Raw genomic sequence first — 104,144 nt, 5'->3', positions numbered from 1 at the left:
ACCTTCCTGCATAGCAGCAATGCGGGGGGATCCGACACTCAACCACGTCGCATGGGGCTGCGTGCGGCCATTAAGGGTTGTTCCCACGTGAACCCAGCCCTCGTGGACTTCCAGGACTTTAAGGTCGCGTTCGGAAAAAAACGCTCGACTGTTCATTTTAATCGTATCCCCCCCAGCGGCGGCGTCCGAAACGATACCGTCTGACAGAGTGACTCGCAGTTCACCGTGAGGGAAAAAGCGATTCAACCGTTCCTGTAACGTTGAGACTGCCTTTTCTGCGCCGAATATTTTCGGTTGTCGAAAATCCAGATGCTCAACAGCGGGTTGAGAAAAAATCTTGCACAGTTTTTCTCCTACCAGAAGTAAGTCATCCTCGGTTCCATACATGTGGTCCGTTGCAGACCCATAGAGTTCCTGGCTTAAGTCACCAAACGCGGCTTTACCCCGCTGTTCTAACATATTTACAACGGTTAAATATTGACGACAGGTTTTAACAAGAATTTTGCCAAGAGGGTCTTCTTTGCCCAGCTGATTGCAAATCGTTTTCTTCAACGCCTTTAACCCCTGACGAGTATCTTCGGTATCGAAGCTGAGGGGGATCGAACGGTAGTAGGACTTATTGGCTGGAGGAAGACGTCTCGCATCGCTGGCAAAAAACTGCTGCCGCCATTCTGCGGGCCACTTGATACTGTCGAGAATGCGGATGGGAGATTGCAGTTTGATCAGTTGGTCTGACAGAGAGCGCAGTTTTTCTAAATACTGGGGGCGGGCAGTCATGATGTACTCTTTGGCAGCTAAGGTGTGCAGGCAAAGTGTAATCTGCCACAGCCATTGAGCAAGGATTGGATGAAACTTTCACTCCAATAAGGTTACGTAAATGCGCTTGCTATTACCGTAAGACAAACGTTTATGATGTTGGTAAGTTCTAGAGGGTTTCTTATGACCGGTTTATTTCATACTAAGGAATACACAATTCATGCAATTTAAAACAGTGTTATCCACGATAGGCGTGATCGCCACCTTGTCAGGGTGCTCGACGCCCCCAGAGATTCAAGATGTCGATGCGTCAAAGAAACAGCCAATTTATGGCGACTGGGGTGTCAGTGTTGAAAACGTATCTACTCAACTGGCTGCAGGCGATGACTTTTACCGATTCGTCAATGACGGTTGGCTGAAGACGGCAGAAATTCCAGAAGGTTTCTCCCGCTACGGTGCGTTTACCGAAATTCAGCTTCGTACAGAGCAGCAGTTGGAAAGCATCATGTCGGACATTGCTGGCGGGGAGTGGCGCAAATCATCACCTGAGCAGCAGCTTGGCGATCTCTACAAGAGCTTTTTGGATGTTAATCAGCGAAACGCCGAAGGTCTAGGGGCTCTAAATACTGAATTAGACAGTATTATGGCGACTCAGTCCCACACGGATCTTGCTCGGTTGATGGGTAAATCTGGTCAGCCATCATTGTTTGGAATGTATGTCGGACGCGACTTAGCCGACCCGTCCAAATATCTGCTCGTGATGGGGCAAGATGGTCTTGGAATGCCCGGGCGAGAATATTACTTAAATGCTGAAGCGCCCTATTCAGAGCATCGCACGGCCTACCTAACCTACGTTCAGCAGGTGTTGCAGCGTGCAGGAATCGCGGACTCTGAGGCACTATCTCAATCCATCGTAGACTTCGAAACCCGTTTGGCAAAGATACACTGGGCCCCTGAAGAGGCTCGTGATGTCCTCAAAAACTACCATATGATGGGCACAAGTCAGTTGAACATGTTCGCGCCGGATTTTGATTGGCAGGTGTTTTTTGAGAGCTCGGGCTACGATAAAGTGGATGAGCTGCTGGTCACTACGGATACCGCAATTCGTGATAGTGCAGCCCTCTTTGCTGACACGCCGATGCCGGTATTACGCGCCTATACTGCGTTTCATCTATTGAACAATTATGCGCCGTATTTATCCGAAGATTGGGCGGAATTGTCGTTTGATTTCTACCAGCGGCGCCTTCAGGGAATCGATGCGCCTCGCCCCATGGACAAGCGAGCTCTGGAATTTGTGAATGACCAGTTGGGCGAGCAGTTGGGTAAATTGTATGTACAACGCAATTTTCCCGCGTCCTCAAAGCAGAAGATGGAGGAGTTAGTTTCCTACTTAAAACGTTCGTTTCGTGAACGTCTGACCGCTAACACATGGATGGATGATGCAACGCGAGCCCGAGCGCTGGAGAAACTGGCCGCATTTACCGCGAAAATTGGTTACCCGGACCATTGGCAGGATTTCAGCAGTATCGCAATTTCAGAAACTGACATTATTGAAAACATCCGACAGATTGAAGAATGGCATCATCAAGATAACCTAAAAATGCTTGATGAGCCGGCGCGGGAGTGGGAGTGGGGTATGAGTCCGCAAACTGTAAACGCCTACTATTCACCAACTCGCAATGAAATTGTTTTCCCTGCTGCCATTCTTCAAGCGCCGTTTTTTGACCCTGACGCGGATATGGCGGTCAACTTTGGCGGTATCGGCATGGTGATCGGGCACGAACTGGGCCACGGATTCGATGATCAAGGCAGTCGCTATACGGGAGAGGGGAAGCTACAAAATTGGTGGGACGAGACTTCTCGGAAAAATTTCGAGGTGCGGACATCCGCTTTGGTCGAGCAATTTAATCGCTTTGAACCTCTGGATGGACTGCATGTTAATGGTCAGCTTACCCTGGGTGAAAATATTGGGGATCTGGGTGGAATCAGTGTCGCTTATAACGCCATGCAGTTATATAAAAAGGATCATGATCAGGAGGTTGCCGATAACTTGTCGGGATACAGTCCTGAACAGCGGTTCTTCCTAGCCTATGGGCAGATCTGGCGTAATCTCATTACCGATAACCGGTTACGCCAGCAAGTTCTGACTGACCCCCATAGCCCTGCGGAATATCGCGTTAACGGCATCGTTCGTAATTTCGATCCTTGGTATCAAGCCTTTGGGGTGAAGGACGGCGATACACTCTATTTGTCTCCGGATCAGAGAATTAACATCTGGTAGGGAATACGACAGACGGTATCGGCGCTGTTGCTAAAACACGCGCCGTTTATCCGGGATGCTGGCGGATGAAACCCCTTTGGATGCCCGTGAATTGCCGTTTTAATGCCAAATTGGCCAGTTTTTGATGAATTTTCTTTGACAGCCTGACTCCACATCCATAGAATTGCGCGCCTATGTCTGCACCGACCCCTTCGAAGCCCCTGCCGCGGATGATTGATCTGCGAAAATTTGCTCAGCAAGGGTTGAGTGCGCACGGCCGAATTGATGTTTCGAGTCTAACTCGATTGACGGAAGCGGCTATAGATAACTCTGGCAGTGTTCTTGTCGACTTGCAGTTTGATGTTGACGAAGAAAGACGTCGCGTCATCACTGGTACAGCGGTGGGCCGTGTGCGTATGGAGTGCCAACGCTGTTTGGAAGCCGTTGAGGTAACGCTTTCAGCGGATGTCGCCCTCGCGGTCGTCTATGATGATGATCAGGCGAAGCATCTGCCAAAGTATCTCGATCCACTGATTGTGGATGAAGGTGCGTCCGACTTGTACGAACTGGTGGAAGATGAGCTCTTGCTGATACTTCCCTTTGCGCCTGCACATGAGTTCGCCTGTGCGCCAAAGACAGCTTTCGGCGAGATCGATGACGGAGACGAAGAAGAGAAGAAGGAGAGCCCGTTCGCTGTCCTTAAGCAATTGAAAAATACGCCGGATTCCTGAGTAGTTTCTCTACCCGGGGATCTGAACATTTCCTACATTAAGTGCATGTAGCAAGATACAGGAGCATGCAATGGCTGTTCAACAAAATCGTAAAACTCGTTCCAAGCGTGGTATGCGCCGCTCACACGATGCGCTTTCGTCCGCAACTCTGTCGGTTGATCCTACCAGCGGCGAAAAGCACCTGCGTCATCATGTGTCCGCTGATGGCTTCTACAAAGGCCGCAAGGTCGTTGAAACCGCTAAAGACGAAGATTAATCCTGATCGGATTACCTTTCTCTCCTGAAGTCTGCCTTCAGAACAGTAATGCATAACGGGGACGGTGAGTCCCCGTTATGCATTACTGTGATTGAAGACTTGAGCGGACTACTGTCTTAGAATCTATATTTTGTGGCTTACTTTGCTGATAAATTTTGTCAGTGCTCGTCTCGGATTAATCAGGCATAAAACGACCATCCGTCACGAAGAGAAATCTTAACGATGACTAATAAAAATCTGGCATTTGTATTTCCCGGTCAGGGATCGCAAACCGTGGGTATGTTGGCAGACGTAGATGCTGCCTTTGGTGGGATCCAAGATACGTTTAATGAAGCGTCGGAGGTTCTGGGCTATGACCTTTGGAAGCTTGCCCAGGATGGCCCTCAAGAAGCATTAAACCTTACAGAGCAGACACAGCCCCTGCTGCTGACCGCTGGAGTTGCGCTTTGGCGACTTTGGTTGCGTGAAGGCGGGGAACAACCGGCCTTGATGGCCGGTCATAGCCTCGGCGAGTGGACTGCATTGGTGTGTGCTGGCGTCGTCCCTTTCGCGGATGCGGTGGATTTAGTGCGCTTGCGCGGTCGCTATATGCAAGAGGCAGTGGCCGAGGGCGTTGGAGCCATGGCTGCGGTTGTCGGGCTTGACGATGATAAAGTCAAGGCGGCGTGTCTTAGCGTGACAGGCGAGGAAATCGTTGCCGCCGTGAATTTTAATTCTCCCGGCCAAGTCGTTATTGCGGGGCACGCTGGCGCCGTAGATCGAGCGATTGAGGCCTGTAAAGAGGCTGGCGCGCGCAGGGCGATGAAGCTCGCGGTCAGTGCGCCTTTCCATACCGCACTTATGCAGCCCGCGGCGGATCGGTTGGCAGACAAGATTTTGTCTACCCATTTTGCCTCTGAGGGGATCCCGGTCGTCCATAATGTTCATGCCAGGACAGAAGCTGATTCTGAGAAGGTAAAACGGCTGATGATCGAGCAAATATATACGCCCGTACTATGGGTGAGCTGCGTTGAAGCTCTGCGTGAAAAGGGTGTAACCGATGCCGTAGAATGCGGTCCGGGGAAAGTCCTTAGTGGGTTGGCGAAGCGTATTGATCGTGAGCTGACCTCTCATGCGCTGGAAACTTCAGCGGCATTTAACGAATGCTTGCAGCATTTCAAGTCTTAGCTGCGGCGAGTCAAGACAGGAATAGATTATGACCACTGATCTCAAGGATCGAATCACGCTTGTCACAGGAGCGAGTCGCGGCATTGGCGCTGCGATCGCCGATGATCTTGCTAGCAAGGGAGCTATGGTAGTCGGCACCGCGACCAGTGAAGCTGGGGCTGCAGCGATCACCGAACGCCTGGGAGGGTTAGGCAAGGGGGTTGGTAAGGTTCTAAACGTTAACGACCCTGCGTCGGTCGATGCGCTGATAAAAGAGGTTCAGTCAGAATTCGGTGCGATCGCCATTTTGGTAAACAACGCAGGAATTACCCGTGACAATTTGCTTATGCGGATGAGCGACGAGGAATGGGATGCGGTCATTGACACTAATCTCAGTGCCGTCTTTCGGATTAGCAAGGCTTGTCTGCGAGGCATGATGAAGGCTCGTTGGGGGCGAATCATCAATATTTCATCCGTTGTGGGTGCCATGGGGAACGCCGGCCAGTCTAACTATGCCGCTACGAAGGCGGGGGTCGCTGGATTTGCGCGGGCATTGGCGCGAGAAGTTGGTTCTCGTGGAATCACCGTCAATACTGTTGCGCCAGGGTTTATCGATACGGATATGACCCGTGAATTAAGTGAGCAGCAAAAAGAGTTAATGCTGGGGCAGATCTCGCTGGGTCGCTTGGGTCAGCCTGAGGAAATCGCCAGTGTCGTCAGTTTCTTGGCTGGTTCGTCGGGAGCTTATATCACCGGTGAAACCATCCATGTCAATGGCGGTATGTACATGGCCTAACTGGCCTTGATATCGCGCAACTGTAATTGCCTTAAAAGTTATATGGAAACGTTACAACTCGAGCATTTATCTGTAGAATGCGCCTTCGAGTTGGCCGTAACCAATAAGAGTTCTCACTGGGGTTTGTCTCAGTGGGTAGAATCAAGAGCTAACATCCGATATTTGATAGGAGTTGAAGACTACTATGAGCAGCATTGAAGAACGCGTCAAAAAGATCGTTGCAGAGCAGCTTGGCGTTAAGGAAGAAGAAGTAAAGAACGAAGCTTCTTTTGTTGAAGATCTGGGCGCTGACTCTTTGGATACTGTAGAGCTGGTTATGGCCCTTGAAGAGGAATTTGAAACCGAAATTCCTGATGAAGAAGCTGAAAAGATTACTACTGTTCAGCTGGCCATTGACTACGTAAACTCCAACCTGGATTAATCCAGGGGCAGTTGTATCGCGGGTTTTCATCATCCTGCGGCAATTGCGCTGTCAAGGTTTCCTAGAAAGCCGTTTTATTGAAAAATAGAACGGCTTTTCTTTGTCCAGTCCAAGAATTTTCAGGAATTGCCTGCACGCCATACTCTATTGCCGGGCAGCGTGGACTGTCGCCTGCTGCTTCCGATAGCAGAGGTATCTTGTGAATCGTGTAATCTGAAGGAGACGCTGTGTCCCGTCGAAGAGTCGTAATCACTGGTTTAGGCATGGTTTCCCCGCTGGGAAATGATGTTGCCACAAGCTGGGAGGGTATTCTGGCCGGTAAAAGTGGAGCCGCGCCCATAACTACCTTCGATGCTTCCGCTTTTACCACCCGTTTTAGCGCTGCCGTCAAAAATTTTGATCCTGAACCGCTATTGCCGGCGCGAGATGCGCGCAAAATGGATCCGTTTATTCAATATGGCATGGTTGCAGGTATTCAGGCGGTCGAGGATTCAGGTCTTGATATTACCGACGCTAATGCAGAGCGCATTGGCGCAGCAATTGGTGCCGGAATTGGCGGCATAGGCTCTATTGAGTCGGGATCTGAAACCATCGCGAGCAAAGGTCCGCGTCGTATTTCTCCGTTTTTCGTACCGGGCGCCATCATTAATATGATCTCGGGCAATCTTTCCATCAAGTATGGTTTCAAAGGGCCCAATCTCTCTCTGGTTACGGCTTGTACCACCGGAACTCATAACATCGGCCTTGCGGCGCGTCTCATTCAATACGGAGAGGCTGACGCGATGGTGGCAGGCGGAGCTGAAATGGCGTGTACGCCTGTAGGCCTGGGAGGGTTTGCTGCGGCGAGAGCCTTATCCAATCGTAACGATGATCCTGAGGCGGCAAGTCGTCCGTGGGATAAAGGCAGAGATGGTTTTGTCCTGGGGGATGGCGCAGGTGTCGTGGTTCTTGAAGAGTATGAGTTCGCCAAAGCTCGTGGTGCACGTATCTATGCTGAGTTGATCGGCTTTGGAATGAGCGGTGATGCATATCATATGACGTCGCCGCCAGAGCAGGGAGAAGGTGCGGCTTTGTCGATGCGTAATGCGATTCGTGATGCCGCTATAGATCCTTCAGCCATTCAGTATATTAACGCCCACGGTACTTCCACCCCCGCAGGTGATATCGCTGAAATTCGAGCGGTCAAATCCGTTTTGGGACAGGCAGCGAGCAGTGTTGCCGTCAGCTCGACGAAATCCATGATCGGCCATCTACTAGGTGCTGCAGGCAGTGTCGAGGCGATATTCTCGATACTTGTCATTCGTGACCAAGTTGCTCCGCCCACCATTAATCTTGTCGATCCAGAAGAAGAGGCAGACATCAACTTAGTGCCGAATACTGCGCAGGAGCTGCCTGTCAATGTATCTCTGTCTAACTCCTTCGGTTTTGGTGGGACAAACGGTTCCTTAATCTTCCGGCGGGTCTAGAAAGGTAACCAACAGTCGACCATGGGAATTTCCAGTGTTGACGGCGAATTTGTCGATCATATTTCTGTCGATGATCGCGGTTTGGCATACGGCGATGGTATTTTCGAAACCGTTCGTTTGATTCGCGGTTCCAGCCCTCTGTGGAATTACCACATGCAGCGCCTTGGCCAAGGCGCGCAGCGACTGTTTCTTCATTTTGATGAAGCCCAACTGGAGTCCTATGTAACCTGTTTGTTGGACAGGTATAAATCGGAAACTTCGTCGATTTCAGCGGTACTGAAAATTATCCTGACCAGGGGTAGTGGTCTACGGGGTTATGGCATTGACCCAAGCTCCGAAGCGAGAATCATCTTGCAGGTCCACGACCTAGATACTAGCCTCCAATTGCCAAAAGTGGCTAAGGTTTGTGATCTGCGGCTGGGAATAAACCCTGCACTTGCCGGACTTAAGCATCTCAATCGTATAGAGAGTGTTCTCGCGGTGGAGGAGTGTCGGCAAGGTGGTTTCGAAGAGGGTATTCTGCTCGATACAGAAGGGTATGTGGTAGAAGCCTGCAGCAGTAATTTGTTTGTGGAAAAGGGCGGACTTTTGTTGACACCACCTGTTGATCGCGCTGGTGTCAACGGCGTGATGCGGCGGTATATTCTGGAGGTTCTAGCCTCGGAATTGCGCTTTAAGGTGAGGGAGGAACGTTTCTCTCCAGAACTCTTTAGCGTTTGCGATGGCGCCTTTTGCTCTAACTCTGTGAGAGGGATTATGCCTCTGGCGTCGATCGATAATGTGCAATTCTCGCAAACTTCCACTATAAGTGACCTGAATGCTGCTGTAGAGACTTTGTTCCGGAATGAGTAAGAAGCGCCAAAAAAGCCGTTTTTGGCTTTTGATTATGTTGTTTTTGGTGCCCGTTGTTATGGTGGCCGGAGTGCTCGGTTACAGCTGGCACTGGTTGCAAACACCCTTCGCGACAGGTAGTGGCCAGCCGTCAGTTTTTGAATTGGGCAAGGGCGAAACTTTGTCGCACGCAGTTCGCCGCCTGGCGGCTGATCATAATCTCCAGCACCCTCAACTGCTAAAGTTATACGCGCGGTTGGTTGATCAAAGCGGTGTGATTCGTGGTGAATATGAAATTCCTGCTGAAGTATCGCCCCTGCAGTTATTGCAGCGTCTTCACGACGGCGAAGTCATTCTCCGCAGTATCACATTTGTTGAAGGCATCAACTTCCGACAGTTACGACGATTGTTAGCCGAACATCCCGCGGTATCTCAAACGCTCACAGATGTTTCTGCAAAAGATATCGCCGAGCAGTTAAGCATACCCTACGAAAATCCGGAAGGGTGGTTTTATCCGGATACTTACCATTTTGTAAAAGGGACGTCCGATTTGCAGTTGCTGGATACGGCCTTTCAGCGTATGCGTAACGTCCTTGATCGGGAGTGGCAACAAAAGGACTCGGGGTTGCCATATAGCAATGCTTATGAAGCTCTAATCATGGCATCCATTGTAGAAAAAGAGACCGGGGCAGCGCATGAGCGACAGCAGATTGCCGGTGTTTTTGTTCGGCGCCTACAGAAAAAAATGCGTTTGCAGACAGATCCTACGGTCATCTATGGATTGGGTGAAGACTATGCTGGTGATATCAAGCGCAGTCATCTAAAGCAGGCCACTCCTTACAACACTTATGTCATTCGTGGTTTGCCACCGACACCTATTGCACTGCCTGGGCGGGAGGCAATTCATGCCGCCATGCATCCAGCAGCAGGCGAGACGCTGTACTTTGTTGCAAAGGGCGATGGCACCCATGTTTTTTCGAAAACGCTGGAAGAACACTCGCGTGCGGTACGGCAATACCAATTGAGCCGTAGAGACGATTATCGGTCGTCTTTTCGTTGATGGCAGGCTGGGGCGTGCGCTTTAATTTCTGTGGTAGAGACAGACAGAGAAGATGAAAAGCAGAGGCTATTTTATTTCCCTTGAGGGCACAGAGGGCGTAGGCAAAAGCAGCAATCTAGCGTTTATTGAGCGCTGGTTAAAAGATGCTGGTGTCGATGTCGTGACGACAAGAGAGCCCGGTGGTACTCCCTTGGCGGAAGAGCTGCGAGAATTGTTATTAGCTCAACGCCAAGAGCCTGTCGATTCAAATGCGGAACTCTTAATGGTTTTTGCAGCCCGTGCACAGCACCTAGCTCAGGTAATCCAGCCGAATATTGAGGCTGGACGTTGGGTGTTGAGTGATCGGTTTACGGACGCAACTTACGCCTATCAGGGGAGTGGGCGAGGTTTACCCTGGTCGACCATTGAGGCCCTTGAAAAAATCGTTCAGAACGGGCTGCAGCCTGACTTGACGCTGTTGCTGGATGTGCCTGTCGAGATCGGCTTATCCCGAATACAAAGCCGTGATCAGAGTGACCGGTTTGAAGAAGAAAAAGTAGAGTTTTTCGAAAAGGTTCGAGAAGGTTATCGGAGAAGGCTAACGCAAATGCCGAAGAGGTTTGGGCTGATTGATGCATCCCTACCTCTGGCAGATGTTCAAGCGCAAATTGAAGCGCGATTGCAGACATTCCTTTCAGAAAAAATGTGAGCATATCTCGCAGGAATTAGAATGGCGGATCAGATCGAAAGCTGAGCTGCCGACCATTTGGGTGTAAAAACTCTATAGAATTTGCGTGAAGCAGCAATCGCTCTTCACTGTTCGATCGATGTGGGTGAGAGTAGAACCTGTCTCCGAGAATCGGATGGCCAAACCATTGAGCATGTACCCTAAGTTGGTGAGAGCGGCCGGTGACTGGCATCAGTTGAAGTCGAGTCGTACCATTGTGCTCTTCTCGATGCAGTGTACGAAAGCAGGTAAGTGCAGGCTTGCCGCTTTGAAAACACACTTTTTGTTTGGGGCGCCTTTCCCAGTCGCAAATCAGTGGTACGCAGATTGCGCCGTAATCCGCTTCAACAATACCGTCCACTCGAGCTTGGTAGGATTTGTGAACGAGGCGCTTCTGAAAATGTTGGCCCAGGTGTTTTTGGCTACCATGGTTCAGAGCAAACAGCATAAGCCCCGAGGTTGCCATATCCAATCGGTGAATTACCCGAGTGTTGGGAAGGTGTTCAAGCAATGCATTGCTTAAACAGATTTGACCTTCAGGCCCTTTGCCAGGCACGCTGAGCAGTTCCGCTGGCTTCTCAACCACAAGAATGTCCTTATCAACGTGGTGAATGGGGATGATGTACTGAAGGTAATTAAGTCGGTCCATAGCAACAGTGTTAGCATAGAGGTCACTGGACGGGAGTATACGTCTTTCTGGGTGATTTTACGTTTCGGAGAAGTAGGCATTTGAATCTGCGTCCCCTTAACTGGCAACTTCGCCAGTGGGAAAAAATATCACAGGCGATAGCGGGTCAACACCTGGCTCACGGGCTCCTATTTTTTGGCCCCAATGGCATCGGGAAAAAGTGGTTCGCTGAGGCGCTTTCTGCGCGCCTGCTGTGCCAGAGTTCGGAAGGCGATGGCGCTTGTGGCAAGTGTACCGGGTGTCGCTTATTGAAGTCTGGTACCCATCCAGATTTTTTGCTGATTGAGCCTGAAGGTAGCCGGGTTATCAAAATTGACCAGATTCGTGCCCTGGGAGATTTTGCCGTTCAGACTGCGCAACAAGCTGGCTATAAGGTCATCATCATCGATCAATGTGAATCGCTGAATATGAACGCTGCCAATGCGTTGCTAAAGAATCTGGAAGAACCTGGCGGTAACACGCTGCTAATTCTTATCACTCACGCTCAGGATAGAGTGTTGCCCACCATTCGCAGTCGTTGTCAGTTACTGGATTTTCAATGTCCCACGTTCGATGATGCTCGGGAATGGCTCCAGCAGCAAAGCGCTGAATTGCCTTCCATTGATGCATTAATCTATGCCGGTGGTGCACCTCTCAAGGCCGCAATGTATGTTGAGAGCAACTCATTGGCTGATCTCGATGGCTTTATGAGCGGTCTCGTTGAGTTGGTTGAAAATCGCGGTACGGCTTTGACGCTGGCTGATCGTATTAAAAACATGGACCCTTTGATGATTGTCGATCAGTTAATGCGCCAGCTACATTTGGCGATGGTGCAAAGTGTTGCCTCGGTGGAGCTGCCCGCAAGTATGCGCGAAAAGCCCATCATAGAGGCGTTGAAACGTGTTTCTGCGGAAAGGAAATTTCTAATGCAGGATCGGCTTGCGCAGGTCAAACAGGACTGGCTGAGTGGCGCTAATCCGAATCGACAGCTGATGTTGGAAACCTTACTACTGGACTGGCGCTCTGCGATTCATCGTCGATAGGGCCGTCGCAAAATTTGCCTAACTGTGCGACCTATCACACCTATTGGCTCCTTATTGGACAGGTTGCTTGGTGTGACTTATCTTTATTTGAGGCGTTTCCGCGCAATGATTAGAGAATTTATACAGGTTAATACGTTATGCAGGGCATGGCAGGCGCTCGTAATGGCATTTTGTCGCTCACCATTCGGGATAAAGCGGTCCTCTATGCGGCTTATATGCCCTTCGTAAAAAATGGCGGTTTGTTTATTCCAACCAGTAAAGTATACAGTCTCGGTGACGAGGTCTTTATGCTTCTCAATCTGATGGACGAGCCGGAGAAAATTCCTGTGGCGGGCAAAGTTGTCTGGATTACACCGAAAGGTGCCCAGGGAAATCGTGCTGCGGGGGTTGGCGTTCAGTTCAATGATCAGGATGAGGTCGCTGCCAAAAAAATCGAAACCTATTTAGCCGGTTCTCTGGAATCTGATCGTCCCACCCATACCATGTAGCGAGAATTTGGTACACTGGCGCTTTGCCGGGGCGTTATTGCCCCGGTGCGAATGATCTTCCCGGAGCCTGTGTGTTAATCGATTCCCATTGCCATCTTGATCGCCTTAAGCTTGATAACTATTCCAACGGATTGCCCGATATCCTCGCTGAGGCTGCCAACGCGGATGTCAAAAAAATGCTTTGCATCGGCATTAGTCTGGAAAATCGTGCTCAAGTTGTCGAGCTTGCCGAACAATACCCCCAGGTTTATGCATCGGTTGGTGTTCATCCTCTGGATGTTGATTCCGGTCAGGCTTCAGAGGCAGACCTAATTGAATGGTCAAAACATCCAAAGGTTGTCGCCTTAGGTGAAACGGGTTTGGATTACTACTACAGTGAAGACAGCAAAGCGCAACAGCAGGAGAGCTTTGCGACCCATTTGCGTGCTGCCTCGTCTGCCGAGTTACCGGTTGTTGTACATACTCGGCAGGCTCGCCAAGATACTCTTGAGTTGATAAAAGCCCATGGCAATTTAGAGACGGCTGGTGTTTTGCATTGTTTTACCGAAAATTGGGAAATGGCAAAAGCCGCGATAGATCTTAATTATTACATTTCTATTTCCGGTATAGTTACGTTTAAAAACGCGGCTGATTTGCGAGAGGTTGCCAAGAAAATTCCATCGGATCGTTTACTGGTCGAGACGGATTCTCCTTATCTGGCGCCGGTTCCCTACCGGGGCAAGCCCAATGTTCCAGCTTATGTTCGCGAGGTGGCAGAATTTGTCGCTGATTTGCGAGGCGTAGACTTTCAGGAACTCTGCGAGCAGACCGGCGCAAATTTCCATCGCCTGTTTAATAAGACGTCCTGACTTAGCGGTCACTTATCTTGCGCGGCAAGTGATCAGCAGGAGCTGAGTCTCATCGATGCAGATCTTGAGTGGTTAGACTGTGTTGGTGCCTTGCCGCTAAACACGGTACGGCTCCATAAGTCGTCCGCCAGCTGTTGAATGGGTGGGCGCTGTTCTTCAAGAATCCAGTCCACTATCGCTTCTGCAACGTCGGGAAATTGGCAATTTGGCGCTTTGGGATCAGTCAGCCATTGTCCGATAGCGTCGGGTGATAAATCGTTCATCCGACCACCAAGACCTAATTGCTCAAGGGCCAGTGCGTTAGAAAGTTGTTCCATCTGACCAGACAAAGGTTTAACCAGAATCGGCTTGCCTAATTGTAACGCCTCGCTCGCAAGTTCGAATCCGGCGTTACAGATCACGCCCCGACAACGTTGCAGATCCTGTTTGAACCCGTCTACGCTAAGCGGACAGAGTGAGACGTTATCTCGAACTTCCCGTGTAGAGAACTTTCCATAGTAGTGGAATGCTTGGTGGGGAAATCCTTGCAAGAGTGGAATGACGTCATCCGGTGATTCGAAACCTAAATACACAAGCACGAAGTCGTCTCGGGACGTGTTTGAGGCGTGATCCAAATCCACGATCGGCGGTAAAATTGGTTGATTAAAATGGTGCCAGTGAAGTCCCAGTCGATAGTCTCCGGGAGCAAAATAGCGCATCAGTAAACGAGTTATCTGATTACTGCCTTCAACCGGGATTGGAAAATCAAACGCACATTGATGGCCGAGTGAAACACACTGACGTCCTTGGCGGCGTGCAGACCAGGATGTGATCGGTTCGAAATCTGACAGCACCAAGTCGTAGTTACTGAGATCCAAATGCCGTATATCCTTCGCGAGCTGTCGCAAATTGTTTTGGGACAAGGATTCTCGGAGCTTAATCTTGCCGCGCTCTGTGACGAATGTCAGGCCTTGTCGAACCCAGTAGTCACCGAAAACCTGCATGTCAAAGTAGGCGCTTGGCTCGCGACCACTGAACAAAAACTGTGTCTCAATACCACGATGCGCAAGATGTTTCGCAAGGGCTCTGGCTCGGCTGATATGGCCGTTACCTGTGCCCTGGACACCGTAAAATACTCTCATAGAATTCCTGATGCGGTGAGAACAACAAACGCAATGCTATGGCCAAGCAGTGCCCCCGCTAGAATATCCGTAGGGAAGTGCACGCCAAGAATGACTCGAGACATCCCCACCGTCACGGCCCAAGGGTAAAGAAACCATGCCGCAATAGGAAAGAACGTGCTCAAAAACGTGCTGAAGAAAAAGGCCGCCGAAGTATGTCCAGAGGGAAAACTAAATTGGTCGCTGGGCTGTACGACACTCTGAAAACCGGGAATAGCCTGAGGTGGGCGATTGCGACGGCAGCGATTTTTTAGAATAAAATAGGCGACTCGCTCGATGGTCAATCCAATGAGCAATAGCTTGAGCAGAAGGTAATCTTGTGAGATGAGCAGGGCGAGCGCCAAGAGGCCATAAAGGTGTCCGTCCGCGGTACGAGATACCCAGCGCGCAGCGACGGTCATTTGGGTAAAATGACGGCGACGCAAACACCAGTCAAATGTCAAAAGATCGTAATTGTGCAGACTTTCCAGTATTTTCATCTGCGCCTAGCCTCATGGTTTCTGTCGTAGGTTTACTTTCTTATTGGAAAAGCTTAGAAAAGCCATGTGACAGAAAGATGATTTATCTATGACAGCTATGTGATGAATTCATGGCATTACAATGACAGCTGTTTTCAGTGATGACGTGGGGCGTTGGAGATCAACGGCTTGCGAGAAAGCGACTAAGAATGTGGCACCTTAAGTAATTATTGATAGGTTGGCTGATACTTGGCCATCGATGTGGCGGTAACAAAGCATCACAAGACTTTTAGTACTCGGGAGAAAATGGTTAATGAGCATAACGAACCAATTATGCACCATGTTGGAACTTCAGAATCAAATGAACAGCCGAATTAACGCGGACTGGCGTTCGTTGGAGCATGAATGGTATCGCGCCATCTGGGTTGAATGTGGAGAAATGCTGGATCACTACGGTTGGAAGTGGTGGAAGAAGCAAACTCCAGATCTTCCTCAAGTACAGCTAGAGCTGATCGATATCTGGCATTTTGGGCTCAGTGATTTACTCCAAGGAGGCGATTCTCTTACTGATGTCGCCAACGAGATTGCCGAAGGATTAAACGTGGCCGCAGAAAATCGTGAATTTCCTCTGGCATTGGAAGCCTTTACGTTAGAGACCCTGACAAACAAGCGCTTTCCGCTGTCTAAATTTGGTGAGTTGATGGCGTTGGTAGATTTGAGCTTTGATGCGCTCTATAGCGGATATGTCGGTAAAAACGTACTGAATTTCTTCCGTCAGGATAACGGCTATCAGGATGGCAGCTATCGTAAGATTTGGTCGGGAAAGGAGGACAACGAACACTTGGTCGAGGTGATCGCCGAATTGGATCCGGGCGCTGAGAATTTTCGGGATGCACTCTATCACTCTTTGCAGCAACGTTATCAGGCGGCGGCTTCTTAAATCGACGATCACGGTCGCTTCTTCAGGGTGGGGAAGCGCGCTGCCGTAAATCTGACCGATTGTTATAATTTTTCCGATGTCTCTAGGCTTTTAGTCTAACCCTGATACCTAGACGGGATCGGGAAGATGCAATTTGTTGCGATTTCCCTATAATAAGCGGCCCTCGAAAGGGCTTTAGCAGGGCTTTAGTCCCGTCGCTCGAACACCCTCATATAAGCTAAGCGTAAACGGAGAAATATAGTGAAAGCACCCGTAAGAGTTACCGTTACTGGCGCCGCCGGCCAAATCAGCTACTCACTGCTGTTCAGAATTGCGGCGGGAGAAATGCTGGGTAAAGACCAGCCGGTTATCCTGCAGATGTTAGAAATCACACCTGCTCTCAACGCTCTCAAAGGGGTAGCGATGGAGCTGGACGACTGTGCATTTCCTTTAGTCGCGGGCATGGTCTGCACCGACGATCCTAATGTGGCGTTTAAAGATACTGACTACGCACTGTTGGTTGGTGCTCGTCCACGTGGACCAGGTATGGAGCGTAAAGACCTGCTGCAAGCCAACGCGGCAATCTTTTCCGTACAAGGTAAGGCCATTAACGATCATGCATCTAAAGACATTAAAGTGCTGGTTGTTGGCAACCCAGCTAACACCAATGCGTTGATTGCTCAGCGCAACGCCCCAGATATTGATCCTCGTCAATTTACAGCGATGACTCGCTTGGATCACAATCGTGCCATGACCCAGTTGGCGCAGAAAACTGGCAAGACCATTAATGACGTTACCAAACTGACCATTTGGGGTAACCACTCGTCTACTCAATACCCAGATTTGCATCAAACTCTGGTTGATGGTGCTGACGCTATGGGCTTGATTGATCAAGATTGGTACGAAGCCGATTTCATCCCGACAGTACAGCAGCGCGGTGCTGCTATCATTGAAGCGCGTGGTGCTTCTTCTGCCGCTTCTGCAGCAAACGCAGCAATTTTCCACATGCGTGATTGGGCTCTTGGCACTGCGGAAGGTGACTGGGCGTCTATGGGTGTCTACTCCGATGGCAGTTACGGCATAGAAAAGGGATTGATCTATTCGTTCCCATGTACCTGCAAAGATGGCGATTGGACCATCGTTCAGGGCGTGGATATTAACGAGTTTTCCCGCGCTAAAATGACTGCGACTGAAAAAGAGTTGCAGGAAGAGCGTGATGCTGTCGCAGAGCTTCTGCCAAACTGATAGCAACAGCAGTTATGAAAAAACGCGGCTACGGCCGCGTTTTTTTTTGCGTTCATTTCGAAAGTAATGGAACGAGCTTCAGACATCGCAATAATGTTCCATTGCTCAATGATTTTCGTTGTTTAGTGAATTATGAGTGATGACAGGAAATCTAGCGTATACAGGTATTACCGTTACAACGACAAGATAAGGGTGTGTTTATGGCCTATCCAAAAATTGGCAATCTAGCTCCGGCATTTAAATTAAAAGATCAGAATGGTAATGCCGTTGCATTAAAGGACTTTCGCGATAAAAATCACGTGGTGGTGTACTTCTATCCCAAGGCGATGACCCCGGGGTGCACGGTTCAAGCGGGTGGCTTGAGAGATATCGCGGACGAGTTAGCGAAAAGGGATGTCGTCGTCCTGGGAATCAGTCCCGATCCCGAGGCTAAACTCCTGCGTTTCGTGGAGAAGCAGTCCCTAAACTTTACGTTGCTGTCCGATGAAGATCACGCGGTCGCCGAAAAATATGGCGTCTGGGGTTTGAAAAAGTTCATGGGCAGAGAGTTTATGGGCATCTTGAGAACCACCTTTATTGTTGGTAAAGACGGTCGTTTGAAGGCTGTTATGGACAAATTTAAAACCAAGAGTCACCACGAGGACGTTCTTACGATACTGGATGAGCTCGAACTGTAACGCGATACAGATTAACGCCAAAGCGATTGAGAAAAGGCTAAATTTCTACAGCGAAGGGCAGTTAAGGCTCAATTAACAGCTTTTTTCGATACGAAAAAGTCTTTTTTAAGCATGCGTATTGCGAGGAACAGGCGTTGATTGAGGGCTGAGTAATGGGGGGTGTGCACGTGCTCGACCTCGGATCTTTCGATTCGCCTGGTTTCTGGTTGTTACCCACCTTTGTCTCTGGTGCTGAAATGCGCCACTTTGTCATGACCAGACGTTGCGTGTTTCGTATCCGGGAGGAAACACGCAACGAGAGGGGCGCACAAAGACCATGTTCATGGGCTATAAAAAATAAAATGAACAAAATTAGCCCTCCCCTTAATCAATAGAATGGTGACCAGGGCATCAGGTGCTATATTTTTGCTGAGGGAAACGATTATTTGAGTACAAATGTCCTTTCACGTCGGCTAAAGTGACAGTATATTAACTATTGGCGCGCAAAATTACTTGATGGCGCCCATAACACTAGTATATTTCGCTTATAACGAATAGTTTTGTAAGCATTAGATAGCCATTGAGTTTTGTTCGATGGATCAGGAGAAAGTGAAGCCGGAAAATGCAAAATAACGATCAAATAACCGGCAATCTGTATCACAGTTCAACCTTATTAGTATCGGGTAGTTTAATGTCTGACCGGGCACTCGCTGATCGTTTCAGCCGACTGCATGACCTCCTTACCGACCATTTTGACTCTTATCAGCATCATCGCGAATCCTACTTAAAAGCTGGGTTGCAGATGTTTAATGCCGATGAAGCCATGTTACTTCGCTTGCGTTTCCTTCAGGGAGATGCGGTCTTCGACGCCTATCATGGCGAACTTTTCGAAGGTGTCGACGCCATAAGTCAGGCGGAAGGCTGGATAAATTTCGCTCTTGTGGAAAAAAGTGCCGGTTTTCTGTCGAATGAGGCTGGGAATTCCAGCCTCATGACATATAATGGAAAACCAGTTCGAGGTTCTTTGTGCGCACCCATATTCATTTCCGACCAGATGTATGGTCTTCTCTGTTTCCTGCAGACCCGGGAAGTTGGAAGTACATACTCGGCGTCTGACAAGGAAACGATCGAGCTGATGGCAAAAGGAGTAGCCAAGATGATTGAGCTTCAGAAAAACAACCCTGAGAGCAAGAGTGGTTTTCGCCGGGGATTCGCCACGGAGGGTGTAAAGACCTTTGAGGAGTATGTGCAGCAAGCCCGTCTCCCAGAAGTCTATGGGGTTCCTGGAAGAGTGGTCGAGGTTCTGGAACGTCGTATCGGTAGTTCACCCCTGTCTATTGATTACATCGCTGAAGAGATGAACCTCTCTAAGAGGACGTTGCAGCGTCGTCTCCAACAGCAGGAAATCAGTTTCGCTCAACTGCGTGATCAGGTGAGGTTTCATCATTCGATCAATTATTTGATCGAAAACACCATGAGCATCGACAGTATATCGGCGGCGTTGGATTTTTCAGATCGCACGAGTTTCACCAACGCTTTTAAACGCTGGACCGGGTTGTCTCCGAGTATCTTTCGGAAGCTGTTCCGCGATTACGCCTGATAGACGCATCCGAGGCCAGGTCGGCGGGGTTTTTCGTAACCTCGCTGATTGCTACCGCCCTTCAAAAACGGTACATTCTCTCGCCCTGACAATCAGTAAATAAAGAGGGCTTTAAATGTCGTTTTTTATCCCCGCAGCCATGGCTCAGACTGAAGCGCAAGCGCCACAGGGTAATCCTATGATTACACTGGTTATGTTTGCGGGCCTGTTTGTATTCATGTATTTCTTCATGATCCGTCCGCAGCGCAAACGCCAGAAAGAGCATCAGGAGCTAGTCTCCGGCTTAGGTAAAGGTGATGAGGTTGTAATGAATAGCGGCATGCTGGGCAAGGTTGTCAAAGTTGACGAGAACTATATCGTTCTTGAGACTGGCACCAACGTCGAGCTGAAATTCCAAAAAATTGCTGTTCACGCGGTATTGCCTAAGGGCACGATTAAGTCCATATAAATGTGAGGCTGCGCACGAAGGGCAGGAGCTCATGTACGGATCGCGAACGTAAGCGTGATCCTGTCCTTTTATTTTTTTAGGTCTTTCTCTATTTCTGGCTCAAAACGTTCGCTTTTAATGCCCATCATCACTGCTGCATGTCTGCCGACCGACAAAGACGGATGCGGACCAAGCAGTTTATAGTTACTGCCGAATTCCTAAATTTGCTGATCTGACACGGCTTTCGTTGTCAGAAAGTGACGATACTTGGAGATCACAATGGCTGACGACAAGAGTGCGAAACTGGTCATTGCCATCTCGTCCAGAGCTCTGTTTGATTTGAATGAAAGTCACAGTGTCTATGAACAACAGGGGTTGGAGGCTTATTCCGATTATCAAATTGAGCATGAAAATGATGTTCTACAGCCAGGTGATGCATTTGCGATTGTGCAAAAACTGCTACGCGTCAACGCTCTCTCTGAGTCGGGGAATCTGGTCGAAGTCATACTTCTATCCCGTAACAGTGCAGATACCGGACTGAGAATTTTCAATTCTATAGAGCATTATGATCTGAACATCAGTCGCGCTGCTTTTTGTGGAGGCGAAAGCCCCTATCGCTATGTGTCAGCGTTTGGTAGCCATCTTTTTCTTTCTACGGATGCTGACGACGTGCGCAACGCGCTTGAGAGTGGTGTTGCAGCTGCCAGGCTACTGCCGTTTTCATCGCGAACAGACTACGGTGAACAATTGCGTTTTGCTTTTGATGGTGACGCTGTACTGTTTTCCGATGAAGCTGAGCGCATTTATAAAAAACAAGGATTGCAAGCCTTCAGTGAATCGGAAAAACTGGCGGCCGAGACACCTCTTTCCGGTGGGCCATTCAAGCACTTTCTGGCAGCGTTACAAATGATTCAACGAGAGTTCAGTGGTGATGTTCGCCCGATTCGAACTGCACTTGTCACCGCTCGTTCAGCTCCGGCTCACGAACGAGTGATCCGAACGTTGCGAGCCTGGAACATTCGAATCGACGAATCTCTATTTTTAGGCGGTCTGCCGAAGTCAGAATTTTTACAGTCTTTCGGTGCCGATGTTTTTTTTGATGATCAGATGCTTCACTGTGATCCCGCCAGCAGCAAAGTCGCGACGGGCCATGTTCCCCATGGGGTCGCCAATGAATGATGTCGACATTTTCCTGTGTATGGAACCCGTTTTATGTATTCACTTATTCGAAAAATCCTTTTTTCTCTTGATGAAGAGCGCTCCCATGAGCTCGCACTAAAATCTCTCGATGCGGCTTACGCACTTAAATGTCTGCCACTTCTCGGTAGAGTGCCGGACGCGCAGCCGGTGGAGTGTATGGGACTAACCTTTCCCAATCGCGTAGGGCTTGCAGCGGGACTGGATAAAAATGGCGATCACTTCAATGCTCTTGGTGCCTTGGGGTTTGGATTTGTAGAGATTGGAACCGTCACGCCAAAAGCACAACCAGGCAATGACAAGCCTCGTTTGTTCCGCTTACCGGAAGCGGAAGCCATCATCAATCGGATGGGGTTTAACAATCAGGGGCTGGATTACTTGTTGTCGAATGTTGCACGGCGACGGTATTCCGGAGTGCTCGGTATCAATGTGGGGAAAAATTTAACGACACCGGTTGCGGATGCGCTGTCTGACTATCGTTGTGGCATTGAATCGGTTTACACCGTTGCTGATTATATCAGTGTGAATATTTCCTCCCCGAATACTCCAGGGCTTCGGGATCTTCAATTTGGGGATAACCTTAAACGTCTGCTCGCTGCGGTCAAAGAATGTCAGTTAACGCAGCAGAAGCAACACAGTCGATATGTGCCCATTGCGGTGAAAATCGCACCGGATATGACTGATGACGAGTTGTCGGAGACGGCCATAATTATCCGCGACAGTGGTCTTGATGCGGTTATCGCAACCAATACAACGGTTGACAGGGGGGGGGTTGAAGCGTTGAAAAACGGCGCTGAGGCTGGCGGATTAAGCGGCAGGCCTCTAATGTTATCATCCACCCGCGCGATAGAGGTGTTAGCTCAATCCCTCGCAGGTACTCTGCCGATTATTGGTGTTGGTGGCATCATGTCGGGGCAGGATGCCAAAGCAAAATTGCAGGCAGGCGCAACATTGGTTCAGATATACAGTGGCTTTATATACAGAGGTCCGCCACTGGTCAAAGAGTGTATTGAATCGACCCGCTGATTCTAAGATTCCCCTGCCAGAGATTGTAAAATTTGTTCGAGTTGTTGCGCGCTATTGGCAGTTTGCGTGCGGGTAATGCTGAGATTATCCAGTTGAAAAATAGAAATGGTATTGTCTTCTTTTGGCCAGCTGGTAATCGAGGACTCATCTCTAACCAAGGCGATCGGGAAATCGTAGTCTCGCATTTTGGGAAGCGCAAACATCTTGGTTACTAACTTTGGCATGCCTGAAATGTCTGCGACATAAAGCCAATTTAAGCTGCCTAGATCTTTCAGGGCGAGCTTTTCCAAGGTTTTTCTTACCCACTCGCCGCCATCTTTATGGTGCGAGAAGATAACAATGCGTGTTTTTTCGCTCAGAACTTGGGCATGATCCCACTGATCCGTGAAGCTCATGGGGGGCAGCGAGCTGCTGAATAAGTTTGGTGATATCGATAGTAGAGTAACAAGGAGTAGGGTACGCAGCATAGTTGTCATCCGTAATTCACGAGTGACAGTGTAATGCCTATGTTTTACGATTTCGATATTTAACGGATCAGAAGGATTATTCTCAGAGAGGAAAACTACGATCGGGGATTATATTGGCTGCCGGTCTCGCCGGCAGCGTCGTTAGGAGTGTTAAGTGAAACTAGAAACTGCTCATTTTCTGAGCGAGAGCTGCTCTACTATAGCCATCCCAGTGATCTGTACGCCCTTCGCGCCAGCCGTTTAACCAAGTCTGTCTCGCTGAACCAGCTTCGTGAGGGCACAGGCTCCTCGATCTGCCATCAATACCTGCTTTATAGCCTTTTACAAATGCGCGTGCAGTTTGACTTCTCTTCTGGGTTTTCATCAGTAAGCGTACCTCTTTGTTTGTTGTTAAACACATATTTTGCTAAAAGGTTGCGCCATAAAAAGTCAGATTATTGACACGCTGAACTCAAATTTTTGAGTGTAGAGTTCCAGGTCGTCAAAGGATCTTACTTTCTGGGCACTTTTCACTTCTACTTCAGATAACTGTCTTTCAGAATTATCAGAACAATGGGTTTGTGGTTTTTTAACCTCCTATTTTTTTCGAGTCCTTGTTTTGACCCGAGTTCCTAGTACACCAAAAAAACGGCCCAATTGTGAACAAATTATTTCGAATACAAAAAACACTATTTATCGCTCGAAGGTATATCAAGGCGACGAAATTGGCGTCAATTTAGTATAAAAAATGGTCAAATGGAGTGATTGTCACCCTTTGGCTCTGTTCTTGGGTATCGCTTCCGCGCCAATATGGCATGGGCTTAGTCTTAAGGGGCACACAAATTAAGCCGCTCTGACACAGCCATATTGAGGTAAACTACTGTTCTTTCATCCAGAAGAAATGACGGTATCTCGTATCTGTCGTGATGGCTTCTGTGATCATTACGAACTTTGAAAAATGATTTCTCTATGACCCATATCCCTCTGTTTGCGACCTGTCCCCGTGGCGTCGAAAGCCTACTGGCAAAAGAACTAACCGACCTAGGGGCGTTTGATGTAAAACGGGAGTTTTCAGGCGTTCGATGCTCGGTGTCGTCACAGCAGGATGTCTACCGAATCTGTCTATGGTCACGCCTGGCAAACCGAGTGTTACGTCGCCTCGCCCTGGTGGACCTAAAAGAGCCTGATGATATTTATAACGCGGTGCGCAGCATCGACTGGGGGGTGTTTCTGCGATCTTCCGGGCGTTTTCGGGTTGATTTTGTCGGCACGAATCGATTCATCCGCAATACGCAATTTGGTGGCTTGAAGATCAAGGATGCGATTGTCGATCAGTTTCGCGATGGCTGTGGTGAAAGGCCGGATGTCGACAAAGAGACGCCGCAGCTTATTGTACATGGCCACCTCAATTCGACACGCCTGACGCTTTCTATCGATGTCAGTGGCGACAGTTTACATCGACGAGGATATCGCTTAGCGAAAGGTGCCGCACCGCTTAAAGAAAATTTGGCGGCGGCAATTTTATTGCGCAGCGGCTGGCCAATAATCGCTAAGGAACACGGTGAGCTGTTTGATCCTATGTGTGGATCAGGAACCTTTCTGATTGAAGCGGCGATGATGGCCCTTGATATCGCGCCGGGATTACTGCGAACTCGGTTCGCGTTTATGGAGCTTGCCGATTTTGATGCAGACGCCTGGTCATCGGAGCAGAGAGATGCGCTGTTGAGGCAGGAAGAAGCCAAAAGCGCTCATAAGTGCACTCTGGTGGGGTTTGATTGTGACGGTGCTGTTTTAGATCGGGCCCGCGAGAACATTGAGCGAATCCACCTGCAAGAGTTTATCGAATTGCAGCAGGTTGATGTGCGATCTCTGCAAAGACCATCCACCTTGGACGCCGATCGCGGCTTGGTCATTACCAATCCTCCCTATGGCGAGCGTCTGGGAGAGGTAGATCAGCTTGCTCCTCTCTATCGAGAGCTCAAGCAGCGCATCGGCAATGAATTTCCAGGCTGGAGTTTAGGGGTGTTTACCGGAAATCAGCAGCTGGAAAAAGAACTTGGCCGGCGCTTTCGAGAGACATGGACATTTTATAACGGGGCGATAGAAAGTCATCTTTTATTGCAAGACTTACCTGCATCCTCGTCCGCAGTGGTCGGCTCTGGGAAACGGCTTTCGATACCGGAAAATGCTGATGATTTTTCCGATAACGCCAAAATGCTGTTGAATCGGCTGAAGAAGAATCGCAAGAATTTACGTCGTTGGATCGAACGAGAATCGATTTCTTCGTATCGTTTGTACGATGCCGATTTGCCCGAATATTCAGCAGCTATTGATGTCTATGGCGAGTTTGCACATATCCAAGAATACGCAGCACCAAAATCCATTGACCAGGAAAAAGTCCGGCAGAGACTCGAAGAAATTATTTTGGTCTCTGGTTTTTTTCTGGAATTTCCACTATCCCGTATTAGCTGCAAGCAGCGGCGAAAAACCGCCGGTAAAAGTCAGTATGAAAAGCTACAGAGCGGTAATAAGGATGCTCTATGGGTAACGGAAGGCGCCGCTAATTTACGGGTAAATCTATGGGAGTATCTGGATACGGGATTGTTTCTGGATCATCGTCCGGTGCGAAGATTTATTTATGAGCATGCCAGGGGCAAGCGCTTTCTCAATCTCTTTTGTTACACAGCTACCGCGTCAGTTCACGCAGCTTTAGGCGGCGCTTCAGGCAGTGTGAGCGTAGATCTTTCGCCAACTTATTTACGTTGGGCTGAGGATAATTTCTCCGAAAATCGCTTGTCTTTACAGCGTCATCAGTTGATTCAGGCGGATTGTCAGGCTTGGTTGAACCAGTGTCGAGAGGGGTTTGACCTGATTCTGTTGGATCCTCCAAGCTTTTCAAATTCAAAGCGGACTGACAATGTGTTGGATATCCAGCGAGATCATGTGGGATTGATTCGTCGTTGCATGGAAATTCTCAATCCAGGCGGCAAGTTGATTTTCTCAAATAACTTGCGGAGTTTTAAATTGGATAGAGACGCTCTGGATCGGTACCTCGTTACCGATATTTTGGATAAGACGCTCGATCCCGATTTTCAGCGCAACCGTAAAATTCACCACTGTTGGTTGATTGAAGCGACTAAACGATGATCAGAGAGATGTTACCAAGATCCCAAATATTGAGTAGGAGGTGCAGGTAAACCATGTCGAAACCTTTTGTTGTTTCTAGCCAATTCAAACCATCCGGCGATCAGCCCAATGCGATTCGAGAGCTCGTGGATGGCTTGGAATCCGGCTTGGCTCACCAGACTCTATTGGGGGTAACCGGATCGGGAAAGACCTTCACTATCGCTAATGTGATTGAAGCGGTACAACGGCCAACAATGATTATGGCGCCGAACAAAACCCTTGCGGCGCAGCTTTACGGTGAGTTTAAAGAATTTTTTCCGGGCAACTCTGTTGAGTATTTTGTCTCTTACTACGACTACTACCAACCTGAAGCCTATGTTCCATCTTCCGATACGTTCATTGAAAAAGACGCATCGGTCAACGAACACATCGAGCAGATGCGACTCTCGGCCACCAAGGCCCTCATGGAGCGCAGAGACGCGATTGTAGTTGCAACGGTATCGGCGATTTATGGTTTGGGTGATCCCGATGCCTATTTAAAGATGGTCTTGCATCTTGTGCGTGGCGATCAAATTGATCAGCGCCAGTTGCTGCGCCGGTTAGCCGAACTTCAATACACGCGCAACGACATGGACTTTCATCGTGCAACCTATCGGGTTCGCGGTGAAGTCATCGATGTGTTTCCCGCGGATAGTGAAAAAGATGCTGTGCGCATTGAGCTCTTCGATGATGAAGTAGAAAACATTTCTCTGTTTGATCCATTGACCGGGGAGGTGCTTCAGAAGCTTGCACGCTTTACCATCTATCCCAAATCCCACTATGTCACACCCAGAAATACCGTTGTTGAGGCGATTGCGGCGATCAAAGACGAAATGCGTGAACGCCTGGAACAATTGCGCCAGGACAGCAGATTGGTGGAAGCCCAGCGTCTGGAGCAACGCGTTAAATACGACATTGAGATGATGCAGGAGTTGGGCTACTGCACGGGTATTGAAAATTACTCGCGCTACTTATCGGGGCGTAACCCAGGCGAACCGCCACCGACGTTGTTTGATTATCTGCCGGCGGATGCATTGTTGGTGATTGATGAGTCTCACGTTGGCGTTCCCCAAATTGGTGGCATGTATCGAGGCGACCGTTCCCGTAAAGAAACCTTGGTGGAATACGGTTTCAGGCTGCCCTCAGCGCTGGATAATCGCCCTTTGCGATTCGATGAATGGGAGCGTCTTGCACCGCAGATGGTTTTTGTTTCAGCGACGCCAGGTCCCTATGAGCGAGAGCATGCGGGGCAGGTTGTGGAGCAAGTCGTCCGTCCCACCGGTTTGGTCGACCCCATTGTGGAGGTGAGGCCTGCGGGCAATCAGGTTGATGATGCTCTGTCTGAAATCCAGTCTCGTGTCTCCCAGGACGAGCGCGTTCTCATTACCGTACTCACCAAGCGAATGGCGGAAGACCTTACCGATTATTTGCAAGAGCATGGGGTTAGGGTGCGCTATTTGCACTCGGATATCGACACGGTTGAAAGGATGGAAATTATCCGCGATCTGCGGGCTGGGGAGTTCGATGTGTTGGTCGGTATCAACCTGCTACGAGAGGGGTTGGATATGCCGGAAGTATCATTGGTGACGATTTTTGATGCCGACAAAGAAGGCTTTTTACGCTCTGATCGCTCGTTGATTCAAACTATAGGGCGAGCCGCACGCAATGTGAACGGCAAAGCCATTCTCTACGCCGATGCGATCACCGGGTCCATGCAGCGAGCACTGGATGAAACCGAGCGTCGGCGGGCGAAGCAGATTGCGCATAATGAAGAGCATGGCATTACACCTCAAGGCATACGCAAACAGGTCAAGGACATTCTCGAGGCCGGTTATATTCCGGGCGCCAAAGGCAAGCGTCAGAAAGTCGCGGATAAAAAAGGAACTTACGATGTCGATCTCGGCGCCGGGGATCCATTCAAGCAGATTGCGGCTCTTGAAGAGAAGATGTTTCAGGCGGCTAGAGATCTGGAGTTTGAAAAAGCGGCGGCGATTCGAGATCAAATCACTACGTTAAAGAATGCCACAGGTCGTTGAGTACATCGGTTGTCGCGTCGCAAAGTTTGCATCTGTAGCGGGTTTATTATCAAAAAGAATTACCGATAGACGAAAGAGATATTAAAGATTTCGCGAATACGCGCGATAACAGGGGTATCTGCCACCATCAATGCAGGAGTGTCCCCAGTGAACGCGGTCAGCCTTTCTCTTTATTCTCCAGTTGCTCAACCGGCTTCCAGAGCGACTGATGTCAAGGAAGTCGCGACAGCTGCGCCTCAGGAGGCGAACCCGGCGTCGGTGTATATCCCTTCTGATTCGTCCTCTGTCGTTAGTTTAACCTATGCCTTTGGGCCAAGCTCGGCCGGCGGTGCTGGTCAAGCAGACGTGGTTTCTGAGCCGTCTGAGCTGGCTCTGGAGTCTTCGGGCAATATCTTGAACTTTATCGAGGCACAACTGCAGCGGGACGTGGCTGCCGGCGCGACTCCTGAAGAGCTACAGTCGCGGCTGGAAGCAGGCTTGGAGGGGTTTCAGAAAGGCTATCAGGATGCGTTGGAGCTGCTTGGAGGGCTTGAATCTCTTCCATTTAGCGTTTCCCAGGATTTAGGTCATACACAATCACTGGTAGAGCAGGGCATTGAAGATCTCAAAGCGGCGTTTATTCCATCTGCGAATCCGACTGGGGAAGCGCAAGACAGCGTCGCTCAAGCGACGGATACCGCTGCCGCGTCAGCGGAGAAAGTCTCGCCTGCCAGCCCTGCGGTGTCGTCTGAGACTGCCGTTGAATCAACGTCTCTGGCATCCTTGCAAAGCGATGCGAGCCAGTACAGCAAGCGTTTTAGTTTTGAGCTGACCACGCAAGATGGCGACACCGTACACATTCTGGCCGCGGGTAATTCTTCTGACTCTGTGAGCAATTACTTGTCGATGCTTGAAGAAGGCAACTTTGAGAACAGTCTGGGTTCCGAGGCCGGTGGTGCCTATGCGCTACAGGTCAATGGTGATCTGGATGACGAAGAAATGGCGGCCATCGCGGACCTGCTCTCTCAGGTCGATGAACTGTCCTCAAGCTTTTATGACGGCGACATTACTGCCGCCTTCCAGAAAGCCCTTGAGATGGGGTACGACAGCCGTGAAATTTCCGGTTACTCACTGCGTCTTAGTCAGGATTGGGAGCAGCCTGAACCTCAAACCGTAATTGACCAGCCTGATGTTGCACTGGAGGCCGCAGATAGTCAGCAGTCGCTGGCATCCTGGGAAGGGCAGCAGTACAAAGCCCTGGCTGATTTTATTGACCAAGTCCTCAGTGCTTATGATCAAGCTGCTGAGTTCCAAAAGCCCAAATCACTGCTGCTAAATCTGGTGGCACAGCGTACAGAGGGGGGGGATCAAATGTTGATGAGTGCTGTCTCCTGGTCCCTGGGCGAGCCGGTTGATGCAAAGCTCTAAGTTTTAGCCACTACTGAGTGGCAGGCGGTTTATTCCCCGGCTGGGCTACAATGTCCAGCCTGTGTATTTTTAGGATTGAACGTCATGCCCCAGACTCTGGTTCTGTATTCCACCCTTGGATGTCATTTGTGTGAGGAAGCACAAGCCCTTATCGCGCCACTGTTGGCTCGATATCCCATCACCTTGCGCGTTGTTGACATTGCCGAGGACGATTCATTGGTGGCTGCCTATGGTATCCGCATTCCTGTCCTCTCTCTCGAGCATCACGATGGGGACATCGGCTGGCCTTTTGAGTGCTCTAACGTTGAAGAATTTTTGCGTGCCAGAGATTGTCATCCTGCGTGACGCATAACCGCTGAAAAATAGTTTGAGACTTATGCAGGCGGTTTTTCACGGGACTTTTGAGCAGTTATCTCAGTCAGGCAGGGTATCTTGAACTAGAATTAATTGAGTTAGTCGTATTACACGGAATCCTGGTTATCTATGTCTAATTTGCTCGATAAAGTCGATCTGCGCACGCAACTGGTTGGAGAGAATCGGCTGGAGCTGCTGATGTTTCAATTGGGCGGACGTCAAAAATTTGCGCTGAATGTGTTCAAGATCCAGGAAGTTATGAAGGTGCCGCCGCTCACGGCCCTGCCACACAGTAATCCGGTGATTTGCGGTGTGACTCACCTTCGCGAGCAAACGATCTCTGTAATCGACCTCAATGCCGCGATTGGCGGACGCCCACTGTGGAATCAGGAAGATGCCAACACGAATCTCATCGTGACAGAATATAATCGGTCTGTGCAGGCGTTTCTCGTAGGGGCCGTGGATCGCATTGTGAACCTTAATTGGGAATCCATTCTGCCTCCTCCACAGGGGGCAGGGCGCAGTCATTTTCTGACGGCCATCACCAAGCTGGATGATCAAATTGTTGAGGTCATTGATGTCGAGCGCGTACTGGCTGAAATTATTCCATTTGAAACGGACGTTTCCGCCGATATCCTCGATCAGGACCTTGCGGAATATGCCCGCCGTAATCAGCTGAAGATTCTCATGGCGGATGACTCGCCAACCGCATATCGACAAGTGCGCTCGACATTGTCCAACATCGGTATAGAGACGATTCATTGTCCCGATGGGTTACAGGCATTGGAACTATTAAAGCACCAGTCTTCCGAAGGTATCGATGTTCAGAAAGAGTATTTAATGGTCATCACTGACGCTGAAATGCCAGAAATGGATGGCTATCGGCTGACCCATGAAATTCGTTCTGATCCCAAATTAGAAGGTTTGTACGTCATTTTGCATACGTCACTGTCTGGCAGTTTTAATCAGGCCATGGTGCGCAAAGTTGGCTGTAACGACTTCTTGTCTAAGTTTCAGCCCGATGACCTGGCGACCAAAGTTCAGGATTTCTTGCGAGAAAAGCTGCAAGCAAATTCCTAGGGGTCGTTCAATCCTCTTTAGACTTATCTGTTCCGGCATAAGACCGGCAAAGTGATACGTCTTTATGACGCATCAGGTGTGGTTTTGTGGGGGTGACGTTAGTGGGTAGGTCGAGGAGGCGGGCAACCTTTTGATGCCGCCCGCGATACGGTCGATTAGAAGAGTTCAATTTCGTCTGTGGTCGTGTCGGCTTCGTCTTTTTCACTAGAAAAGTGATGGTTATAGATTTCCAGCGCTTCTTTGACGCTGGCTCCGCGCATAATGTGTTCGAACATAATGCGCTCTGACTCCATGGTATAACTGCTTTTCACTTTGTCTTGAATGGAGCCCCAGATCTCAGGGTCATTGAGTTGTTTGGGGTTGCCGATTACGCTGCTCACCCGTTCGAGATTGCGAGCCACGTGGTCGAGCCGCTGGCTGATACGGTCGTAAAATTGAAACGCAGTGATTGCCATGTTGATCTTTTCGCGCATGGCCTCGGAGGACTCTAGAACTTCCGGTGTGAGTTCAGAAACCCCATTGGTGCTCATTGCTTGAATGCTGGTATCGACGTCGTAGTGGTGTTGAGCCAGTTCGGTAAATGATTGGGTAAGGTCGGAAACGGAACCGTTACTCTCATTGAGCGAGGCTTCAATCTGACAGACCGCCAAGCAGAGCATATTGATGGTCTCGCGAATGTGCAGCAATTCGTCGTGGTGACTGAGCTGCTCATCGGATGTTTTAGTTACGGCCATGAAATCCTCTCCATTTAACCCTCAGTTCAAGCATAGACAAGTTCCGTGAGATCTACTGGGATTCTTGTCACAGGCTCGGTGTTTGTGTGCCAAAAACCATTGATGTAGACCGACTTTATCCTCGCCAATCCGGCGAGTTAGAAAATATGTACTCTGAAAGTGATCCAAAACATCGAAGCCGTTTCCTCTCTGGACGAATAAAATTATTTTTGCTTTTTTTAACAGCGATGTAGAAAAATTTGTGCAATCAAGGATGTCTGCTTTCAGTTATTGCCGGATGCTGAAAATGACCGATTGTTTATAACGTTTGCTTAATTTCCAATTGCGTCAACAAAGCGGTGGTATTGCCCGTCCGGTAACCATAGATGACGGAATACGCCAGAACATTCTGAACGTACTTACGGGTTTCTCGAAAGGGGATGGTCTCGATCCAAACGTCGTTTGGAAGCCTTTGGGCTGAACGTTCGAGCCAGCGGTCGACATGATGTGGACCGGCATTGTATGCCGCCGCTGCGAGAATTCGGTTCCCTGCGTATTTTTCCAGGAGTTCAGTGATGTAATGACTGCCGAGTACGATATTGGTATCTGGTGTGTAGAGATCACGGGTTTGACGTAAGTCGACACCTGCGCGACTGGCTGTCTGTCGAGCCGTATTTGGCATTAACTGCATCAGTCCCATTGCGCCTGCAGGAGAGTGTGCGGTTTCTGCGAAGGCACTTTCCTGGCGAGCAATAGCGTAGAGGAGTAGCGGTGAGACTTGATTTCTCTGTGCCGCGTCCATCACCTGCTCATTATAGGCAAGGGGGAAACGCATGCGCAGATCATCCCAGGCCCGGGCTTGGGCAAGTGACGAGATCGTTTTTGCGTGCCAGCCCCAGTCATAGGCCAGCTTGGCCGCAGCGATGTGATCCTCCGGGACTGCCAGCCGCTGACTGAAGTAATACCATTCGCGATTCGCATTTAGCGTATCGCCAATTGCGCGCAACTCGCGCGCGCGCATGACGTTTGGATTCAACGCCATACGGCGCAAACGTTCGGGTTGTATAGATACAGGGGTATCGTCAAACTGGTAATTGCGCTGCAGGTGGTCTGCCGCCATAAAACCATAGTAGCTGCGAACATCGGCAATGCTTCGATAGCCTGCTAAGGCGTCCTGGGATTCCGTGTTCAGCTGCTGATCAGCACGAGCCCGCCAATATTGCCAGCGTTCTGAGTTTTGTTGTTCCGTTGACAGTAGCGTGATGTAGTGGGAGACATTGCTCCAGTCGAGCTGCAGCAAGGCCTCGCGAATCAGCGTTTCTATGAGCGTGTCATCACTGATTTCCGTGTTGCCTTCCAGAAGGTTATTTACGGTCGCATATTCATCTTTGCGCAACAGTTGTAAGGCCAGGTATTCCTCAGTGTCTTTGCGATCTTCTTCATCAAACAGCTGTTGAGCATCGTATTTGTGCCAGACATTGAGCGCAGCGACAGGGTCGAGGCGAGAAAAGCGCCGAATGCCGAAGTGAATCAATTCTTGGTTTGCGGGACTTTGCTCTCGAAAAGCATCGAGATCGACAATTTTTTGGGGAGAACGACTGATTGCACGAAAACGATTGGCGAGTTCCAGGTCGTCACCTGTCATGAAGCGAACCAGGTAGCGCGCTAGAGAATAATTGGCGGCTTGCAGCGCCAGGCGAAAGCGTTTCAGTGCAAGCGCGCTGGTGAGCCCGCCCTGGTCGATCCACCGCTCAAAGAGAGGGTCACATTCCTTTGGTTGTGAGCGCGGCACAGTCCAGAGTGCAGAAACGTCTTTCAGCGCGTTGGCGTCGCCAGTTTCCAGCCGTGCCTGAACCGCTAGGCATTGCAGAGAGGTACTGGAAATGTCGTTGTGATAATAGGTGAGATAGATTGGCCACTGGTGTTGCTTGGCCAGTGTATCCAGCCAACGGCGCTCTAATTTGCTGCCGAGATACGTGTTTTGATTCGCTTTTAGAAACTGGTCAACATCTGCCTGGGGGAGGGTGTAGAGGCGACGATTGAGTTCGTAGTAGTCGAGATAGGGCCGCAGTGGGTAATCGCGAAGTTCTTTGTAGAGCTCTCGATAACTCTGGACCTGCCGATGTTTGAGGGCCGACTGAGCTTCTCGGTAGATCTGGCGTTGTGTTTCCAGGCGGGCGGAGAGCTGGTCAGCCGACGTTGCGTTGCCGCTATCTCCGGCGGCCAGGCAGTGCAGCGTCAGGCAGGAAGCGAGGAAAGACCAGGCTAGAAATCGTCTCGAGCTGCGTTTTTCGTTTCCAATCGGCATAGTGAGTGGTGGCACGCAAAGAATTCGACAAAGGAAGTCACGATTTATTTATAATGAATTGTAATCCAAAAATTTTTGTTTGCTGTGCAATGCAGCACAAAGATCCTACTAATACCCAATACTACGATGGTGGTCAAAGCCTTGAGGGCAAATGACGCTTTTTTCGTAGTTCTGACGTTGATGATTCATGCCGTTACTTGAACTGAAAAATGCACATCTTCAATTTGGCACCCAGGTGGTGCTCGATAGCGAAGACTTAGTGGTTGAAAAAGGCCAGAAAATTGCTCTGATCGGGCGTAATGGAGAGGGCAAGTCCACTCTTATGAAGGTCATAACGGGGGATCAAACCCTGGATGACGGAAGCTTGTGGTTGGCTCCTGAACTGAGGGTTGCTCGGCTCGAGCAGGAATTGCCCGAGCAAGCTGACACCAGCGTTTACGATATGGTCGCTGGCGGTCTGGATCCGGTCGGCAGCCTTCTCGCCGAGTATCACCATCTCTCAATGGATCTCGCTGCTGACGGGGCTATGGACCGATTTGAAAAGATCCAAACGGAACTTGAGGCTCGCGATGGTTGGATGCTGCAGCAGCGAGTGGAGACCTTGATTACCCGCCTGGAGCTTCCTGCAGAGAAAAAGATGAATGAACTGTCCGGTGGCTGGAGGCGTCGGGTAGCTTTGGCGCGAGCACTGGTCACAGATCCAGAACTTCTGCTTCTCGATGAGCCGACCAACCATCTCGATGTGCAAGCTATTGAGTGGCTTCAGGAGCAGGTGGTGGATTTCAACGGCGCGGTGATTTTTGTGACCCACGACAGGGTGTTTTTACAGGCGCTGGCGACAGACATTATTGAGCTGGATCGTGGCCACATGCGAGCGTGGCACGGGGATTATCACAGCTTTTTGGAGTTTCGAGAGCAACAATTGCAAGAAGAAGCTCGCCACAATGCGCTGTTTGATAAAAAGCTTGCCCAGGAAGAGGTATGGATTCGTCAAGGCATCAAGGCTCGTAGGACGCGTAACGAAGGGCGTGTTCGCGCCCTAAAAGCCATGCGTGAGGAGCGTTCACAGCGACGGGTTCAACAAGGTAGAGCGGCGTTTGAGCTAAATAATGCCGAGGTGTCCGGCAAACTGGTTTCTCGTCTTGAAGGTATTCGTCAGGCTTACGACGGCCAAGTATTGATCGATGGTTTCACGACTTTGGTGAGACGCGGTGACAAAATTGGACTGATTGGCCCCAACGGTATTGGTAAGTCGACGCTGCTCAAAATTATTCTCGGTGAGCTGCAACCTGATGATGGGCTGGTGCAATTGGGAACCAACACACAAGTCGCCTATTTCGATCAATTGCGGGACCAGTTAGACCTGGATAAAAATGCGATCGATAACATTGGTGGCGGTCGAGACTCTATTACCGTTAATGGGAAAGACCGTCATCTGATCAGCTATCTCGGTGATTTTCTTTTTACCGGTGAGCGTGCACGCACGCCGCTGCGAGTGCTGTCGGGTGGTGAGAGAAACCGGGTGTTACTCGCCAAATTATTCAGTTTGCCCAGCAATTTGCTGGTGCTGGATGAACCGACGAACGATCTCGATGTTGAAACCTTGGAGCTTTTGGAAGAACTGTTGCAAAACTATTCTGGGACGCTTCTATTGGTCAGCCACGATCGAGCGTTTCTCGATAACGTTGTGACCAGCACCATCGCCTTTGAAGGTCAGGGGCGTGTTAGGGAATACATCGGAGGCTACGAAGATTGGCAGCGTCAGGGAGGCAAATGGCCAGAGTCCAATAAGCCGGCAAAGCCATTGGAAACAGCCGTAGACGTCGCTGTTACCAAGACGTCTGGGTCTGCGCCAACCAACGCTAAGCCGGCGCCCAAATTAAGCTATAAACTACAGCGCGAATTGGAAGCTTTGCCAGGGAAAATTGAAGCCCTGGAAGCGGATTTGGAAGCCCTACAGACCGAAAGTTCAGCGGCTGATTTTTATCAGCGAGATCACGACAAGGTGACTCAAACCTTGGACAAAATGGCACAAGTGCAAGCCGAACTTGATGCAAGCTACGCCCGCTGGGAAGAGCTGGACAGCGGCGCTTAAGCGAGCAGAAACCGGGGGGCGAAACCCGTCCCCCGGGCAAGTTCGTTCGTTAACAAACGACTGTTTAATCGGCTACACGCACCGCCAAAACATCGCATTTGGCGCCGTGTAGTACGCCGTTTGCAGTAGACCCTAAAATGAGCGCCAGTCCTTTGCGGCCGTGACTTCCCAGAACGATGAGATCTGCGCCGATATCGTTCGCGGTTTCATGAATCTCGGCGACCGGTTGACCGATAACCACTTTGCGATCTTCGACCGGCAGATTGGCTGGCGCAGCTAAGGCAGTCAGCTGTTCATTCGCTTTGTGCTGCAGCTGAGTTTGCACTTCGGTAAGATCGACGGGTATATCGCCGCCATAGGCGAAGGTTAAGGGTTCAACCACATGCAGTACGGTGAGTTTTGCGCCGTTCGCTTCCGCCAGAGTGGCGGCCCTTGTCATGACTTGTTGAGATTCGTCAGATAGATCAACTGCGACGAGAATGTGTTTGTAGTTGCTCATGGTTCAGCTCCTTTGCAGAACTCTCTTCACATTTGATACTAAACCCTTGCCAGTACCTTGCCTAGACATAGATCAAGTACACTGCACGATTTTTCGGGGGAGAACTATGTGGGTTCCGATATTGATTTGCGCAGCTGCAGTAGCGTTGCTGTTGGGGCCGATCCTATTGATGCAGCCTTCGGCCCTACAACGCCGACAGGCAGAGCTGCGGCAGGCTGCAATTCAAAAAGGCCTGCGTATTCACATGGCGCCTGATCCCAGGAATCCTGGACAGGATAGGCCGGAGTTGTTTTCCGTGTACTGCCTTCCTTGGCAGGCAAAGGAAAAGAGCGACCATCGATGGATGCTGATACGCAAGAATTTTACCCATGATATCCATGCCCATGGGGTATGGGATTGGCAGGAAAAGCCATCTACATCGACAGAGGCATTTTTACTGCCCAGGTTAGCTCACCTCTTGGATTCCCTTCCTGATGGTGTTGTATCCGTTGCTTCAGGCAGTCAGGGGGTCAGTTGCTTTTGGAATGAGAAAGGCGGATTAGATCGCTTGGAGCAGGTTTACGCGTCGCTATCAGACATTAAAACCGCGCTCATGAGGTAGCTGTATCAGTTGCCTGTTGCCGAGGTGTTAGCCTCGGGATTATCTGCGTCATTGCCGCCATTTTCCGGCTCCTCAGGCGGAATCGGCTGGGGAATGGCCTTCGTTGGGTTGTATTGGGTTTCCGGCATCAAGTCTTCAGACAGAAACGCCCGTTTTCCGTTCAAAATTTCTGCCAGTTCCTTAATCATGCGATGACGACGTTTGTCCGGGTGGGAAGATTGCATCAAGAGCTGCTGCGAGCGCTTGTAAAACGCCTGAGCGGACAAAACGTCTTTGCGATTGGATGCTTTGTGACCCTGGCCAATATGGGAAATGACGTCCACCATTAAATGGGCCCAGCTGAGTTGGCTGTGGCAGGCGCTCATTTCCTCAACTGATAATTTGTTGCGACTCTGCAGTTGTTTTATTAAGTTCGCGGCCTCATTGAGGTGTTTTTGGGCTCTGGCGATCTTGGCATCGCTTTCTTTGAGACGATCAAAGTAGTCTGGCAGCGCCTCGTCGGTGAGTGAGTCATTGCGTGCAAGCGCGGATTGATAGGTGGCGTCCAGGTATGTCGCTTCTGGTGCTTCGGCCTTCATTTCCGTGGCAATTTCAAGAATTTCATCGTTGATGAGCTTGGCAACCTGGTGACCCTCTACCAGTTGGTCGACCTCGCCAACCAGCTCCTCCAAGTTATGTGCACGGAGCTTTAAGTGAGAGACTCGAGATTGTAAATCGCGACGGCGGCGGTCTTTCTCATTGATGATACTGACCCCTACCAAGGAGGCGATGGCGATGGCTGTTGATAAAATTAACCAGTCCAGAGGAGTCATTTGATCGTAAATGGGCCGCAACTAGGTTGAAAAGTCGATGAATGGATAGAATCATCGCGTTTTTTACTGTAGCGGCATTCCGTCAGCGAACTTTAGACTTTGGTAGTGCAGAGATTCGCCAAAACCGCAGATTGAAGGCAATACTTCCCAATTGCGGTGGTTATATGCTATCTGTAAAAAAAAGAGCGGGGCGTAGGTCTCCGTGAAAACCACAGTCTGCCGTTGGCGATAACGCCGCTGTCAGCGGGTTAAATGGTAGACAGTCTTGATGGCATTCAGGTCTGGATGCGAACTTTCACTCTTGGAATGTGTAGGATTTTATGGGCAAATCTCTCGTAATTGTCGAGTCACCGGCAAAGGCGAAGACTATCAACAAATATCTTGGGGATGACTACATCGTTAAATCGAGTGTGGGTCATATCCGGGATTTGCCGACCAGTGGTGGTGCCAAAAAGCCGGTCGATGCGAAAGAGCGGGCCCGCCAAGCGGCCATCACTCGCAAAATGTCGCCGGAAGAAAAAGCGGAGCACAAGGCTCGTAAGGCCAAAGAGCAGTTGGTTAACCGCATGGGTATCGATCCGGAAAACGGCTGGTCAGCGCATTACGAAATACTTCCCGGCAAAGAGAAAGTTGTCGATGAGCTTAAGCGACTTGCCCAGAAGGCCGATACCGTGTATCTCGCAACGGATTTGGACCGCGAGGGGGAGGCCATTGCCTGGCACCTGCGGGAATCCATCGGTGGTGACGAAAGTCGGTTTCGCCGGGTGGTCTTCAATGAGATTACCAAAAACGCCATTCAAGATGCCTTTCGCAATCCCGGGCCCATCAATCAGCACCGTGTCGATGCCCAACAGGCGCGTCGCTTTCTAGATCGCGTTGTTGGCTACATGGTATCGCCGTTGTTGTGGGAAAAGGTCGCGCGGGGTTTATCAGCCGGGCGCGTACAATCTGTTGCTGTGCGCCTCGTTGTTGAACGCGAGCGGGAAATTCGCGCATTCATCCCGGAAGAATATTGGGAATTGTTTGCGGAGCTGAAAGGCAAAGACAAAGATCAGGTGAGATTCGAGGTCAAAAAGCATCTCGACAAAACGTTCAAGCCGCTGAACGAAGCCCAGGCGATGGCGGCGGTTAACGACTTAACCGACGCCAGCTACCAGGTGGTTGATCGGGAAGACAAGCCTACCAAATCGAACCCCAGCGCACCTTTCATCACGTCGACATTACAGCAGGCTGCCAGTACGCGATTGGGCTTTGGGGTGAAAAAGACCATGATGTTAGCGCAGCGGTTGTACGAAGCTGGCTATATCACCTACATGAGAACGGATTCAACGAATTTGAGCCAAGAGGCTTTGAACAGTTGCCGCGATTATATTCTGGAGAATTTTGGCGAGCGCTACTTGCCTGAGAAGCCACGTATTTACAGCAGTAAAAAAGGCGCTCAAGAGGCGCACGAGGCGATTCGTCCATCATCGGTCAAGGTTCAACAAACTCAGCTCAAGGGAATGGAGAGAGACGCTGAGCGGCTCTATGCGCTGATATGGCAGCAGTTTGTCGCCTGTCAGATGACTGCCGCGGAATATACGAGTACCACCGTCACCGCCAAGGCGGGTGATTATGAATTGCGTGCCAAGGGGCGGGTAATTCGATTCGATGGTTACACTCGAGTGCAGTCACAAATCGCCAAAAAAGAAGACGAATTGATATTGCCTGAGTTTAAAGTCGGCGATCCTCTCGACCTGCAAAAACTCGATCCTAGTCAGCATTTCACCAAACCGCCAGCCAGATATACGGAAGCCAGTTTGGTCAAAGAGTTGGAGAAAAGAGGCATTGGTCGGCCTTCCACCTATGCGTCGATCATCTCGACAATACAGGAACGCGGTTATGTTCACGTCGATAAGCGTCGATTCTATGCAGACAAAATGGGCGATATCGTCACAGAGCGTTTGACCGAAAGTTTTACCGAGTTGATGGATTACAGTTTCACCGCCAACATGGAAGTCTCATTGGATGATGTTGCCGATGGCAAGGTTGGTTGGTTGCAATTGCTGGATCAGTTCTACGCCAATTTTTCAGATACCCTGTTGAAGGCGCAAAACGATGAAGGGGGTATGCGGCCTAATCAGCCAACGGAAACCGACATTGTTTGCCCTACTTGCGGTCGCCCCATGCAGGTTCGAACGGGGGCTACCGGGGTATTTTTGGGCTGTTCTGGTTACGCGTTACCTCCGAAAGAACGCTGCAAAGCGACCATGAATTTGACGCCCGGAGACGAGGCCGTCAACGCGGATGATGACGAAGAAGCAGAATCCCGTCAGTTGCGCCAAAAACGGCGTTGCCAGTTGTGTAATACCGCGATGACCAGTTATCTGCTGGACGAGCAGCGCAAGCTCCACATTTGTGGCAACAATCCCGATTGTTCTGGCTATGAGGTAGAGCAGGGGCAGTTTAAGATTAAAGGCTATGATGGCCCCACCATCGAGTGCGACAAATGCGGCAGCGAAATGCAGTTAAAAAATGGCCGCTTTGGTAAATACTTCGGCTGTATGGCAGAGGATTGTAAGAACACTCGCAAACTGCTGAAAAACGGAGAGGCGGCGCCACCTAAGATGGACCCAGTCGCCATGCCTGAATTGGCTTGCCAGAAAGTTGAGGATCACTACGTGTTGCGAGACGGCGCGTCCGGGCTCTTTCTTGCGGCGAGTCAATTTCCCAAAAATCGGGAAACCAGAGCACCGCTGGTTGCGGAATTGATTCCCCACAAAGATGAAATCGACAAAAAATACGCGCATTTGTTTTCGGCGCCCCAGCAAGACGATGATGGCAATCCGACGGTGATTCGTTTCAGCCGTAAGACGAAAGAGCAGTACGTGCAGTCTGAGATAGACGGTAAAGCAACGGGCTGGAAAGCGTTCTTTCGTAACGGTGCCTGGAAAGTCGGCGCTGCTGATACCGGTGCGGCAAAACCCAAAGCGAAAGCCGCGGCGAAGAAGGCAGCCAGCAAGCCAAGGCGCAAAGCCGCCGCTGCGGCGAAGTAAATGACGAACCCATACCGGCGCCTGGTTGAGAGTAAGTTGTCCCAATGTGGGCAACTGCTCGAGCTCGTCGATCAAGTTAAAGGGCAAGGGCGTCTGGAGCAAACATTACTTGAGTCAGCACTGTTACATCTCGGTGTTGCATTGCGTTTCTTTAGTGCAGAGCTTGTGTATGAGGTGTCGCCTGAAGACGTTGATGGGCAGCTCAATCGTTTTTACCAGAAGGCTTCAGTGACTCCCCAATTGGCGTGTTTAATGCGCTTGGAGCAACAACTTTGGGCCATAACGCTGCGTTCCTATTTGGCCCAGTTACAAACGTTAAGCGACACGGTAACGCCTGTATCATCGAGAGATTCTTCTGATGACCTCATTGCCTCTGATATTTCTCGAAGCCCAGGGGCGGCGGAAATTCACTCAAAAGAGCGAATATTAAGTTTGATTCGTGCTTTTCGTCAGTATTCTGACGTCGAGCGAGGTGGCTTGCTGGAATATTGACGAGTTTCAGTGGTAGACTGCTAGCAGATGTTTTGAAAAATTCAAGAAGAGCAGCGGTCAACTACATGTCTTCACTATATGAACTTGTCGAATTACCTGATGGTGGTGTCGGTTTACGCAGAGCCGGAGAGGACGGTGAGCCTCTGATCTGCATTAAGTTCTCCAGTGAAGCAAAAACCTTCCTGCAGGACAGCCGTTTCGAAGTCGTGAAAGCAATGATCGAAGCCGGAATGGAAGTTGTCGGAGACATCATTGATACCGATGAAGTATCCGAAGAAGATATTGATTCTTCTGAAATCACCTATCACTGATCCATTACTTCTTCTCTGGCCGAGTTAATGGTGCTGGATGATAGAGGTCCTGTTGCGATTTCTAAAAGCAAATCCCAGCATTCATTGTCCCAACCTGCACCTCAGAATTGAGTGATTTTTTTGAGGTCAGATTTTTAGGCCTGAAAAGTCCCTTTGATAGCCACTTGCGGTCCTAAATTAATTCTGAGAACAAACTCTTATCAGTAATAATTGACCAGCAGCCCTTGCGCATTGTTAGCCGCGGCAGTGCGATGTAAACGCTTCATCTGTGCCGCACTGATATTGTTTTCAGGGGAGGCAATTACTGTGTCGCTGGTACCTGCGCAGAGCGCTGAGTTGAATAGTGGAAGTACCTCTGACGTATCACGAGTATAGATCAGACGGATCGCACGGCAATCGAAGTGACGTTTTTGTAGCGCAACGCGTTCTTCCGGGGACGAAAGTATCCAAGTTGTCCAGCGCGTACTTTCATTACTCAAGTGGGAGACAATCGGGTAGAGAAAACTGATGGCGTTTTCTCTCGCGAGTGTTAACTGAGTAATTGAGTTTGGCAGATTATCCGGTAGGAAACTGTCGTCTGAGTGAGCAAAAAGTGATGCTTGGATCGAAGGTGATACGCGTTTAGTTGATGTGCTGCAATTAAATCTGTGTGTCATTAGAGCGAGCTCCTGGAGAGATCTTCCCCAAAAGTGGAGAAGAACCGGTTTTCTTCATACGATAATCAACAGTGTGTTCCGTGTGTAAAAACATCTCTCTGGGCAGGTCTGCAATGGCGCTATTGTCGAAGGCGCCTCTAACGTAAACGAATTCCGTTTTGGCTGCGGGCAACTGAAAACTTTGCTTATTCCGTCATAAATTTCAATCTATGCCCGGTTTCTGTGAGAAGAGCTTTCTTGCCAGTAGCAAACCTCATTTATTCAGAGGTGCCTTTTATCCTGCCTCTAATACAGCAATGTGAGCGCCTAGTTGGGTTTATTTGGCCTACTGGCGGCGAATAACCCCAACGCTGAGTCCTTCAACCGCGAATTCGGTGTCTCGCAAATCAACTTTAATAACCTCGAACTCTGCGTTTTCAGGGTGCAGTTCGACATTAAACTGGGACCTGCCACGAAAGAACCGTTTGACGGTTACTTCATCGCCGATTCTTGCGACAACGACTTCACCGTTGTGAGCCGATTCGGTTTTATGAACGGCTAACAAGTCGCCGTCCAGAATGCCGATGTCCTTCATGCTTTCACCGCTGACTTTCAGAAAATAGTCCGCCGACGGAGAAAAAAAAGTGCTTGGGAGATTGCAGTATTCTTCGATGTGCTCAGCCGCGAGTATGGGATTACCGGCGGCGACTCGGCCGACAACCGGAATGCCCTGATTGTGGTCCGGGAGGCGAATACCTCTCGATGCCCCTGGAACCATTTCAATTGCGCCTTTTTTTGCGAGCGCTTTCAAATGCTCTTCTGCAGCATTGGCTGAGCGGAATCCAAGTTCTCGGGCAATATCTGCTCGGGTGGGGGGATATCCGGTTTCATCGATATGACGCTTAATAAGGTTTAATACTTCTTCCTGGCGTCTGGTGAGCTTTATCATAGCGAGCCTGATGTTTCATACAGTATCTGTGATTATATACAGTGGCTGTTCAGGTGCAAGGATTTCTTTGACCGTGTTTTTCTTTTTCTAGTAATGACCTGTGCGGCTGACGAATGATTGGAAGTCGATGGCAACGCTTGAGCTTCTCGGCACTTCAGGTTTTTAAGAAAATAAGAAGGAGTCCAAGAAGGGAGTGACGGGACGCAGGACATGAAACGTCCTGATCATGTTGGAGCGATGTTTTGTTGTGCCTTATCTCGCTGGAGAATCCAATGATCTCCAGGAGGGGCGTTCATCGTTTGTCGGTGGGAAAATCGCTAGAAGTCTTCCGTTCCGGGAAACAGGTCAGGCTCAATCATCGTTAGCGGGTCTGATAGTGCCGCAAAAGACGGGGAGTCATCGGTAGACCAAAAGCCAGCAGTATCTTCAAAAATGCTCGTAGGGCTTTCTGGAGGCACCGTCGTGATAAGGGGCAACTGTGTCCAGCAATCGTCGTCCAGCTCCGATATGTCGCCATTGGCGTATTGAATTTCAATGGTTTCTGTCGTTGGATCGAGGGCGACCACTTCAAACTTCAGGTGAGAGTCAAGATCTTCATACCAATCGCCGATGATTGGGCCTGCTGGCGTCGGGGTTTGTCGTAGTGCTGACATCTTTGGTACCTCGTTATTGTTGTTTCGTATCTCTTGCGAACAAACATACTCTGTGAAGACAGGCAGGAAAAGATCCGATGAATTAGATGCCAGTCAGCTGGTGTGAGATAGCTGTCAAATTGTTGGCTCGAGGAAAAACTAAGTGCTTGATATTCAAGGGTTCGCTTAATTTATTTTCCTGTCGTAAAGTTCCAATCAGTTCTGATGTGGCAGGTGATCATGCAAAATCTGTCTAACGGTGAGTCGTTGAAATAACATGATTTTCAGTGAGCAGCCGATTTTTCTTTGCTCGATAGAACACGAATTCTTTTTATAAGGAGCACAAAAATGGCTTTAGGGCCGCTTATTCTAGATGTTGACGGTACCCGGTTGGATGATGTTGAGAGAGAGCTTTTGCTGAGTCCTGCTGTGGGGGGCGTCATACTGTTTGGGCGCAACGTCGTCGATTACAACCAGGTCGCCGATCTTCTGGCTGAGATTCGTGAGTTGCGGCCAGAACTATTACTTTGTGTGGATCAAGAAGGGGGGCGCGTTCAGCGCTGTCGCCAAGGTTTTACGCGGTTTCCTCCGATGCAGGTCTTCGATGCGGAGTTTACCAAAGATCCCGCTCGTGCAATTTCACAGGCAGAGCAGTGTGGATGGTTGCTTGCTGCAGAAGTCTTGTCGGTGGGTTTCGATTTGAGTTTTACCCCGGTGCTGGATGTCGATGACAATTTTTCGAGTGTTATTGGTGATCGAGCATTTTCGTCAGATCCGCAGCGAGTGACAGAGCTCGCGGGTGCATTTATCAAGGGTGCACACCGTGCCGGCATGGCCGTGACCGGGAAACATTTCCCCGGTCACGGCAGTGTTAGGGAAGACAGTCATTTGGATTTGCCCATCGATACCCGGCCGATGGCCGCGATTGAGTCTCATGATCTGCTGCCGTTCAAAGCGCTCCTCGGTCAGCTTGAAGCGGTAATGCCTGCGCACATTGTTTTTGATGCGTTGGATTCCAGTCATACGGTGGGGTTTTCGAAGCCTTGGTTAAACGATGTATTACGTAAGGACTTAGGCTTTGCTGGGGTCATTGTCAGCGATGATTTAACCATGGAGGGTGCTGCCCGCTATGGAGATTTCGTGCAGCGTGCGGAGTTGGCTCTTAATGCCGGTTGCGATTTGATTCTGGTTTGCAATCATCGCGAAGGTGCGCTGAAGGTTGTTGACGCTTTGGAAATAAATCCTCGAGATGCTTCTGCCAGCATCGAAATGCTAAGGGCCCGTCAGCACTACAGCAAGAAAGAGCTAATTGCTTGCGCAGAATATACCAAGGCTCGCGAAACTGTGGCGGCCCTGTTAGATGCTGATCATGGAAAATAGTTATATACCAAAACATAAATACCTACATTGAGGAGATTGAGAGTTGACCACGGGAATTATTGGTGGGACTGGGTTGCAAAAGTTGTCGGTCGGCTGCGAAGTTGAGCAAATACAAAGTGAAACACCTTTCGGTGAAGTTTCGGCTCCACTTATAACTATGGCGATTCACAATCAGAAAGCCTTTCTGTTATTTCGCCACGGCGTTAATCATCACCTCGCTCCTCACCTTATTAATTATCGCGCTAACATTTCGGCACTCGCTCAGGTCGGAGTCAAAAATATTGTCGCTGTACACGCGGTTGGAAGTCTAAATAAAAGAATGCCACCGAGGGCACTCGTAATTCCCGATCAAATTATTGATTACACGTGGGGAAGAGAGCACAGTTTTTCAGATGGTGTCGAAGGGACGTTGCAGCATATAGATTTCACGGAACCGTTTTCGAAGAGTTTGCGACAAGCTCTTATGCATGCAGCAAAACGGTCTGACGTTGTTGTGATTGAAGGCGGCACTTATGGTTGTGTGCAAGGACCCAGACTGGAAACAGCGGCTGAAATACGGCGTATGGGACAAGATGGTTGCGACTTGGTTGGAATGACGGCGATGCCCGAAGCTTCACTCGCTCGCGAGTTGGGTTTGTCGTATGTCAGTTTGTCGTTGGTCGTCAATTGGGCTGCTGGAATCTCAGAAGCACTGATCGATATGGCGGAAATCAAGCGTGTCGTCGAGCAAGGCAACCTTGATATAAACGCCATTTTTGACGCCTTTTTCCACGATTATTCGAGCATTTCGTAAAATTTTGGCGGTTTGGTGTTTTTTGCTGGACAGCACTGCTTGTTTGACTTAAAAATGACTCTGCGCGGTTGAATTCAAGTTTATTTAAACAAAGTCAAGTTAAATAAATTGACCAGTTAATCTAATTTATTTGAGCAGCCGCGTGTGGATGTGGTGTTGTCCGAATGCCTTTCGGTGTTCAGGAAAATAAAATAATGACGTATTTGTTGTCCTGGTTTGAACGAAGATTTTAAACGTCGTCGTTGAATCGTTGGTCATAAGGTCAGCATCTTAAAATCATATAAAAATAAATTTTGAGGTAAATAGAAATGGCAGCTCGTGAAATCGGAACAGTTAAATGGTTCAACAATGCTCGTGGGTATGGCTTTATCACCCGCGGTGAAACCAGTGAAGATGTCTTCGTCCATTATCGGAACATAACGGGGGATGGGTATCGATCTCTCAGTGAAGGACAATCTGTCGAATTTGATATTCTCGAAGGGGATAAGGGGCTTCAGGCCGAAAACGTCAGCTGTATCACAAACTAGTTCTGAACCGAGACGGCGGCAGGAATTTGATTCCTGCTGCCTGCGGCACATCTCAAAACACCGGTCGGCGCGTTGACGCTGATGACACGCAGTAATTAAAACTTGAGAAGTTTTATGGGCTGTTGCCAAGGAGGCTGTATCGCCCCCGTCTTGAAAACCTTTGTTCGTAAATTCTAATGTCTATTCCAGTGACTCTTCTGGCTCTGTTTTTTCCGGGAGTTCATAGGGTTCACATATCACCAAAATGCCGACCTGAGGATGATCAATGTAATGAAGTTCTCGACTGCGCATACGCCGAGTATCACTGATCTTCACAATGGATTCAGGAATATAAGGGTTAGCGAGAATGGCATCGTAGATATCCCCGCCAGAATAATTTAGTGAATCAGATGGCATCTCTTGATGATTGCCGCTATTGATTTTAAATTCTTCCAGCGCGTCTTCGTTTAATCCTGATGCCGGCGAGTAGGAATGAATGGGGTTGGTTGGAAGCGGAGGCCATTCTGATAAATCCTGTCCGAAATTGTGCGCAAAACGTGTCAGCCACAAATTGGATTGTACGTGAATGTAGCGAGAAACCCTGACTTCCAGCGTGCCTTCCAATTCCCGGTGAGGTCCAAAGGTTTCACCTCCCTGAATAAGGACGGGAGGTTCTCTGTCGTCGGTATCGGGAAAGCGCCAAGCCTCATGAAACAGAACGCGATAGCCGCGGCTGCGTGATAATGTTCTGGCTTCTGCTTCCAATAGGAAATCATTTTTTGTCAGTTTGGTATAGGCTTCGGGCAAGCCCTCATCCTTGGCGACGCCATCGCCATTCTCGTTTTTTTCCAGAGATTCTTCTGTTGTTTGGTCGGTGTTCGGTGCCGGATTCTGTGTTGATGAGCCGCTAGAGGGGTGTGATGATATTTCGCTAGAAGAGTCTGTTGTTGACCCGGTAATTTGTTTGTCATCAGAGAGTTCTGAGTCTTCATTCAGCGCATCAGGAAAAATATCTGTGGCAGGCTCCCAATCGTATTCCGAACCGTCAGCATCTCCTCCAATGCGCCAGTCTGGTCCAGAATCATTCGAATCCGTAGGCGTATAATTCGGTGGCGTAGTGTCGGAAAGTTGTACCCAATTCAGAGGGTATTCCAGAGAGATATCTTTACGCCAGGCCTCAGAGTCAGAGCGAGTACGGTCGTCTTGCGCAAAGATGATGACCTCAACCTGGAACCAGCGTGGCTCTTGTTGTGCCAGTACTGTGGCAGACGTCGACAGCATCATGCTACCACACAGAGAAAGCAGTGCTTTTCGAAGGAGGGGGTTGTTGCTGACAAGATTACAGGCCAGGGCATCCTTCGAACGGGAACGACATAAGAACTTCATGAATTACTATCCTTTAAGCTGCGGTCAGCTGCTTCAATAAATCATCGACCTGACGCAGGCGATGATTGGCAACGTCGTCTGCGGGGGATTCTTGCAGTGAAAATTTCAGTTGGCTGGCGCCTTCCAGTTTGTAGTGTTGTGGTTGTTTTTGTACCAGTTTGACAATGGTAAGAGGGTTGACCGATGTTTGACTATCAAACTCGATTTTGCCGGAGGTTGCGCTGGCTTCGATGCGTTTGATACCCAGAAGTTTGGCTTTCAATTTTAGTGCAGTGACTCGGAACAAGGTTTTGCAAGCTTCTGGTAGAAGTCCAAAACGATCGATCATTTCCACTTGTAAATCACGCAGCTCGTCATCGTTACTGGCACCGGCAATTCGTTTGTACATCATCAACCGAGAATGTACATCGGGCAGATAATCTTCCGGAATCAGCGCAGGGATCCGCAAATTAATTTCGATACCGGAATCCAAGGCCCGTTCAGGTTCAGGTGTTCGCCCCTCGCGGATTGCAGTAACTGCGGCATCAAGCATTTCCATATACAAATTGAAGCCAACCAATTGCATTTGTCCACTCTGTTCTTCTCCGAGGAGTTCTCCGGCACCGCGAATTTCGAGATCATGGGTGGCCAGTGTGAATCCTGCTCCTAGATCCGTCGTCTGGGAAATGGCCTCCAGCCGTTTTAGTGCGTCTCCTGTCATGGATTTTGGCGATGGCGTCAGCAGGTAAGCATAGGCCTGGTGATGGGAGCGTCCGACACGACCGCGCAATTGGTGCAGTTGAGCAAGGCCGAATTTATCGGCTCGATCGATAATAATCGTATTTGCGTTAGGCACGTCGATGCCGGTTTCAATAATGGTGGTACACACAAGTACGTTAAACCGTTTATGGTAAAAGTCCGCCATTACCTTTTCGAGTTGGCGCTCACGCATTTGCCCGTGAGCAATAACGACCCGTGCTTCGGGAACCAATTCCGACAGCTCGCGTGCGCAGCGCTCAATGGTTTTTACTTCGTTGTGCAAATAGTACACCTGACCCCCGCGCATGATTTCGCGCAGAATGGCTTCTTTTTCGATTGAGGGATCATTTTGATAGACGAAGGTTTTTACTGAGAGGCGACGCGCCGGCGGAGTTGCAATAATCGAGAGGTCACGAATGCCCGCCATCGCCATGTTCAGTGTGCGAGGAATTGGTGTTGCGGTTAGCGTAAGAATATCAACTTCAGCGCGCAGGGCTTTTAATTTTTCTTTTTGACGTACACCGAAGCGATGCTCCTCATCGATAATTAACAACCCCAAATCTTTGAATGTCATATCTGACTGCAGCAATTTATGGGTGCCAATAATGATGTCGACTTTACCTTGCGCAAGTTTTTCTTGGACGATCTGAATGTCCTTGTTTGATCGAAATCGTGAGATGACTTCAATATTGACGGGCCATTCGGAAAAACGGTCACGAAAATTTTCGTAGTGTTGTTGCGCCAAAAGCGTTGTTGGCACCAGCACGACAACCTGTCGACCACTGTGGGCGGCAATAAAGGCCGCGCGCATTGCCACTTCGGTTTTTCCAAAACCAACGTCGCCGCAGATGAGTCGATCCATTGGCTGCGGAGCTAACATGTCTTTGTACACAGATTCAATGGCAAGCTGCTGATCAGCGGTTTCTTCAAAGGGAAAGCTACCGGAAAATTTGCGATATGCTTCCAGTGGGTCTTCAAAGGCATGACCTTGACGGGCAGCGCGCCTCGAATAAATGTCGAGTAATTCGGCCGCAGTATCGCGAATCTGCTCTGCGGCTTTTCGCCTGGCTTTTTGCCATTGTTCGCTGCCGAGTTTATGGAGTGGCGCCTGTTGATCCTCTGCACCACTGTAGCGGCTAATGGCGTCGAGTCGATCGACAGGCACATACAGTTTGGCTTTATCCGCATATTCCAGCATGAGAAATTCACTGGCCTGGTCATCGATCGTAATGGTTTCAAGGCCGAGATAGCGACCGACGCCATGATCCATGTGAACAACCGGAGCACCGACTTTTAATTCTGTCAGGCTGCGTACAACCAACTCTGCCGATTCCTGTTGGCGGTCACGTCGTCGTCGCTGTTGTACTCGTTCGCCAATTAACTGGTTTTCGGTAATGAGGGCGAGCTTTTCTCCGGGAAGTATTACGCCTCGATCAATAGGGGCTACAGTAATTCCAAAACGCTCCTGACCGGAGAGGAAATTCGCCCAGTGGGTTTCTACCGGTGATATTTTTACCTGTTGTAGCATCTCGAGAAGGGCTTCTTTGCGACCGGTGGATTCTGCGCAAAAGAGGAGGCGGTGATCATTGGCCGCCAGAAAAGCTTCCAGTCTTTGAAAGGGGCGATCCTGGCCTGAGGCGATGGCGAGGTCAGGCAGGGCTTCAGTGGCGAAATTATAGGCGCCGGCCTTGTCACTGATGGTTTCTCCGCCAAGCTGGATTTGTTGTCCTGACTTCAATTGCTGGAACGCCTCATCAACCGTCAGGAAAATTTCTCCTGGAGGAAGAATGGGGCGCTGTACATCGCCTCGTAAGCTCTCGTAACGGTCGCGAATATCGCGACTAAAATGTTCCGCTGCTTCGTGGGTTCGCTCGTGAACCAGCAAAAGCGCTGAATTTGGCAGATAATCGAAAAGCGTGCTGCAGTGATCGAAAAAAAGCGGCAAATAGTATTCGATACCGGAAGGACTGATACCCGCTGCAATATCCTGATAAATGGAACACATACGATGATCGACATCAAAGCGATCGTGCCATTGTTGTCGAAACAGGCTGATACCTTTTTCGTCCAAAGGAAATTCCTTGGCAGGCAGCATTTGGATGCTATCGACTTTGTTGACAGAAAGCTGTGTTTCTGGATCGAAGCTGCGTAGGGTTTCGATTTCATCATCGAATAAGTCAACTCGGAAGGGTACTTTGCTGCCCATTGGGAAAATATCCACGATGGATCCACGAACAGCAAATTCGCCGTGTTCATAAACGGTATCGACGCACAGGTAGCCGCTTTTTTCGAGTTTCTTGCGAAACGGATCAATATCGAGAATTTGTCCCACCTCGACCATCAAGCTGTTGGCATCGAGAAATTCAACGGGCGGCAGCCTGTGCATCAATGTGGAAATAGGGATAATCAAGATGCCTTGCTGGGTACCAGACAAACGATACAGGGTCCGCAGGCGTTCGGAGATGATGTCCTGATGGGGGGAGAAGCTGTCATAGGGGAGAGTCTCCCAATCGGGCAGATGCAGTATCTCTATTTTTTGCGATCTCCCACCGTTGAAAAACGCCAATTCGCTTTCCAGTATCCTGGCGGTTTCCGTATCTGGTGTAATGACAACGGTGAGTTGTTTTTCATTGCAGGCGAGCGAATGCACCGCCAATGCAAGGCTGCTGCCGATGAGGTGCCCCCATGAGGGCGTTTGGTTGGAGGCCGAGCGAATAGGAGGTGAGAGAGGGCTGGTGTCTAGCATGTGATATCTGTCGTTTCTACCCGGTACAATAAAACGCTGGGCCATATACACCGGGCAATGTCATGGCGTTCCAATAGAAGCGAGTTGCTGTCGCTGAGTCCTTGCGCGCAGCGGCCTCACGTTGGCATAGTGTTTGGTTCTAGTCTATATACGCTAGCAGGGATGAAAAATTTTGATCATGGAGAAGCTAGTCGTTAACCTCGATCGCCGGAGCGGTCAAAGTGTCAGTATGTGGTTGTTCAATTCGCTATATAGTACCAGTATTCGCGCCTGTCTGGCTTTTGTCCTTACGCTCTGTTTTTGCGTTGGTGGTTGCACTACGTCTTCAAAGACGGCGATCAGTGTCAAAGGGCTTGCCAAGAGTGATGTGGATCTTGTGGCTGATTTGCATCGCCGTTCCACCTGGTTATTACTGCGCGACCTTCATATTAAGCTCTACCGACGTAACCCGGCAGAGTTAAAGAAAACACCCGGGGCGACCATTTCCTCCCGCTGGCAGATGCTGACCCGTGACGTCAGTCGTCCCTTAACGTTTCGAGAATTGGATAATGCCAGCGGCATTTACGCGATGCGTCTGGCATTCAATGAAAATTATCAAGGAGATCGGGTCTTTGCCATCATGGCGGGATTGACCGATATGCTCAATGAAGCCTACGGCTACAAAAATGAGTTTTTTATCATCGACTCCGTCAATGACCGAAAGCTGACGGCGAGCGCGCGGAATATTGAAACACTGGTGTGGATGCTGCGCAGCAAGCGGGACAGCCATGGCCGCCCATTGGTATTGGCCGATACGCTATCAGATACTCAGATTAACCTCAGTTTTGAACGACTGTTCGGTAAGCTGATTGCCCATCAAGACATGTTGGCTTCGATTGCTGCGGGGAAGTCCCAGCGTGCCATAAACAGTGTCGCCCAGAGTCTGGTAAGCATGACATTTATGCCTTTGTAGAGGCGTTGCCAATCCAAAGTTTGAGCGAAAATGCTCGCAAAAGCTGCAAAATTGTGAACTATTTCATTGAAAAGCGTCAAAGAGCACGCTCTGTGACGCATGCCTCTGCTTCTTTAGTCTAGATTGGTTGCAGCTGCGTCACCTAACACCGATAATGAGCGCCCACAAAATTCGCCTGAGCCCCAGCGGAATGGGGGCTTATGAATTTTGTGCTCCCCCAAATGAATGATTAAAAGTTAAGGTGACTCGACGTGAATCGACCCAAGCCGGACGACTATTTTAAAGATTGGAAACAGCGTGAAGCGCTGGCAGAAGCCATGATTCCAATCATTGGAAAGCTCAATCGCGAACGCAACGTCAACGTTTATATGTATGGCCGTAACCTGGTCAACCGCTCTGTGATCGACTTAATGAAAGCCCACCGCAGAGTGCGGCAGGTCGAAGAGAATGAGCTGTCCGAATTTGAGACTTTCCCAATCTTAGAGGCAATGGCCGCTTTGAATTTGGGACCGGCTCACGTTGATTTGGGCAAGATGGCCGTTAAATTTATGAAAGACGGTGGCGGCAATGTCACGGATTTCGTCAAATCTGAGCTGGGCGATGCTGTCGATAGCAGTGCCAAGCCGCTTCCTGAGCCGCAGGATGTCGTGCTCTACGGATTTGGTCGTATCGGTCGACTGGTTGCTCGCTTGTTGGTAGAGAAGGCGGGTAGTGGAGATGTTTTGCGTTTGCGCGCCATCGTTGTTCGTAAAGGTAAGGCGGAAGACGATCTGGTTAAGCGCGCCAGCCTGTTGCGTCGCGACTCTGTTCACGGTTCCTTCCGTGGCACGATCCGTGTTGATGAAGACACCAGCACCCTGGTAATCAATGGCAACGAAGTCAAAGTGATTTACGCGGGATCGCCTGAAGAAGTTGACTACACCCAGTATGGAATTTCCAACGCGGTTGTTGTTGATAACACAGGTGTATGGCGCGATGAGAAAGGTCTTGGCCAGCACCTTAAGTGTCCTGGTGTCAGCAAGGTTATCTTAACCGCACCAGGTAAGGGTGAAATCAAGAACATCGTTTATGGCATCAATCACAGCGATATTTCCGCTGAAGATACCATTCTGTCAGCCGCATCCTGTACGACCAATGCGATTACGCCAGTACTGAAAGCGGTTATGGATGAATATGGCATCAAGCACGGCCATGTTGAAACGGTTCACTCGTATACCAACGACCAGAATTTAATCGACAACTACCACAAAGGTGAGCGCCGCGGCCGTAGCGCAGCACTGAACATGGTTATTACTGAAACTGGGGCTGCGAAAGCGGTATCCAAGGCGTTGCCAGAGTTGAAAGGAAAGTTGACGGGTAATGCGATTCGTGTTCCGACGCCAAACGTTTCCATGGCGATCCTTAACCTGCAACTCGACAAAGAAACGACTGCGGATGCATTGAACAGCTATATGCGCGAAACAGCACTATATTCGCCTCTCCAGCAGCAGATCGATTACACCAATTCGCCTGAAGTTGTGTCTACCGATTTTGTTGGGTCTCGCCATGCCTGTGTCTATGACAGCAAGGCAACCATTGTCGATGGAAATAACGCCATCATATACTGCTGGTACGACAACGAGTTCGGTTACAGCTGTCAGGTTGTACGATGCTTGGAGCAAATGGCTGGCGTTAGCTATCCTCTGTTTCCGAAATAAATTGTCCGACTTGATGTCAGTGCGGTAATCGCACTGTTCTCTACGGGTGCCAGGCTGTTATCAAATCATAACGTTTGGCGCCCGTTTCTTTTTTTGCATTTCCTATTTTCTTATCGTTCATTTTTTCTCGGTTGTTTGGCGTTTCGTTGGTTGAGTGTTTGCCTATTACCGGCGGCAATTTGATGTCTGTGGAAAGTTTGTTTAATTAGTAGTCAAATTGTCGAAATGCTGACGAGGTCACAGCTAAGGCCTTGACAGTTTGGTGGTTTTTTCCTTTCCAGGCAGCAAAATTACCAGTTATGGCTGGTAAGAATTAAAACCCCTCTTTATAATTGCGCCGATTCAAGATTTGCGATTCAGCTTCCATGCTTCAGGGGTAGCCGACCCCAGAGGCTACCGGAATCTGAATCTGTCTGTCCCTGCAATACCCAAAAGTCTAAAGTAAAGTTATGGGCACTTGGCTTGGAAGAGGTAAAGCGACTGCCAGCCGCAGGTCGCCAATTATCAGGGAATCCCTTCAGTAGGGTTGATCATATCTCTTTCACTTCAGCGCGAGCAGCAGCGAGTGCCCCAGGGAAGTCGGCCGGATTCTGGCTGCGATTTGTCGGATGCGACAGTCGAGCCATACTCTTTTAACAATTCGAGTGATTAGGCATAGACGTATGATTGAAATTCGTCGGGGGCTGGATTTGCCCATTTCCGGAAGTCCCGAACAGGTTATCTACGACGGTCCCAGGCTCCGTTCCGTAGCTGTTCTGGGGAATGATTACCACGGTATGAAGCCAACTATGGCTGTCAAAGAAGGCGACCGTGTCAAGCTTGGTCAGATTCTCTTCTCTGACAAGAAAACCGAAGGTGTGGTCTACACAGCTCCGGCATCGGGGGTGGTTTCTGCCATCAACCGAGGCGCTAAACGGGTGCTGCAGTCGGTCGTCATTGATGTAGAAGGTGACGATGCTGTGCAATTTGCCAGCTACACGGCTGACCAACTCGGCTCTGTGAGCCGCGAGCAAGTTCAAGAAAACCTGGTGAATTCCGGTTTGTGGACTGCGCTTAGAACCCGCCCCTACAGCAAGGTGCCGCAGCCTGGTACCGTTCCCAATTCCATCTTCGTCACGGCCATGGATACCAATCCTCTCGCCGCCGATCCCGCGCTGATTATTCGCAGCCGACGAGATGATTTTATTCACGGCCTGCAATTGCTGTCCAAGTTAACGGACGGCAAGGTGTTTGTCTGCAAAGCCAAAGACTCTGATGTTCAAGTCGGAAACAGCGCACAGGTAACCTCGGAAGAGTTTGGTGGCGTGCATCCTGCTGGCAATGCGGGCACGCATATCCACTATTTGGATCCGGTCAGTGTAACCAAGACGGTTTGGACTGTCGGTTATCAAGATGTCATCGCTATCGGTCAGCTGTTCGCCACAGGCCGATTGCCAACCGAACGTGTCGTCTCTTTAGCTGGACCTCAGGTGGAGCAGCCTCGCTTGGTGAGAACCAGTGTCGGCGCTTGCATTGATGAGTTAGTTGCTGGCCAGCTGAAAGCGGGTGAGAATCGAGTCATATCGGGATCCGTTTTCGGTGGTCGTACAGCATACGGACCCTATGCCTTTTTGGGCCGTTACCACAATCAAATCACGGTTTTGCTCGAGGGTCGCGATCGTCCTTTCATGCATTACCTTCGCGCTGGTTTTGATTATTTCTCCAGCTTGAGCATTTATGCCTCCAGTTTGATCAAGTCAAAGACATTTGAGTTTACGACAACGACCAACGGCAGTGAGCGGGCGATGGTGCCCATTGGCGCGTATGAACGCATTATGCCGCTGGATATCCTGCCAACTCAGCTGCTGCGCTCTCTCATCGTCGGTGACACCGATATGGCGCAGAAGCTTGGTTGCCTGGAGCTGGATGAAGAAGATTTAGCCCTCTGTACCTTTGTTTGTCCGGGTAAATATGAGTATGGGCCGATTCTCAGAAACAATCTCACCCGGATCGAGAAGGAGGGTTAAGCGTGGCGCTAAGAAAGTTTCTCGATAATATCGAGCCGCATTTTCACAAGGGTGGAAAACTTGAGAGCTGGTATGCTCTGTACGAAGCGATAGATACAGGTTTATTTCGTCCTAAGGATGTCACCAAAACAACCGCTCATGTGCGTGATGGTATCGACCTCAAGCGCATCATGATCACGGTCTGGGTGTGCACGTTTCCTGTCATGTTTTACGGCATGTACAACGTTGGCTGGCAGGCCAATACGATCATGGCCGATATGGGATTGACGGAAATCGGTAACTGGCGTGATTTGTTCATCGGCAGTTTCGACGCCAACAGTTGGCTCAACTGCCTCTGGCACGGAGCTTTGTATTTCCTCCCAATTTATGCCACGACGTTTATTGTCGGCGGCTTCTGGGAAGTCCTCTTTGCGATGAAGCGCGGACACGAAGTGAACGAAGGCTTCTTTGTAACATCGGTGCTTTTCGCGTTAATCACTCCGCCGGATGTTCCTCTGTGGCAGGTCGCCCTGGGTATTTCCTTCGGTGTCGTTATCGCCAAGGAAGTCTTTGGTGGAACGGGTAAAAACTTCCTCAACCCGGCGCTTGCTGGACGTGCCTTCATGTTCTTCGCATACCCGGCTGAAATGTCTGGTGACGCCGTATGGACGACCGTTGACGGCTACACAGGTGCGACCGCTCTGTCGATTGCCTCTACAGACGGTATGACCGGACTGCAAGGGCAGCTGTCGTGGGCTGATGCCTTCTTAGGTCACATGCAGGGCTGTATCGGTGAGACCTCTACGCTGCTGATTCTTCTGGCCGGGGTTGTATTGGTCGCCATGAAGATCGCTTCATTGCGCATCATCCTGGGTGTCTTTGCTGGCATGTTTGCAACATCACTGTTGTTCAACTTAGTTGGTGACCCTGCGTCTAACCCAATGATGGCTATGCCTTGGTATTGGCACTTGGTTATCGGTGGTTTTGCTTTTGGTATGGTCTTTATGGCGACTGATCCTGTGTCTGCCTCTATGACCAATGCGGGTAAGTGGTGGTTTGGCGGTTTGATTGGTGTCATGGTGGTGCTGATTCGCGTCGTCAATCCGGCCTTCCCAGAAGGCATGATGTTGGCGATTCTTTTTGCGAACTTGTTCGCACCACTCATCGACCATGTCGTCGTCCAGGCAAACGTAAAGCGGAGGTTGGCACGTGGCTAAGAACGATTCCATTTCCAAAACAATCGGCGTCGCTCTGGCGCTGTGTATTGTCTGCTCGATCGTAGTGTCTACCGCTGCGGTAATGCTTAAGCCTCAGCAGCAGGCCAATAAAGAGGTCGACTTGCACCGCAACATTCTTGCGGCAGCAGGTATGCTCGACCCCTCTAAGTCTGTTGAAGAGCAGTTTTCTCAAGTGACGCCAAAGTTGGTCGATCTTTCAACAGGTGAGTACACCGAAGTTCCAGAGGGTGTCGACGGTTACGATCAACGCTCGGTATCCAAAGATCCGGATAGAACCATTGAGCTCTCTGATGATCAGGACATCGCCAAGATTGGTCGTCGAGTCAATGTGGCAAAAGTCTACGTTGTCGAAGGTGACAATGGTGATCTTGAAAAGCTGATTTTGCCGGTCAAAGGTTATGGCCTATGGTCGACGCTGTATGGCTTCCTGGCGCTGGACTCTGATTTAAACACTGTCAGTGGTCTCGGCTTCTACGAACACGGTGAAACTCCTGGTCTTGGTGGTGAAGTGGATAACCCCAAGTGGAAAGGCCTTTGGGCTGGCAAGCACGTTTATGATGAGGAAGGTGATGTCGGCCTGGTCGTCATTAAAGGCGCAGCGCCCAGAGATTCGGAATATGAGATCGACGGACTTTCCGGTGCGACTCTGACCAGCCGTGGTGTGAATAACCTGATTAAGTTCTGGATGGGCGATGAGGGTTATGCCAAGTTTATCGAGAACCTTAAGAACGGGGAGGCATGAACATGAAGACAAAAGAGTTATTGTTCAAACCGGTTTTTGACAACAACCCGATTGCTCTGCAAATTTTGGGTATTTGTTCAGCGCTGGCTGTGACCAGCTCACTGAAAGTCACCGTGGTTATGTGTATCGCACTGACCCTGGTAACGGCATTCTCTAACCTCTTTGTGTCGCTGGTGCGTAAACACGCGCCAGGCAGTATTCGAATCATCATTCAGATGACGATTATTGCCTCACTGGTTATTCTCGTGGATCAGGTGTTGAAGGCTGTTGCTTATGATATCAGTAAGCAGTTGTCGGTCTTCGTTGGTCTTATTATCACCAACTGTATCGTGATGGGCCGTGCTGAAGCCTACGCAATGAAAAACCCGCCAATCCCAAGTTTCCTGGATGGCATTGGCAATGGTTTGGGTTACAGCGCGTTACTGTTGGCGTTGGGCTTTATTCGTGAGCTCTTTGGATCCGGAAAGCTTTTCGGTATCGAGATACTTCCCTTGGCGACAGATGGTGGTTGGTATGTTTCCAACGGTATGTTGCTGCTGCCTCCGAGTGCGTTCTTCTTGATCGGTCTGATCATCTGGGGCCTCCGCTCTTGGAAAACCGCCCAGGTGGAAGAGCCTGAATTCAAGATTTGCCCGAATACAACGAAGGAGGCATAAGTCGTGGAACATTTTCTAGGACTTTTTGTCCGCTCAATATTTATCGATAACATGGCCTTGGCGTTCTTCCTTGGCATGTGTACGTTCCTGGCGATCTCCAAGAAAGTCGACGCGGCTATTGGATTGGGCATCGCGGTTGTGGTGGTTCTCGGCATCACCGTGCCAGTCAATAACCTGTTGCTGACCTATCTGTTGGCAGACGGTGCTCTCGCTTGGGCGGGGTTACCGAATGTCGATCTGAGCTTCTTAGGGCTGATTACCTACATCGGTGTTATCGCGGCAATCGTGCAGATTATGGAAATGGTGTTGGACAAATACGTCCCCGCACTTTACAACGCCCTGGGCGTGTTCCTACCTCTGATCACCGTGAACTGCGCCATCATGGGTGCATCGTTATTCATGGTTGAGCGCGACTACAACTTTGCTGAATCTGCCGTCTTTGGTATCGGTTCTGGTGTCGGTTGGGCGCTGGCCATTACTGCACTTGCGGGTATCCGCGAAAAGATGAAGTACAGCGACGTACCTGCCGGCCTGCGTGGTCTGGGTATTACCTTTATTACTGTCGGTCTGATGTCGTTGGGCTTTATGTCCTTCGGCGGTATCGATATCTGAGTCAGAGGAGACAGGCGTAGATTATGGATATGACTATTATCGTCGGTGTCGCCATGTTCACCGGCATCGTATTGGCTCTGGTGGTGATCATTCTTGCCGCCAGGGCAAAATTGGTCAGCAGTGGTGATGTCAACATTCTCATCAATGGTGAGAAGACATTAACGGTTCCTGCTGGTGGCAAGCTTTTACAAACCCTTTCCGAAGGCGGTTTATTTCTGCCTTCCGCGTGCGGCGGCGGCGGCAGCTGTGCCCAGTGCAAGTGCATTGTCGAATCCGGTGGCGGCTCTATGTTGCCAACGGAAGAATCGCACTTCACTAAGCGCGATGCCAACGAGGGCTGGCGTTTGTCCTGTCAGGTACCCGTTAAGCAGGATATGGAAATTGAAGTCCCTGAAGACGTATTCGGCGTCAAGCAGTGGGAGTGTGAGGTAGTTTCCAACCCCAATATGGCAACCTTTATTAAAGAGTTGACCTTGAAACTTCCAGAAGGGGAAAACGTAGATTTCCGTGCGGGTGGTTACGTACAGTTGGAAGCACCTGTGCACCACGTTAAATACAAAGACTTCTCAGTCGAAGAGGAGTATCGGGGTGATTGGGAAAGGTTTGGATTTTTTGATCTCGAATCCAAAGTGAATGAGCCCATCATTCGCGCCTATTCCATGGCGAACTATCCCGAAGAGAAAGGTATCGTTAAGTTCAATATTCGTATTGCGACGCCACCTCCGGGTTCCAAAGGAATACCGCCCGGCCAGATGTCCTCCTATGTGTTCAGCCTGAAGCCAGGCGATAAAATTACGGTATATGGACCTTTTGGTGAGTTCTTCGCGAAAGATACCGATAACGAGATGGTGTTCATTGGTGGTGGTGCAGGTATGGCGCCAATGCGTTCTCATATCTTCGATCAGCTGAAAAGACTCAAGTCCAATCGCAAAATGTCGTTCTGGTACGGTGCTCGGTCGTTGCGCGAGCTTTTCTACCAAGATGAATACGACATGCTGGCCTCAGAGAATGAAAACTTCTCATGGCACGTGGCTATGTCTGATCCTCAGCCAGAGGATAACTGGACGGGCTTAACAGGCTTTATTCACAATGTGCTCTATGAGAATTATCTGAAGGATCATCCCGCGCCAGAGGATTGTGAGTACTACATGTGTGGGCCGCCAATGATGAACGCGGCAGTCATCAAGATGCTCAAAGACCTGGGTGTTGAAGATGAGAATATCCTGCTGGATGACTTCGGTGGTTAAGCGAAGTCGCAGGATGTACCAGCAAAGGCCAGCTACGCTGGCCTTTGTTGTATTGGTTTTGTTGATTCTTGGGGCATGTGCGCCGAAATCCGAGCGCCAAACCACCAAGTTGACCGGCGCGACCATGGGCACGCAGTATCATATCTCCGTTGTTTCCAATGAGAGCATCGATGGTACGGCGTTGCAGTCTTCAGTTGACGATTTGCTGGTACGAATCAATCAAGCGATGTCTACCTATATCCCTGATTCCGAGATTAACCAATTGAACGACGATGCAACGGGTGAGTGGATACCTGTATCCGATGAATTGTTCGAGGTGCTTTCGGTAAGTCAACAGGTGAGTGAATTGACCGGCGGAGCTTTCGACATTACCGTCCGCCCTTTGATCGACCTGTGGGGCTTTGGTCCGGTTGATACACACGATCAGGTTCCAAATGATGAGGCGATCGCTGCTGCACGTCAGGAAATCGGGTGGCAATCTCTGGAATTGAACGCTGAGCGTCAGGAGCTGCGTATGAAACAGCGATTGACGCTGGATTTAAGCGCTGTGGCGAAAGGATATGCCGTCGATAAAGTGGCGGAGTTGGTTGAGTCTGCAGGTTTTGATCATTACTTGGTGGAAATCGGTGGCGAGCTGCGCTTGGCGGGACACAACGCCAAGGATCTTCCCTGGCGCATCGCAGTAGAGCGGCCGGATTCGGGGCTGCAAAACGGTGTATTTGAAGCGCTGTCGTTGACCGATGCGGCAATTGCGACTTCGGGTGACTATCGAAATTTTTTCGAAAAGGACGGCGTACGCTACAGTCATACTATAGATCCCACGACGGGCTATCCGATTCGCCATCATTTGGCATCGGTTACGGTCATCACCGACAAATGCGGTTTTGCGGATGCGCTCGCTACTGGGTTTAATGTACTAGGTGCTGAGCGTTCGCTGGAGTTGGCGGAAGAGCATGGTGTCGCAGCCTTATTTATCGTCAAGGAAGCGGACGGTTTTCGAGAGTTGACCTCCCAGACGTTTGCTCCTTATTTATCGGGTCAAAGCCCGAGTATTCATTGACGAGAGGTTTTTATGACCGAGTTGTTTCTAACAATCCTGGTGCTGTCGATTCTGATAGCCGGTATGGCGATTGGCGTCATTATGGGACGGCGCCCTTTACAAGGGTCTTGTGGTGGCGTCGGCAAGGCGCTGGGCGAAGAGGACTATGTCTGTGATATCTGTGGCGGAGATCCTGACAAATGTGAGTCTTCAACAGATGACGTAGCGGGAAATTCCCGTCAGCAGGCAAAGGATCTTGCCTATGAGTTGTCCGAAAAACGTTGATTCTAATAACGGCAACATGATTTGCCGGGACACAGAGGTGCAAGGATGTGCCGTCGCCGCCTGAGGCGAGCGGGAAACCTTCAAAGCAGGTCATCGACTCTGGTTTGGAGGGCTTTAGTTGATAGGGTATGTGGCGACCTGTCGACTGACCAAAGCCGATAGATCGGCTTTAGGTAACTGCGATAATCAGTGCACGCCGGTTGTTTGTTTGGTTTAAGAGGAGTGGTACGCGGTATGGCAGAGTACAATTATGACTTATTGGTAATCGGTTCCGGGCCGGCTGGGGACGGGGCGTCGATGTCGGCGGCTAAGGCGGGATTGCGAGTCGCGGTTGTTGATCGTCGCAATATGCTGGGTGGAAACTGTGCCCACAAGGGGACGGTTCCATCAAAATCCTTAAGGTTCGCCGTAAAGCAGATTGTACGTTACAACTCTCAGCCACTGTTTCGAACCATCGGCGAGCCGCGCTGGATCCGTTATCCAACCGTGTTGGAAGCCGCCAAGCGTGTGATTCCGCGCCAGGTGGAAAAAATGACGTCGGACTTCGCCCGTAATCGCATCAATTTCCATACAGGTGATGCGTCCTTCGAAGGCGAAAATCGAGTGCGAGTGAAAACCGCCAGCGGTGCAGAAGAATACATCAATGCAAAAAATGTTTTGATCGCGACGGGCTCTCGCCCTTATCGTCCCGACAACGTCAACTTTAACCATCCGCGTATCTACGACAGTGATACCATCCTCGAGATGAAGCACTCACCGCGCACGATGTTGATCTACGGTGCCGGTGTAATTGGTTGTGAGTATGCCTCTATTTTTGCCGGTCTTGGTGTCAAGGTTGATCTGATTAACACCCGCGACAAGCTCCTGTCATTTCTTGATCATGAAATTTCGGATGCTCTCAGTTACCACTTAAGCGACAGCGGTGTCATGGTGCGCCATAACGAAGAATATGCCTCCGTTGAAGCCAATGACGACATAGTAACAATGCACCTGCAGTCGGGTAAGCAGTTGCGTGCAGATGCTCTCCTTTGGTGTAACGGTCGTACAGGTAATACCGATTCTCTGAATCTGGATTCTGTTGGCTTGCAGGCGGATCACCGGGGACAGCTAGAGGTTTCTGAGCGCTACGAAACCAATGTGCCGGGCATTTTTGCGGCGGGGGATGTCATTGGCTGGCCAAGCCTTGCCAGTGCTTCTTTTGACCAGGGCCGAGCCTGTGCTCGCGGCATTGCCGGTCAATCGATTCGTTATGTCACCAGCGTTCCGACCGGAATTTACACTCTGCCGGAGATCAGCTCTCTCGGGAAGACTGAGCGGGAACTGACCGAAGCACGCGTGCCTTATGAAGTTGGTCGTGCGTTCTTCAAGCACACGGCTCGTGGGCAGATCAGTGGCGAAGATGTGGGCATGTTAAAGCTGTTGTTCCACACAGAAACTCTGGAGCTACTTGGCATTCATTGTTTTGGTGCCGAGGCTTCAGAGATTATTCACATTGGGCAGGCGGTTATGGCGCAAAAAGATGGCGGCAACACCATCAAGTACTTTGTGAAGAATACGTTTAACTACCCGACCATGGCTGAAGCCTATCGCATCGCCGCTCTTAACGGTTTAAATCGCGTGCTGCGGTTTTAACATTTTGATTTACCAAAAGTGACCACGACCCGGGCTAGGCCTTAGGGTTGGTTGGCCACTTTAGGCGTAAATTTGAGAACACTGTGGATGACGACGTCACCTTCAAAGTAGACGGTAAACGATTCGTAGTCCCAGCGTGTGATCGGTGGCGTTCCCGTCGCTTGACCTTTGTGTTGTGGTTCGCCAAAGGCTTCGTTGACTCCGCTCATTGTCATGCCCAACTTTGGACGCTTGGCTTCGACTTGGCCTTGTTGCCCGATTGGAATGATGATCTTTTCGGCGTAGGTGACCGCACTGGGTAGAAACAGTAGGGCGGATGCGGCCAGTAAGGGAATACCAAGAAATCGGGTCATAGTGTTACTCCTGGGAAAATCTCATCCTGATATTGATTGCTGAGACTGGCGACGTTTGTTTGCCAGCTGGGTGCGCATAATGTGTCTGCCGAGCAATTCCTGGTCAGCCAGTGATAACGATAGAAACTCGCAGGCAATTTTGTAGCCTTGGTCCGATTTCAGTGTTTCACACCGGTTTACCATTCCAAAGCAGGTGACATTGGAAAAGTCTTTGGTGAATAGCAAACGCAGGGCGACATAGGAACCCTTGTAAATTGGCTTGCCGTGAACGAAAGATATTCCCCCTTCACTCAGATTCACTCGATTGCGGTTTTCCTGACGATTGGGATTGCTGTTGAGAGCGTGATGCAGAACAAGATCGACTTTGCGATTGAGCAGTTTCATCCAGTCCGCAAGCGGACGTTGCTGATCACCCAGTGCCGAAAGCAATTGCTGGGCTTCGCGTTCGATGCGTCGCAACTCATCAAACATTTCAATGGTCGCCTGCTGTTCCGGGAACTGATCCAGCGCTCGCTCGTTGTTGACCGTGTCGGCAGAAACCAAGTGAAACGTCAGTGAGAGGTCTTTATTGACGCGAAAATACTGACGGCGCTCTTCCGTCGTCATAAAAAGTCTGAAACTGTCAGAATGAATACACGCATGTGTGGTCTCATGTCCGTCTCTTTTACTAAAGTTTAGACGCGACATTCGATTGTTGCCGTATGAGTCTCTGATTCTGAGAAAATCACCGTTTTTCGACTGTACCACCGACCATGAGCGGTCAATGTCTGTGGATTGATAACGGTTGTTCAATCCGTTTGCTTTAGGTTTAATGCCGCCATGCAATTACCAACCTCTGTTTTTATCGGATTGCGCTATACGCGGGCGCGTCGGCGCAATCAGTTTATTTCCTTTGTCAGCGGCTTTTCTCTGCTGGGCATGCTGCTGGGTACCGCTGCCTTGATCATCGTGATGTCGGTGATGAATGGCTTTGACCGCGAGATAAAAGGGCGCCTGTTGCAGGTCATACCTCATTTGGAATTTATCGGGACGGATCAAGGTCTCGAGAACTCTCAGCAGCTCCAACAGCAGTTGGCTGCGTCTGTGAACGTCGTCACGACGGCGCCTTACGTGACCGCCAGCGCCATGGTGAATTTCCGCGGTGGATTACAGGGGGTGGAATTAAGAGGCATGTCCGCAGACGACATCAGCAAGGTCACTGATGTCGAAGAGCATATCTTTATGGGCGGCATCAATGCGCTCAAACCGGGTGACTACGGCATTGTGCTCGGTGGTATTTTAGCCCGCAACCTCGGCGCCACGGTCGGCGATCAGATAACTTTGGTTCTACCGCAGTTGACGGTGACGCCTGTCGGAATATTTCCCCGCATGAAACGGCTGACGGTGGTGGGTATTTTTGAAATTGGTGGCCAACCGGATCAATACTTAGGGTTTGTCGATTTACAGGATGCTCAAGCGCTCTTGAGGCTGGGCGATCGAGTGTCCGGCGTAGAGGTCCGCACGACAGATATGTATCGCAGTGAGGAATTCGGAGCCCAACTCTGGAACTCTTTGCCTGAATCAGCACGAGCTCACTTGCGGATGCAGGATTGGACGGAAACCCAAAGCAGCCTCTTTTCTGCCGTTAAAATGGAAAAAACCGTTGTCTCGAGTCTGTTGATGATCGTTATCGCGATAGCCGCGTTTAATATTATTTCCAGTCTGGTGCTCATGGTTGCCGATAAACGTTTCGACATCGCCGTATTGAGAACCTTGGGGCTGACGCGTCCGCAAATCATGGCCGTGTTCGTCGTGCAGGGGGGCGCTACGGGGGCTGCCGGTGTTGTTGTTGGTGGTCTCGTTGGTGCTTTGTTGGCGGTAAACGTGGGTGGCGTAATCGGATTTTTTGAGCAATTGCTCGGATTTCAGATTTTCGATCCCCAGGTTTTCTACATCAGCAGCATGCCGTCGCAGTTGGAGTGGGGGGATGTCGCATTGGTCATCAGCGTCGGTTTAATTCTCAGTTTGCTGTCGACCCTGTATCCGGCATTTCGGGCGACCCGCATTGAGCCTGCTGAAGCGCTTAGGTATGGATAAGCGCCTCGTTGATACTAACTTAGGAAAGATACATGAAAGACAATAATGCCTCTGCGCCGGTGCTCGAGTGTCGGCAGATGGTGAAATCCTATCGGCAGGGGCCTGAAACGGTTGAGGTGTTGACCGGTATTGATTTTCAACTGTTCCCAAGTGAGCATGTGGCGATCGTCGGTGCGTCGGGATCCGGAAAATCCACGCTGTTGAATTTACTGGGTGGACTGGATACGCCGGATGCCGGTGAGGTTATTATTTCCGGCCATGCGTTCAACGAGTGTGGTGATGCTGAGCGTGGACGGCTACGCAACCGATTTCTCGGGTTCGTTTACCAGTTTCATCATTTACTGGCAGAGTTTACCGCACTGGAAAATGTTGCTATTCCGCAATTGATCGCCGGTGCGACCAAGCGTGATGCGTTTCGAGAGGCTGGCGAATACCTTGAACGGGTTGGACTGGGGGCTCGTAAAAAGCACAAACCGTCTGAGTTGTCAGGCGGTGAGCGTCAGCGGGTGGCGATTTCGCGCGCGCTCGTCAACCGGCCTGCCTGTGTTCTCATGGACGAGCCGACCGGTAATCTCGACCGAGCAACGGCGGACTCGATTCAGCAACTCTTGCGGCAACTCAGTGAAAGCCTGTCGACCAGTTTTATCATTGTTACCCATGATGAGCGACTGGCCAATACCATGGATCGTCGTTTGACCTTGAGTGATGGCAAGCTGGTTGAAAGCGGGGTTGTCGGTGTCTAGGTTTTCAACCTTTGTTGGTTTGCGGTATGCGGGTAGCCGCAGCGGGACCCAATTGGTGTCGTTTATCTCCTGGATTTCGATTGCTGGCCTGACGATTGGCGTCGGTTTGTTGTTGACGGTGCTCAGTGTCATGAACGGCTTCGACCGAGAGCTGCAGCAGCGTATCCTCAGTATTTTGCCCCACGGTGCTGTATACAATCGGGCAGGTATTGCCGACTGGGAGAGTTTGCGCGAGCAGTTACTCGAGAACCCACAGATCATCGGGGCGGCGCCGTTTGTTGAATTGCAGGCGATGCTCAGCACGCGCGGTGGTCAAGAGGTGCAGCCGGTGGTGCTTTACGGCATTGATGTGAAAGAGGAGCAGCAGGTCTCGGTATTGCCGCGCTTCGTCGACAGCGATGCCATGTCTGAATTTTCCCAAGGGCAAAGCGGCCTGTTGTTGGGGCAGGGAGTTGCTGACACCTTGGGTGTCGAGAAAGGCGATAAGATATCCGTTCTCGTCCCGTCTGGATCCGGATCCGCGACATCGCCAAGACTCCGGGTTTTTACGGTATCTGGCCTTATTCGATCAGATACAGAACTCGATCATTCTCTGGCATTGATTCCTCTCGACGCGGCCAGCGCGCTGTCAAATACGCCGGGGCGAGTTTCCGGCCTGCGGGTCAAATTGCGTGACCTGTTTGCCGCGCCGGAAGTGATCTATGGGGAAACGTCGAAGTTGCCTTATGGCTATTATGGATCTGATTGGACGCGAACCCACGGCAATTTGTTTCAAGCCATTCATATGTCGAAAAGCCTGGTCGGCTTACTGCTATTTATGGTGGTCGCGATAGCGGCGTTTAACGTTGTCTCCACCCTGGTTATGGTCGTGGTTGATAAAGAAGCCGATATTGCAATACTGAAAACTCTGGGCGCGAGTCGTTCCAGCATCCTGGCAATCTTTGTTCTTCACGGGTGCATTATCGGTGGAATAGGGACGTTTCTGGGCGTTTTGCTCGGTGTTGGAGGCTCTCTTTTGGCCGGTGATATTTACGCCGCCATTCAGGAGTTTTTCCACGTTTCGCTGTTAAATTCGAGCATTTACCCTGTGAGCTATTTACCGTCGCAAATACGCGCTGCGGATTTTGTTCTGGTGGTGTGTCTGTCTCTGCTACTCAGCGCGGGTGCGTCCCTGTACCCCGCCTGGCGTGCAAGTCGCATTGCTCCTGCGGAAGCCTTGCGCTTTGAATAGGCGTTTCTAGCGGCGCTCTTGCAAGCGCCGTTGTTTGCGTTTTTCCCAGCTTTGCAACACCTGCCAGCGCCAGAAAATTTGAATAAAACTGTATCCACTGATCGCTGCCAGGGTGGCAATGATCAGGGAACCCACCAAGAGGGGTTGCCACAGTCGCAACAATCCCGTACTCAACCACTCCCAAGAGAGCTCAATAGAAAAACTGACCGCTGGCGTGCCCAGTATCCAGCGCCCTAATTCGTAAGCGCCGTAGAAGATGGGGGTAATGGTGATGGGATTGCTCACCCATACCAGAGCGACCGAGAGGGGCAAGTTCACTCGAAACCAGAGGGCGGACAGGGCAGCGAGAGGCATTTGTCCGACCATTGGCAAAAACGCGATAAATAACCCTACCGCGAAGGCACCTGCGACCGAGTGCCGATTCAGGTGAAATAGGTTCGGGTCCTGCAATAGATGCCGAAACCCTCCAAATGCGGGATTGCTGACGTAAACCCTTGGGTCCGGCATTAATCGCCGAAAAAATTTTCTTGGCATCAGTGAGCGGCAAACAGGTTAAGGGCAGCCCCGTAGCATTTCGCGAAATTGTTAAGGTCTGATGTCATTGCTGAAAAATATCGAGTGATTGATTGAATTCGTTGCCATTGGAGTAAGTTGATTAAAGCTGATCCAGTCGTTAAGTGTACGGAGCAAGGTCCGCTCTGGCGCACTGCAAAAGTGGCACGACAGAAGGAATTTCGAAGGCGCGGAAAAAACAATCGATTACGCGCCTGGCGTTGAGCTGTCGTAGAGTCTAAGTCAGTAGCATTGAACCCATTATAGAAGGTCTACGATCTGTCGGGCGGCATTATAGGGGGTTGTGGCGTTGTCCACCACGGCTTGCTGGAGGTCAGGCATGATCTGACGTACGGAGGGGCTTTGGTTGAGTCGAATATCGATCAGTTCATGGATGAGTTTCTTTAACCACTGGCGATTTTGGCGGGCACGCTTTTCAAAAAAAGCGTTGTGAACAATTGCCTCCTGCCGATAATCCTCAATCATCGCCCAGATTTCATCGACGTTGCGGTTTTCCATCGCAGAGCAGGTTTGTACCCGGGGCGTCCAAAAGGATCCTGTACGAATCAGGTGGAAAGCGTTCTGATAGTGCTGCTTGGTACGTTCGGCCAGGTTAAGGCTCTCACCATCGGCTTTATTGATGACCAGGGCATCGGCCAGCTCCATGATCCCGCGCTTGATTCCCTGCAGTTCATCGCCCGCATTGGGAATCATCAGGACCAGAAAAAAATCGACCATGGCGGCGACTTCGTATTCTGACTGTCCGACACCAACGGTTTCTACCAAAATGACGTCATAACCCGCAGCTTCGCAGAGTAGCATCGTCTCCCGGGTTTTCTGCGCGACGCCGCCTAAGGCCCCTTCTGATGGGGAAGGGCGGATAAAAGCGTTGTTCTCGCGGGAGAGTTCCTCCATGCGGGTTTTATCGCCGAGAATGCTGCCGCCACGTATGGGGGAGCTTGGATCAACGGCAAGCACGGCAATTTTTTTGCCCTGCCGAATAAGGTATTTGCCGAACGCTTCGATAAACGTGGATTTTCCCACCCCGGGAATACCGCTGATACCGATGCGAATGCTGTTTCCGGTATAGGGCAAAAGGGTTTCGAGCAATTCCTGGGCCTGAGTTCGGTGTTTGTCCAACTTGCTTTCGACGAGGGTGATGGCTTTGGCCAATGCCCGTCGATTGCCGGTGCGGAGAAGTTCGAGGTCGACGCTGCTCATAAAATGATTTCAGGTAAACAGAATAAAATTTGTGGATAACAAAAGGGGGCGATTACGCCCCCTCGGTGATGACGTGCTGAGAGGCTTGTAAATGGCCTCTCGCGACAATTAAGCCGTCGCTTTGCGGACTTCGTCGAGTACTTTGCGCGCCGAAATAGGAATCTTGGTGCCCGGACCAAAAATGCCTTTTACGCCAGCCTCATAGAGGAAGTCGTAATCCTGCTTGGGAATAACGCCTCCAGCCACGACAATAATGTCATCGGCTCCGAGCTTGCTCAGCTCCTGAATCAACTCTGGTACCAGGGTTTTATGACCGGCAGCCTGAGAAGACACACCAACAACATGAACATCGTTTTCGATGGCCTGCTTTGCCACTTCTTCTGGCGTGGAAAACATTGGCGACAAATCGATATCGAAACCGACGTCGGCGAAAGCCGTGGCGATGACCTTAGCACCACGGTCATGGCCGTCTTGTCCCATTTTGCACACCAACATCCGGGGGCGGCGACCTTCGCTCTCAACAAACGCATCAATATCAGCTTTGATGGCCTGCCAGTCGGCGTCATCCTCGTAAGGCGCGCCGTAAACGCCAGAGATGGTACGTGCCTGGGCGTTGAATCGACCATAAACCGCTTCTAATGCATCGGAAATCTCGCCCACGGTCGCGCGCAGTCGTGCGGCTTTGACCGATAGGTCGAGCAGATTACCTTCGCCAGATTTTGCCGCATCCGTAAGAGCCTGCAAGGCTGCCGCCACGGCTTCACTGTCTCGCTCGGCTTTGATTCTGTCGATACGGGCGATCTGAGACTCGCGGACTTTAACGTTATCAATATCGAGGATATCGAGATCGGATTCTTCCGCCAGAACATACTTGTTGACGCCGACGATGATGTCTTCGTTTCGATCGATTCGAGCCTGTTTCTTAGCGGCGGATTCCTCAATGCGCAGTTTTGGCAAACCCGCTTCGATGGCTTTTGCCATGCCGCCGTTTTCTTCAATCTCGACAATCAACTCCCAAGCCTTGTCGGCGATATCCTGGGTTAATGACTCCATCATATAAGAGCCGCCCCAAGGATCGATCACACTGCAAATGCCGGTTTCTTCCTGAATGATCAACTGAGTATTACGAGCGATGCGGGCGGAAAATTCCGTTGGCAGGGCCACCGCCTCATCCAGCGCATTGGTGTGCAGAGACTGGGTACCACCAAAAACCGCAGCCATCGCTTCGATGGTTGTGCGAATAATGTTGTTGTACGGGTCTTGCTCTGTGAGTGACCATCCGGAAGTCTGTGAGTGCGTACGCAACATCGAAGACTTGGGGTTTTGAGGGTTAAATTCCGCCATGATCTTCGACCAGAGCAAACGCCCGGCACGCAATTTGGCGATTTCCATATAGAAGTTCATGGAAATACCCCAGAAAAACGACAGACGTGGCGCAAAGGCATCAACGTCGAGTCCTGCCGCGAGTGCGGTGCGCACATACTCACGACCATCGGAGAGGGTGTACGCCAGTTCGAGGGCCGCATCGGCACCGGCTTCCTGGATGTGGTAGCCCGAGATCGAAATGGAGTTGAACTTCGGCATGTACTGGGAGGTGTAGCCGATAATATCGCCGATAATCTTCATGGACGGTTGCGGCGGATAAATGTAGGTGTTGCGCACCATAAACTCTTTCAGAATGTCGTTCTGAATGGTTCCCGCGAGCTTGTCCTGGGAGACGCCTTGTTCTTCCGCAGCGATGATGTAGTTGGCCAGGATAGGCAGTACGGCGCCATTCATGGTCATGGAGACGGAAACCTGGTCGAGGGGAATGCCATCGAACAAAATTTTCATGTCTTCCACAGAGTCGATTGCCACACCGGCTTTACCTACATCACCAGCCACGCGCGGATGGTCTGAGTCATATCCCCGGTGAGTCGCGAGATCGAAGGCGACAGATACCCCCTGGGCTCCGGCTGCGAGGTTCTTGCGATAGAAGGCATTGGATTCTTCTGCGGTCGAAAAGCCAGCGTACTGGCGAATTGTCCAGGGGCGGCCAGCATACATGGTCGCTTGCGGGCCCCGGACATAGGGCGCCAGGCCGGGTAGGGTATCGGCATATTCCAAATCTTCGACGTCGGCCTTGGTGTAGAGTGGCTTGATGTCAATGTCTTCAGGCGTGTGCCAGGTTAAATCCGTAGGGGAGCGCCCCTTCATTTGTTTGGTTGCCAGGGCTTCCCATTCAGCCAGCGTTGGTTTCTGGTCAGACATGCGTATTCTCTCAGTTCCGTTCCGTGTTTGCAGAAGATCAGTGATGATCTTCTGCAGGTTGATTGAGCTCGATCAGCACTCCATCGCAGCTCTTAGGGTGGATAAAGATCACTTTGCAGTTGTGTGCTCCCTGTGTCGGCGCATCCGAAAGAAAGCGATACCCTTTTTCTTTCAGGCGGGCGACATCCGCTTCGATATCGTCACTGCGAAAACACAGATGATGAAGACCGCCACCTTTTTTTTCCAAGTAGCCAGCGATTGGGCCTTCGCCATTGAGTGGATGGACCAGCTCAATGCTGGTCTCCGGCAACGGAAAGAAAGCCGTACTGGTTTTCGCGGCAGGGACGTCTTCGGTGCCTTTGTACGTCAACCCAAAATCTTCCATAAATCGCGCGATGGCTTTTTCCAGGTCGGGTACTGCAACGGCTATGTGGTCAAGTGCAACTATCATAAAAAAGCTCCGCAGGCTGCTGGGTCAACATTAAAAAAGGGCCGCCAGATAGGAATCTGTACGGTCTTTTTTACGGGCACTGATTTCCTCGTCAGTTTCGATCTCGACCTTTTCATCCGGGGTGATTTTGAACAGCGGTTGCCCCTTCTTGATAATTTCGCCATCGTTTTCAACGAGAATTTGCTCAATCGTACCCGCAAATGGCGCATTGACTTTATTGAACATCTTCATGACTTCAATAATGTACAGAGGTTGTCCAGCATCGAAATGACTGCCGACTTCGACGAACGGTGGCGCGGTAGGCGCTTCACGAGAGTAAAACATTCCGCCAGTGGGCGCCAGAATCTCATCAGACTTGGCCAGTGGTGGTGGCACCAAAACCTTCGCCATAGCAGTTTGTAGATTTTCATCGAGCAGTTTTTCTGGAATATCGATGCTCAAATCTTCATTGACCTTAAGGTCATAGAAACCGGTTTTGTCGGCCAACAAGACCAGCAAATTGAGAATTTCCATACCGGCCTGAAAGCCACAGTGGGAGGCTTTTGCCTGTTCCCAAATTTCAGGATCTGTCCCTTCGGGCGCAGGTCCGTTCAACGCTGCTTCAATGTCAGAATATTCATTCGTGCCCAGTATCTTTTTAATGGACTGATAGAAGGCGACCGCTTGCACTAAAATTTCACGATCGTGATCCCAGATAACACTGGCAGCAGGCTTACCTGTGCCTTGATCCATATTCAGAAAACGATAGGTTTTGGCGAGTACGGTGATGGGGTTATTCAGCCAGGTGACGGTTTTGTCTGCGCCCAGAGAGAAATTAGATTTGTTTTCGCTGAGCCAGCCCGCCAGTTTGTGAGGCTCGTCGAGCAGAATTTCCAGCGGACGCGTCAGTAACAGGCGCTTGCGATCCAGCACGAACCTAAGATCCGTCTTCGCTTCTGCGGAATCCGCCTTGGCCAGCTCCCGCTGACAAATGTGTTGATAGGCGTAGGCCAGATCCAGATTGTTCGCCTCCTGCTTGAGCAGGCCGACAGCGGTTAGGTAAGGCACAATAAACCGGGTGGTCGGCCGTGCATTGATGTTGTTGCCCAGGAACCAGTGTACCAGTCCGTAGTGGAACCCCAGGTTGGTAGCAAGATCCTTGCCGCGCAGCTCTGTCACGCGGAGGATTTCTGCCAAACTCTCATAGCTGTTTGTGCGGTGCTCGCCCACCGTTAACAGCAGGGCGATGTTGGAATCATAGGCACCGGCCAGGTGATACTTCATAAACACATCCGTATCCGGATTGTGCATGCTGATGCCCTGATCGTCGCGAATTTCACCCTTGATGTTGTTTGACCAATACTCAATGACACCACCGGCATGGGGTTGCAATGCCTGGTTGGTTGCATTGAGGCGGGCCTCGACTGACGCATTATGGCGCAGCAGACGCTCTGGCTTGGGCAATCTTGGACCATGGGCGGCCAGCAGGACCATCGCTTCGACCAGAGAGTCGACCACAAACGACTCACTGCTGTCGTTCGGGTTTGTGAACTTCAGTGCGTAACACAATTCGGTCACCCGGTGCTCGACCTGGATACGGGTATTCATCTCCATAAAGAAATGCTTGTCGCGATCGACAATACATTCGAACGTTGAGACGGAATCCAAACCCACGGCTTTGCCGAAGCGTTCGGATTCTTCTTCCATTTTCTTCAGGGTGATGATGTCCTGCTTAAGGATCGCCACTTCGGTTTCGCGTCCGGCGGCTTCAACGTCTGCCAGGGCGTACTCGAGATCTTCGGTGATCACAGAAACTTCCAGCAGTTTCTGTTCGTGCATTTGCAAGGAGCAATCACGTCCTCCCATGGCCAGGGTCCAGTCGCCATTGCCGATGACCTGGATTTCCTGATGGCGTGTGGTTTCGATATTCAATTCAACGAGAACGTTTTTGTTGTCGCCTTTACCGGTCGCTTTCACCTCATTGAGAATTTCCAGTACCAACCCTGGTGCTTTATCGGCAGCTTGGTTCAGTCGGCTTTCCAAGTCGCCGGTGTAATGTGCCGGAGAGGCCAAAATGCGCTGGCCTTTACCGCCACCGCCACCAATGCACTTTAGGCGGATGCGGTTTTCCGGATATTCCCGGCTCATTTTTATGACTTGCTCGCGAATGGTGTCTCCCAACTCTTCGATGGAGTAGAGGTCGATGCCTTTCTCATAGCTGGCGGCGAGGACGATATCGGCTTTGTCTTCCAGACTGATACTGTCCGCATTAAATGCGTCCATGTCGACACTGAGGCCTTCGCTCTCAATCAATTTGGTGAGCGCAGCGACATCTGGATATTTCTTTAAAATGGTGAGCGCTGTGGCATTGTCGACGCCAGGTGTGACAGAAACACCCACTTTTAAAGCGGTACGCTTGGCTTCGTCTTTCAAGCCTGCACCGTGAACGGTTTGCGAACAGGGGCCGATAAAATTAAGCCCGGCTTCTTCCATGGCGCTAACCATGTTCTCGTCTTCGGCCATAAAGCCGTAGCCGGCGAAGATCGAATTGTAGCCGTTGTCTTTGGCGATATTGATGATTTGTTGGATGCGAATTTCTCGCTCGGCCTTATCGACACCTGTGTAGTCGGGCACTCGGTGAATGCGATCTGGGTGCGTTAATTGACGTAATTCCGGTGCCAGAGCGCGTTGATAGGTGATCGAATCTTTTTCTGACAGCAGGATGCCATAGTAATCGATGCCCATTTCCTCGAGTACGTCGATTACTTCTTTACGAATGGGGCCGCGGCAGATGATCAGCGGCCGCATATGGCGGCAATCAAAACTTTTTACCCATTCGCTGGTAGCAGTGTCCAGGCGACGATTTTTGTGGATCAGCGGATTATTGAGATAGTAGATGTTGCTGGGTTGCACGACATGAGCCTCTTTGAATTCGTTAGACATTATCAATACTTAGTGAAATTCGCGTTGCACGCTGGTGAAGGGCTCAGGCGTGTAATGCTTGAGGTGGAATTCCATGTTCTTGCACAGGACTTCGCGTAGATCCGCAGGCATGACGATCTGCGAAATGGATCCGAGACTCAGTGCCTCATTCGGATTCATCAATTCTTCTTCGTACCGGTTTTTTAGTGCCAGTTCTTGCTGCGCCTGCCAGGCTTTAATGTCTGCCTCTGCGGCGCCTTCAGCTTTCATCTCCTGAACTTTACGGCGAATTTCCTGCATCTCTGGCTTGTAGACGAATTCAACCCCGGCCGGTCCCATCACCGCTGCGCGGGAGGAGGGCAGGCCAACCACAAAGTCAGCGCCAGTCGGGTAGTTGTTGTAGGAGGCGTAGGCGCCGCCGAAGGCGTTGCGGATGATGACCAGGAAGCGGGGGGTGCGCAGATCGATAATGGCATCAAGCATGGCGCGACCCGCTTGTACGATACCGCCAGTCTCCTGTTCCCGACCGGGCAGGAAGCCCGTGGTATCTTCCATAAAAATCATGGGGATGTTGTACAGGTTACAGAAGCGGATAAAGCGCGCATTTTTCAGTGCCGCATCAATATCAATCTGGCCAGACGAGACCGCTGAGTTGTTAGCAACGAAGCCGATCACATTGCCGCCCATACGACCAAACGCGGTGATGGTGTTGCGAGCGCGGCTGGATTGCACTTCCATAAAGTCGCCGTGATCGCAGAGCTGCTGAATCATAATGGACACATCGATGGGGGTGTTAAAACCGGTGGGAGAGTTGAAGGCTTTTTTCAGCAGGATATCAATATCCCAAGTCTTGCGATCAACCGGATCCGATGTGGGCTCAAAGGGTGCCAGCTCACTGTTATTGCTCGGGAGATAGTTCAACAGCGAGCGTACTTTGCGCAACGCTGAGACTTCATCGGGGACCACAAAATCGGTTACACCCGACTGGCTGTGTACGCCAGGACCACCCAGTTCGTCGGGCGTGACGTCTTCACCGAGAACAGATTTAACAACCCCTGGCCCGGTCAGACCAAAGAAGGTTTCGTTGGGCTGAATCAGAAAGCTGCCCTGACGTGGTAGATAGGAGCCGCCGCCTGCATTGAAGCCGAACATGCACATGATGGACGGAACAACACCAGAGATTTTTCGCAGCGCGGTAAAGGCTTCGGCATAGCCGTCGAGGCCGCCAATACCTGCCGGGACGAAAGCGCCCGCAGAGTCGTTCATACCAATCAAAGGAATGCGGCGTTTCGCGGCCAGTTCAAACAGACGTGCCAGCTTGCGTCCGTTGGTGGCATCCATGGATCCAGCGCGAACGGTAAAGTCGTGGCCGTATACAGCGACGTCACGGCCATCGATTTTGGCAATTGCCGTAACGATACTCGCGCCATCTAAATTCTTACCCCAGTTTTGGTAGAGCACTGTAGGGTCTTCGTCAGTCAGTACCGAGAGTCTCTCCCATATGGTCATGCGGCCTTTCGCATGCTGTCGTTCTATGCTGGGCACACCGGCGGCGCTTTTCGGCCGGCGGATGAGATCGTAGCCTTTTTTCAGCGTGTCTTCGTGCAGTCCCGGATCATAGGATGCTTGGCCGGGGATGCTGAATTCCACTTCCTTGGTATCGTCGAAGGGATTGACGAGCGTTGCAGTCTTTTTGTCGGGGTTAGTCATACAATGCGTTTCCAGATGTTTGTCACGACGAAATATTGTGAACCTGCCAGGCAATTGAAATTGCTGGCGAAATTCCCGCGGTTTCCAACTTTGGGAGGGGGCCTCCAAGCGAACGCGCTGGATAATAGTGAACTTAGTCTATTGTGTGAATATAGCGGAAAGCAGGGTATAGACCACATTAAGCATTCAACTGTTTGATTTATAACAAAATAAATATTTTATCTGTCGTAATTTAGGACAAAAAAGTGCACAAAAATGTCACAAATCCGCTCACAAAATGGAGTCTAGGTTGGATTTGGCGACGGTTTTTTCACTGTCGTCGGCCGCGGTGACCCGTCGTAGAGGCGGTCTGATCAGGCTTGAATCCGCCGCTTTTTTAAGCTGCGTGCTACGAAAGGCCTGCGGCGTCACTCCCTGCCAATGCTTAAAGGCGCGAGTAAATGCACGGGGTTCACTGAAATCCAGCAGACGTGCGATTTCGGTGATCGTCAGGCGTCGATTACTGAGCAGTCGGGCTGCAATGTCACTGCGTAAGTTATCTTTTATTTGCTGATAGCTGCTGCCTTCTGCACTCAGGCGGCGGCGTAGAGTTTGTTCACTGATCCCCAGTTGATCGGCCAGCTCTTTAGAGTTGGGCAATTTGACCACGGTATTGCTGCGGGGCTGGAGAAGCTGATTGATTTTGGCCGTGAGGCTGGTGTCTTCACCGGGGATGGTCAGCAAATCGATGGGCGCGCGGCGCAGAAAGACTTGCAGCTCACGCTGGGTTTTTACCAAGGGTAAGCGCAGATAATCCCGGTGAAAGACCAGTCGATTGAACTTGCTGCGGGTGTGCGTTGGGCAGCGAAACAGCAGTCGAAACTCTTCGGCGTCTAGAGGCGTGTAATTGATGTAGGCGCCTACAAGTTTAATGGGGCGGCCGATGTACCAGCTAGCAAATCGGTGCCACATGACATGCCAGTATTCGATGTAGAAGTGTTCGAAATCCAGCTCTGGATTTTTGAGTACTGTCGTCAGATACACATGATCGCCTTCGTATTCCAGCGCCATCTGCAATTCATCGGTCACAGTGTTGTAAAAGCGGATTCCTCGCTTGAGAAGCTCTTCAAGCGTTTCCGATGTCGAGACCCAGTCCGCCATGAGATCGAAGGTGCCAACTTTACAGGGGCGCTCTGTGAACCCCATAAATTCATCATTTAGTTCGCGGGTAATACCGGAGTAGAGTTTGGCGACTAGGTCGACGTGAATGCGTGTGCCCTGCGCGCGCAGAGGCTTGTCGGGAATACGTGCCTGACGTAGCAGGGCTTTGGGATCCAGTCCACGAGCAACAGCGCCGCCGAGAGCGGTTCGAATGTAATGTGCGCCGATCGTAGCCATAGAACAGAAGCAGCCCCTTTGCTTGAAGATCTCGTTGGCAGTCCGACTACTATACCCGCTCTGAGGTTACAGGTTAATGGTCATTTCATGACGGTGGTCAAGTGAGAGAGGATCAGTCGTCTGACTGAGATCGAGCCGAATGAGAGATCGGTGAATCCTCTTTCAAACTATGGACGCTGGCGAATGGTGTTGTCCCATTTTAGGCTTTCAAGCTTGTCTTAGATTTCCGCTCAAGGAAGAGCTCGCCTGTGCCAGCTGCCGCTTTATTTTGTCTTGCCATCGCGATTACCGTGCAACTGCCTGTTGCTATGGGACTCCTTGCATGGGGCAGTGGCGGTGTCCTACTTATCGCTGTTATTGGGTACGCGATTCTGCGTGACAAAGGTGTGCTTGGCGGAGACCTCAAAGGCAAAGCAACAGTTACTGTTTTGATGATGATTATCGTGATTGCTCTCGGGGTGTTACGGGCGTCCTCCTGGGCTGATGGTCGGTTGCAGCAACAGCTTTCCCCATCTCTTGAAGGAGAAGACCTGGTCGTTGTTGGCTTCGTCGAAGGTTTCGCGTCTCACGCCGATCGACTACAGCGCTTCAATCTTCGTGTTTTATCGTCGGCAAAAAGCGACACTGCCATTCCAAAACGTCTGCGACTCACGCTTTACGAGAATACCGCAGGACTCAAACATCCTCTGAGAGGAGGGGAATGGCTGGCGTTGACCGTGCGCTTAAAGCGCCCTCATGGTTACGCCAATCCCGGTGGCTTTGACTACGAGCTTTGGTTGCAACAGCAGGGCATCGGTGCGACTGGCTATGTGCGAGACGTGCTGGTGAAAAGTGGGAGCCTCGACGGTTTTTATTCAGGGCTGCGAGCGTCCGACGTCACACAGCCGAAGATTGGGATGTGGGATAGGGCGGTATCCTGGCAGCATCATCACCGACAAATTCTGCGGGATAGAATACTCTTGAGCCAGGAGGACCGACGTGTAACGGCGACACTGTTGGCGTTGACCCTCGGTGATCGCGATTTGATGAACGCGTCGGACCGGGAATTGGTCCAGGCATATGGGCTCAGTCATCTTTTGGCGATATCCGGGTTGCACATTGGTTTTATGGCACTGGTGTGCGGTGGTTTAGGGGCCGGTGTGGGACGCGTATTGGGGCTGCTGATGGTGCGCAGTCGGCTGCCTCAGTGGGTGAGTCAGAATCTAGGGGCGGTGTGCGGGGTTGCTGGCGCGTTTGTATATCTCATGATGGCCGGGAATGGTCTACCTGCAACCCGAGCGTTTATCATGGTATTGGTTGGCGCTCTGTGGACAGTCGCTAGGCGCAAGCAGAGTCCCTGGTTTGCCTGGTGGCTGGCGATGTCGCTGATTCTTATTTGGCAGCCTGCTGCCTGTCTCGATGCCGGTTTCTGGTTTTCGTTTATTGCCGTCGCTGTGCTGATTTTTGTCTATTGGCAAAGACATCGATGGCGTCAAAGCGCCCGCGGACAATTTTGGTGGCCTCTAATCTGCGCGCAGGGAATGCTGTTATTGCTGTTAACCGGGGTACAGCTCTTTTGGGGAATGGGTGTCAGTCTGTTGTCACCGGTGGTAAATCTGCTGGCGATTCCCTTTGTGTCGTTTTTGGTGGTCCCGGAATCTATTGCTGGATTGGTTTTACCTAGCGCTCTGGGGGATCTCCTCCTGTCTTGGAGTCGACTGGCGTTAACGTTTTTCTGGTCGATGTTGGAGGCTGGCGAGCCCGTTGTTGAACGGTTCTTTTTAAACCCTGGTGTACGGCTGTCTCTCGATCAATTGATTGCTTTGCAGGTGGGTATCATTCTTCTTTTGCTACCGTTGCCCGGTAAGGTAAGAGGGTGCGGACTCTTGTTGCTCTGCGCCAGTTTGCTCAGTTGTACCAAACTCGCGGCTCCCGTTGAGCCGCGCCCTCCGCTCACACTAACCGTTCTGGATGTCGGCCAGGGGTTGGCCGTCGTGGTTTCCTCACCGACTCAAACCCTGCTCTACGATACCGGCCCTGGGTATCCCTCAGGATTCAATACAGGGGAGGCGGTGATTGTCCCGTTTCTTAATGCAAAAGGCATTGATGCCATTGATACTTTGATGATCAGCCACGGGGATTCTGACCACGCCGGAGGCTTGTCCGGCGTGTTGGCTGGAGTGCCGGTGGAACAGGTCTTCTTCGGAGAGCCTCTGGCGACCTCCGATACGCTCTTGACAGGTGACTTAAGCCGTCATGTTCGCGATTGTGATCGGGATATTGATTGGCGGGTGGATGGTGTCGATTTTCACATTCTTGGCGGCGGCGGTCATTGGTCGTCGTCCAACGATCAATCCTGTGTGCTACTGATCGAAAGTCAGGGACGGCGATTCTTGCTCCCGGGAGATGTCAGTCGTACCCGTGAACGGACATTGCTGGAGCACCCTCGGTTACAGGACCCTGTCGACATTCTGCTGGCGCCGCATCACGGCAGTGGTTCGTCATCATCGAAGAAGTGGGTTACGCAGTTAAACCCGCAGCATGTGGTGTTCAGTGCCGGTTACCGAAATCGTTATCGACATCCTCAAGCGGGCGTTGTTGACGCGTATCGACAGCAGGGCGCTGAGATGTGGTGTACCGAGTCTACTGGTGCGTTAGAGATCAGCATTGATGGCATGGGACATCTGGCGACAAGCGCCTATCGGTCGTCTCATCGTCGTTTCTGGCGGGATTCTCTCGGGCAATCACCTTGTCAATAAACTCAGGCAAACGCTTTCGGTCGAAAAGCAGCTACAATGATAATTGCTCAATGGCCGTTAAAAGAGTGTTAATAAGCCTTAATGCGTCAATTCTTGCGATTTTCGTTCTAAAATAGTCTGCATACTTATCCTAATTATCCTGACAGGGAGATCAAAGTGCTCGAGATTGTGTCCGCCGGTGGCTGGCTCATGTTGCCCCTTTTGTTGTGTTCTATTGCCGTTTGCGCCATTGGTATTGAAAGATACTGGACGTTGAATCCGAAAAAAATTGCACCGCCTCGCTTGTTGTCGGATGTGGGCAGCCTGATCAATGCCAATCAACTGACGGCAAATCGCCTGCAGGAACTTCGGGATTCGTCAGAGCTGGGTACGTTGCTGGCTGCGGGACTCGCTAATGCGCGCTTTGGTCGCGACGTCATGAAAGACAGCATCGAAGAGGCGGCCAGTCAGATTGTCCATAACCTCGAGCGCTATCTCGGTATTCTCGGCACCATCGCGTCGGTGGCGCCCCTGTTGGGGTTGCTCGGTACCGTCCTGGGCATGATCAAAGTCTTCACGGCAATTATGTTGCAGGGAACAGGTAATGCGGGTGTGTTGGCCGGCGGGATTTCCGAGGCTCTGATCACTACCGCCGCGGGGCTTAGCGTTGCGATTCCGGCGATGATTCTGCATCGCTATTTTAGCCGCAAAGTGGATACCCTTGTGGTGACCATGGAACAGGAAGCGGTAAAACTGGTGGATGCCTTCCACGGCGAACAACAGCTTGCTGGTCATCGCGCCGTCAAGGGGAAGTAATATGAAGTTCAAACGCCAAATTCAGGCGGAGGACTCCATTAATCTCACTCCCCTGATCGACGTGGTGTTCCTACTGCTGATTTTCTTTATGGTGTCGACCACCTTTACCAAAGAAACCCATCTCACCGTAAATCTGCCGGAAGCGGAAGGCTCGGCTGCGGCAGAGGCGGAAAAACAGGGCGTGGACATTTTAATCACCGCGACCGGCAACTATTCCATCAATGGCACGGCATTGGCTGATCGCAGCAGTGCGACCTTAAAATCTGCGCTGATTCAAGCTTCGGATCGCGATACCACCTTGCCGCTGACTATTGTCGCCGACGCAAAGACACCACATCAGTCGGTAGTCACCGCCATGGATGCCGCTGGACAGCTTGGGTTTGTGCATCTGAGTATCACCACCCGCCAGCCGGAAGGCGGTGAGGGATGACCCGCTAGAGAGTGCTTTCATCGTGCAGGATTTTTGGGTGCGTAGCTGGTATGAAGGCCGGCGTTGGCTGTGTTTATTACGACCGCTATCGGCATTGTTTCAATGGTTGGCGACGCGCCGTCGCAAGAGGTTGCAAGCGGCGCAAGCCGATCTCCCGCTGCCGGTGGTTGTGATCGGTAATATCTCCTTGGGCGGAACCGGCAAAACGCCTCTGTTAATTACGCTCGCCCGCGACCTGTGTCGCCAAGGGTGGAAGCCGGCGATCGTCAGTCGCGGTTATGGTGGAAATTCGGAGCAGTACCCTCTGTTTTTGGCAGCGGATACCCCGGTTACGGCCAGCGGTGATGAGCCGGCGCTTTTGATGGGCGAGACCGGTCTCACGGTCGTTGTTGATCCCCTGCGTTTGCGGGCCGTACAGGCCATTGCGGCACAAACCGATTGCGATCTGATTCTCAGTGATGACGGCTTGCAGCACTATGGATTGCCGCGTACTGTTGAAATTTGTGTGGTTGATGGCGAGCGGGGTCTGGGAAATGGGCGTTGCCTGCCGGAAGGCCCTCTGCGCGAGCCGCCAGAGCGCCTGACCGAGGTGGATTTGGTGGTCAGTAACGGAATGCTTCGGCGTCCATTGGGGCATATTGAGCCTGCCGTCATGACGGTCGCCCCCGTGTGCTGGCGCAAAGTCTCCGACCCGATGCACCGCGCGAATTTAGACGATTTCCCCTGGCGGCAGGACGAGTCGGTGTCTGAGGCCATAGCTGCCGTGACCGGTATCGGTAATCCTTCGCGCTTTGCTGGGACCTTGGCGGACCTGGGGTTGACGGTGGAGATGCAGACTTTTCCCGACCACCATCAATTTACGTCGCAAGATCTGGCACAATACCAGCACCAGCCGCTACTGATGACGGCCAAAGATGCGGTAAAATGCCGCTCTTTTGCGGGTGAGCACTGGTGGTATCTGGCCGTTGAAGCCAAAATACCTGACTCTGTTTTGCAACAGGTGGCGGCAAAATTGTCGGCGACCAAACGATCTACTGTAGAGCCATCCGCATCCATTTAAGGGCTGTCTGTTCGCCCATCATGCGGAATGATAAACGGTACCTTCGATACCTATTTTTCGCGCAATAACCAAAACATGATGCATCCTGTTCCCTGTGGGCAGTAACCATTTACCGAGTTGTATTCGACTCAGGCCAGAGAGAGGCTTTCATGGATTTTACCGTCGTCATTCCCGCACGCTATGCGTCTACCCGACTGCCCGCCAAACCGCTGTGTGATATCGCCGGCAAGCCTATGATTCAACGTGTGTACGAGCAGGCTGGCAAGTGCTCTGCCACTCAGGTGATTATTGCAACCGATGACCAGCGCGTTGCCGATGTGGTGAAAGAATTTGGCGGCCGCGTTTGTCTGACCTCGCCAACACACGAATCCGGCACTGACCGACTGGAAGAGGTGTCCCAGCACTTGGGGCTATCTACCGACGATATTGTCGTCAACGTGCAGGGCGATGAACCACTGATTCCGCCAGACGTTATCGATCAGGTTGCAAAGAATTTGGCGGCATTCCCAGCGGCCAGCGTCTCTACGCTCAGCGAACCCATCCGCAGCGCTGAGGATTTTGCGAATCCGAACGTTGTCAAAGTGGTAGCGGATCGGGAGGGGATGGCTCTGTATTTCAGCCGTGCGGCGATGCCTTGGCCACGCGATGTGGATTGGCAGAACAGCGAAGATTTTTCTGCAGTCGCGGGTCTAGCCCGCCGCCATATTGGAATTTATGGCTATCGAGTCGGCCTGTTACATCAATTCGTGGAGTGGCCAGTCGCGCCGTTGGAAACCTGCGAACGCCTCGAGCAATTGCGCGTACTGTGGAACGGTCACCGCATCCATGTCGCCGATGCATTGGTTGAAGTGCCTCCTGGCGTAGACACAGAAGCGGACCTAAACCGGGTTCGAACGCTGTTTGCGGAAAATGGTTGGTAAGCGCTGCAGAGTCGCTTCCACACGGATGATTTCAACGAGTTTAACCCGACCCACGAGGAGTTCTGCGTGAGTATTACGGTCATGTTTGTTTGTCTCGGCAATATCTGCCGATCACCCACCGCCCACGCGCTGTTTGCTGCTCGGGTCAAGGCGCGTGGGTTGCAGGATCATATCGACGTGTGTTCATCCGGTACCGGCGATTGGCATGTGGGGGAACCGCCAGATCGGCGTTCTGCTCAGGTCGCGCTGGATCGGGGTATTGATATTTCCCATTTGCGTGCCTCTCAGGTGAGCGCCAGCGACTTTCAACGCTGTGATTATATTTTAGCGATGGATCGGCAAAACCTGAGTGATTTGCAGGCCATGGCACCCGCCGATTATTCCGGAACACTGGCCCTCTTTCTGGATTATGACCCCGAACAGGAGCGTGCAGAAGTGCCGGATCCCTATTACGGTGGCGAGGAAGGTTTTCGGCTGGTGATCGAATTGATAGAGCGTACGGCCGATGCATTGTTGGACCATATCCTGTTGCAACACCCGGAGCTGGTGAGTGCAGATTGATACCGCGACGGCGCCGCCACTGTTAATTCCTGAGGCGGATCTCTCCCATTTGAACACCCTTGCAGCGCCTGCCACCGCAGCGTATATGGCAAGAGTGCAATCTCCTGAAGAATTGCAGCAACTGTTACTGTGGCGTCGTCAGGGGCGCGAACCTCTGCGCCGTGACATGCCGATCTATGTACTTGGGGGGGGCAGTAATTCGCTATTACCCGAGTATTTTCCTGGCTTGGTAATCCAGATGGCCATCAACGAACGGGAGTGGTTGCAGGAAGATGATGACCACGTCTGGTTGAAGTTGGGGGCGGGCGTCGATTGGCCGGACTTGGTTCGATGGAGCTTGCAGCAGGGATGGTACGGGCTCGAAAATCTCGCGATGATTCCCGGTACGGTTGGTGCGGCCCCCATCCAGAACATTGGTGCTTATGGTGTCGAGTTGTGCGATCTGCTGGAGGAACTCCACGCCGTGGATATCGCCAGTGGGCTGCCGGTCACCTTTGATTGTGATGGCTGCGGTTTTGGCTATCGAGACAGCGTTTTTAAAGGCGCCTTGGCGGGACGCTATGTGATCACCTCGGTGGTGTTAAAGTTGCATTTTGCGCCTCTGGTGCAGGCGGACTATCCGGCTCTGGCGCAGACTTTGGCCGCCTCTGGAATCGACGATCCAACACCAGAACAGGTGTTCGAGGCGGTATGTCAGGTTCGCTCCAGCAAGTTGCCCGATCCGGCTGAGATTCCAAACGTTGGCAGTTTTTTTCAGAACCCGATCGTTGAGCGGGCACATTTTCAACGCTTAAAAGTTGATCATCCTGACTTGGTCGGCTTTGACGCCGGAGACGATCAGGTCAAACTGGCCGCGGGCTGGATGATTGAGCAATGTGGTTGGAAGGGCGCAGTGGAAGCGGGTGTGGGGGTTCACGATCGACAGGCTCTGGTATTGATCAATCCAGGCAAACGACCCTGCCGCGAGGTTTTGGCGCTGGCCGCAAAAATTCGTACCGATGTCCAGGCCTGTTTCGGGGTTAGTCTCGATATAGAGCCCAGGTCTCCCATCGGAGCGGCATCATGATGCAGCAGCAGGATTTTCTGCCACCGGCGGAAGAGGTGATCGATCTACACCAGGGCAAGCTGGTGTACGTTCGCCAATGGATGTCGAGCGATGAGGCGGATAAGGCGCTGGAAGAGTGTCGCCGTCAGCTGGCATGGGAACAGTCGAAGATCACCCTGTTTGGTCGGCAGGTAAAAATTCCCAGGCTAAATGCCTGGTACGGCGATCCTGGGTGCCACTATGGTTATTCCGGTTATCAACTGCCGTTGCATGACTGGACACCTAGGTTGCTCTCCATCAGGGAAAACCTACAGAAAAGGACGGGGCATACCTTCAATTCCTGCCTTGCCAACTGCTACCGAGACGGCAATGATAGTGTGGGCTGGCATAGCGACGATGAAAAAGAGCTTGGACGTAATCCGGTGATAGCAACCGTTAGTCTTGGCGCTGCGCGGCGTTTTAGCCTCAAACATCGTTATGACAAAGCGATTCCTTCGCTCGACCTCAACCTTGAATGCGGTTCGTTATTGCTGATGCTGGGGGAAACCCAACATTTCTGGCATCACAGTATTCCTAAGACCCGCGCCCGGGTTGAAGAGCGGATTAGCCTGACCTTCCGGCATATTGGATAATAGTCGAAGTCCTGCTGGAATCCGGTGGTTTTGTCAGATCATTTACGGTATCTTCCAGGATACTACTCAAGTCGCCACTGACGATGTTTTTTCGATGCCAAAGTCACAAATTTGGCTGTCGTCAGAATAATCTATTCCGAACTAGGCTAGACTTGAGATACCGCTGAGGGGGACAGGTGGACTGTCCGATTCACACCGAAATATGGATTCGGCCTAAGCATCCTTTAGCGATTTCAGGGTCAAATTTTGATTAGAATTCTCGTGGTTGACGACCAGGATTTAGTGCGAACGGGTATCGTACGAATGCTGGACGACGTCGACGATTTTGATGTTGTGGGGGAAGCACGCAGTGGCGAAGAAGCGGTGAAAGTGTGCCGTGAAATTGCGCCAGATGTCGTTCTTATGGACGTTAATATGCCGGGCTATGGCGGTATAGAAGCGACCAAGAAAATCGCCGCCGTCTATCCATCCATTAAAGTGATTGCCGTAAGCGTGTACGAAGACGACGTCTTCCCGACCCGGCTACTGCAAGCGGGTGCCAAAGGGTATATCTCCAAGAGTGCCTCTGTGGAAGAGATGAACCAGGCCGTCCGTACTGTTTACCAAGGCGATCTCTACATGAGCAGCAGTGTGGCTCGACAACTCGCCCTGCGTAACTTTTCGCCTGACCGGGACAAGTCGCCCTTCGAGCTCTTGTCTGAGCGTGAGTTGCAAACGGCAATTATGATTGCCAATGGCAAGAAAGCTCAGCAGATAGCCGATACGTTTTGCGTGAGCCCTAAGACGGTCAACAGCTATCGTTATCGGATCTTTGAAAAGCTCGATATCAATAGCGATGTTGAACTGACTCTGCTTGCCGTTAAACATAAAATTCTGGATATCGAGTCCATTCTTCACTGATTTCTTCCGGGCCTATTTCCCGCTCGTATTAAACATCACATGCTTAACTATCTGCGACCACATGCAAAAATATCGAATGGTTGCAGGTAGGCTACTGCGTGCGGAGTTCTGTGGGCGATCTTGTCTGAATGTTTTGTTTCAGTTGCCCGTAGGTTTATCGAGGGTGTTTAAATTCCTAGCCTTTGCACAGTATCCCTGGATAGTAGCTGGATATCCCGAGTACCCAGAGTAATTTCTTTGTTGGCTGTGAAAAATCGTCATTCTTAAAAAAAGGCCATGTCGCCAAATTCCTCCCTTAAATTCGCAGAGAAATCTGTGAACTATGTCACTAAATTCATTTTTTCTGGTAAATAAATATTCAGTTTTATAGGAAAGTATGAAAAGCACTTCTGTGTGGGAAAATTCATAGATTTACGTAAGTTAATCTATGTCAATCTTTCTAAAACTGTCAGTACAATTCCCGTTAGTTCACATGCTTTCCTAAATTTTTGATTTCTATGGCTATAGAAATTTCTGTAACCTCCTCAAAGTGAATGCATGACGGTTCTTGGAAAACAAATTTGCCTTTGATAGGCCAGATTCCAAATGAAAAAAATCTTTTTGTTTTGTTTGCTAAGTATTATTCCTACATCGGTTTTGCCTGCGGAAATCATTGCGCGAGGAAAGGTAACGTATATCGAAAATGGTTGGAATGGAGAAGGAATAGCTCTCTTTCATACAACACCTACTGAAGGTTGTAATGCTGCATCTACTCAATATTCGATCAGTAAAAACCATCCGGCTTATGAAGAATTGCTATCCATGGCGTTGACTGCCTTTGCCGCAGATTCTGATGTTCAGCTTGTTGTCGACGCAGGCACGTGCGAAATAGGCAACAGAACAAAAGTGATTTCTATTCGATTAATGAAGTAAATAGGTATGAAAAAACGTCCAAGAACCTTCAAGAACGCAATGTGTATATCATTAAAATCCGCTAGGAAATTACTTCTAACTCTGGTGGCTTTTTCAAGCGTCGCTACGGTCTCTCTTCCGGCTAATGCTTGGGTGACAGGGGGGCGAGAAGAGATAGTTCAAGTCTTAGAGTGGGAAAATGAAAAGCCAATATACTTCAAGTTTTCGGGAGGGACTTGGTGTTATGTCCCAAACAACGAAAGCGCCTTATACAGTCTTCTGTTATCAACCTGGATGGCCGGAAAGAAAGTCTCTTTTCATTGTTACGACTCGACGGAAACCGTGGGTGGGGTAGCTGGGCATAAACTACATCGAGTGATCGTCTTTAATGAGTAATGCGTCCGTAAAAGGTATTGACGCATAATCAGCAGTTTTCTCGTGCGGCGTCGTTGCTGACAATAATGCCGCATAGAAATGATGTGAATAAATAGAGGTTTCAGGATTTTGTTGCGGCGAATGGATGATTGTATAAGGTGCGCCAGGCGTAGGCTGTTACAGGGAGTTATTGTTGTTGGAAGTGCGGTTGTTTGGAGTGCTAGCGCGTTATCTGCCAACCCAAGCCAATACGAACTCTATTACGGAAACGTAAATGGCGACGGGTATCCCGATATCTATTTTCAAATTCAACAATCCATCGTGTTGATTCACAGTGATATCGCAATTCCGATTGCGTTCTATCCTTCATCGTCCTTTGTCATTTATGGTGGAAGTGGTGGATATGGTTCCCCTCAGTTGTTGGATCTTACCGACGCTGATTTGGCGACCTACACAAAGGCACAATTAAATTCTGATTATTATTTGGGGGATTTGAACGGTGATGGTATACAGGATGTACTGATCCGTGGCCAGAATGAGAGTAGTACATCATTGGTCGTGTCTGGAAGTTCAGGTGATTTATTGCCCTCAACTCTGGTCAGTTTTACCGGCGCAAACGCTCTCTCTCATAACCTCAGTGATCGCTCGATATCAATCGGTTTGTCAGACTATAACGATGATAATCGGATCGATATTGTTCTCGCCAATCAAGGCTCCGCCTATCAATTTACGTCGGGCAGTTCATTCGCAGAAATTGGACCCGCTTCATCAGTCAGCTATCAATACGATGCGTTAGGGCGCTTACGTGTTATCAGTGAAACCTCCGCATCTACGCCTTATACCCAGAGTTACCGATATGATCCGGCGGGAAATCGCTGTGAGGAAGCGAACAATGCCAGTATGGGGGAGGGAACCTGTGATGCGGAATAAGCTGCGGATGTTTCAAATGCATCGTAATACGTTTTATTTCTTTAAACCCTTTGGCTTCTATTCTCCCTCGAACATTGTTCTATTTTTAACAATGTTTTTGCTGGCGTCTTCGGTGGCGCAGGCTGCCGGGATCAAGTTCGAAAATTTACCGGTGATTGATCCGAAACCCGACTTTAACGGCGTAGATGCGGGTACAGGCAGTTTTTACTCGTCTTCGCCCATTACGTTTAATGTTCCGGGTGCAGGGCATCTCAATATGACCAGCGGCTTTAACGGGCGCAAGCCTAGTTATTCGGCACTGGCGTATATCGAAGATAAGACCTATTGGTCTGATCAATCTTCTTCGGCGCAAATTAGTATTCGACATATAACCGTGCATGTTGGCGGTCTTGATCGTCTCTTCAGTTGTCCCTCTCAAGGAATTTGTACCCAGGATATCCGCAAAGACGGCTCTCAGCTGATGCGCAACTCTCAGCATGATTACGTTTTTACCGACAAGAACGGTACGGTATATCAATTCTTCCCGACGATGGAGCATTATTACCCTGAGGGGCAATGCACTCTGTTGGGTGGTGATCCCACCTATTGTAATGCGGCGGAATATGAAGCTGCTGCCATGGTCTCCACCATTACTTATCCCTCTGGTGAAAAAATAACTTATTCACCGATCAGTACAACAGATGTAAAAGGTGGCCAGACGTATCGTGTGGAAACCATTACCAGCAACTTGGGTTACGCTCTTGAGATTCGTTGGCTGGAGGATTACGGGTATACGGTGCCCAGCAGTTCGACAACCGGAGATAACTGGTTACGCTTTTATTATCGTGGGCAGCGCGACGTTGACTTTGCATTGTACAAAGACGCCACATTGCTCAATACGATCACCACGCGATACACAGAAATTACTGAAGATCCCGTTTCGTATTTGGTTGTGCAGAGTGATGATCTTGGACGTGAATACAAGGTGACCTTCCAGGGCGGCTTTGTGATGCGTTGTCATGGTGAGTTGCCAAGTGGATACAATCCACCCATTGACTCGACACCAATGCTACCGATTTCAGTGACGTCTCCAGGCCAGATTGTCACCCAAATCAATTACCATATGGAAAACGCAGCGAGCTGGGAGTTTGTTGATGCTGCAGGTGCGGGGTCGACAATCCCCGTGTCTTCCATCGTTCGTGGTGGCCTCACCTGGAAATACGATAACGCAGAAGAATCCAAAATTCTCACTGACCCCAATGGAAAAACGCGGAAAGTTAATTTTAGCTGGATTCAAAATGACTATGACCACGGCGATCCACAGTGTCCTGAGCACGAGGGGAATGTTGAAACCCAGATCGATGACTATACGGATGAGCTGCAGCGACTTACGGGTTATGCCTACGAGAACAATCTGATTGAAGGGGTCTCTTTCCCTGAAAACAATGGTTACAACTACCGTTATGACAGCCGCGGTAACATCACCAGCATACTTCAAGTGGCAAAGCCTGGATCGGCTGAGACAGATCGAGAAGTGTTTTCGGCGGGCTACCCGGAAACCTGTACTTATGCGAAAACCTGTAATCAGCCGAGTTGGACGAAAGACGCCAAGGGCAACCAGACGGATTACACCTATTACAATGAGCACGGTGGGGTTGCGACAATGACCTTGCCTGCCGATGCTGATGGTGTGCGGCCTACAAAAACGCATACCTATACAGCGACAGATACGGGCAATGGCACTCTCTGGCGGCTGACTCACATATCGGAGTGTATCCAGGGCAGCAGTTGTTCTGGATCGCAAGATGAGCTTGTGACAGAAATTTCTTACTTGGGCAATACCTTGCTGCCGCAGACTAAGACCATCCGCGCCGGAGACGGCAGCGATGTCGCAACAGAATCTACGGCGTACAACAATAAAGGCTTAGTGTCTTCTGTTAGAGACGCATTGAATCATTCGACCTATTATCACTATGACGTCATCGGTCGTCAGATTGGTGAAATCAGCGAAGATCCAGATGGTGGCGGATCTCTTCCGAGGCTTGCCACCAAAACAAATTACGATGCGGATGACCGGGTTACCTCTGTACTTTCGGGTACGACAACGGGCGTATCACTGAATCATCTAAATGCGATGTCCGTGGTAAAGCAGGTGGTGTACGGCTACGACGGGCTGGGCCGCAAAAATCGTGAGACAGTATCTGGCGGTGGAAAAACCTATGGGGTAACGCAATATTCCTACGACGCTTGGAATCGCGTTGTTTGTACTGCGCAGCGCCTGGATACCGCGTCCGTCCCGGAGGATGCTTGCGCACTCGGTGCAACCGCCGAAAATGCGGAAGATCGCATTACCAGGAACGTATACGATGCGGCAGGTCAGTTGTTAAATGTTTATAAAGCTTTTGGCACGCCTCTGGAGCAGGTCTACAAGGCTTACAGCTATAGCAACAACGGCAAGCCAATCTCTATCACGGATGCCAATCAAAACAAGGCTGGTTTGAGCTATGACGGTTACGATCGCCAAACCCACTGGTACTTTCCTTCAAAGACCAAAGCAGCCAATGCCTATTCGAACTCTGACTATGAACAATACGGCTATGATGCGAATGACAACCGAATCAGTTTTCGTCGCAGAAACGGCGTCGTACTTAATTACGAATTCGACAACTTGGATCGAATGGTCCAAAAGATCGTACCTGCCCGCAGTGGCCTGGCGGCAGACCACTCTCAAAACGTCTATTACGGTTACGACTTGCTCGGTCGAACCCTCTATACGCGTTTTGGATCTGACCAAGGTGCTGGTGTAACGCAGAGCTATAACGTTCGCGGTGATCAAACCAGCGCTTCCATCAATCTTGATGGTGTGACGCGCACCATCAACTACGCGCCCGACGCAAAAGGATTAAGGCGCAGCGTAACTTATCCTGGTAATCAAGTGTTCTCGTTCAACTGGGATGCATTGGACAGACTCTCATCGATTACCCACGCCAATGCTGGTACATTGGCCAGTTATCGCTACAAAGGGAATGGCTTGCTAGATCGCCTTACGGGTGGCGGCATCAATCAATACCAGTATGATGGCATGGGTCGGTTGACGGTATTAGGTTTAGATGTCGCTGGCAGCGCCAGTGACAACACCTACAAATACGACTACAACGCCGTCTCGCAACTCACTAAGCTGCAGACCACCAACAGCCAGTATGTGCCCATCCCGGTTCTCCAGAAAGCCGCCTACAACACCAATGGGTTAAACCAGTACACGGCGGTTGGTGGTGTGAACTACAGCTACGATGCGAACGGTAACCTGACATCGAATTCTGATACCAATTACACCTACGATCAGGAAAACCGGTTGGTCAAGGCAACCAAAGCCAGCGGCGAGCTGATTGCGGAACTCTGGTACGACCCCCTGGGACGACTTTACAAATACGAAACGCCCATTGGTATTACTTATTTTCTCTACGATGGCGACGAGCTGATCGCAGAGTACATCAATACCAGCACCACACCGTTGAGACGGTATGTGCACGGTGCTGGCGTCGATGACCCTGTGGTAATGTTTGACGGTAGTAGCGTGACGAGCAGTAATCTGCAGCATTTGCACCCCAATCAGCAGGGGAGTATCGTGGCTGTAACAGACAATTCCAGTAATGTGGAATCCTTGCTCCGCTACGATGCCTGGGGAAAGCCTCTGTCAAATCACTCGCTGCGGTTTGGCTATACCGGGCAGGTTTGGTTGAGCGAATTAGGCCTGTGGCACTATAAGGCGCGGATGTATTCGCCGACACTGGGGCGGTTTATGCAGACCGATCCGGTTGGGTATGAAGATCAGATGAATCTTTATGCCTACGTTGGGAATGACCCAATGAACCATATAGATCCAACCGGTAAATTCGTAATCGCTCTACCTGCAATCCCTTGGGCTGCTGCTGCGATAAAAGCAGCATTATTTACAGGTAGTGCTGCGGCTGTAGCTTATGGGGCATCCGAAGCATATAACGCATATAGTGAATCTTCAGAAGGCTCGGAGGGCACGCGAAAGCTTGGGGACTTGGAACCTATTCATGATCCTGATCATCCTCAGAACGATCCCGAAATTGGAGAGCTATCTGATGAAGGGTTAGGTGAAGCTATTAACAACCCTGAGGACGGAGAGAAAGTAAAAGTAAGGGGTAATACTGTTATTGACGGTAATACTCGAATTAATGAAGCAAAAGGTCGTGGATGGGCAGGTGACACCGAAATACCCGTCATAGAGTTTCCGGAGCGTCCAGATAATATTAATGATGATCCATTAGGCCCATATGGAGGCTAAGAATACAGATGGATAAAAACTATGATGCTCAAGAATTAGAGGCAGCGTTATATCAACTGATGCATTTTGCTTTTATTGAAATACGTTCTTCAGAGAGTTTGAATGCAGCGAAAAAAATTGCAGACATTTTTCATAATGTACCGTTGATGGTTTACAGGGCTTCAAGTTCGGAGGATTATTTGAATGTCTTTGAAAAAATATCGAAGGTATCCTCTAAATATGATTTAGAAGAGTATATAGACAAATTTAAATCTATAGCTTTTGAGCAAGTGAAGAAATAGGCAAAGAGTAAGCACCCTGTGATCAATTGTGGGGTGCCTTTTTATTAAATCTATATAATCAAAATATAGAGGACATCCATAAACTTGACTTAGCTCCTCAAAACCGATAAACTCCCAAAACATGACCAAAGCCCGTTCCGAACAAATTGATCTTGATGCGACGCCGTTTTATCACTGCTATGTGCGGTGTGTACGTCGTGCGTATCTCTGTGGGGATGATGCGCTGACCGGTGAGAATTACGATCACCGCAAGCAGTGGATTGTCTCGCGGTTAAGATTTCTGTCTTATGTCTACGCCATCGATCTGTGCGCTTATGCGGTGATGAGCAATCATTACCATGTGGTCTTGCATGTGGATCGTAATAGGGCGAAAGGCTGGAGTGATCACGACGTTGCCGAGCGTTGGATGCAGATCTATAAAGGTCATTTGTTGGTGGATCGCTGGCTGCAGTCGCCAGAGTCTTTTAGCCGAGGTGAACTCGATGCGGTTCGCGAAATCATTGATGGCTGGCGCGAGCGGTTATCCTCCATTGAGTGGTTTATGCGGGGCGTTAACGAGACCATTGCTCGTATGGCCAATGAGGAAGAGGACTGTCGTGGCCGCTTCTGGGAAGGGCGCTACAAAAGTCAGGCCTTGTTGGATGACGCGGCGTTGTTAAGTTGTATGGCCTATGTGGATCTCAATCCGGTTCGTGCGGGCATGGCAGAATCCATGGAATTGAGTGATTACACCTCGATTCAGCAGCGGATTTACGATTATGTTCGCGAGCATAAAAATGCCGCTCGTCAACATTCGGATGTGAAACAAGCGGTAAAACGCCAGCAGGCTGTTCGCAAAGAGATCGGCTTGGCGGATCTTTCTCAGGCCGCCCTTAAGCCTTTTGATGGCAGCGCCCATACTTCACTCGAAACGGCCCTGCCTTTTACCTTTGCGGATTATATGGCTTTGGTGGATACCACCGGCCGAGCGATTCGCGATGACAAAAAAGGTTATATCGCAGAAAAGAGTCCTCGCCTTATTCAGCAGCTCAACATCGATCCCGATCGCTGGTTGGATCATATTCAACACTTTGGTCGTTCCTATGGGAATGGTGTTGGCTCCGTGGAATCCCTAGCCGCGTTTGCCGCCAAGCGCGGGCGAGGGTGGGTTAAGGGTGTCGGTCAGTCGCGGCGTTGTCGGTTGTGTCGTGTTGGTTAAGGCTTCGATGGCGGTTGCTACACCTGAATGTTTAGTGCGCGCGCCATGTCGTCCACATTTGCGCGTTCATCCAAACGGCTAAAGTTCGCTCTCGCGTGAGAGTCTATTTTGCCTTCTCGAAAATCCTATTTGCTCTCGTCGTCTTTATCTCTTTAACTGGTTGATAAGCAGAGATATTTCTTTTTGAAGTCAGTATCTGCAGGCGAGTTTAAGCTCGCCGCTGCGTAACGGGCTTGTTGACGGTTGGGCCTAATTCTGTGGGGGTAAAACTATGGATGTGTATGGCACTAGGTGCTACACTCGGCTTGTTAGGGTAAGGGCCAAGAATGAGAATATTTAAAAACAAGACCTTCTTCAAATGGGCGGTAAAAGAGGGCCTTGACGACGGCGCGTTGCTCGCGGCGGTTAAAGAGATAGAGCTTGGATTAATCGACGCAGATTTGGGTGGCCATGTTATTAAAAAACGCGTGGCGATCAGTGGTCGCGGTAAAAGCGGCGGCCTAAGAACTGTTCTGGCTTACAGGGTAGGTAGTAAGGCGTTTTTTATGTATGGATTTGCCAAGAATGCTCGATCCAATATCAGTTCTGATGAGTTGAGAGCATTGAAGCGATTGGCAAAAGAATTATTGGGATACAATGATAAGGCGCTGGATGAAGCGATTAAGTTTGGTGCGTTAGTCGAGGTAAGTGTCAATGAGTAAATCAATTATGGATGCGGTGCATGATACTGCGAAAGACTTGCATGCTGCCGGGGTGATGAAAGAGTCTACATTGCGAGAGTTTGATGCGCTATGCTTGCCACCCATCAAAGAGTTCAGCGCGTTACAGATCAAACAAATTCGTATTAAAAATCATGCCAGCCAAGGTGTATTTGCCGCTTACCTGAATACCAGCAAATCCACGGTACAGAAGTGGGAGCAAGGTGCGAAAAGGCCTAATGGCCCTTCGTTAAAACTATTGAACCTGGTTGCAGAGAAAGGGCTTGAAATATTGGTTTGATATAAAAAACGTCTCTGAAAGATACCGATTGTTAATAGGCACTTTTTATAACATTGACTAGAGGGTGTTCAAAGCTCTGTGTCAGTCAGCAGGATCATAAACTGATGTGTTTCCCTGGCCGATCCGGGAAGTGAATCGTGAGCTGCGACAGTGTCTTGTTTCAATGTTGAATCGGATGGGGCAATCGCTCAGTGTCTTTGAGTATACCGGCGTAAAGCAGCTTCAGTAAGCTGTTTTCATTGGCGGAGCCATCCTTAGTTTTGGTGGGCTTACGAAATTGACGGTGAACCGCTTCAACGGAGTTGATGGTGTAGATCGACTTCTGCACATAATCCGGATACTTAAAGAAAGCCGAGAGTGTTGGCCGCTAGTTGCGCCAGAATTGGATCGCTATCGGAAATTTGTCGCCCCACTTGGCTTCCAAATCATCCAGAGTGATTTCCGCTGCATTGAGCGCTGCATTGCCGTCTTGTAGGTGCGCTTTAAATCACTCATAGATAAGGGAAGCCATGCTGAAGTCACTCACTCTTCGTTCTCACAATTCGAATCCCTTTTATTATGTCTTTATCAACATTAGAGCAATCGTTAGAGGCAATAATAACTACCTTTCGTCCCGCCGTTAATGCAGTAAGCGCGACAGAAATAATAAGTTCACGGTTAACATTTCCGTCGTTGGCAAGTTCAACGGCTGTTTTATTTGAGCAAGTGGTGGCGCTGCCGATGCTATCGGTTAAGTCGATCCAGGTGCGATTGTCCTGTACTTGAATTGCGGCAATGCCGACTTCTGCGGATATCCCGGCAAAGGACGCCGTTGAAATAGTAAGTGCTGTAGTGGCAATACCAAGCTTGGTGAAAATGTTCATTGTTTTCCTATCAGCGCAAAAATATTAAGTCTTAGAAAAGTGTAGCTTCTATCAAACCTATCGATTAAAAACTGATGTCGATGCGGTAGATTAGGGGGTAATTTGGAGCACGGTTGAAGCACCCTTCAATTCCAAAGCCCACTTTTTTTCCGGATGTCGCCGCTGCTAGGGCTGCGGAATACATTTCCTTCGATTTTTCATCTTTCATATCTATGATTACCCGTCCTTGGATCGTGTTTTGACAGTTCTGGGTGTTGTCAAAATTTGGTGTAAACCAAATTGCGGCGAAATCCTCGTAAGTGATGATTTTTGTAATCGCTCTATCGGTAGGGACTTGATCTTTGCCTGCGTGCGATAGTGCTGATAGAAGAAGGCTTGCGCCAAGGATGTATTTTTTCATAGATGACTTCCGTTGTAATTCTTCGCGCGAGTTTCTAGGGGCGGTTGTTAACGTTATGCGAAAAATTCTAATTTGGTTTTCGCTAGAGTGGTGCCATTGAATTGTACCTAAACTGATTAGGTTGTAAGAAAGTTTATCATTAAACTCTGTAGCTAGATGTTTTTAATGATTGGAAAATCAGAATATTGCGGTAGATACAGCGTTGATGAGTGTCTTACCGTTTGTTCGTTATTAAGAGTTTTGAATTCTTGGAGGAAATGATGATGAAGCGTTTTGCTGGGCTACTCCTGTCTGGGGTTTTTTCCTACAGCGCGTTTGCCGTTGAAGACAGTAATAGAGCGATTGATCGAATCGGTGTGCAGGGAAATTATGCGTACTTTACAGTGACGGAGGGTTTGACACTCAATTGTGAGTGGTCTGCGGTCTATTTAGACATCACCACGGATTTTGGCAGGGCTGCGTATTCGAATCTACTTGCGGCGAAAACCGCAGGTAAAAAGCTCTCAAGAGTTGTTTATAGTCAAGCGGTCGTTGGTGAGCGTTGCCACCTGTCATTGGTCGAAATAAAAGATTAACGACCAAAAGAGATTCGCTACTTCTCGCTAGCGTTGAAGGGTAAACTTCCGATACGCTATTCAATAGTGGGCAAATGAGCCCTCTTTTGCGTAATATCTTATCTATCGGACTCTAAATGTTTGATTTGATTAGAAATCATATGCGCGTATCATACACCCATGACTGATCCCGACCTGCTAGCGAGCTCTGACGAACCCCTATTTAATGCCAAGCGTTTTTTGAGTCAGGTAACGACTCGTGCTGGGGTTTATCAGATGTATGACGTTGACGAGAAAATCCTCTACGTTGGCAAGGCGCGCAACCTGAAAAATCGGCTGGGCAGCTATTTTCAGAAGAATATACCCAATCCCAAAACCCGTGCGCTGGTGGCGCGAATTGCCCGCATCGATGTCACCGTTACGGCGACTGAAACCGAGGCCCTGCTGCTCGAACAAAATCTGATCAAGCAGAATCGTCCGCCGTTCAATATTCTGCTGCGGGATGATAAATCCTACCCCTATATTGCCCTCACGGGGGGCGAGGACTTCCCCCGGTTGGTATTGCACCGGGGCGCCAAGCGTAAGGGCAATCGCTATTTTGGTCCGTTTCCCAATGCGGGGGCGGCCCGCTCCAGTCTCAACTTTCTGCAGAAGACTTTCAAATTACGCCAGTGTGAAGACAGTGTTTTCTACAACCGCTCCCGGCCGTGCCTGCAGTTTCAGATCGACCGCTGCACGGGGCCGTGTGTCGGGCTGATCGACAAAGACACCTATACGGAAGATCTACGCCACAGTGAAATGTTCTTGGCGGGCAAAAGCGATAGCTTAAAGCAGGAGCTGGCTGATTTGATGGAAGCGTCTGCGGCGCAATTGGATTTTGAGCAAGCGGCCCAATATCGGGATCAGATGGCGGCGCTTGCCCGAGTTCAGACGCAGCAGATCATCGAGGGTGGCAGTGGTGACGTGGATGTCATTGCCCTGGTACATCAAGCCGGATTGGTGTGTGTTCACGTGCTGTATATTCGCCAGGGGCGTATTTTGGGCAGCAATAGTCATTTTCCTCAATCGGCGGCGGGGCAGGGGCTACTGCAGGAAGAATCGGAAATGCTGATGGCGTTTTTAGGGCAGTTCTATCTGACGGATAGCGACCGCACTCTGCCTCGCCAAATCCTGTTGAATCTTCAGCCAGAAGAATTGCCTGAGCTTGAAGCGGCTCTGCAACAGAAGTGGGGGCGTAACCTCAGTATTCAGTGTGGCGATTTGAGGGGGCAGCGGCAACAGTGGATGCAGTTAGCGACCAATACGGCTCAGGAGAACCTTCTGGGGCGTCTGGCAAGCCGCCAGAATACCTTTCAGCGCTTCGAGGCTCTGCAGGATGTGCTTAAGCTCGATAGTATGCCTGAGCGGCTGGAATGTTATGACATCAGCCACAGTAGTGGCGAGTTGACGGTTGCTTCCTGTGTGGTCTTTGATCGCAATGGTCCGCTCAAGCGAGATTATCGGCGCTTTAATATTGATGACATCACCGCCGGCGATGATTACGCCGCGATGGAGCAAGCGTTGCGGCGCCGCTACACGCGCCTGCAAAAAGGCGAGGGTTTGATGCCCGATCTCCTGATTATTGATGGCGGTAAAGGCCAGTTGCATCGGGCCGAGGAGGTTTTGCGGGAGCTGGCCATTTCGGACTTGATGGTGATCGGAATCGCCAAAGGCACCACTCGCAAGGCGGGGTTTGAGCGGATTCTGTTGCCCAATGATGGTGGCGAATTGGTACTGGAGAGCGATTCCCCGGCGCTGCATTTGTTACAGCACATTCGGGATGAATCCCATCGTTTCGCAATTACCGGCCACAAACTGCGGCGGGATAAGAAGCGGAAAACCTCGCGCCTGGAAGATATTCCTGGTGTCGGGGCCAAGCGGCGGCGTGAGCTGTTGCGTTATTTTGGTGGCCTGCAGGAGATTCGGCGGGCCAGTGTGCAGGATCTGGTTAAGGTGCCTTCGATCAATAAAAAAATTGCAGAAGACATCTATGCTGCCTTAAAGTCCGACGGTTAAAGCCAGCTGACCCTGGTGTACCGTCTAGTCGTAGTGAAGTTATGGGTAAAATGAATCTTGCCAACCGCCTGACTCTGGCGCGGATTCTGATGATTCCGCTGCTGGTGCTGGTGTTTTATCTGCCGGTCTGGTGGAGTTTTCCACTGAGTTCCGCCATTTTCAGTATTGCGGCCATCACCGACTGGTTGGATGGCTATGTGGCGCGTAAATACGATCAGGCAACCCCTTTCGGAGCCTTTCTAGACCCGGTCGCCGATAAACTCATGGTTGCGGTGGCCCTGGTCCTGTTGGTGCAGGAGCACGGCACAATCTGGATCGCCTTACCGGCAGTGACCATTATCGGGCGGGAGATCGTCATCTCGGCGCTGCGGGAATGGATGGCGGAGCTGGGTAAACGGGCGAGCGTGGCGGTATCCTACATCGGTAAGGTGAAAACCACGATGCAGATGATCGCCATCATTGTGCTGTTAGCCTTCGATCCCAAGGCGTATTTCATTTTCAATGTGATTGGATATATCACCCTGTACATCGCGGCGATACTGACGCTTTGGTCCATGGTGCTTTATCTGATGGCCGCGTGGCCGGTGCTGATGGAAGATGATCACACGCAATTGTGACAAGTCCTTGACTCCAAAGAAAGAATACGTAAAATGCCTCGCGAATTGCTCTGACCCTTCAGGCGTTGTTTGAGTGCCAATTTCGTTGCAGTAAGATGAAGTTGCATGAAGTTTTGAAAGTGGTTTGTGACAGTTTAAAGGCGCGGTGGCAGAGTGGTCCAGTCGATAGCAACTCCAGCGTCCGCGACGAAATAAAGAGGGCCGGTTGATCGAATCGGCGTACACGACTCAGTGTACAAAAAAAACGATTATATAGGCGCGGTGGCAGAGGCGTGGTCCAGTTGACAGCAACTCGAGCGTCCGCGACGACATAAAGAGAGCCGGTTGATCGAATCGGCGTACACGACTCAGTGTACAAAAAATCGATTTTATAGGCGCGGTGGCAGAGTGGTCATGCAGCGGACTGCAACTCCGTGTACGCCGGTTCGATTCCGACCCGCGCCTCCAATTTCTTCGTAATGCCGGCCCGTGAACGGTTGATACAGTTCCAGTCAGTAAGACGCATTGCCCGAGTGGTGGAATAGGTAGACACAGGAGACTTAAAATCTCCCGGCTTCACGGCCGTGCCGGTTCAAGTCCGGCCTTGGGCACCATCTCTTCGGTTAGGATTCACTAACCATCGAAATTAACTAGCAAATAGGTAGCACGTTTAGTTATAAGTACTTTAGCGCTTCTGTATATATTGCTGCGGACGCGAGAATATGGCAGCTAAATTTGCTGCGATTTTGAAAAACAACTTATTCAAACTGTCAAAAAAATGCGCGCTGTATTGCGCAGCATTTGCGATCTTGTTTTTATACGTAGCATCCACAAACAACAATGACACTCTTCCTGCTGTCGCGGCGGCTGCACTATGCGCTGTCATCGGAATTGCGTGCGCGACATGGCTGTGGCTTGGCGCGCTACACGTAGATGCTTTTGTCTCGCGCTGTCGAGCTTATGCTCGAGCTATGCGTCGAAGATGATGCGATGCTGAAGCCCTAAGTCTTGCTGAAGGTGAAAACCGAACATCTGGTGCCGTTTTCCAACCAAACCGTCATTGAGCTGCTCGAACAACTCCAAGATAATTCCGGGCGTTACCCACACATCCTCCCCTCTAAAATAACGCCGTGAGATGATGAGGTGGTGGGCGGATTTTTTGGGATAGTTCAAAGACGCAAGGAAAGTTGTTACCGATCAAGTGGCGAAGCGAAGAGGTGTCGTGAGACGAAATCAACACATAATTTGTCAGTCAGGCTGTTAAATTTCGTCGCCTATGCATCGATTAAAAATCGCTTTAAGGAGTTCGTAATCGCAGTGAACAGAGGCGACATTCGCATTAACCCATTCCTCTAGGTCGACTTGGCTCCAGGAAATTTCAAGGCCGGTATTAATCACAATATGCTCAAAAAGAATGCGCTGAGTTCGGCCATTGCCGTCACGAAAAGGGTGGATCATATTCATGTCGCCATATAGCTCGGCAACATTGCTGATCAGGTCTTCGCGGTCCAATTCAGTAAAATTATTTAGGGCGTTTAGGTGAGAAAAAATCTTTTCAGCTTCAGGCACAACTCTATTGACTGAACAAAAACGTGTTTCACCCTTACTAATATCGACACTTCTTATAGCGCCTGCCCAGCTATAAATATCTGAAAACAGCGTGCGGTGTATTTCTTGCAGGTAAGCCAGATCGTATGGAGGGGGAGAAAATTCAATTTCAGAGGCGGTGACCGAGCTGATTTCTCTTTCAGCTTCTTCGAGTAGAGCCTCATCTTCAATATTTAATAAGTTTTTGAGTACGGATGTTCCTGGGTAGCAAGCAGGGTCATCGGCAGCGCCATACTTATCAACCATTCAGTTTAAGCTTTTGCTGTTTTTGCGTATTTTGCGAGCGCTTTAGCTTTAGAAGATGCCGTTTTAGACGGAGAGCTAGAGACTGTAAAACCTTCTAGCTTGAGACTTGCTTGGTAGTTGCTGAATCGGCTTTTTCTCGCATAAGCCTTTTTGGCCTCAAGGGATACTGTTCTCATGTCTGACTCGCTAAATTGAACCCAGAGTTGCATATTATTTTAGCATACTGACCGATACATAGCATTCTTTTATGGTTTGACTTATGTCTCTTAAGTTTTTGATTTATATATGTATTTAGTGGGTTTGAATAAGCGTTGGAAAACAAGCTGCTAGAAAGGTGGTTGTGGCCATCCTGGATTGCTGAGATGCGCTAGCCAGCTAGGAAGAAGGCGCTTGCCCGCTGCATCAGGATAATTGTCAAAAATCCTTCATTGAGCGAAAGCGTTATGGGCAACAAGACCTCTCACGAATGTTTGCGAGAGGCCTTCTCTACCGTCAATCCTTTAACGCACACACCTTCTCACAACTGGCAGGTGGATTGTTCTTGAGCGTCATAAAAAAGCGCTTGGCTGCATCCACGGTTTCCTGTGGGCGCTCGACATTGATGTAATGCCCGCCGCTATCAAAGGTGACGAGGCTCTTGCTGCAGGCGTTGGTGAGGTAATCCAAAAACGTCTGAGCGGTTTCGGTATCCAGCGCCGCGTTGGCGGTGCCCCACATGACCAAGCTGGGAGCTTTCACATGGCTGAGAACGCGTTTTGGATTGCCCGGCTCGTAAAATGCCAGGGTTTGGTTGGAAACCTCCAGTCGACCCTGAATGTTCATGTAATCGAGTTTGCGTTGAATAAACGCATCGGTGCGAGCGGCGGGATCGTTGATGTAGGCTTCATAGAACCCCTCAACGTCGGCTTTGGTCACGATCGGCTCAATAAACATATTCTTGGCTGGTTTATTGTCTTTGCCGTCCTTCAGTGTGTCTTTCTTTTGTGCGGGCTTGCCTTTTTGAATACCGGCTGAGTTGATCAACACCATGGAGGTGACTCGATCCGTGCGGGTTGCGGCATATCGAAACATTACCATTCCGCCGTAGGAAATGCCCACCACGCCAAATTTTTCAATGCCCAGGTGATCCATCAGTCCGTCGATGAGGAGGTGGTTGCGGTCCACGGAATAGTTGCCGTTGGGCATATCGCCGGTCAATCCAAAGCCAGGTAGATCGAAGCGGACGACTCGAAATTCATCCGATAATTCCTCCGCCCAGGTGTTCCAGTCAAAGAGGTCGCCTAGGGTGCCGTGCATCAAGAGAATGGCTGGGCCTTTGCCTTCATCGCGATAATGAACATTGACGCCATCGATATCGACGAACTTATCCACTTCAGTAGCGTATTTCGCGCGAGCATCCGCCATGGGCAGTGTACGGGTAGTCGTTTGCTCTTGTGTGCTTGTTGCTGGCTCGGCAGCCAGCAGATTCGAGGCTGGAATAATGCTCAATAGGCAGGCGACGGTGATCGCCAGTGACGTTCTTGTAGATGCGTTCATATTCA

General features: G+C 50.3%; 95 protein-coding genes, 2 tRNA genes and 1 pseudogene. 68 read left to right on the top strand and 30 right to left on the bottom strand.

Annotated features, from left to right (window positions below):
• Window positions 1-777, bottom strand: a 777-nt coding sequence (locus tag ACXAFR_RS03245) for a tyrosine/phenylalanine carboxypeptidase domain-containing protein (protein ID WP_475171866.1), incomplete at its 3' end; no start/stop codon positions are given.
• A 199-nt stretch (window positions 778-976) separates the two neighbouring features.
• Here ACXAFR_RS03245 and ACXAFR_RS03240 point away from each other — a divergent pair.
• The 10 genes from ACXAFR_RS03240 to tmk all read left to right on the top strand — a co-directional run bounded on the left by ACXAFR_RS03240 (window position 977) and on the right by tmk (window position 10,411).
• On the top strand, window positions 977-3,037 hold the full coding sequence (locus ACXAFR_RS03240; RefSeq protein WP_475171865.1) for a M13 family metallopeptidase: 2,061 nt from the start codon (window positions 977-979) through the stop codon (window positions 3,035-3,037).
• Window positions 3,038-3,210: 173 nt separating this feature from the next.
• Window positions 3,211-3,747, top strand: a complete 537-nt coding sequence (locus ACXAFR_RS03235) for a YceD family protein (RefSeq protein WP_475171863.1) — start codon at window positions 3,211-3,213, stop codon at window positions 3,745-3,747.
• Between the two features lie 70 nt (window positions 3,748-3,817).
• On the top strand, window positions 3,818-4,003 hold the full coding sequence (rpmF, locus tag ACXAFR_RS03230; protein WP_475171862.1) for a 50S ribosomal protein L32: 186 nt from the start codon (window positions 3,818-3,820) through the stop codon (window positions 4,001-4,003).
• Between the two features lie 222 nt (window positions 4,004-4,225).
• The gene (fabD, locus tag ACXAFR_RS03225) at window positions 4,226-5,170 is read left to right on the top strand and encodes an ACP S-malonyltransferase (RefSeq protein WP_475171859.1); all 945 of its coding nucleotides are present in this window, start codon (window positions 4,226-4,228) and stop codon (window positions 5,168-5,170) included.
• Window positions 5,171-5,198: 28 nt separating this feature from the next.
• A complete protein-coding gene (fabG, locus tag ACXAFR_RS03220; protein ID WP_475171858.1) occupies window positions 5,199-5,945 on the top strand; it encodes a 3-oxoacyl-ACP reductase FabG in 747 nt (248 codons plus the stop codon).
• Between the two features lie 184 nt (window positions 5,946-6,129).
• The gene (acpP, locus tag ACXAFR_RS03215) at window positions 6,130-6,366 is read left to right on the top strand and encodes an acyl carrier protein (protein WP_475171856.1); all 237 of its coding nucleotides are present in this window, start codon (window positions 6,130-6,132) and stop codon (window positions 6,364-6,366) included.
• A gap of 227 nt (window positions 6,367-6,593) precedes the next feature.
• On the top strand, window positions 6,594-7,832 hold the full coding sequence (gene fabF / locus ACXAFR_RS03210) for a beta-ketoacyl-ACP synthase II (RefSeq protein WP_475171854.1): 1,239 nt from the start codon (window positions 6,594-6,596) through the stop codon (window positions 7,830-7,832).
• Between the two features lie 21 nt (window positions 7,833-7,853).
• Window positions 7,854-8,684, top strand: a complete 831-nt coding sequence (pabC, locus tag ACXAFR_RS03205) for an aminodeoxychorismate lyase (protein WP_475171851.1) — start codon at window positions 7,854-7,856, stop codon at window positions 8,682-8,684.
• Window positions 8,677-9,723 (top strand): endolytic transglycosylase MltG, encoded by a 1,047-nt coding sequence (mltG, locus tag ACXAFR_RS03200; protein ID WP_475171850.1) that lies wholly within the window; start codon window positions 8,677-8,679, stop codon window positions 9,721-9,723. The genes pabC and mltG overlap by 8 nt, the downstream gene beginning before the upstream one ends.
• 52 nt (window positions 9,724-9,775) lie before the next feature.
• Window positions 9,776-10,411: a dTMP kinase gene (gene tmk, locus ACXAFR_RS03195; protein WP_475171847.1), complete on the top strand. Its 636-nt coding sequence runs from the start codon at window positions 9,776-9,778 to the stop codon at window positions 10,409-10,411.
• Between the two features lie 16 nt (window positions 10,412-10,427).
• Here tmk and ACXAFR_RS03190 read toward each other — a convergent pair whose 3' ends face one another.
• Window positions 10,428-11,078 carry a pseudouridine synthase gene (locus ACXAFR_RS03190; RefSeq protein WP_475171845.1) on the bottom strand — a complete coding sequence of 217 codons (651 nt, stop codon included), beginning with the start codon at window positions 11,076-11,078 and terminating at the stop codon, window positions 10,428-10,430.
• Window positions 11,079-11,158: 80 nt separating this feature from the next.
• Between ACXAFR_RS03190 and ACXAFR_RS03185 the strand changes: the two genes are divergently transcribed.
• The 3 genes from ACXAFR_RS03185 to ACXAFR_RS03175 all read left to right on the top strand — a co-directional run bounded on the left by ACXAFR_RS03185 (window position 11,159) and on the right by ACXAFR_RS03175 (window position 13,475).
• The gene (locus ACXAFR_RS03185) at window positions 11,159-12,139 is read left to right on the top strand and encodes a DNA polymerase III subunit delta' (RefSeq protein WP_475171844.1); all 981 of its coding nucleotides are present in this window, start codon (window positions 11,159-11,161) and stop codon (window positions 12,137-12,139) included.
• Between the two features lie 137 nt (window positions 12,140-12,276).
• Complete coding sequence (locus ACXAFR_RS03180; protein WP_475171843.1) at window positions 12,277-12,627, top strand: PilZ domain-containing protein; 351 nt, start codon at window positions 12,277-12,279, stop codon at window positions 12,625-12,627.
• A gap of 71 nt (window positions 12,628-12,698) precedes the next feature.
• Complete coding sequence (locus ACXAFR_RS03175) at window positions 12,699-13,475, top strand: TatD family hydrolase (RefSeq protein WP_475171842.1); 777 nt, start codon at window positions 12,699-12,701, stop codon at window positions 13,473-13,475.
• A 32-nt stretch (window positions 13,476-13,507) separates the two neighbouring features.
• Here ACXAFR_RS03175 and ACXAFR_RS03170 read toward each other — a convergent pair whose 3' ends face one another.
• Together ACXAFR_RS03170 and ACXAFR_RS03165 are read right to left on the bottom strand one after the other, a co-directional pair.
• Complete coding sequence (locus ACXAFR_RS03170) at window positions 13,508-14,596, bottom strand: MJ1255/VC2487 family glycosyltransferase (RefSeq protein WP_475171840.1); 1,089 nt, start codon at window positions 14,594-14,596, stop codon at window positions 13,508-13,510.
• The gene (locus tag ACXAFR_RS03165; RefSeq protein ID WP_475171839.1) at window positions 14,593-15,114 is read right to left on the bottom strand and encodes a phosphatase PAP2 family protein; all 522 of its coding nucleotides are present in this window, start codon (window positions 15,112-15,114) and stop codon (window positions 14,593-14,595) included. Before ACXAFR_RS03165 ends, ACXAFR_RS03170 begins: the two co-directional genes overlap by 4 nt.
• Window positions 15,115-15,406: 292 nt before the next feature.
• Here ACXAFR_RS03165 and ACXAFR_RS03160 point away from each other — a divergent pair, with 292 nt between their 5' ends.
• The 7 genes from ACXAFR_RS03160 (at window position 15,407) to ACXAFR_RS03130 (ending at window position 22,163) form a co-directional block, all read left to right on the top strand.
• Window positions 15,407-16,033 (top strand): dUTP diphosphatase, encoded by a 627-nt coding sequence (locus tag ACXAFR_RS03160; protein WP_475171837.1) that lies wholly within the window; start codon window positions 15,407-15,409, stop codon window positions 16,031-16,033.
• A 240-nt stretch (window positions 16,034-16,273) separates the two neighbouring features.
• Window positions 16,274-17,257, top strand: a complete 984-nt coding sequence (locus tag ACXAFR_RS03155; protein ID WP_475171833.1) for a malate dehydrogenase — start codon at window positions 16,274-16,276, stop codon at window positions 17,255-17,257.
• A gap of 200 nt (window positions 17,258-17,457) precedes the next feature.
• Entirely contained in the window at window positions 17,458-17,934 is a 477-nt protein-coding gene (gene bcp / locus ACXAFR_RS03150; protein ID WP_475171832.1) for a thioredoxin-dependent thiol peroxidase, read from the top strand.
• 670 nt (window positions 17,935-18,604) lie between these two features.
• Window positions 18,605-19,513 (top strand): helix-turn-helix domain-containing protein, encoded by a 909-nt coding sequence (locus tag ACXAFR_RS03145; RefSeq protein WP_475171831.1) that lies wholly within the window; start codon window positions 18,605-18,607, stop codon window positions 19,511-19,513.
• 115 nt (window positions 19,514-19,628) lie between these two features.
• Window positions 19,629-19,961, top strand: coding sequence for a preprotein translocase subunit YajC (gene yajC, locus ACXAFR_RS03140; RefSeq protein ID WP_475171829.1), 333 nt, complete (start codon window positions 19,629-19,631; stop codon window positions 19,959-19,961).
• Window positions 19,962-20,219: 258 nt separating this feature from the next.
• The gene (locus tag ACXAFR_RS03135; protein WP_475171827.1) at window positions 20,220-21,119 is read left to right on the top strand and encodes a 5'-nucleotidase; all 900 of its coding nucleotides are present in this window, start codon (window positions 20,220-20,222) and stop codon (window positions 21,117-21,119) included.
• A 33-nt stretch (window positions 21,120-21,152) separates the two neighbouring features.
• The gene (locus ACXAFR_RS03130) at window positions 21,153-22,163 is read left to right on the top strand and encodes a quinone-dependent dihydroorotate dehydrogenase (RefSeq protein WP_475171826.1); all 1,011 of its coding nucleotides are present in this window, start codon (window positions 21,153-21,155) and stop codon (window positions 22,161-22,163) included.
• Window positions 22,164-22,165: 2 nt separating this feature from the next.
• On the opposite strand, the gene ACXAFR_RS03125 is transcribed toward ACXAFR_RS03130, so the two are convergent.
• Together ACXAFR_RS03125 and rmf are read right to left on the bottom strand one after the other, a co-directional pair.
• On the bottom strand, window positions 22,166-22,630 hold the full coding sequence (locus ACXAFR_RS03125) for a hypothetical protein (RefSeq protein ID WP_475171824.1): 465 nt from the start codon (window positions 22,628-22,630) through the stop codon (window positions 22,166-22,168).
• A gap of 160 nt (window positions 22,631-22,790) precedes the next feature.
• Window positions 22,791-22,994 carry a ribosome modulation factor gene (gene rmf, locus ACXAFR_RS03120; RefSeq protein ID WP_475171822.1) on the bottom strand — a complete coding sequence of 68 codons (204 nt, stop codon included), beginning with the start codon at window positions 22,992-22,994 and terminating at the stop codon, window positions 22,791-22,793.
• Window positions 22,995-23,578: 584 nt separating this feature from the next.
• Between rmf and rlmKL the strand changes: the two genes are divergently transcribed.
• The 5 genes from rlmKL (at window position 23,579) to ACXAFR_RS03095 (ending at window position 30,651) form a co-directional block, all read left to right on the top strand.
• On the top strand, window positions 23,579-25,756 hold the full coding sequence (gene rlmKL / locus ACXAFR_RS03115) for a bifunctional 23S rRNA (guanine(2069)-N(7))-methyltransferase RlmK/23S rRNA (guanine(2445)-N(2))-methyltransferase RlmL (RefSeq protein WP_475171820.1): 2,178 nt from the start codon (window positions 23,579-23,581) through the stop codon (window positions 25,754-25,756).
• 53 nt (window positions 25,757-25,809) lie between these two features.
• Window positions 25,810-27,810, top strand: a complete 2,001-nt coding sequence (gene uvrB / locus ACXAFR_RS03110) for an excinuclease ABC subunit UvrB (protein ID WP_475171818.1) — start codon at window positions 25,810-25,812, stop codon at window positions 27,808-27,810.
• 147 nt (window positions 27,811-27,957) lie between these two features.
• Window positions 27,958-29,217: a DUF5610 domain-containing protein gene (locus ACXAFR_RS03105; RefSeq protein ID WP_475171816.1), complete on the top strand. Its 1,260-nt coding sequence runs from the start codon at window positions 27,958-27,960 to the stop codon at window positions 29,215-29,217.
• An 84-nt stretch (window positions 29,218-29,301) separates the two neighbouring features.
• Entirely contained in the window at window positions 29,302-29,562 is a 261-nt protein-coding gene (locus ACXAFR_RS03100; protein ID WP_475171813.1) for a glutaredoxin family protein, read from the top strand.
• A 138-nt stretch (window positions 29,563-29,700) separates the two neighbouring features.
• Window positions 29,701-30,651, top strand: a complete 951-nt coding sequence (locus ACXAFR_RS03095; protein ID WP_475171811.1) for a chemotaxis protein CheV — start codon at window positions 29,701-29,703, stop codon at window positions 30,649-30,651.
• A gap of 155 nt (window positions 30,652-30,806) precedes the next feature.
• Here ACXAFR_RS03095 and ACXAFR_RS03090 read toward each other — a convergent pair whose 3' ends face one another.
• Together ACXAFR_RS03090 and ACXAFR_RS03085 are read right to left on the bottom strand one after the other, a co-directional pair.
• Window positions 30,807-31,385 (bottom strand): hypothetical protein, encoded by a 579-nt coding sequence (locus ACXAFR_RS03090; RefSeq protein WP_475171810.1) that lies wholly within the window; start codon window positions 31,383-31,385, stop codon window positions 30,807-30,809.
• Between the two features lie 298 nt (window positions 31,386-31,683).
• Window positions 31,684-33,687, bottom strand: coding sequence for a transglycosylase SLT domain-containing protein (locus tag ACXAFR_RS03085; RefSeq protein WP_475171809.1), 2,004 nt, complete (start codon window positions 33,685-33,687; stop codon window positions 31,684-31,686).
• Window positions 33,688-33,859: 172 nt separating this feature from the next.
• Here ACXAFR_RS03085 and ACXAFR_RS03080 point away from each other — a divergent pair, with 172 nt between their 5' ends.
• Window positions 33,860-35,767 (top strand): ATP-binding cassette domain-containing protein, encoded by a 1,908-nt coding sequence (locus ACXAFR_RS03080; protein WP_475171807.1) that lies wholly within the window; start codon window positions 33,860-33,862, stop codon window positions 35,765-35,767.
• Window positions 35,768-35,831: 64 nt separating this feature from the next.
• Here ACXAFR_RS03080 and ACXAFR_RS03075 read toward each other — a convergent pair whose 3' ends face one another.
• Window positions 35,832-36,266 carry a universal stress protein gene (locus ACXAFR_RS03075; protein ID WP_475171804.1) on the bottom strand — a complete coding sequence of 145 codons (435 nt, stop codon included), beginning with the start codon at window positions 36,264-36,266 and terminating at the stop codon, window positions 35,832-35,834.
• 106 nt (window positions 36,267-36,372) lie between these two features.
• On the opposite strand from ACXAFR_RS03075, the gene ACXAFR_RS03070 reads away from it, so the two are divergent.
• Complete coding sequence (locus tag ACXAFR_RS03070; RefSeq protein WP_475171803.1) at window positions 36,373-36,867, top strand: hypothetical protein; 495 nt, start codon at window positions 36,373-36,375, stop codon at window positions 36,865-36,867.
• Between the two features lie 5 nt (window positions 36,868-36,872).
• Here the strand turns inward: ACXAFR_RS03070 and ACXAFR_RS03065 are convergent, their stop codons facing one another.
• On the bottom strand, window positions 36,873-37,679 hold the full coding sequence (locus ACXAFR_RS03065) for a hypothetical protein (protein ID WP_475171802.1): 807 nt from the start codon (window positions 37,677-37,679) through the stop codon (window positions 36,873-36,875).
• Between the two features lie 320 nt (window positions 37,680-37,999).
• On the opposite strand from ACXAFR_RS03065, the gene topA reads away from it, so the two are divergent.
• From topA to ACXAFR_RS03050, 3 genes are all read left to right on the top strand, one after another.
• A complete protein-coding gene (topA, locus tag ACXAFR_RS03060) occupies window positions 38,000-40,714 on the top strand; it encodes a type I DNA topoisomerase (protein WP_475171800.1) in 2,715 nt (904 codons plus the stop codon).
• Window positions 40,715-41,206: a hypothetical protein gene (locus tag ACXAFR_RS03055; RefSeq protein WP_475171798.1), complete on the top strand. Its 492-nt coding sequence runs from the start codon at window positions 40,715-40,717 to the stop codon at window positions 41,204-41,206.
• Between the two features lie 65 nt (window positions 41,207-41,271).
• Entirely contained in the window at window positions 41,272-41,517 is a 246-nt protein-coding gene (locus tag ACXAFR_RS03050) for a hypothetical protein (RefSeq protein ID WP_475171796.1), read from the top strand.
• Window positions 41,518-41,717: 200 nt separating this feature from the next.
• Here the strand turns inward: ACXAFR_RS03050 and ACXAFR_RS03045 are convergent, their stop codons facing one another.
• The 3 genes from ACXAFR_RS03045 to ACXAFR_RS03035 form a co-directional block, all read right to left on the bottom strand.
• Complete coding sequence (locus ACXAFR_RS03045; protein ID WP_475171793.1) at window positions 41,718-42,173, bottom strand: hypothetical protein; 456 nt, start codon at window positions 42,171-42,173, stop codon at window positions 41,718-41,720.
• Between the two features lie 325 nt (window positions 42,174-42,498).
• A complete protein-coding gene (gene lexA, locus ACXAFR_RS03040; RefSeq protein WP_475171788.1) occupies window positions 42,499-43,101 on the bottom strand; it encodes a transcriptional repressor LexA in 603 nt (200 codons plus the stop codon).
• A gap of 317 nt (window positions 43,102-43,418) precedes the next feature.
• Window positions 43,419-43,754 carry a DUF6763 family protein gene (locus tag ACXAFR_RS03035; protein WP_475171786.1) on the bottom strand — a complete coding sequence of 112 codons (336 nt, stop codon included), beginning with the start codon at window positions 43,752-43,754 and terminating at the stop codon, window positions 43,419-43,421.
• A 327-nt stretch (window positions 43,755-44,081) separates the two neighbouring features.
• On the opposite strand from ACXAFR_RS03035, the gene nagZ reads away from it, so the two are divergent.
• The 3 genes from nagZ (at window position 44,082) to ACXAFR_RS03020 (ending at window position 46,433) form a co-directional block, all read left to right on the top strand.
• Window positions 44,082-45,113 carry a beta-N-acetylhexosaminidase gene (nagZ, locus tag ACXAFR_RS03030; protein WP_475171784.1) on the top strand — a complete coding sequence of 344 codons (1,032 nt, stop codon included), beginning with the start codon at window positions 44,082-44,084 and terminating at the stop codon, window positions 45,111-45,113.
• Window positions 45,114-45,156: 43 nt separating this feature from the next.
• On the top strand, window positions 45,157-45,906 hold the full coding sequence (locus ACXAFR_RS03025) for an S-methyl-5'-thioinosine phosphorylase (protein WP_475171781.1): 750 nt from the start codon (window positions 45,157-45,159) through the stop codon (window positions 45,904-45,906).
• Between the two features lie 308 nt (window positions 45,907-46,214).
• Window positions 46,215-46,433 carry a cold shock domain-containing protein gene (locus ACXAFR_RS03020; RefSeq protein ID WP_475171778.1) on the top strand — a complete coding sequence of 73 codons (219 nt, stop codon included), beginning with the start codon at window positions 46,215-46,217 and terminating at the stop codon, window positions 46,431-46,433.
• Between the two features lie 180 nt (window positions 46,434-46,613).
• Here the strand turns inward: ACXAFR_RS03020 and ACXAFR_RS03015 are convergent, their stop codons facing one another.
• Window positions 46,614-47,798: a CsiV family protein gene (locus tag ACXAFR_RS03015; RefSeq protein ID WP_475171776.1), complete on the bottom strand. Its 1,185-nt coding sequence runs from the start codon at window positions 47,796-47,798 to the stop codon at window positions 46,614-46,616.
• A 13-nt stretch (window positions 47,799-47,811) separates the two neighbouring features.
• The gene (gene mfd, locus ACXAFR_RS03010; protein ID WP_475171774.1) at window positions 47,812-51,282 is read right to left on the bottom strand and encodes a transcription-repair coupling factor; all 3,471 of its coding nucleotides are present in this window, start codon (window positions 51,280-51,282) and stop codon (window positions 47,812-47,814) included.
• 178 nt (window positions 51,283-51,460) lie between these two features.
• Here mfd and ACXAFR_RS03005 point away from each other — a divergent pair, with 178 nt between their 5' ends.
• From ACXAFR_RS03005 to sthA, 11 genes are all read left to right on the top strand, one after another.
• Window positions 51,461-52,234, top strand: a complete 774-nt coding sequence (locus ACXAFR_RS03005) for a hypothetical protein (protein ID WP_475171771.1) — start codon at window positions 51,461-51,463, stop codon at window positions 52,232-52,234.
• A gap of 251 nt (window positions 52,235-52,485) precedes the next feature.
• On the top strand, window positions 52,486-53,931 hold the full coding sequence (locus ACXAFR_RS03000) for a glyceraldehyde-3-phosphate dehydrogenase (protein ID WP_475171770.1): 1,446 nt from the start codon (window positions 52,486-52,488) through the stop codon (window positions 53,929-53,931).
• Between the two features lie 662 nt (window positions 53,932-54,593).
• On the top strand, window positions 54,594-55,937 hold the full coding sequence (locus tag ACXAFR_RS02995; protein ID WP_475171768.1) for a Na(+)-translocating NADH-quinone reductase subunit A: 1,344 nt from the start codon (window positions 54,594-54,596) through the stop codon (window positions 55,935-55,937).
• Window positions 55,938-55,939: 2 nt separating this feature from the next.
• Window positions 55,940-57,133, top strand: a complete 1,194-nt coding sequence (locus ACXAFR_RS02990) for an NADH:ubiquinone reductase (Na(+)-transporting) subunit B (protein ID WP_475171766.1) — start codon at window positions 55,940-55,942, stop codon at window positions 57,131-57,133.
• Complete coding sequence (locus ACXAFR_RS02985; RefSeq protein WP_475171764.1) at window positions 57,126-57,896, top strand: Na(+)-translocating NADH-quinone reductase subunit C; 771 nt, start codon at window positions 57,126-57,128, stop codon at window positions 57,894-57,896. The genes ACXAFR_RS02990 and ACXAFR_RS02985 overlap by 8 nt, the downstream gene beginning before the upstream one ends.
• A gap of 2 nt (window positions 57,897-57,898) precedes the next feature.
• Window positions 57,899-58,552 (top strand): NADH:ubiquinone reductase (Na(+)-transporting) subunit D, encoded by a 654-nt coding sequence (locus tag ACXAFR_RS02980; RefSeq protein WP_475171762.1) that lies wholly within the window; start codon window positions 57,899-57,901, stop codon window positions 58,550-58,552.
• A gap of 3 nt (window positions 58,553-58,555) precedes the next feature.
• On the top strand, window positions 58,556-59,164 hold the full coding sequence (gene nqrE, locus ACXAFR_RS02975) for an NADH:ubiquinone reductase (Na(+)-transporting) subunit E (RefSeq protein WP_475171760.1): 609 nt from the start codon (window positions 58,556-58,558) through the stop codon (window positions 59,162-59,164).
• 23 nt (window positions 59,165-59,187) lie between these two features.
• Window positions 59,188-60,411: an NADH:ubiquinone reductase (Na(+)-transporting) subunit F gene (gene nqrF, locus ACXAFR_RS02970; RefSeq protein ID WP_475171758.1), complete on the top strand. Its 1,224-nt coding sequence runs from the start codon at window positions 59,188-59,190 to the stop codon at window positions 60,409-60,411.
• Entirely contained in the window at window positions 60,377-61,471 is a 1,095-nt protein-coding gene (locus tag ACXAFR_RS02965) for an FAD:protein FMN transferase (RefSeq protein WP_475171756.1), read from the top strand. The genes nqrF and ACXAFR_RS02965 overlap by 35 nt, the downstream gene beginning before the upstream one ends.
• A gap of 12 nt (window positions 61,472-61,483) precedes the next feature.
• The gene (gene nqrM / locus ACXAFR_RS02960) at window positions 61,484-61,735 is read left to right on the top strand and encodes a (Na+)-NQR maturation NqrM (RefSeq protein ID WP_475171755.1); all 252 of its coding nucleotides are present in this window, start codon (window positions 61,484-61,486) and stop codon (window positions 61,733-61,735) included.
• Between the two features lie 234 nt (window positions 61,736-61,969).
• The gene (gene sthA / locus ACXAFR_RS02955; protein WP_475171754.1) at window positions 61,970-63,367 is read left to right on the top strand and encodes a Si-specific NAD(P)(+) transhydrogenase; all 1,398 of its coding nucleotides are present in this window, start codon (window positions 61,970-61,972) and stop codon (window positions 63,365-63,367) included.
• A gap of 41 nt (window positions 63,368-63,408) precedes the next feature.
• Here the strand turns inward: sthA and ACXAFR_RS02950 are convergent, their stop codons facing one another.
• Window positions 63,409-63,720 (bottom strand): hypothetical protein, encoded by a 312-nt coding sequence (locus ACXAFR_RS02950; RefSeq protein WP_475171752.1) that lies wholly within the window; start codon window positions 63,718-63,720, stop codon window positions 63,409-63,411.
• A 21-nt stretch (window positions 63,721-63,741) separates the two neighbouring features.
• The gene (locus ACXAFR_RS02945) at window positions 63,742-64,326 is read right to left on the bottom strand and encodes a PilZ domain-containing protein (RefSeq protein WP_475171750.1); all 585 of its coding nucleotides are present in this window, start codon (window positions 64,324-64,326) and stop codon (window positions 63,742-63,744) included.
• A gap of 213 nt (window positions 64,327-64,539) precedes the next feature.
• Here ACXAFR_RS02945 and ACXAFR_RS02940 point away from each other — a divergent pair, with 213 nt between their 5' ends.
• From ACXAFR_RS02940 to ACXAFR_RS02930, 3 genes are read left to right on the top strand one after another with little or no spacing between them, the layout of a single operon-like run.
• Entirely contained in the window at window positions 64,540-65,796 is a 1,257-nt protein-coding gene (locus ACXAFR_RS02940) for a lipoprotein-releasing ABC transporter permease subunit (protein WP_475171748.1), read from the top strand.
• A gap of 32 nt (window positions 65,797-65,828) precedes the next feature.
• Window positions 65,829-66,539, top strand: coding sequence for an ABC transporter ATP-binding protein (locus ACXAFR_RS02935; RefSeq protein ID WP_475171747.1), 711 nt, complete (start codon window positions 65,829-65,831; stop codon window positions 66,537-66,539).
• A complete protein-coding gene (locus tag ACXAFR_RS02930) occupies window positions 66,532-67,770 on the top strand; it encodes a lipoprotein-releasing ABC transporter permease subunit (protein WP_475171745.1) in 1,239 nt (412 codons plus the stop codon). Before ACXAFR_RS02935 ends, ACXAFR_RS02930 begins: the two co-directional genes overlap by 8 nt.
• Before the next feature lie 6 nt (window positions 67,771-67,776).
• Here the strand turns inward: ACXAFR_RS02930 and ACXAFR_RS02925 are convergent, their stop codons facing one another.
• From ACXAFR_RS02925 to ACXAFR_RS02895, 7 genes are all read right to left on the bottom strand, one after another.
• On the bottom strand, window positions 67,777-68,304 hold the full coding sequence (locus tag ACXAFR_RS02925; RefSeq protein ID WP_475171744.1) for a DUF2062 domain-containing protein: 528 nt from the start codon (window positions 68,302-68,304) through the stop codon (window positions 67,777-67,779).
• 279 nt (window positions 68,305-68,583) lie between these two features.
• Window positions 68,584-69,543, bottom strand: a complete 960-nt coding sequence (meaB, locus tag ACXAFR_RS02920; protein WP_475171742.1) for a methylmalonyl Co-A mutase-associated GTPase MeaB — start codon at window positions 69,541-69,543, stop codon at window positions 68,584-68,586.
• A 108-nt stretch (window positions 69,544-69,651) separates the two neighbouring features.
• Window positions 69,652-71,793, bottom strand: a complete 2,142-nt coding sequence (gene scpA, locus ACXAFR_RS02915) for a methylmalonyl-CoA mutase (RefSeq protein WP_475171739.1) — start codon at window positions 71,791-71,793, stop codon at window positions 69,652-69,654.
• A gap of 37 nt (window positions 71,794-71,830) precedes the next feature.
• Window positions 71,831-72,244, bottom strand: a complete 414-nt coding sequence (mce, locus tag ACXAFR_RS02910; protein ID WP_475171737.1) for a methylmalonyl-CoA epimerase — start codon at window positions 72,242-72,244, stop codon at window positions 71,831-71,833.
• 30 nt (window positions 72,245-72,274) lie between these two features.
• Window positions 72,275-75,166 (bottom strand): biotin/lipoyl-containing protein, encoded by a 2,892-nt coding sequence (locus ACXAFR_RS02905; protein ID WP_475171736.1) that lies wholly within the window; start codon window positions 75,164-75,166, stop codon window positions 72,275-72,277.
• A gap of 9 nt (window positions 75,167-75,175) precedes the next feature.
• The gene (locus ACXAFR_RS02900) at window positions 75,176-76,855 is read right to left on the bottom strand and encodes an acyl-CoA carboxylase subunit beta (RefSeq protein ID WP_475171734.1); all 1,680 of its coding nucleotides are present in this window, start codon (window positions 76,853-76,855) and stop codon (window positions 75,176-75,178) included.
• A 270-nt stretch (window positions 76,856-77,125) separates the two neighbouring features.
• Complete coding sequence (locus tag ACXAFR_RS02895; RefSeq protein ID WP_475171732.1) at window positions 77,126-78,232, bottom strand: AraC family transcriptional regulator; 1,107 nt, start codon at window positions 78,230-78,232, stop codon at window positions 77,126-77,128.
• A gap of 248 nt (window positions 78,233-78,480) precedes the next feature.
• Here ACXAFR_RS02895 and ACXAFR_RS02890 point away from each other — a divergent pair, with 248 nt between their 5' ends.
• The 16 genes from ACXAFR_RS02890 (at window position 78,481) to ACXAFR_RS02815 (ending at window position 96,281) form a co-directional block, all read left to right on the top strand.
• Entirely contained in the window at window positions 78,481-80,970 is a 2,490-nt protein-coding gene (locus ACXAFR_RS02890) for a DNA internalization-related competence protein ComEC/Rec2 (protein ID WP_475171730.1), read from the top strand.
• Between the two features lie 156 nt (window positions 80,971-81,126).
• The gene (locus ACXAFR_RS02885; protein WP_475171729.1) at window positions 81,127-81,765 is read left to right on the top strand and encodes a MotA/TolQ/ExbB proton channel family protein; all 639 of its coding nucleotides are present in this window, start codon (window positions 81,127-81,129) and stop codon (window positions 81,763-81,765) included.
• A 1-nt stretch (window position 81,766) separates the two neighbouring features.
• Window positions 81,767-82,195: an ExbD/TolR family protein gene (locus tag ACXAFR_RS02880; protein WP_475171727.1), complete on the top strand. Its 429-nt coding sequence runs from the start codon at window positions 81,767-81,769 to the stop codon at window positions 82,193-82,195.
• 37 nt (window positions 82,196-82,232) lie between these two features.
• A complete protein-coding gene (lpxK, locus tag ACXAFR_RS02875) occupies window positions 82,233-83,255 on the top strand; it encodes a tetraacyldisaccharide 4'-kinase (RefSeq protein ID WP_475171726.1) in 1,023 nt (340 codons plus the stop codon).
• Window positions 83,256-83,404: 149 nt separating this feature from the next.
• Window positions 83,405-84,175: a 3-deoxy-manno-octulosonate cytidylyltransferase gene (gene kdsB / locus ACXAFR_RS02870; RefSeq protein WP_475171724.1), complete on the top strand. Its 771-nt coding sequence runs from the start codon at window positions 83,405-83,407 to the stop codon at window positions 84,173-84,175.
• A gap of 66 nt (window positions 84,176-84,241) precedes the next feature.
• The gene (locus tag ACXAFR_RS02865; protein ID WP_475171722.1) at window positions 84,242-84,736 is read left to right on the top strand and encodes a low molecular weight protein-tyrosine-phosphatase; all 495 of its coding nucleotides are present in this window, start codon (window positions 84,242-84,244) and stop codon (window positions 84,734-84,736) included.
• Entirely contained in the window at window positions 84,726-85,802 is a 1,077-nt protein-coding gene (gene murB, locus ACXAFR_RS02860) for a UDP-N-acetylmuramate dehydrogenase (RefSeq protein ID WP_475171720.1), read from the top strand. The genes ACXAFR_RS02865 and murB overlap by 11 nt, the downstream gene beginning before the upstream one ends.
• The gene (locus ACXAFR_RS02855) at window positions 85,799-86,413 is read left to right on the top strand and encodes an alpha-ketoglutarate-dependent dioxygenase AlkB family protein (protein WP_475171718.1); all 615 of its coding nucleotides are present in this window, start codon (window positions 85,799-85,801) and stop codon (window positions 86,411-86,413) included. The genes murB and ACXAFR_RS02855 overlap by 4 nt, the downstream gene beginning before the upstream one ends.
• Window positions 86,414-86,659: 246 nt before the next feature.
• Window positions 86,660-87,313 (top strand): UvrY/SirA/GacA family response regulator transcription factor, encoded by a 654-nt coding sequence (uvrY, locus tag ACXAFR_RS02850; RefSeq protein ID WP_475171717.1) that lies wholly within the window; start codon window positions 86,660-86,662, stop codon window positions 87,311-87,313.
• A 585-nt stretch (window positions 87,314-87,898) separates the two neighbouring features.
• Window positions 87,899-88,225, top strand: coding sequence for a hypothetical protein (locus ACXAFR_RS02845; RefSeq protein WP_475171716.1), 327 nt, complete (start codon window positions 87,899-87,901; stop codon window positions 88,223-88,225).
• 495 nt (window positions 88,226-88,720) lie between these two features.
• Window positions 88,721-89,509, top strand: coding sequence for an FG-GAP repeat domain-containing protein (locus ACXAFR_RS02840; RefSeq protein ID WP_475171714.1), 789 nt, complete (start codon window positions 88,721-88,723; stop codon window positions 89,507-89,509).
• Window positions 89,499-93,803, top strand: a complete 4,305-nt coding sequence (locus tag ACXAFR_RS02835; protein WP_475171887.1) for an RHS repeat domain-containing protein — start codon at window positions 89,499-89,501, stop codon at window positions 93,801-93,803. The genes ACXAFR_RS02840 and ACXAFR_RS02835 overlap by 11 nt, the downstream gene beginning before the upstream one ends.
• Window positions 93,804-93,811: 8 nt before the next feature.
• Entirely contained in the window at window positions 93,812-94,084 is a 273-nt protein-coding gene (locus ACXAFR_RS02830) for a hypothetical protein (protein WP_475171712.1), read from the top strand.
• A gap of 121 nt (window positions 94,085-94,205) precedes the next feature.
• Complete coding sequence (locus tag ACXAFR_RS02825) at window positions 94,206-95,282, top strand: transposase (RefSeq protein ID WP_475171711.1); 1,077 nt, start codon at window positions 94,206-94,208, stop codon at window positions 95,280-95,282.
• A gap of 326 nt (window positions 95,283-95,608) precedes the next feature.
• Window positions 95,609-95,983 (top strand): type II toxin-antitoxin system RelE/ParE family toxin, encoded by a 375-nt coding sequence (locus ACXAFR_RS02820; RefSeq protein WP_475171707.1) that lies wholly within the window; start codon window positions 95,609-95,611, stop codon window positions 95,981-95,983.
• Window positions 95,976-96,281, top strand: coding sequence for a helix-turn-helix domain-containing protein (locus ACXAFR_RS02815; protein ID WP_475171704.1), 306 nt, complete (start codon window positions 95,976-95,978; stop codon window positions 96,279-96,281). The genes ACXAFR_RS02820 and ACXAFR_RS02815 overlap by 8 nt, the downstream gene beginning before the upstream one ends.
• A 94-nt stretch (window positions 96,282-96,375) precedes the next feature.
• Here the strand turns inward: ACXAFR_RS02815 and ACXAFR_RS02810 are convergent.
• The 3 genes and pseudogenes from ACXAFR_RS02810 to ACXAFR_RS02800 form a co-directional block, all read right to left on the bottom strand.
• A pseudogene (locus ACXAFR_RS02810) lies at window positions 96,376-96,741 on the bottom strand (transposase); the annotation flags it as partial.
• 58 nt (window positions 96,742-96,799) lie between these two features.
• Window positions 96,800-97,144: a hypothetical protein gene (locus tag ACXAFR_RS02805; RefSeq protein WP_475171702.1), complete on the bottom strand. Its 345-nt coding sequence runs from the start codon at window positions 97,142-97,144 to the stop codon at window positions 96,800-96,802.
• Window positions 97,145-97,208: 64 nt separating this feature from the next.
• Window positions 97,209-97,544, bottom strand: a complete 336-nt coding sequence (locus ACXAFR_RS02800; RefSeq protein WP_475171701.1) for a hypothetical protein — start codon at window positions 97,542-97,544, stop codon at window positions 97,209-97,211.
• Window positions 97,545-97,807: 263 nt separating this feature from the next.
• Here ACXAFR_RS02800 and ACXAFR_RS02795 point away from each other — a divergent pair, with 263 nt between their 5' ends.
• From ACXAFR_RS02795 to ACXAFR_RS02775, 5 genes are all read left to right on the top strand, one after another.
• Window positions 97,808-98,119, top strand: a complete 312-nt coding sequence (locus tag ACXAFR_RS02795) for a hypothetical protein (protein ID WP_475171699.1) — start codon at window positions 97,808-97,810, stop codon at window positions 98,117-98,119.
• Window positions 98,120-98,278: 159 nt separating this feature from the next.
• Window positions 98,279-100,153, top strand: a complete 1,875-nt coding sequence (gene uvrC / locus ACXAFR_RS02790) for an excinuclease ABC subunit UvrC (protein WP_475171697.1) — start codon at window positions 98,279-98,281, stop codon at window positions 100,151-100,153.
• A 50-nt stretch (window positions 100,154-100,203) separates the two neighbouring features.
• Window positions 100,204-100,770 (top strand): CDP-diacylglycerol--glycerol-3-phosphate 3-phosphatidyltransferase, encoded by a 567-nt coding sequence (gene pgsA, locus ACXAFR_RS02785; protein ID WP_475171886.1) that lies wholly within the window; start codon window positions 100,204-100,206, stop codon window positions 100,768-100,770.
• A gap of 373 nt (window positions 100,771-101,143) precedes the next feature.
• Window positions 101,144-101,217: transfer RNA gene (locus tag ACXAFR_RS02780), tRNA-Cys, on the top strand.
• 59 nt (window positions 101,218-101,276) lie between these two features.
• Window positions 101,277-101,363: transfer RNA gene (locus ACXAFR_RS02775), tRNA-Leu, on the top strand.
• A gap of 646 nt (window positions 101,364-102,009) precedes the next feature.
• Here the strand turns inward: ACXAFR_RS02775 and ACXAFR_RS02770 are convergent.
• From ACXAFR_RS02770 to ACXAFR_RS02760, 3 genes are all read right to left on the bottom strand, one after another.
• On the bottom strand, window positions 102,010-102,603 hold the full coding sequence (locus tag ACXAFR_RS02770) for a Fic/DOC family protein (protein WP_475171696.1): 594 nt from the start codon (window positions 102,601-102,603) through the stop codon (window positions 102,010-102,012).
• Window positions 102,604-102,608: 5 nt separating this feature from the next.
• Window positions 102,609-102,779 (bottom strand): YhfG family protein, encoded by a 171-nt coding sequence (locus tag ACXAFR_RS02765; protein ID WP_475171694.1) that lies wholly within the window; start codon window positions 102,777-102,779, stop codon window positions 102,609-102,611.
• Window positions 102,780-103,095: 316 nt separating this feature from the next.
• Window positions 103,096-104,139: an alpha/beta fold hydrolase gene (locus ACXAFR_RS02760; RefSeq protein ID WP_475171693.1), complete on the bottom strand. Its 1,044-nt coding sequence runs from the start codon at window positions 104,137-104,139 to the stop codon at window positions 103,096-103,098.
• Window positions 104,140-104,144 lie beyond the last annotated feature (5 nt).

The sequence above is a fragment of the Pseudomaricurvus sp. ABR4_320 genome (assembly GCF_056159445.1).
The sequence above is the reverse complement of the archived record's forward strand: the minus strand, read 5'-3'. Positions and strand labels throughout refer to the sequence as shown.

Excerpts from the sequence above, each read along its gene's own strand:
- ACXAFR_RS03170 (WP_475171840.1), bottom strand. The coding sequence starts at position 14,596 with ATGAGAGTATTTTACGGTGTCCAGGGCACAGGTAACGGCCATATCAGC.
- ACXAFR_RS02835 (WP_475171887.1), top strand. The coding sequence starts at position 89,499 with ATGCGGAATAAGCTGCGGATGTTTCAAATGCATCGTAATACGTTTTAT.
- ACXAFR_RS03180 (WP_475171843.1), top strand. The coding sequence starts at position 12,277 with ATGCAGGGCATGGCAGGCGCTCGTAATGGCATTTTGTCGCTCACCATT.
- ACXAFR_RS02950 (WP_475171752.1), bottom strand. The coding sequence starts at position 63,720 with ATGACCCGATTTCTTGGTATTCCCTTACTGGCCGCATCCGCCCTACTG.
- sthA (WP_475171754.1), top strand. The coding sequence starts at position 61,970 with ATGGCAGAGTACAATTATGACTTATTGGTAATCGGTTCCGGGCCGGCT.
- ACXAFR_RS02815 (WP_475171704.1), top strand. The coding sequence starts at position 95,976 with ATGAGTAAATCAATTATGGATGCGGTGCATGATACTGCGAAAGACTTG.
- ACXAFR_RS02880 (WP_475171727.1), top strand. The coding sequence starts at position 81,767 with ATGAAGTTCAAACGCCAAATTCAGGCGGAGGACTCCATTAATCTCACT.
- mltG (WP_475171850.1), top strand. The coding sequence starts at position 8,677 with ATGAGTAAGAAGCGCCAAAAAAGCCGTTTTTGGCTTTTGATTATGTTG.
- ACXAFR_RS02965 (WP_475171756.1), top strand. The coding sequence starts at position 60,377 with ATGAGAATATCCTGCTGGATGACTTCGGTGGTTAAGCGAAGTCGCAGG.
- ACXAFR_RS03125 (WP_475171824.1), bottom strand. The coding sequence starts at position 22,630 with ATGCTGCGTACCCTACTCCTTGTTACTCTACTATCGATATCACCAAAC.
- ACXAFR_RS03240 (WP_475171865.1), top strand. The coding sequence starts at position 977 with ATGCAATTTAAAACAGTGTTATCCACGATAGGCGTGATCGCCACCTTG.
- lexA (WP_475171788.1), bottom strand. The coding sequence starts at position 43,101 with ATGATAAAGCTCACCAGACGCCAGGAAGAAGTATTAAACCTTATTAAG.
- bcp (WP_475171832.1), top strand. The coding sequence starts at position 17,458 with ATGGCCTATCCAAAAATTGGCAATCTAGCTCCGGCATTTAAATTAAAA.
- ACXAFR_RS02765 (WP_475171694.1), bottom strand. The coding sequence starts at position 102,779 with ATGAGAACAGTATCCCTTGAGGCCAAAAAGGCTTATGCGAGAAAAAGC.
- ACXAFR_RS03080 (WP_475171807.1), top strand. The coding sequence starts at position 33,860 with ATGCCGTTACTTGAACTGAAAAATGCACATCTTCAATTTGGCACCCAG.
- ACXAFR_RS02805 (WP_475171702.1), bottom strand. The coding sequence starts at position 97,144 with ATGAACATTTTCACCAAGCTTGGTATTGCCACTACAGCACTTACTATT.
- ACXAFR_RS03160 (WP_475171837.1), top strand. The coding sequence starts at position 15,407 with ATGAGCATAACGAACCAATTATGCACCATGTTGGAACTTCAGAATCAA.
- ACXAFR_RS02770 (WP_475171696.1), bottom strand. The coding sequence starts at position 102,603 with ATGGTTGATAAGTATGGCGCTGCCGATGACCCTGCTTGCTACCCAGGA.
- pabC (WP_475171851.1), top strand. The coding sequence starts at position 7,854 with ATGGGAATTTCCAGTGTTGACGGCGAATTTGTCGATCATATTTCTGTC.
- ACXAFR_RS02840 (WP_475171714.1), top strand. The coding sequence starts at position 88,721 with ATGGATGATTGTATAAGGTGCGCCAGGCGTAGGCTGTTACAGGGAGTT.
- nqrM (WP_475171755.1), top strand. The coding sequence starts at position 61,484 with ATGACCGAGTTGTTTCTAACAATCCTGGTGCTGTCGATTCTGATAGCC.
- meaB (WP_475171742.1), bottom strand. The coding sequence starts at position 69,543 with ATGAGCAGCGTCGACCTCGAACTTCTCCGCACCGGCAATCGACGGGCA.
- uvrB (WP_475171818.1), top strand. The coding sequence starts at position 25,810 with ATGTCGAAACCTTTTGTTGTTTCTAGCCAATTCAAACCATCCGGCGAT.
- ACXAFR_RS03070 (WP_475171803.1), top strand. The coding sequence starts at position 36,373 with ATGTGGGTTCCGATATTGATTTGCGCAGCTGCAGTAGCGTTGCTGTTG.
- ACXAFR_RS03015 (WP_475171776.1), bottom strand. The coding sequence starts at position 47,798 with ATGAAGTTCTTATGTCGTTCCCGTTCGAAGGATGCCCTGGCCTGTAAT.
- topA (WP_475171800.1), top strand. The coding sequence starts at position 38,000 with ATGGGCAAATCTCTCGTAATTGTCGAGTCACCGGCAAAGGCGAAGACT.
- ACXAFR_RS03020 (WP_475171778.1), top strand. The coding sequence starts at position 46,215 with ATGGCAGCTCGTGAAATCGGAACAGTTAAATGGTTCAACAATGCTCGT.
- scpA (WP_475171739.1), bottom strand. The coding sequence starts at position 71,793 with ATGTCTGACCAGAAACCAACGCTGGCTGAATGGGAAGCCCTGGCAACC.
- ACXAFR_RS02795 (WP_475171699.1), top strand. The coding sequence starts at position 97,808 with ATGAAGCGTTTTGCTGGGCTACTCCTGTCTGGGGTTTTTTCCTACAGC.
- ACXAFR_RS02855 (WP_475171718.1), top strand. The coding sequence starts at position 85,799 with ATGATGCAGCAGCAGGATTTTCTGCCACCGGCGGAAGAGGTGATCGAT.
- ACXAFR_RS03135 (WP_475171827.1), top strand. The coding sequence starts at position 20,220 with ATGGCTGACGACAAGAGTGCGAAACTGGTCATTGCCATCTCGTCCAGA.
- tmk (WP_475171847.1), top strand. The coding sequence starts at position 9,776 with ATGAAAAGCAGAGGCTATTTTATTTCCCTTGAGGGCACAGAGGGCGTA.
- ACXAFR_RS03065 (WP_475171802.1), bottom strand. The coding sequence starts at position 37,679 with ATGACTCCTCTGGACTGGTTAATTTTATCAACAGCCATCGCCATCGCC.
- ACXAFR_RS02895 (WP_475171732.1), bottom strand. The coding sequence starts at position 78,232 with ATGGCTACGATCGGCGCACATTACATTCGAACCGCTCTCGGCGGCGCT.
- mfd (WP_475171774.1), bottom strand. The coding sequence starts at position 51,282 with ATGCTAGACACCAGCCCTCTCTCACCTCCTATTCGCTCGGCCTCCAAC.
- ACXAFR_RS03095 (WP_475171811.1), top strand. The coding sequence starts at position 29,701 with ATGTCTAATTTGCTCGATAAAGTCGATCTGCGCACGCAACTGGTTGGA.
- ACXAFR_RS03130 (WP_475171826.1), top strand. The coding sequence starts at position 21,153 with ATGTATTCACTTATTCGAAAAATCCTTTTTTCTCTTGATGAAGAGCGC.
- ACXAFR_RS03235 (WP_475171863.1), top strand. The coding sequence starts at position 3,211 with ATGTCTGCACCGACCCCTTCGAAGCCCCTGCCGCGGATGATTGATCTG.
- pgsA (WP_475171886.1), top strand. The coding sequence starts at position 100,204 with ATGAATCTTGCCAACCGCCTGACTCTGGCGCGGATTCTGATGATTCCG.
- ACXAFR_RS02820 (WP_475171707.1), top strand. The coding sequence starts at position 95,609 with ATGAGAATATTTAAAAACAAGACCTTCTTCAAATGGGCGGTAAAAGAG.
- ACXAFR_RS02935 (WP_475171747.1), top strand. The coding sequence starts at position 65,829 with ATGAAAGACAATAATGCCTCTGCGCCGGTGCTCGAGTGTCGGCAGATG.
- ACXAFR_RS03055 (WP_475171798.1), top strand. The coding sequence starts at position 40,715 with ATGACGAACCCATACCGGCGCCTGGTTGAGAGTAAGTTGTCCCAATGT.
- nqrF (WP_475171758.1), top strand. The coding sequence starts at position 59,188 with ATGGATATGACTATTATCGTCGGTGTCGCCATGTTCACCGGCATCGTA.
- ACXAFR_RS03005 (WP_475171771.1), top strand. The coding sequence starts at position 51,461 with ATGGAGAAGCTAGTCGTTAACCTCGATCGCCGGAGCGGTCAAAGTGTC.
- kdsB (WP_475171724.1), top strand. The coding sequence starts at position 83,405 with ATGGATTTTACCGTCGTCATTCCCGCACGCTATGCGTCTACCCGACTG.
- ACXAFR_RS02800 (WP_475171701.1), bottom strand. The coding sequence starts at position 97,544 with ATGAAAAAATACATCCTTGGCGCAAGCCTTCTTCTATCAGCACTATCG.
- ACXAFR_RS03050 (WP_475171796.1), top strand. The coding sequence starts at position 41,272 with ATGTCTTCACTATATGAACTTGTCGAATTACCTGATGGTGGTGTCGGT.
- uvrC (WP_475171697.1), top strand. The coding sequence starts at position 98,279 with ATGACTGATCCCGACCTGCTAGCGAGCTCTGACGAACCCCTATTTAAT.
- ACXAFR_RS02905 (WP_475171736.1), bottom strand. The coding sequence starts at position 75,166 with ATGTCTAACGAATTCAAAGAGGCTCATGTCGTGCAACCCAGCAACATC.
- fabD (WP_475171859.1), top strand. The coding sequence starts at position 4,226 with ATGACTAATAAAAATCTGGCATTTGTATTTCCCGGTCAGGGATCGCAA.
- ACXAFR_RS03100 (WP_475171813.1), top strand. The coding sequence starts at position 29,302 with ATGCCCCAGACTCTGGTTCTGTATTCCACCCTTGGATGTCATTTGTGT.
- acpP (WP_475171856.1), top strand. The coding sequence starts at position 6,130 with ATGAGCAGCATTGAAGAACGCGTCAAAAAGATCGTTGCAGAGCAGCTT.
- ACXAFR_RS02845 (WP_475171716.1), top strand. The coding sequence starts at position 87,899 with ATGAAAAAAATCTTTTTGTTTTGTTTGCTAAGTATTATTCCTACATCG.
- ACXAFR_RS02830 (WP_475171712.1), top strand. The coding sequence starts at position 93,812 with ATGGATAAAAACTATGATGCTCAAGAATTAGAGGCAGCGTTATATCAA.
- ACXAFR_RS02925 (WP_475171744.1), bottom strand. The coding sequence starts at position 68,304 with ATGCCAAGAAAATTTTTTCGGCGATTAATGCCGGACCCAAGGGTTTAC.
- ACXAFR_RS02825 (WP_475171711.1), top strand. The coding sequence starts at position 94,206 with ATGACCAAAGCCCGTTCCGAACAAATTGATCTTGATGCGACGCCGTTT.
- rmf (WP_475171822.1), bottom strand. The coding sequence starts at position 22,994 with ATGAAAACCCAGAAGAGAAGTCAAACTGCACGCGCATTTGTAAAAGGC.
- nagZ (WP_475171784.1), top strand. The coding sequence starts at position 44,082 with ATGGCTTTAGGGCCGCTTATTCTAGATGTTGACGGTACCCGGTTGGAT.
- ACXAFR_RS03165 (WP_475171839.1), bottom strand. The coding sequence starts at position 15,114 with ATGAAAATACTGGAAAGTCTGCACAATTACGATCTTTTGACATTTGAC.
- yajC (WP_475171829.1), top strand. The coding sequence starts at position 19,629 with ATGTCGTTTTTTATCCCCGCAGCCATGGCTCAGACTGAAGCGCAAGCG.
- fabG (WP_475171858.1), top strand. The coding sequence starts at position 5,199 with ATGACCACTGATCTCAAGGATCGAATCACGCTTGTCACAGGAGCGAGT.
- ACXAFR_RS03035 (WP_475171786.1), bottom strand. The coding sequence starts at position 43,754 with ATGTCAGCACTACGACAAACCCCGACGCCAGCAGGCCCAATCATCGGC.
- ACXAFR_RS03090 (WP_475171810.1), bottom strand. The coding sequence starts at position 31,385 with ATGGCCGTAACTAAAACATCCGATGAGCAGCTCAGTCACCACGACGAA.
- mce (WP_475171737.1), bottom strand. The coding sequence starts at position 72,244 with ATGATAGTTGCACTTGACCACATAGCCGTTGCAGTACCCGACCTGGAA.
- ACXAFR_RS02995 (WP_475171768.1), top strand. The coding sequence starts at position 54,594 with ATGATTGAAATTCGTCGGGGGCTGGATTTGCCCATTTCCGGAAGTCCC.
- ACXAFR_RS03190 (WP_475171845.1), bottom strand. The coding sequence starts at position 11,078 with ATGGACCGACTTAATTACCTTCAGTACATCATCCCCATTCACCACGTT.
- rlmKL (WP_475171820.1), top strand. The coding sequence starts at position 23,579 with ATGACCCATATCCCTCTGTTTGCGACCTGTCCCCGTGGCGTCGAAAGC.
- rpmF (WP_475171862.1), top strand. The coding sequence starts at position 3,818 with ATGGCTGTTCAACAAAATCGTAAAACTCGTTCCAAGCGTGGTATGCGC.
- ACXAFR_RS03045 (WP_475171793.1), bottom strand. The coding sequence starts at position 42,173 with ATGACACACAGATTTAATTGCAGCACATCAACTAAACGCGTATCACCT.
- ACXAFR_RS02940 (WP_475171748.1), top strand. The coding sequence starts at position 64,540 with ATGCAATTACCAACCTCTGTTTTTATCGGATTGCGCTATACGCGGGCG.
- ACXAFR_RS02945 (WP_475171750.1), bottom strand. The coding sequence starts at position 64,326 with ATGACGACGGAAGAGCGCCGTCAGTATTTTCGCGTCAATAAAGACCTC.
- ACXAFR_RS02760 (WP_475171693.1), bottom strand. The coding sequence starts at position 104,139 with ATGAACGCATCTACAAGAACGTCACTGGCGATCACCGTCGCCTGCCTA.
- ACXAFR_RS03145 (WP_475171831.1), top strand. The coding sequence starts at position 18,605 with ATGTCTGACCGGGCACTCGCTGATCGTTTCAGCCGACTGCATGACCTC.
- ACXAFR_RS02900 (WP_475171734.1), bottom strand. The coding sequence starts at position 76,855 with ATGACTAACCCCGACAAAAAGACTGCAACGCTCGTCAATCCCTTCGAC.
- ACXAFR_RS03075 (WP_475171804.1), bottom strand. The coding sequence starts at position 36,266 with ATGAGCAACTACAAACACATTCTCGTCGCAGTTGATCTATCTGACGAA.
- ACXAFR_RS02980 (WP_475171762.1), top strand. The coding sequence starts at position 57,899 with ATGAAGACAAAAGAGTTATTGTTCAAACCGGTTTTTGACAACAACCCG.